This window comes from Nocardia pneumoniae NBRC 100136, assembly GCF_000308755.1.
GTDB classification, from domain to species: domain Bacteria; phylum Actinomycetota; class Actinomycetes; order Mycobacteriales; family Mycobacteriaceae; genus Nocardia; species Nocardia pneumoniae.
On record NZ_BAGF01000030.1, the window covers coordinates 1 to 111,751 of the forward strand.

Genomic DNA, 111,751 nt, shown 5'->3' on the forward strand with positions numbered 1-111,751 from the left:
GCGGCAGGTGCCGGAGCGGGCGCAGGCGCCGGAGCCGGAGCCGGAGCCGGAGCGGGCGCCGGAGCCGGGGCCGGAGCAGCAGCAGCCGGGGCCGGAGCGGGTTCGGGCTTCGGGGCCGGAGCGGGTTCGGGCTTCGGAGCGGGGGCCGGGGCGGCAGCCGCCGGAGCGCCGCTGCCGATCACGCCGAGCTGACCACCGACCGGAACCACGTCGTCTTCCTGCGCGCTGATCTCCAGCAGGGTGCCCGCGACCGGCGACGGGATCTCGGTGTCGACCTTGTCGGTGGAGACCTCGAGCAGCGGCTCGTCGACGGCGACCTCGTCACCGACCGACTTCAGCCAGCGGGTCACGGTGCCCTCGGTGACGGACTCGCCGAGCTCGGGCATCTTCACCGGAGTGCCCTCGGCGGGCGCGGCGGCAGCGGCGGGGGCGGCCTGAGGTTCGGGGGCAGGCGCTTCCTGCGTGGGGGCGGGCGCCTCCTGCGGGGCGGCGGGAGCCGCGGCCTCCGGAGCGGGCGCGGGCGCGGCCGACGCCGCCTCACCGGGCTCGCTGATCACACCGAGTTCGCCGCCGACCTCGACCACGTCGTCTTCCTGCGCGACGATCTTCGACAGCACACCGGCCGCGGGGGACGGGATTTCGGTGTCGACCTTGTCGGTGGAGACTTCGAGCAGCGGCTCGTCGACCTCGACCGTGTCTCCTTCCTGCTTCAGCCACCTGGTCACCGTTCCCTCGGTGACGCTCTCACCAAGAGCGGGCATCTGGACGGAGAAGGCCATGTCCGTTGACTCCTCTGACTGCTCGACGGGGTTCTACAACAGTTGATCTCGCTGCGGACTCCCGGCGCTGGTCGCGCCGGGGGTCCGGAAGCCACCGATCATTGTGCGTGGCACCGGAGATCCGTGTGGTTCTTGTACCGCGGTCCATCCTTGCACTCGCTCGCAAGCCATGTAGCACAGGGCGGCGTACTGCGCGGAGCTGGCAGTATGGGAAGACCGGCGGTGAACATTCTCCGGTGCAGGAAAGGAGGTCGGCGTCGTTGAGTTTGCTGGATCGTTTCCGCAGCGGCGCGACCCGGGGTGGTGGCACTCTACGTGGGGGTTCGGTGCGCGGGGAGGACGCCCGCTACCTGGCCGACTGGGTGCGCACGCACGTGGGCGTCGAAGGCTACGTCGAGCCGAAGACCACGGTGACCGATGTCACAGTCGTCCTTATTGCCGCTGATGGTGAATGGACGCGCCGGATCGTCGGCGAGCGTGGGGCACAGCGGCTTGCCAAGGATTTGCACATTCCCGTGTACGACGTGCGCAAGACGGGATATCCGCAGCGGATGCGCGACTACGACGCCCGCAAGCGGGTGGAGCGGAGGCGGGCGCTCGAGCGGGATCTGTACGACCTCTGAGTGCTCGAGCCGTCCCTTACGCCCGATTTTCGTAAGTAATTTTCCGGGACCGAGCACGAGCTCGACCGGTTCGACCGACGATCACGGCGTTGCCATAGGGAGAGCTCGCCGACGGGCGAAGTGCGTCGTCCGGAGTCGCCCGGACGACGCACCGCGACGTCACTCCGCGGCGATGGACTCCAGCACCGCGATGAGCGTGCGGACCGGGACGCCGGTGCCGCCCTTGCCGATGTAGCCGAACGGGCCGCCGGTGTTGTACGCCGGACCGGCGACATCGAGATGGGCCCACTGCACGTCCTCGGGGACGAACTCCTTCAGGAACAGCGCGGCCGAGAGCATGCCGCCCCAGCGGTGCGGCGTCACATTGGCCAGGTCGGCGATCTTGGAGTTCAGATCCGCGCGAAGCTCGCTGGGAAGCGGCATGGCCCAGCCGTTCTCGCCGACATCGCGGGAGATGCGGGCGACCCGGTCGCGGAAGTCGTCGGTGCCCATCACGCCGGGTGTGCGTGTGCCGAGCGCGACCATCTGCGCGCCGGTCAGCGTGGCCACGTCGATCAGGTAGTCGGGCTCGTCCTCGCTCGCGCGCACGATCGCGTCGGCCAGGATCAGGCGGCCCTCGGCGTCGGTGTTGAGCACCTCGACGGTGGTGCCGCCGTACTGGGTGAGCACGTCGCCGGGGCGTTGTGCGGTGGCCGACGGCATGTTCTCGGCCATCGGCACCGTCGCGATGACGGTGATCGGCAGGCTGAGCCGGGCGGCGAGCAGCGTCGTGGCGATCACGGCCGCCGCACCGGCCATGTCGGAGGTCATGTTCTCCATGTTCTGCGCGGGCTTGATGGAGATGCCGCCGGTGTCGAAGGTGATGCCCTTGCCGACCAGCGCGACCTTCTTCGTCCCGCCCGCGTAGGTGATCCGGATCAGTCGCGGCGGCCGCGAGGAGCCCTTGCCGACCCCGAGCACGCCGCCGTAACCGCCTGCTTCCAGGGCTTTCTCATCCAGCACCTCGACGGTGAGCCCGGCGGCCTCGGCGAGCTCCCTGGCGCGGGAGGCGAACTCGGCGGGGAACAGGTGGCTGGGCGGGGTGTTCACGAAATCCCGTGCGGTGGCGACGGCTTCGGCGGTGACCTGCGCGTGGAACAGCGTCTCCTCACCGAATCCCGGCTCCGGCACCAGGAGCTCGACGCGGGCCACGGGCCGCTCGTCCGGCTTGGGCGCGGACTTGTCCGACCGGAACGGCGTGAACGAGTAGGCGCCCAGGTAGAAGCCCTCCGCCGCGGCGCCGAGATCGAGGCCGGACAGCGTGGTCACGACCAGTTCGGTGCCGGACAGCGCACGCGCGGCGACACCGGCGGAGCGGCGGATCTGCTCGGCGTCGAGTTTGTCGGCGGCGCCGAGGCCGACGGCCAGGACGCTGGACACCCCGTCCAGCCCGGCCGGGGCGGGAATGCGAGTGAGCTCCTCGGCCTTGCCCTTCGCCCCCACCGCGCCGAGCTGGTCGAGCAGTTCCGCGCGGACCTCGGCGGTGAGCACGTCGCCGAACAGGTCCTCGGGCACGATGGCGGGGCCGTTCTCCGAAGAGGTCAACCCGACGACGAGCACATCGGTGTCCGCGCCGATGGTCTCGGTGCGTGCCAGTTCCGGTCCGAGCGAGCGATCTGCAACAGCGGTCATTGGCACAGGCTATTCGGTCGATTCCAGATGGCGCACCGCGACGCCGTCGAGTAGCAAATCCACCGAGGTGGCGAGCAGGTCGTCGAAGTCCATGTCGAAGCCGGAGTTCTCGTCGCCGAAGAAACGATGCAGGACCGGACGGACCGCGGGATCGAGCAGCTCGGCCGAGTCGTGGCGCAACGCGGACCCGGCGGCGTGGCGGGGATCACCGAAACGGTCGACACGCTCCGAGCTCCACAGCAGCGCGAGTCCCTGGACCAGGCCCGACAGTGCGAGATAGATCGCGAAGACGGTCCGCCGGTCCAGGTCGGCGCGGTCGAGTGCGGCGAAGTTTCGTTCCAGGATGTCCAGCAGCGCGGGGCTCAGCGGCGGACGAGTGCGCGCCAGCAGCGGCAACATCCACGGGTGCGCGCGGTAGAGGCGCCATTCCTCGTGCGCTTCGTGCCGCAACCGGCGACGCCAGCCGCGGCACTGCGGCCCCGGCGGCGGGATCTCGTTCAGCACCAGCTCCGCCATGCTAGCCAGCAGCGCTTCCCGGTCGGGGAAGTGACGGTAGAGGCTGGCGGTCGCGACACCGAGCGCACTGGCCAGGCGGCGCATGGTGAGGCCATCGATGCCGTCCCGGTCGGCCAGTTCGACAGCGGCGCGGGCGATGCCGACCTTGGTGAGCCGGGTCGGGCGGGTCGCGCGGCGGACCGGGACGGACGCGCGGCGGGCACGGTAGGCGCGGGCCTGACAGGACCGGGAGCAGTACCTGCGCCGACGGCCGCGGGCAGGCTGGGCGAGTTCGCCGCGGCAGATGGCGCACGTCATGACGGCTCCCGTTTCGACACACGAACAGGTGTGACGAAATACTAGCAAGGCACCTATGGCCTGCATAAATTTGCAGGCACAACACGATGTTCACATCGAAAGGGGCGGCAATGGAGATCACCGTTCGGCAGGCGACCGTCACCGACCGGGACGCGCTCATCGAGGCGTTCGGCGCGGCCAGCGCGGACGAGGTGGTGACGGCCTGGGTGCTGGAGGGGGAACCCGACGCGAGCGTCCGGACCGATTTCGTGCCGGGGTTGATCGACCGCGCGTTGTGGGAGGACGAGATCTGGGTGGCGGGCGCGGGGGAGGAGATCTGGTCGGTCTCGATCTGGCAGCACGTCACGTCGGCCCAGCGGTTCGCCGACGAGGCCGCCGAGATGCGGGCGAGCGCCGAGCAGGCTCCGGGCATGCGGGTGCTGGAGCGCGTCGCGTACCTGACCGACTTGCTCGCCAGGGAACATCCGCGCGAGTTTCCGCACCGGTACCTGCAAGTGATCGTCACGGTGCCGGAACATCGTGGCAAAGGGGCGGGTGCGGCGATCCTCGCCGATCGGTTGAAAACGGCGTCCGAAGCGTCGGTCCCGGCATTCCTGGAAGCGAGCACGCAACGATCCGCTCGCCTGTACAGCCGGTGCGGGTTCGCTCCAACCGGAACGACGCACACGCTCCCCGAGAACGGTCCGACCCTCATCCCGATGTGGTTTCGCCCTTAGCGACTCCGGATAAGCTCGGCTGGTGACCGAGACGAGCCTGCTGCGAGGACCCATTCATACCGTGCACGTCGAATTGGGTGCCACCTTCGCGCCGTTCGGCGGCTGGGAGATGCCGGTGTCCTATGCGGGGACGGTGACCGAGCATCAGGCGGTCCGCACGACGGTCGGGCTGTTCGACGTCAGCCATCTGGGCAAGGCGACCGTGCGCGGGCCCGGCGCCGCGGCGTTCGTGAACTCCGCTTTCACCAACGATCTCGACCGAATCCGGCCGGGCAAGGCGCAGTACACGCTGTGCTGCGCGCCGGACGGGGGAGTGATCGACGACCTGATCGCCTACTACGTGAGCGACGACGAGATCTTCCTGGTGCCGAACGCGGCCAACACCGCCGCGGTGGTCGCGGAACTGCGGAAGGCCGCGCCCGAAGGCATCACCGTGACCGAGGAGCACCGCGACTACGCCGTGTTCGCCGTGCAGGGTCCGCGCTCGACCGAGGTACTGACCGCACTCGGGTTGCCCACCGACCTCGAGTACATGGCCTACGCCGACGCCGAATGGGACGCTCGCCCCGTCCGGGTGTGCCGCACCGGCTACACCGGCGAGCACGGCTACGAGCTGCTGCCGCGCTGGGACGACGCCGAACCGCTGTTCCGCGCCCTGGTCGACCAGGTGCGCGCCGCCGAGGGGCAGGTCGCCGGGCTCGGCGCCCGCGACACGCTGCGCACCGAGATGGGCTACCCGCTGCACGGGCACGAACTCTCCCTGGAGATCTCACCGGTGCAGGCGCGCTGCGGCTGGGCGGTCGGCTGGAAGAAGCCGGAGTTCTGGGGCAAAGCCGCTCTCGAGCAGGAGAAGTCGGCCGGTCCGCGCCGAATCCTGCTGGGACTGAAGGCACTCGACCGCGGCGTGCTGCGGCAGGGGCAGACGGTGTTGCGCGAGGGCGAGCCGGTCGGCGAAACCACCTCGGGCACCTTCTCGCCCACCCTCAAGGTCGGCATCGCCTTGGCCCTGCTCGACACGTCGGCGGCGATCGAGCCCGGCGCCGAGGTCGAGGTCGACGTCCGCGGCCGCCGCCTGCGCTGCGAAGTCGTCCGCCCACCCTTCGTGGACACCAAGACCAAATAGTCAGCGCCCGCGTGGCGGGGTCGCGCCTCGTGGACACGGCGGGCTGTGCGGCTCGTCGGAGGAACCGGTTGGCACCTGCCGCGTCAGCGCCGCCGGAGCGAAACCCTGCCACGCCGGGGGCCGACCGGCGGGCGGCGGTTGGGTCAGGTGAGCGCGGCGTGCGACCGGGACGCTGACCCAGGAAGTATCGCGTGGACCGTGGGTAGCTGGCCGAATCGGTCCGGATAGGATCGTCGGCATGACCGCTGCCGCACAGTTCACCCGTGTTCCGCATCCTGCGCCCGTTCCGGCGCAGCGGCGACAAGAGGTACTGGCGGCGCCCGGGTTCGGACGGTACTTCACCGATCACATGGTCTCCATCGATTACGTCGACGGCGCGTGGACGAACGCGCGCGTCGAGCCGTACGGCCCGCTGTCGTTGGATCCGGCGACGATGGTGTTCCATTACGGCCAGGCCATCTTCGAGGGACTCAAGGCCTACCGCCAGGGCGACGGCAGCGTCTCGTGCTTCCGCATCGACGCCAACGCGGCGCGTTTCCGTAGGTCGGCTCGTCGCATGGCGATGGCCGAGCTGCCCGACGAGCTGTTCATCGAGTCGGTGCGGCAACTGCTCGAGGTCGACCAGGAGTGGGTGCCCGCGGCGGGCGGCGAGGAATCGCTGTACCTGCGGCCGTTCATGTTCGCGACCGAAGCGGGCCTGGGCGTGAAACCCGCCGCCTCATACAAGTACCTGCTGCTGGGTTCCCCGGCGGGCGCGTACTTCCCGCGCGGCGTCAAGCCGGTGCGCGTGTGGCTGTCCACCGAATACGTGCGCGCCGCGCCGGGCGGCACGGGTGAGGCCAAGGTCGCGGGCAACTACGCCGCCTCGCTGCTGGCCCAGGCCGAAGCCTCCGCCAAGGGATGCGATCAGGTGGTGTGGCTGGACGCGTGCGAGCGCCGCTACGTCGAGGAGATGGGCACCAACAACCTGTTCTTCGTCTTCGGATCCGGCTCCGAGGCGCGCTTGGTCACCCCGGAGCTGTCCGGCTCGCTGCTGCCCGGCATCACCCGTGACTCGCTGCTGACCCTCGCCGCCGACTCCGGCTACCCGGTCGAGGAGCGCAAGATCTCCGTGGAGGAGTGGCGCAAGGGCGCCGAATCCGGTGAGATCACCGAGGTTTTCGCCTGCGGCACCGCCGCGGTGATCACTCCGGTCGGCTGGGTCCGTTCCGGTGAGGGCGAGTTCACCATCGGCGGCGGCGAGCCCGGCGAGGTCACCATGGCCCTGCGCGACACTCTCACCGGCATCCAGCGTGGCACTTTCGCCGATATCCACGGGTGGATGCGCCGGATGTGACTCAGCCCGGCATGAGCATGCGCCACTGCTCGAGGGTCTGCGGACGCATGACGTAGTTTTTGTCCCGGACAGTGGACAGCGCCGCGCTGGGTTCCTGCGAATACCAGTGGCCCGGGTAGACCACCGGGTCACCGGCGAGTCCGGCGAGGTAGCGCAGGCTGCGGAACATTTCGTCCGAGTCGCCGCCGGGGAAATCGGTGCGGCCGCAGCCGTCGACGAACAGGGTGTCGCCGGCGATCAGCCGGTTGTCGAACAGAAAGCATTGGCTGCCCGGCGTGTGCCCGGGCGTGTGTAGTAATTCGATGTCGAATGCGCCGACGGTCACCTTGTCACCGTGCTCGTGACCGGTCAGCTCGCTCTCGGCGATCCCGGTGACGCTGGCCACCCACGGCAGCTCTTTGGCGTTGACATGCACTGGGACACTTGTCTTTTCGAGTAGTTCGCGCACGCCGCGCAGGGTGAAGCCGAGCATCGTGCCGCCCACGTGGTCGGGGTGGTGGTGGGTGGCGAGCACTCCGCTCAGCCGCAGTCCGTCTCCTTCGGCGATGTCCACCAGGTCGCCCGCGGCGTAGGCCGGATCGACCACAACGCATTCGCCCGTCTCCCGATCGCCGATCAAGTACGCGAAGTTGCGCATCTGCGTCGCGATCGGATCGCCCACGGCGTAGTCGCGTCCCGACAACAGCTGGCGAAAATACAGGCGCTCAGAAGACATACAGCACACCTTATTGCCCGACCCAGACGCTTCGCGCGCCGCGGCCGGAAAAATTCCAGTGGCGCGAACTCCGGTCGGCGTCGCCGTCGACCAGGTCCTCGCGACCGGCCCGGGCTGCACCCGGATGATTGCCAGGAGTTGTCCAACTGAAACCGCTCCACCTCACATAGCCCTGTATCGGGGGTAAACTCCGGTTTGCCAGTAAGTGTCTGAACTGTGAACGCAACGGAGTGGCTATGAACATTTCCGAAGGCGCGGTACACGCGATCACCTGGACAGCCGACGCGACGACGGCCGCGGCCGGTGCCGTGGGCGGCGCCGCCGTCAACGGCGTGATCGGCGGCATGCGGGGCGCCGCGACCGGCGTGCAGAACGGGCTGCGCAGAGGCAGCCATTCGACACCGGCGGCCGCGCTGACCTTGGCGGCGATCGGCGCCGCGGGTTTGGTGGACTGGCCGGTGCTGCTGGGCGTCGGAGGCGCCGCCCTGGTGGTCCGGCAGCTCGGTCAGCGGTCGGGCAGGCACTCGGCGCCCGACGCTGCCGGTCGTCCCGGACAGCTCGAGCCGGGTCAGGAAGCAGACCAGACGCCCCGCCAAGGCGACGAAGGCGTGACCGCCGCGGATAAGAGCGCGGCCCGGCCTTCCCCGAGCAAGTCTCAGCCGTAGACGTGGACCTGAGCCGACTGGTACGGATTTACGCGGCCATGCACCTACGGGCCGTCGGCACGGGTGTTGCCGTAGTTACTGCCGCGTGTGCAGGCCTGGCGACCATGCCGGTGCGCACGATGCCTGCCGCCCGCGCTAGCGGGGCGATCACCGAGGCCGCGTGGGGGGCCGCTCGGCTCGCTGTTTGTGCTCGGCGCGCTCATCAGCACGCCGGGGACGAGTCAACCGCCGGGTCAGGTCGGTTGGTGGCGGGCGTTACCGGCCACCGCTGCGCGTCTGTTCGCTGCGCGCGGTCGGCAACGCGATGGTCAGTCGACGATCTCGATGATCCCCAGGCGCCACAGCACCGCGTACACCTCGCGCAACGGCACGGTCAGCACCTGTGTCAGCGCGTCCGTCAGCGGATCCGAGCCTTTGCCTGCACCAGTTGTCGTCACGCTCGACACCGTGCTGGCCCCAAGCGTCGAAATCTCGAATACATCATGACCGGGAGGCAACAAATGGCCGAAAAATCGCAAACCAGCCACCGCAATGCCGTCGAGCGGGTGCTGGCTGCGCAGGGTTTCGCGGTAGAGCTGCCGGTGGTCGGCCGGGTCCGCGTCCCTCGGCCCGAGCACTTGGCGTACTACGGTGCGCTCGGCGCGCTGGCCGCGGCGGAGATCATCGAATGGCCCGTGGCGCTGGCTCTCGCGGCCGGTCACTGGCTGGCGGAGGATCACCACAATCGCGTCGCCCAGGAAATCGGCGAAGCCCTCGAAGAGGTCTAGCGCAGCACCCTCCTCGGCCCATCCGGTCGGCCCGGAGCGTTCCACCGGCTCCGGGGACTAGACGGCAAGGGACAGCACTGCGGCGGTGAGCGCCACTGTGGTTTCGATGACGGCGCCGAGGACGTCACCGGAGAGCCCGCCGAGGCGCCGGGCGCAGTGGCGGACGAGGATGGCCGAGGCGGCAAGCGCGACGGCAACGGCGACGGGACCGAGCCACGGGCGGTTCGGCACAGCCAGGACCGCCGATGCCACCGCGGCCACCGACCAGCCTGCCGAGGCGAGTGCGGATTGGGTATTCGCGACCAGGACGCCGAACGCGGTGCCGGGAGCCGCGGCGATACCCCGGCAGGCGAGTACGACGGCGACGCGGCCGGTCGCCACGGCGATGGCCACCGCGAACCAGCGGCCCGCGTCGGCCAGAGCCGCGAACGAAAACGCTTGCACCCCAATGGCGAACACGATTCCCGCGACACCGAACGGTCCGGCCCCGCCGCTCTTCATGATCTGCCTGGCCCGCTCGGGCGGCCCGTAACTGCCGAGCCCGTCCATGGTGTCGCCGAGCCCGTCGAGATGCATGCCCCTCGTAACCAACGCCAGCGCACCGACCACCAGCAAACCAGCCAGCGAAGCGGTCGCACCGGCCCACGTCAGCACCCAGAGCAGCCCCGCTGCCCCCGCCCCGAGCAGCACACCCACCACCGGCGCCAACAGAATCGCACGCCCCGCCGCCCTATCGATATCATCCGGCCCACGCACCGGCAGCACCGTGAGCCACGAAACCGCCAGCCGCACCCCATTCACGCCGACCCTCCTATCGGCCGCCGCCCGTCGAGTGGCACACGGCTGCGGCAAAACGCGAGTAGGCACCTCCGTGGTGTGCCACTCGTGGAACCGCAGACCTTCCCGTCCGCGAGGTCTGGTGGCATTTCGGGGCGAGGGGCGAACCGCAACCCACGGCGAGACGCTGACCGAGCGTGCGCGGGCCGGTGGTCCCGCGCTCGCTGTCGGCGAGTGGAGGCCGCACTCGGGTTCGGCGAGTGGGTTTCGCTGGCGTGGGAGGGGTTCACTTGCGCAGGTTCGGCGCGGGGGCGGCCGGTTCCTGGTCGGAGGTGCTGACACCGGCTTCGGCGAAGGTGGACATGTCGGCGAGGGTTGCCACGGCCGCGCGGAGGATGGGCAGGGCGGTGAGGGCGCCGGAGCCTTCGCCGAGGCGCATGTTCAGATCGAGCAGGGGTTCCAGGCGCAGATGCCGGAGCGCGAGGGCATGCGCGGGCTCGGTGGAGCGGTGTCCCGCCAGCCACCAAGCGCTGGCGCCCGCGGCGAGGTCTTCGGCGACCATCGCCGCTGCCGTGACGACGACGCCGTCCAGAATGACCGGTGTGCGCCGGGTCGCTGCCTGCGCGAGGAAAGCGGCCATCGCCGCGAAGTCGGCTCCCGCCGCGACGCGGAGCAGTTCCACCGGCTCCTTCACCACCGGGCGGGCGCGGCGCATCGCGTCGCGAATGGCGGCGACCTTGCGGATCCATCCGGCGTCGTCGACTCCGGTGCCGCGGCCGACCGCGGCCACCGGTTCGGTGTTGGTGAGGGTGGCGATGAGCACGGTGGCCGGGGTGGTGTTGCCGATGCCCATGTCGCCCGCGATCAGCAGGTCGGCGCCCGCGTCGATCTCCTCGTCGGCGATGGCCCGGCCAGCGGCGATGGCGGACCGGACTTCCTCGTCGGTGAGCGCGTCCTCGCGGTCGATCGCCCCGCTGGAGCGGCGCACCTTGTGCTTCGACACCTGCGGGTCGGTGTCGGCGTCGACGGAGATGTCCGCGACCCGCACCGTCGCACCCGCCACGGCCGCGAGCGCGTTCACCGCGGCGCCGCCACCCAGGAAGTTCGCCACCATCTGCGCGGTGACCTCACTCGGATACGCCGACACTCCGTGCCGCGCGATGCCATGATCCCCGGCGAACACCACGACACGGGCGCGCTCGAACTGCTTCGGCGGACACGCGCCCTGGCACGCCGCGACCCAGTTGCCGAGCTGCTCCAAACGGCCCAGCGCCTCAGCGGGTTTGGTCAGCTGCGCCTGCCGCTGCTCGGCGGCCGCACGAAAGTGTGCGTCCGGAGGCGCTACCGGTCCGAATCCGTGCGTCACTATCGAGCCTTTCCGGTCATGGCGGTCCCCGCCGACTACGCCGCCCAATCTTGCCATTGCCGGTTGCGCCGCCTCGGTCAGTTCCCTTCGCCGAGTGCTCGGGATATGGCGGGTTGACGCCAGCGGCGCGGCGGGGTGCCGTGTGTACGCCGGAACAGTCTGGTGAAGTAGCCGGGGTCGGGTATGCCGACACGGCGTGCCACCTCCCCGACCGGCAGGTCGGTGGCGATCAACAGTTGGCGTGCGTGTGTCATGCGGCGTTCGGTGATCCACTCCTGGACCGTGCGACCGGTGCGGCGGCGCACGACGGTGGTCAGATGACCCGGCGTCATGCCCACCGCCTGAGCCACATCGCGCAACGACAGCGGTTCGGTGTGCCGCTTGTCGATCACGTCGAATACCTCGGCCAGCAACGGCTCGCCGCTGCGCCGCAGATCGCCCACCACGTCGGCAGCCACCCGCGCGAGGTCGATCAGGAGCAGCGTCAGATGCGCCAGCGCCGCCTGCCGGTAGCCCTCCTGCCGCGCGGCCAGCTCGGTTTCGATGGCCGCGATCGCGCTGTCCCACGACCCTCGACGCTCCGGCGGCACCACCAGTCGCAGCAGCCCGCCGGATGATCCGTGCCGGAACGGGAACAACAGCGGATGGGTCTGCCAGGTGGGCCATGGTGCTCGCTGCGCGCCGCCGAGCGCGGCGGGATCGAAGAACACCCCGGCGGTCCCCGCGGGCACATCATGTCCGGCTGGGTCGATCACCTGATCTGCCGCCACCACGTACACGACACCCGTGTGTGGCACATACATCAGCACCGGGAAGTCGTGAATGTGCGGGCGGACATCGCCGAGCGGGCTATCCCGGCCGACCCGCAGCACCGAGACCGGCGGTGTAACCGGGTCGGTCCGATAGTCGAACACCGGTACACCGCGGCGCTGCCGCACCAGGCGGGTGGCCTCGGAGACACGATGGGCCATGGCACCGAAAATAGTCCTATTCTCGCCAATAATCGACTGAATATGCTGCCAGAATGCGGTCCACCATGGAGTTCATGACCAAACATCATCCGCATTCCGCCACAGCGGCCATGGGCGATCGTCACGATTACCTGCCCGCCGCCGGGCACGACGCCCTGTTGCCCGCCTACGACCTGATGACCCGCCTGTTCGGCATGCCCCAGGTCTACGACACGCTCATCGAGCAGGCCGAACTCGAAGACGGCCACCGCGTGCTGGAAATCGGCTGCGGGACCGGCAATCTGACCATCCGAGCCAAACGCGCCCGCCCCGCGGCAGAGGTGATCGGCTCCGACCCCGACCCGCGGGCGCTGGCCCGTGCCCAACGAAAAGCCCGTGGGCTGACCGGAATTCGATTCGACCACGGCTACGCTCAGAAACTGCCCTACCGCGATGGCGAATTCGACCGGGTGCTGTCGTCGATCATGCTGCACCATCTGGACCCCGAGGTGAAGGCTGCCGCCGCCGCGGAGGTTCTGCGTGTGCTGCGACCCGGTGGCAGGCTGCACATCGTCGACGTCGGCGGCAACATGACCGCCGCGGACGGCCTGGTCGCGCGGCGCACCCTGCGCAACGGCCACGTCGCCGACAACCTCGGCGACCGGATTCCCCGACTGCTGCGCGCGGCGGGGTTCGACTGCGCGGAAATAGCGTCCCAGCGACTTCGCCTCATGGGCCGAATCACCTACTACCGCGCCACCCGCCCGGCCTGACCAACTGGGGGGCCAGCGCAACGTGGGTGTGCGGAGAAGCTATTTCAGGCGGAGGGGAAGACCTGCGACGACGAAATAGGCTTCGTCGCACGCCTGGGCCAGGCGTTGGTTGAGGATGCCCATCTCGTCGCGGAACAGGCGGCCGGAGCGGGTTGCGGGGATGACGCCCATGCCGACCTCCGGGGTCACGATGACGAGGCCGCCCTGGTAGGCGGCGACCGCTGCGACGAGGGCGTCGGTGTCGGGAGAGATCGTTCCGCGCGGTGCTTCCCAGGCTTGGCGCGCGTCGATGCGGGCGGTCAGCCAGGTGCCGATGTCATCGACGAGCGTCACGGACGGCACCGTGGATTCGGCGAGAATTCTTGCTGGATCAGCACTTTCGACCGTCGTCCAGCTGGCCGGGCGACGGCTGCGGTGCTGGGCGATTCGCTCGGTGAAATCGTGGTCGTCCGGGTCGGGCACCGCGGTGGCGAGATAGCGCACGGTCTCGCCGCCCTCGCCCGCGAGTTTCTCGGCGAATGCCGACTTCCCCGACCGCGCACCACCGAGAACCAGGATGCGGCGCGGCGCTGCGGGCGAGGAACTATGCGACACGGTGGCACCGTATCAATCGGATAGCGAGGTGAGGTTCAGTCGACCCCGAGGGTGACTTCGGTGGATTTGATGAGGACCGTGACGGGGGAGCCGTCGGCGAGTTGCAGGTCGTCGGCGGCGTCGCGGGTGATCGAGGAGGTGATTTCGTCGCCGCCGTTGAGGCGGACGCGGACGACGGCCATCGCTTCGCCACGGGTGACCGAGACGACTGTTCCATGCAGTTGGTTACGTGTGGATAGTCGCATGCCCGCGATCCTACGTAGCGGGGTGCTGATCCCTTGGAGGTTCGCGCGTTGTGTCGGTGGGCGACATCCTCGAGGTAGTCCTGCTCCGTCAAGGTCGGGGTTGCCGTGGCGAGCGATGTCGCGGGGAGCCGGGTCGACGTCTTCGGCCATGCGGTTTGTTGGCGTCGCCGCAGATGTCGAGTGGGCGCTGTCCGCGCGCGGATGTTCGATTCGCTCGCGAGCGTCGCGGCAGCGTGCCGGGCCGCAGCCGCTTGCCGCTGTGAAGGCTGCCTGCCGTTCTCTGCGGGCGCTCAGGCTGACGTCTCCGCCGCGGTATCCACGTTCCTGCCGAAGCGGCGGCGGTACTCGGTGGGGGCGATGCCGACCAGGCGTTGGAAATGGTGGCGCAGGAGGGCGCCGGAGCCGAAGCCGGAGCGGGTCGCGATGTGCTCCAGGCCCAAGCCGGTTTCCTCGAGCAGTTGTTTGGCGAGCAGGATGCGCTGGTTGGTGAGCCACTTCACCGGGGTGGTTCCGGTCTCGGCGGCGAAGCGGCGGGCGAAGGTGCGGGTGGACATGTTGGCGCGGGCGGCGAGTTCCTCGACGGTGTGCGGCAGGTCGAGGTGTTCGTTCATCCATTCCAGCGTCGGGATGAGGCTGTCGGAGGTGCAGGCCGCGACCGGGCGTTCGATGAACTGGCGCTGCCCGCCGTCGCGCTGCGGCGGCACCACCATGCGCCGCGCGATCGCGTTGGCGACGCCGCTGCCGAGTTCGCGCCGCACCAGATGCAGGCAGGCGTCGATACCGGCGGCGGTGCCCGCGCTGGTGATCAGATCGCCCTCGTCGACGAACAGCACGTCCGGGTCGACGGTGGCCTCCGGGTAGTCGGCGGCGAGCTTCTCCACGTAACGCCAGTGCGTGGTGCATTTGCGGCCGTCGAGCAGCCCGGCGGCCCCCGCGAGGAAGGCTCCCGAGCAGACCGTGAGCACGGTGGCGCCCGCTGCCGCCGCGTCTCGGACGGCCGCGACGACGCGCGGATCGAATCCGCCGTCGACCGCGGCGGCGGAGATGGCGACCAGATCGGCCTCGGCCAGTTCCTCGAGCCCGTACTCCGGTGCGACGGTGATGCCCGGACTGGTGGACCGCAGTGGGACGCCGGGCTCGGCGCCGCACACCCGGAAGTCGAATGCGGGCAGTCCGTCGGCCGTGCGGTCGAGGCCGAAAACCTCGCAGATGACCCCGAATTCGAACATGGCCATCCGTTCGGACAGCACCACCGCGACCTTCGACAGCATGCCCGTCAGTCTACTGGCCGTATTTTTGCGGACATTGTCTGCACGGCCACTTTCGGCGGTAAATCACTGATCGCAAAATTACTGCCATGATTACTTTTCTCGTCTCCCTGGCGGTCATCGTGGCCGCCGCCGCGCTGATCGCCCACAGCACGGGCCGCGCGGGCTCCTCCGATGTCATCGACCGCGACGCCGAGCGGGTCCACTCCGAACTGGCGGCGATGCTCGGCCGCACCGCGCACCACCGCTGACGCCGGGGGCGGCGCCAGAACTACACAGCGTCGCCCGGGCCGACCCGCGGCTTCGGGGCGCGCATCTTGCGGATCTGGGAAGCACGCACGAAGGCGTACCAGCCCAGCCGGTATCCGGTGTCGGTGGTGTCGGGGAAGCGCTCCCTGACTCGGTTGTTCACCACGCGGCCGAGCAGGACGCCCTCGATGGCCATGAACAGCATCATCACCAGCATGGCCAGCGTGACGATGGTCTGCAGCGCGGGGGCGAGGAACATCGACAGGATCAGCACCAGCGCCATCGGCATGAACAAGCCGACCAGGTTGCGCCGGGCGTCGACGATGTCGCGGACGAACGCCCGCACCGGCCCTTGGTCGCGAGGCAACAGGTACTTGTCCTCGCCCGCGAGCATGCGGGCGCGCCGGTCCTGGGCGGCGGCGCGCCGTTCGGCGGCGGCTGCCTTGCGCTCTTCCTTGTTGCCGCGCACGGCCTTGCGCCGGGCGCGGGCCTCCTTCGCGGTGAGCGGAGCGGGTGCTACCGGGCCGCGGCGCTTGCCTTGCGCGTCACGGCGTTTCGGGGTGGGACGGCCTTTGCCCGCGGTAGCCGTCGGCGCCGTGCGGGTGGTACCTGCGGCCGAGCCGCCGTCCGTGACCACCGTCGATTCGGCGGTCGCGTCGGTGGTGCTGGACTCGCCGCGACGGAACAATTTCACATCGACCAGGCTATTCGATGTGCTGCGTGGCGAGAAATGCGGTCCGATTCGCCGGGAGTGTGCAGGGTCACGGAGGTTGCGTGCCGCGGCGGACGGGGTGGTGGCAAGATGGGGGAATAGCAGCCAGCCGAGTGGTGTTGACCCGACACGACCACCCGTGCGCTGTTCACGGGTTGACCACAGGTTCCTCGAGGAGAGTTCATGACTGTGCAGAACGAGACCGCCACCCACGGTGTGACTCTGACCGACGCCGCCGCCGCGAAGGCGAAGGCACTGTTGGACCAGGAGGGTCGCGACGACCTGGCACTGCGGATCGCGGTGCAGCCGGGTGGTTGTGCCGGCCTGCGCTACCAGCTGTTCTTCGACGACCGCTCGCTGGACGGCGACCTGACGGTCGACTTCGGCGGCGTCACGCTGGCCGTCGACCGGATGAGCGCTCCGTACGTGCAGGGCGCCTCGATCGACTTCGTCGACACCATCGAGAAGCAGGGCTTCACCATCGACAACCCGAACGCCACCGGCTCCTGCGCCTGCGGCGACTCCTTCAACTGAGTGCGATCCCGGCGCGCCCGAAACGTGACGACTGGTTTCGTGAGCACATGGGTAACTCGCCGGGAACGCCCAAAACCGAAGCGGTACCAACGCTGGACCTGAACGCGAATCTTGCGCTACGCCACTAGTACGGCCTAAAGATTCGGGGAGGCGGGTGGGCTACGGTGAGAAAGGGACTCGCGTCACGGTAAGGCCGGGACGCGAGTCCGGTTTTGACCGCCTGCCGCCTACCGTTGAAGGGCTCAGCCACGTGTCCATCGCCGTTTCCGCGTCCATCGCGACCGACCATCTCATGCGTTTCCCCGGACGGTTCGCCGACGTACTGCTGGCCGATCAGCTCGACCATGTGTCGCTGAGCTTCCTCGTCGACGATCTGCAGATCCGTCGCGGCGGCGTCGGCGGCAACATCGCCTACGCCATGGGGCTGCTCAACCGCGCGCCCGTGCTGGTCGGCGCCGTCGGCGCGGATTTCCGCGAGTACCGGGAGTGGCTGGAATCGCGCGGGGTGGACTGCTCCGCCGTGCTGGTCTCCGATCGCGCGCACACCGCCCGCTTCGTGTGCACCACCGACGACGACATGGCCCAGATCGCGTCGTTCTACCCGGGCGCGATGAGCGAGGCCCGCGACATCTCCATCGCCGAGCTCGCCGAGACGCGGCAACTCGACCTGGTCCTGGTCGGCGCCAACGACCCCGAGGCGATGCTGCGTCACACCGCGGAGTGCCGGGAGCTCGGCATCCCGTTCGCCGCCGATCCCTCCCAGCAGCTGGCCCGGTTGGACGGCGACCAGTCGGTGCAGCTGATCGACGGCGCCGCGTACCTGTTCACCAATAAATACGAGTGGGCGCTGCTGCTGCAGAAGACCGGCTTGAGCGAGGAAGAGGTCGCGCAGAAGGTCGGTATCCGCGTCACCACGCTGGGTCCGGACGGGGTGCGGATCGTCGACGCCGACGGCACCGAGGTGACCGTCGGCGTGGTGCCGGAACTCGAGAAGGTCGAGCCGACCGGTGTCGGCGACGCGTTCCGCGCGGGCTTCCTCACCGGCCACACCGCCGGGCTGAGCCTGGAGCGTTCCGCGCAGCTCGGCTCGCTGATCGCCGTGCTGGTGCTGGAGACCATGGGCACCCAGGAGTGGTCGCTGAACAAGGAGACGGCCCTCCAGCGCCTGACCGACGCTTACGGCCCCGACGCCGCGGGCGACATCAAGCCCCTGCTCTGAGCTCGTCCGCCTCTTTTGTTCCGACAGCACATCGCCGGTTCACCGTCTGGTGCAGCTGTTCGGCCGCCGGAAGAGGATTCACGGGCGGACGCCGCCGGTAAAGCAGCACTGGTGACGGGTCGAGGTTCCGGCTGGACCTTTCGGTTCTCCGGCCCGTCATCCTGGCGACTTGCCGTCGACCGGGCTCTCTTGGTCAGCGGAGCACGAATCCCGGCGGCCAGCTGTACTCGAATTCCGGAAGATCGAAGCCTTGCTCGAAGTGAGCGGTCCGCGCGTCTGTGCGGCGGCCGCCGTACCGCTCGTAGAAGGCGATAGCCGCGGTGTTTGCTTGGAGGACCTCGAGGTAGACGAACCGGCCGGGATACTGCGCCGCTGCCCACTCCAGAGCGTGGTGCAGCAGGCGGGTACCGATGCCCGCACGCGTACGACCGGGCGCGGCGTGCAGGTTGTCCAACAGCACGCGGCCGTCCGTAGTCGGCGTCAGGTAGACGAATCCGACCAATTCGTCATCCTCCTCGGCGACGAAAAGCCCGGCGGCGGTCGGGTCATCGGCAAGTCGTTCACGCCATACCGTCAAACGATCCTCGAGCAGTGGACCGGTCAAGAACTTTTCCGGCATCATCCCGGCGTAGGCCGAACGCCAACTCGCCGTGTGCAACTGCGCGATCGATTCCGCATCGTCTGGCGCGCCATTCCTGATCCGCATTCCGATATTCTCGCCTCCCACCGTGGATCGGATTGCCTACCGCCGTGGCGGTGGCCGTGTAGTGGCAACAGATGCGCTATTGGGATCGCCCGCGCGCCTGGACCGGCCAGAGGTCGACCAGGGTGTCGCCCTCCACCACGTGCAGGAGGTCGTAGCGGTCGATGGTGGGGTCACAGTGCGGCGGCGTGAACTCCACGCATGTCCCGAGAGCGGGTCTGCCGGGATCGTCGGTCAGCAGAAGGCCCTGCTCGTCGCCGTACCAGAGGTATGCCCCGACATCGCTGACGGGCACGCCCGCGTCGGTGGCGAAGGCCTTCAATCCGGCGTCGACGGTCAGCCAGTGCCGCGTCGCACCGGTGACCGTGGCAGCGACGAACAGCGCTTGCCGCAGACCGCGGACCCAGCAACCGGCTATTCCGTGGTACTGAGCGTCCATGACGGCGTAGGACCCCGGCTGCAGCTCGGTCAACACGCCGAGGGCGATGTCGGCCTCGAGGGTGCCGGTACCTCCGCCCGTGCGGACGGTCGTGTCGTGACCATGGCGGTCGAGCAGCTCGATCGCCGCCGTGAGCCGCTGCATCCCCTCGGCTACCGCGGCGTGGCGCTCCGAAGGCTCGCAGATGTGCTGCCAATGGCCGCCGTATCCCTGGACGCCGCGCAGGGTCAGCTGCGGTGCGGCGGCGACGGCTGCCGCCACTCGTAGCGCTGTGGCCGGATCCGGCGCACCGCTACGGCCCAACCCCACATCGACATCGACCAGGACGTCGATGGGAGTGCGGGCCATCGCCGCCAGGGCTGTTACCCCAGCGGGATGGTCCACAGTCACGGTGACCGACGCACCCGCGGCCGCCAAATCGGCCACCCGCGTCGCCACCGATCTCCCCACGATCGGGGAGGTCACCAGGATGTCGTCGATTCCAGCGCCGAAGAGGGCCTCGGCCTCACCGACTTTGGCCACGCAGACGCCAACCGCGCCAGCAGCGAGTTGCAGGCGGGCGAGGTCTGCGCACTTGTGGGTCTTGGCGTGCGGACGCAGCGCGACACCGGCATCACGGCAGACCTCGGCCGCTCGCTCGAGATTGCCGCGCAGCGCCGTGAGGTCGACGATCGCGGCCGGGGTGGGAATGGCATGACGTGAGCCGGGCTTGTCGAGCAGATCCAGCGCTTGCCGGATCGCGGGCCACTCGGCCAATGCGCCGAGCCGGATACGGGGGTTGGTGGCGATGCTCATCGGGCGGCGATTTCGCTCAGATGCTCGAAGCCCGCCGCGGCTGCCATCTCGGGCAACCGGACAATCCTCCCGCCGCGCCCCCATCGACCTTCGGGCACCTCATCGAAGGTCACCGAGGTGACCAGCCTCCGGCCGTCCAGGCCGGTCGCGGTGTCCCGCGCGGCGCGTTCGAGGTCAGCGGCGAACCTGTCCCGACGCACCGGGTCGAGAACACCTTCGCTGGCCGTGAATTCCACGAGCACCAGCGCGACCACCTGGTCCGCGGCAAATCCGCCGCAGTAGGTACGACCGGGCCGAATCTCGTCGTGTACGGCCAGCGAACGCAGCCGCGTCTCAGGAGTGTCGGGAATGGATTCCGCGCGCCAGCTCGCTTCGGTGAGCCGCGCCACCAGCGCGTCGATGGCGGCGGCGGTGAAAGCGCCCGCCGAGGTGCGGATATGCAGAAGAGGCATGCGACCCACGCTAGAAATCATCCATGCGAGCCGGAAGTGGCAGGATTGACAAGAATCTGGCTATTCTTGCCACATGCTTTCGATAGATGTGCTGGTGGTCCCCGGTTCCGGGCCGGTGGGCGTGGCCGCCACAGTCGACATCGCCGAAGCACTGACTCGCAGCCACGCCCTGGCGCAGGAACCCGCGGTGGACGTCCGGATCGTGGGCGGCACCAACGGTGCGATCGCCTTGCGCGGCGGGCTGTCGGTACCCGCCACGCCCTTGTCCGAGACCGGTCCGGCGCGCCCGTGGGTCGTGATCCCCGGGATAGGCGATTCCGGAGCCACCGAGATCGAACGCCGCCTCGGCGAGCGCGATGCGCGCGCGGCGGCCCAATGGCTTGCCGACGCGGGCGCCTCCCGCATCGCAGCCTCCTGTACCGGCACCTTTCTCGCCGCAGAGGCGGGCGTCCTGGCCGGCCGGAACGTGACCACGACCTGGTGGCTGGCCGGCTTGTTCGCCCGCCGGTACCCGGCTTGCCACGTGGACGCCGACCGGATGCTCGTCCGCGACGGACCGGTGATCACCGCAGGCGCCGCGCTGGGCCACGTGGACCTGCTGCTGGCGCTCATCGAAGAATCCTTCGGATCCGCCACCGCCCAGACGGTCGCGTCGAGAATCGCAGTGGCACCTCGGGTTTCGCAGACGCCCTTCCGGCGCAGCGCCGTCTATCGCGAGGTCGACCCGGATCTGGCCGCCATCGAAAAGTTCGTGCTCGAGCGACTCGACCGCCCGATTCGCCTGACCGAACTCGCCGCAGCCACCCACCTTTCCACACGGACGCTGGCGCGCCGAATACAGGCAACGACCGGACTGTCACCGATCCAGTTCGTCCAGCGCATCAAAGTGGAAGCCGCGCTCGATCTCCTGCGCGACCCGAACCGCAGCGTCGCCGACGTCGCGCAAGCGATCGGACTCGCCGATGCCTCCACGCTCAATCGGCTCCTGCGCCGGACCACGGGGCACCCGCCCGGCAGCTTCCGATCCGCCTGACATCCAGCTCCACGCGTCCATCCACACGGTCGCGGCCGGGGCGGACGGGCTCAGCTCGCCGCCGATGTGGACGTAACCCGCTGAGCGCGCGTCACCGCCGACACCTGCGCGGTCTGCGCCTCGGATGTAGTCCGCCCCCGCTGGATCGGCGCCCAACAGGGGAGTGCTAGCTCGTGGACGGCAACTGTCTGGGCTTTCTGGCTTCCAGCCAGCCGGAATAGCGCGCGAGAGCGCGTCGGCGACACAGTTGGTCCAGCACGAAGGCCAGCTCGGGACGTGCGTCGGGTCGAGGGTCACGGTCCGCGGCAAGGCGTCTCAGTTGGTGTCGAACCTGGGCTAGGCGTGCCGACGAGGCCAGTGCTTTGTCCTTCCAGCCGATCGGCTTCAGAGCGGGCGCGTCCGGGGCTGTCGTTGCTCGCCATTGACGAGGTAGGTCAGGGGCCACCGCGAGCGCGGTGGCCATACCGGCGACGGCGACTCCGGTGTCGATGACGTTCTGGGCCACCTCACGTCGTCGAATACCTCCGGTCAGGATCAGCGGGACGGTCGCGACCTCGAGCAGGTCCTTGGCGAATTCCAGAAAGTACGCCTCCCGGGCCATCGACCGGCCGTCTTGGGGTCGTCCCTGCATGGCGGGGCTTTCGTAGCTGCCGCCCGACAATTCCACCGCGTCGACGCCGAGTGTGTTGAGCAGCGTCACGAGTTGCGCGGCATCCGAGAGGTCGAAGCCGCCGCGTTGGAAGTCGGCGGAGTTGAGTTTGACCGCGACGGCGAAGGACGGGCTGACTGCTGCCCGGATCCCGGTGACGACGCGAATCAGCGCCCGTGCCCGGTTCTCGAGTGAGCCGCCCCATCGATCGGTGCGGGTGTTGGTCAGCGGTGACAGAAACTGCGACAGGAGGTAGCCATGCGCGGCGTGGACCTCGACGCCGTCGAATCCGGCGTGTTCGGCGCGTCGCGCGGTAGTGATGAACCGGTCGATCGTCTGCTCGATGTCCGCCTCGGTCATGGGGATCGGTGGTGCGAATCGTCTGGACTGTCGTCCCACATCGATCGGGACGTCGGATGGTGACAGGCATACACCGGGCATGTCGGCCAAGACCTGCCGCCCAGGGTGGTTGATCTGCATCCACACCTGGCTTCCACCGGACTTTGCCGCGGCCGCCCACTGCGCGAAGGGTTGCAGCGGTGAGGCTTCGTCGAGTACGACGCCGCCGGGGCCGGTCATCGCTCGGGAATCGACCATCACGTTGCCGGTGATGACCAGGCCTGCACCGCCATGACTCCACCGCCGGTACAGGGTGAACAGTCGCCGGTCCGGAACCTGGCCGGTGTGGGCGAGGTTCTCCTCCATCGCTGCCTTGGCCAGCCTGTTCGGCAGGGTCGAGCCGTTCGGCAGTACCAGTGGGGAGAAAATTGTGGTCATCGGTCGCTCTCTCTCCGCAGCCTCGCACCGGGATTCCGAGGCCGGCCAGGACCTTGTCGGTCGTCTTCGCGTTGCGGGGTGCAAGGCCGCGGATGCGGGGTGGTTTGTTCTGATCGGTGGTCCGGCGAGTCTAAAGTTTCAACCATGGTTTAAGGTCAAGGGATTGTGATGAGGATCGGGGATCTCGCGGCTCGGGTCGGCATGTCGACATCGCGGATCCGCTACTACGAAACCGCCGGTCTGATCACACCTGCCCGCCGGACAGAGGCCGGTTATCGCCTCTACGACGAGCAGGCGGTGCAGACGCTCGAAATCGTCGAATACGCGCAGCTGGCGGGATTCACCATTACAGAGATGCGCGCGCTGCTCCCCCTTACCCGGCCGGGCGAGTGGGACCGGGCCGGACTGCTCGACACTCTCCGGACCAAGGCCGCCGCGATCGAGCAGCTGCGGCAGCGACTCGAAGAGACGCTCGAACGGTTGAGGGCCGTGATCGCCGACGTCGAACAGAAGCCCATCGACCTGGCGTGTACCGACAACGTCAATCGGATCATCGAGAACCTGCGGGTCCCGGGCGAGAGGTGACGCACGGCCGGATGGCTGGCCGGGGCGATGTACGGTTGCGTTGCTGACGGTTCATGGACGGCCGTGCGCGAAACTGTCACCGGATCGTGCAGCAGTCCCCTCGCCGTCGATGATGGCGGCGGGTCACTCCGAGTGGTTGTCGCGTTATGGGTTTGCAGCGGCGGCTGGCGCAGTCGCCGGGCGCTTACAGCGACACCGGGTACACCGGCTCCTGGATCTCCGGCTTGATCCGGTCCTCGACGAAGATGCCGTGCCACACCATGAACACCAGCAGCGTCCACAGCCTGCGGCTGTGATCGGCGTTCCCGGCGCGGTGCGCGACCAGCATCTCGCTGATCGCGGGCTTGTTCAGCAGGTGGTCGGTCTGCGATTCGGCGATCTGCTGCTGGGCCCAGTCGTAGAGTTCCGTGCCGCGCAGCCAGTGCCGCAGCGGGACCGGGAAGCCCAGCTTGGCGCGGTGCAGCACATGCGGCGGGACGATGCCCTCCAGCGCTTGGCGCAGCGCGTACTTGGTGGTCTCCTTGGTGATCTTCTGGTCGAACGGCAGCCCTTCGGCCACCTTCAGCACCTCGGCGTCCAGGAACGGAACGCGCAGCTCCAGCGAGTTGGCCATGGTCATCTTGTCGGCCTTGACCAGGATGTCGCCGCGCAGCCAGGTGAACAGGTCCAGATGCTGCATGCGGGCGACCGGGTCCCAGCCGCGCGACTGGGCGTACAGCGGCGCGGTGACGTCCTGGTGGGTCCACTCCGGCCGGAACTCGCGCAGCACGGCGCGCAGCTGGGCGTCGTTGAAGCTGCGCGCGTTGCCGTAGTAGCGCTCCTCCAGGGTGAGCGAGCCGCGGTGCAGCAGGCTCTTGCCCCTGGTGCCGTCCGGGATCCGGTCCGACAGCTTGCCCGCGAGCCTGCGCAGCCCGCGGGGCAGTTTCTCGAACGGCTTCAGCGACAAGGGTTCCCGGTAGATGGTGTAGCCGCCGAACAGCTCGTCGGCGCCCTCGCCGGAGAGCACCACCTTGACGTGCTTGCGGGCCTCCTTGGCGACGAAATACAGCGGGACCAGCGCCGGGTCGGCGACCGGGTCGTCCAGGTACCAGACGATCTCCGGGATCGCCTGGGCGAACTCGGCGGGCGAAACCACCTTGACGACGTGCCGCGCGCCGATCGCCTCGGCGCTCTCGGCGGCCACGTCGACCTCGGAGTAGCCCTCGCGCTCGAACCCGGTGGTGAAGGTGATCAGCTTCGGGTTGTGCCGCATGGCCAGCGCGGCGACCGCGGTGGAGTCGATGCCGCCGGACAGGAACGAGCCGACGGTCACATCGGCGCGCATGTGCTTGGCGACGGAGTCCTCGAGCGCCTCGGCGATCTCCCGGTAGCGGGCTTGCGCCGAGCCGGGGGCGAACGGACGCACCGGGAACTTCGGCGTGAAGTATCGGGTGATCGCGGGCGCGGCACCCGGGCGGACGGTGGCGTAGCTGCCCGATTCGAGCCTGCGCACATCCTTGTGCAGCGTCTCCGGCTCCGGCACGTATTGCAGCACCGTGTAGTGCTCCAAGGCGCGCGGGTCCAGCGCGTCGCTCAGCTTCAGCGCGGGCAGCAGTTCCAGCAGGCTCTTCTTCTCGCTGCCGAACGCGGTGCCGCCCGGCCCGGTGGCCAGGAACAGCGGCTTGATGCCGAATGGGTCGCGGGCGAGGAACAGCTCTCCGGTCTCGGTGTCCCAGATCGCGAACGCGAACATGCCGCGCAGCCGCCGCACCGCCTCCGGTCCCCAGTAGTGGAAGGCCGCGACGATCGCCTCGCTGTCGCCCTCGGTCTGGAAGATCTTGCCGTCCGGGAACTCGGCGGCGTGCGCTTCGGCGAGCTCCGCGCGCAGCTCCAGGTAGTTGTAGATCTCGCCGTTGAAGGTGAGCGCGTAGCGCTCGGGCTGCTCGGGCGGACCCCAGCGCAGCGGCTGGTGGGAGTGCTCGATGTCGATGATCGACAGGCGGTTGAAGCCGAAGATCAGGCGATCGTCGTGCCAGGTGCCGCGCTCGTCCGGGCCGCGGTGGCGCACGCAGTGCAAGGCTTCGTAGACCTGCTCCACCGTGCCAGGTGCCGCCTCGTCAGATGCCAGGAATCCGAGCAGTCCACACACGGCGTCGGCAACCTCATTTCTCGCAGTCGGGATACGCGCTCACCGGACGGAGCGCAAGGGGACGAAATCCAGTGTCCGAGTATGCCCCAGATGGCGCGTTCGCGCGTCGTGCGCACCGCGTCCCGGCTGGAAGCGCTGGTGACGGTGACCCGGCCGCGCTCGGCGAGGTGTCGAAGCGGACCCGACGACGAACGGGGCGTCCGTTTGGTCTACGCTGCGTAGTACTCAGGTCTCTCTCAGGCGACCCGCGCGGGAAAGCGCAGGCCCGGAGGGGTGCCGGAGAAACGAGCTTAGGACGTATCGTCAGGGCCGATCGCAGCCCTGAGGATGCACTGTCGGAATGTGTGGCGACCAGGAAGGCGTGAGCGTGGCGCACAAGGCGAGCGAAGAGATCGGGGCACGACCCGTGAAGGGTCGGCAGGGCCGCATCCTTCGGCGGGCCGGGCTGGCGGTGTCCTTGGGGATCACCGCGCTGTTCGTCTCGGGCTGCTCGATCGACAATGTTTGGCTGCGGTTCGGCTGGCCCTCGGGTGTCACGCCGCAGGCCACCCGGATGCGGGAACTGTGGACCTGGTCGGTCATCGCCGCGCTGGCGATGGGCGTGCTGGTCTGGGGCCTGACCTTCTGGACCGTCGCCTTCCACCGCAAGAAGGCGGACTCGCCGGAGTTCCCGCGCCAGACCGGCTACAACGTGCCGCTGGAGCTGACCTACACGGCGATCCCGTTCGTCATCATCGCCGTGCTGTTCTACTTCACCGTGGTCGTGCAGAACTACGTGCACGAGAAGGTGAGCAACCCCGACGTCACGGTCGACGTGACCGCCTTCCAGTGGAACTGGAAGTTCGGCTACCGCAACGTCGACTTCAAGGACGGCTACAAGTTCGACGGCATCGACACCACGCGTGAGGCGCTGAGCCAGGAACAGCTCGAGGCGTACGCGGAGCGGACCAAGGACGGTCACCCGCAGCCGGGCCCGGTGCACGGCAAGCCGGAAAACGACATCCTGTCCTACCTGCACTACGACAAGGTCGAGACGATCGGCTCCAGCAGCGAGATCCCGGTCCTGGTGCTGCCCACCGGCAAGGTCATCGAGTTCCAGCTCGCCGCCGCGGACGTCATCCACGCCTTCTGGGTGCCGGAGTTCCTGTTCAAGCGCGACGTGATGCCGAACCCGAAGGAGAACAACTCCGACAACGTCTTCCAGATCACCAAGATCGAGAAGGAAGGCGCGTTCGTCGGCCGCTGCGCCGAGATGTGCGGCACGTTCCACTCGATGATGAACTTCGAGGTCCGGGCGGTGACGCCGGAGAAGTTCACCAAGTACCTGGACGCGCGCCAGGCGGGCAAGACCAACGCCGAGGCGCTCGAGTCCATCGGCGAGTCCCCCGTCGCCACCTCCACCGAGCCGTTCAACACCAAGCGCGACGTCAAGAGCGCGGCCCCGGCCGAGAGCAAGTGAGGAACTGATCTGACATGAAGATCGAAGCGCGGATTTTCGAACTGCTCACGGTGTTCTTCATCATCGTGGCGGTGGTGTACGGCTTCTTCACCGGCCAGTCGCGCACCGGCGTCGAGTGGGCGGGCACCACGGCCACGGTGCTGACCGCGGGCCTGTCGCTGATCATCGGTACGTACTTCCGGTTCGTCGCACGCCGTCTCGACCTGCGCCCGGAGGACTACGAGGACGCCGAGATCGTGGACGGCGCGGGCGACCTGGGCTTCTTCTCGCCCGGCAGCTTCTGGCCCATCACGCTGGCCGCCGCCGGTTCGGTGACCGCCATCGGCCTGGCGTTCTTCCAGTTGTGGCTGATCGGCATCGGCGTGGTCTGCGTCCTGGCCGCCGCGGCCGGGCTGGTGTTCGAGTACTACCTCGGACCCGAGAAGCACTGATCCGAGAACTACGGGAACGGCCCCACCGGAAATCCTGGTGGGGCTGTTTCGTGTGTGCGGACCCCAGCCGTCGGGGTGGGCGTCGGGCTTTCGGGAATACGGTGGGACCGTTTCACGTGTGTGGTGAGTGGGCGCTCGAAGGCATCCGTGATTCGGGGCGGGGCGACCAGCTCGGGCTCCGGCTGCCCGAGCGCCTACGTGCAGGAGGTGTTCGTCAGACCAGTAGCCAGGGTGAGCCCGTACCCGAACATCATGAAGAGAACCCCGACACTGCTCAGGATGAGCCGGGAACGGCCGATCCGAGAGCGGTTGGTCAGCAGACAGGTCATCAGGAAAATTCCGCTCGCCAGCATGATCCCGGGGGCGGCGACCCGAAAAGCCTGCACGGCAATAAAGTCCACTCCGCGTGTCACTGTGTCGAGCCGATGGCCCGAGGTGGTGACGTTGCGGCGCTCGATCTCCTCGGATGTCGGTGATAGCGGCGTGGCCTCGGTGGTGTCACCGATGACGCGGTCGGGCACAACAAGGCGGTTGCCGCCCCCACAGTGATCACTGTTCTGGAGCAGGCCGTAACCGGTCAGGTAGATGGCCGGTCCGACAAAGATCGAGGTCACGATGTATATCAGGGCGACCAGGACCGGGCGGCTGCGGAGCTTCATCGTGCTCATCATAGAGATGGGATGTGGATGGCGGTTTCACTGCGCCACAACCAGATTAGGGAGGCGGCGCGTTCCCGCGGCCAGTTCGAAGGACAGATCGCTGTAGCCGAGGGAGAGTTCGGCGAGTTGTTGCCATACGTAGTGGATGTGCGGCTCCTGTGTGTCGTGGTGCAATGCGGTGTGGGCGAGCACGGAGTATTTGGCGAGGCGGTCGACTACCGCGCCGATCGTTTCGGTGTGCATGTACGCCGCGCCCAGTGCCTGCGGCAATGCGGACGCGACCCAGCGGTCGATGTGCCGGGTCAGCCTCGTGCGATGGTGGTCGATTTCCTGCCGTGCCGCGTACGGGGTGTCCAAGCGTGCCTCGTGGAGTGCGGCGAGTTCGTACGCTGCCTCCAGGACCGGGTGCGGCTGGCGGATGCTGCCCGTGCATGCTTCGAGCACAAGAGTTTTGGATGGCAGGAGCGGCCCGCTGTCGGTCACCGCGCGTCCCCTTCGTCCGATGCGATGTCGCGTGCCAAAGCGCTGAGCCCATCGAGAACCTGTTGAAACGTCTGGGCTTTCGGCATGCCCTCAGGACGTGATCCGTGGTCGCTGTTGTCGGCGGGAAAGGCGATGCCGCGCAGGTATGCACGCTCACGCGGGCTCAATTCCGGCGGCTTGACCCGGCCGTAGTGGACGAGCGTGCAGTACGCGACCCACTTCCATGCGCAGCGATCAATCCGGCACGTGCGATGCCGCTGCATTTGCCGGTGCGCCAACTCGGTCTCGGCGAGGCCGCAGATGCTCGGCGGGGTGACGAGAGTGACTTCGCTCATCACGCTGCTCCCATCTCGATACCGGAAGCCGATCGCGCCCATGTGCCGTGCGGTGAAACGGTTTCCAGGTCGTAGCCTTCGTCGCAGATCAGCGCGGGCTGGTTGTTCACGTGCTCCAGATCGAACACGACGATGATCTCGACACCCAGCCCAGCGGCCATGCCGAGCGCGTACCGGATCGGCTCGCGCTCGTCGGCTGGCGGGCGGACCGTGTACACGTACTGGTAGCCCAGCGTGCGGGCGTGCCGCTGCACCTCGTTCGCATGACGCGGCGCGTGCGGTCCGGACACGTCGCCGCGCACGAACCCAATTGCCTTCGGCCGGCCGGTCATTGGCGGCGCAATGATGTCGGTGGGTGGTGGTTTGATGATGTGGGTGTAGGTCATGGTTCCCCCGGAACGTGGTCGGTGGGTTGGTTCGTCAGGCGTCCGGGCAACCGGCACCAACTCGCTACACCCGCTAGCTTGGTTCCTGGGAAGTCAACGGGGGATAGTCGAAGCTGTTGCGGCTCCCGCAAGTTGGGAGTTGGGTCTACGAACTTGTGGTGTCACTCGGACGCCATGACCAAGCACACCACCAGTGACAGATCGGTTTCAGGGAAATCGGATGACCGACAGCAATTCATCCGAAACTGTACGGAGTCATCCGACAGTGCAGTAGAACTGACCCGATTTCGTGTGTGATCCGATCCGATTCCGCGATGAAGGGGAGGCCATGACCAGCGGTATTGACGATGACACCATCGACACCGGACCGAGTTCGACACTGCCGAGACGTCAACTCGGGCGTTTTCTGCGCGAGGCCCGCGAGGCGAGCGGCTTCACCCTCGCCGCCGCGGCGAAGCTGGTCGACCTATCCCCGCCCGCCCTCCAGCGCATCGAGACCGGCCAGACGCAGAAGGTCCGCAAGCAAGACGTCCGCGCTCTGTGCGAGCTCTATGGAGTGAGTCCAGAAGACACCCAGCGCGCGATAGACCTCGCGGATCTCGGCAGGACGCAGAGCTGGTATCACGCATACGGGGGCCTGTACTCCACCGCGTTCAACATGTACGTCGGGCTCGAATCGGCTGCGCGACAGTTGGTCACATACCACGAACACGTTCCGGGACTGTTGCAGACTCCTGACTATGCACGCGCTGTCATCGGCGCATATCCGGGATTCAACGACTGCGCTGATATCGACCGGCGAGTGGAACTCCGACTCAAGCGACAAGCCATCGTCACCCGCAAGGTGAACCCGGTCATGTTGGAAGTACTACTTCACGAGTCGGCGCTGTACCGGGTGGTCGGTGGCCGAAAGGTCATGGTGTCTCAGCTTCGCCACTTGGCCGAGATCTCCAAGTTGCCCAACGTCGTCTTGCGGATAGTCCCGTATGGCGCGGGGCTGATCTGGGGCATGCCGCACGGTTCGTTCACCGTTGTGGAGTTCGATACGAATTCCAAGGGCAAGCCTATCGAGCCGCCGGTTGTGTTCATGGAAGGAGGGCCGACCCCGGACGTGTACCTGGAGAAGCCGGACGAGGTACGGCTCTATAGTGAGCTTGCTTCGGCCATTCGGAGCGTATCGCTGGACGATAGGCAGACCCGGGACCTGCTTCGCCGGGTGACGAAGGAGTATGAACGTGACCAGCATTGACCTATCCGGAGCCGAGTGGTTCAAGAGCAGCTACAGCGGCAGCCAGAGTGATTGTGTCGAGGTAGCGTGGCTGCCGGAGGGCAGTGTCGGCGTTCGTGACTCGAAGAACCCGACCGGTCCGGCGCTGGTCTTCAGCCACGGTGAGTGGGACGCTTTCACCGCAGGCGTGAACGACGGCGAGTTCAACCGGCCCTGACCATCGTGGGGGTAACCGCGTGACTCGCTGCGGTGGATGGCGAAGGTGTGAGCATGAAGGTTGATGTGTCCAAAGCTGTTTGGTTCAAGAGCAGCTACAGCGGCAGCCAGACCGACTGCGTCGAGGTGGCGTGGCTTGACAAAGGCGGCGCCGGTGTTCGCGACTCGAAGAACCCGACAGGTCCGGCGCTGGTCTTCGCCCCTGGTGAGTGGGATGCCTTCACGGCGGGCGTCATCGACGGCGAGTTCCATCGCCCCGCCTGACAAAGGAGCTCGAGCGTGACCAGCGTTGACCTGTCCAGTGTGGAGTGGTTCAAGAGCAGTTACAGCGGCGGCCAGACCGAGTGCGTCGAAGTGGCGTGGTTTGACGGCGGCCGGGTCGGTGTCCGGGATTCGAAGAATCCGACCGGCCCGGCGCTGCTGTTCACCCCGGGTGAGTGGGATGTCTTCACGGCGGGCGTCATTGACGGCGAGTTGGCCGGACGCGCCGCCGAGAATGCGACTGCCTGAGGTGGCGGGGCGTCTGCTTTCGGCCGAGGAAGCCGCTGAGCTCTGGGCGGCGTGGACGCCCGCCGAAGTCGCGGAACGGATGTCGGGTGTCACGGTCCCGTGGTGTATAGCGGCTGGGTGGGCGCTCGACCTGTTCACCGGAGGCGACGCCCGGAAGCACAGTGATCTGGAAATCGCCGTCCCGGCAGCCGGATTCGGCGAGGTTGCCGCTGCTTTCCCCGGCTTCGAGTGGGACGTGGTCGGCGACGGGCGGGTCTGGCCGTTTCCGGCGGAGGCGGCGAAACATCATCAGACCTGGCTGCGCGAACCCGCGACCGGGCGCTATCGCGTCGACGTGTTTCGTGAGCTGCACGTCGGCGATCGATGGGTGTGCCGCCGTGACCCGTCGATCACCCTGCCCTACGAAGAACTGATCCTTCACACCAGCGAGGGCATTCCCTACACGGCTCCTGAGGTCGCACTCCTGTTCAAGGCGAAAGCACGCCGTGACAAAGACGAAGCCGACTTCCGGCGCGTGCTACCCGCGATGGACCGATCACAAAGGTCCCGGCTGTCCGAATGGCTGTCTCGCGTCTGCCCCGGGCACCCGTGGCTCGAAGCCTTGATCGCTTGATGCGTCGGCCGCCCGAGGTGGTTCGCCAGCCGTTTCGTCCGATGTGACCGCACCAGCTCACGGCGTGCCTGATATGAAGGTCCGGGTGGAGCGGAAGAAGTTGCTGGAGCCGACGCTGACGGAGTTGCCGCACGGGCCGCACGGTCTAGCGCGTGATCTGGTAACCGGGTCGCAGCGGCAGCGGCTCTTGTACGGCGTGACGGTCGTCGTCGCGGATCGCGGCTATCTCACCGTGACGGTCGCGGATATCGCGGCGGCGGCGAAGGTTTCGCGTCGGACGTTCTACCAGCATTTTCACGACAAGGAAGCATGCTTCCTCGCCGCGGCCGAGGCGGGCCGGGATCTGATGATCGAGCATCTCGAGCGCGTGATGCGGCAGGTGTTCGCCGAACCGGTCGAGCCGCTGGAGGCTCTGCGGCTCGGCATCCGCGAATATCTCACCTTGTTGCGGGACGAACCGTCGTTCGCCCGCTCGTTCTATCTGGAGACCGCCGTGGCCGGGTCGCGCGCGGTTGAGTCGTTCGAACGATGCCAGCGCTGGTTCGCCGGGTTCATCCGATCGTGGCGTGAAGCGGCGGGCCCCGTCGATCCATCGGTGCCGGATTACGCGTATCTCGCGGTGACCGATGCGACCAACGAGGCCGTCCGCCGAACCCTCCGCGCCGGAGGCGACTTGCTCGAGCTCGAGGACACCGTGCTGTACATCCACCGCGCGCTGCTCGGTTTGGCGACGTCTGCCGCCGATGGGTGACACTTTCTGGCCCAACTCGACCCCGTCGAGCCGGTCCCTAGCGGTGAGCGCCGGGATCGGCGACCTCGTCCGGGATCGACGGGTTCGGGGTGACCTTGCGGCCGTCCGAGTCGAGGGTGTAGGTGACGACCACCGGACCGCCCGAGGGGCAGCAGTTGGCATCGTTGCCGGTCAGCCAGCGATAGCGCACCTGGACACCGCGGTCGGAGGAACCGGCCACGCTCGTGTACGACGTCGCCTTCAGCGTCGCGGTGCCGAGATACCCGTCGTGGTCGAAGAACAGCACATGGTAGGGCGAGCTGGCCGTGCCGCGCGGCGTTGCCGCAAGCACCCAGAGCAGCTGCGGGCAGGAGCCGACCGGCGCGTCGGTGGCGCTGTCGATGATGTACGGGTCACCGCCAACCGAAGGGCCGAGCGATGTGATCGCGCTGTTGACCACGCCCGAGTTCAGATCGACGCACCTGCCCTTACCTGCGGTGGCAGGGCCGTCATCGGCCTGCGTGCGCGTGGTCACCGGCGGCCGCTGCACCGGTGTGTCCTGCGTCGAGTCCGAACCAGTCGGTGCGGCGGTGGCGGACGCGGTTGCTCGGCCCGATGTGCCGGGCGTCGGCTGTCCGGTCGCCGATGGCGTCGCGGTGCTCTGGCATCCCGTGACCACACCGGTCACCAAGATCGCCGCGAAAACCGTGCCGATGATCGTCCTCATCCGAATGCCCTCCCGAATTGGCTCTGCCGGGTAGGTCGGATCCGGGAGGGTTGCTGTTACGCCCCGGATATGTGGGCTTGCTCCGGCATCGCGCGAAAGTCCGCCGCTGCCAGGAAATCGAGCGGCTGTTGTCACGGCGAGCTCAGAAACCGTTGGGGTGATGGGAAAGCCAGCTCGCATGCCGATGCATCAGCGTGTCACGTTCGGCGGCAGTGGGCAGCAGAACATCCGTGCCGCCATCGTAGGGATGGTGAATCCGTTCCAAGGACGAATCGCAAATCATGACCCCTGCGGTGTCGTCGTCGGCGACGGCGCGCAGAAGGTCATCGACAGCGCCGTGCTGCCAGGGGATCTGGCTGACGAACAGGTGGGTGTAGGAGATGAACTCGGCGTCGGTCTCGGCCGGGTCATTGCAGACCGAGGTCCAGTAGCGGGCACCGGGATGCCATTGTGCGTGGTCATCGGGCCGCGTGCCTGGCGCGGGACGGTTGGACCAGTCGCACGTGATGAGGTAGACCTCTTGCCCGGCGAACAACTCGTCCAGGACCGTGTTGTATCGGTCGAGCACAATGCTGTATTCGCCAGCAGTTTCTGGATAGCGCTTCGACCCGGGCAGGCTATGGAACCGTACCCATCGATCCCGATAGGCATGCTTGAGCTCATCAGCCAACGGGGGACACAGCGGCCAACATTGTTGCCAGAGCTCCAGTAGATCGTCACCGCACATCCGATCACGGTATCCGCACTAGGGCACGCTTCTGTCGCCTGGACCGGTGAGGTCGCAGGAAGCATCGTCGCCGGTGTTGCCGCCTTCGGAGACGATCCTCGCGAACACCTTTGCGCAGTTGGCCAGGGCGGTACCGGATGTGTTCCCCGTGATGGTGGAGTTCCGCAATATCACGGTGCCGAACGGAACATCGACCACATCCGTCACCTGGCGGGGGAGGGTGTCGAGGTAGGCGGGCGCTACGTTGATGCCGCCGCCCGCGTCGGAGGCACTGTTTCCGGTGATGGTGGCACGATCGAAAGTCACCACGCCGCGGCCCCGGACGTCCACGCCGCCGCCGCGTCCGGCGAATCCACCTGGGCGGTACCACACTCCGGGATTGATCACGCGGTTGTCGGAGATCGTCGAGTTGGTGAAGGTGCAGGTGTTATCGCATCGCACGCCGCCCGCCTCGCCGGATGTGTTGCCGGTGATGGTCGTATTCCTGGTCTGGAGATCCGATCCCGGCACGTTGAAGATCCCGCCGCCGTATCCAGCGCTGTTGCCCCGGACCACGACATCATCGAGGACGAGGTTCGACGAGTTGGAGATTCCGCCGCCGCCGGTGTCGTAGTACGGGATCTCGTGCTGGGCGGTGACTCCACCGGTCACGGTCAACGCCGTCAACGTCACGGGCGCGGAGATGCTGAGCACCCTGTCGATCCCGTTGGCGTCCAGCACCGTCCGGTCGCGTCCCGCGCCACGAAGCGTCGTCGGCGCGGTGAGGTTCAGGTCGCCCGTAGTCGCATCGGGGTTGCGGCCCTGCACTTTCTGTGGGTCGGGAGGGATGGTCAAGAGGTAGCGCCCCTCGGGCACCACGACTGTGCTCCCTGGCCTGGCATTGGCGGCCTGGACTGCTGCGCGCAGTGTGCAGGTCCCGGCGACGGTACGGCATAGCCCGCTCCGCGGATCGGCCGCGACCCCGTCTGCCGTGGTATTCACAGTGATCACCGCTGGGGAATCCCCTCCGGGCGGGTTGTCGGCGTAGGCCGTTGGGGGCAATCCGCTTGCGGTGCCGACGATCAGGGCGGTGATGGCGACGGCGCGTGCCGCCGCGGGAGATGTGCTCGTCCTCATGAAGTCTCTGATCCGATTCACGAACATGGAGTTGGGTGCGCTCGCGTATAAGTGGGGTACGCAAGCGTTTACAACTATGTCGCACAGTGGCGCCTCGTCGGTGGTGTTTCCGGAAATCCAGTCGCCAGGTCCGAACATCCGCGCATGCCGTCTACGACCACGGCACTGCGCCATGGTCAGGCCAGCTGGCGGATCAGCCTTTCGATGCCGTCTCCGGTCACCTGGTCGAGCGTGGCGGTGCGGCCGGTGATCAGGAGCAGGATGGCTGCGATAGGTCCGCGGATTTCGCTGCCGTTGCCGTATTCCCAGTCGACGTCGGTTGCGCTCAGATGGATTCCGTCCAGGCGGTGACGGCCCCACACCGGCCACCCGAACTGTACGGCCCGGTCGGCCGCCGCGGCGGCCGCGGTGGGCGCGACGGCGATGTCGCGACCGAGCGGGATCGCGATGTCCTGGCCGTGGACCATGGTGTCGAACAGGGTGTTGCGGTAGTCGGTCAGTTTCGGCAACCGTCGCGAGGCCGCGTGCAGGGCGGCCACTTCACGGATGCGCCAGCCCGCGCACAGTGATGGCGTCTCCCATACGTGCCACCACGAACCCGATCGGGTCGACCTTCGCCTCGGTCCAGTTGCGAACCAAGGTCACCAACGGGCCAGGCTCTCGCGCGGCCGGAATCGCCATGGGCCTACAAGCTGTTCGAGGCGGCCCAGACCCGCTGGCGCAGAGTCGACGCCCCCGAGCTGGTCGCCCTCGTGGGGGCCTGGGCCAAATTCCACAAGGGGAAACTGCTCGAACGCCCCATCGACGTCACCTCTGCGTAACCGCGCCAATCAACCGAAACGGAGGTCGCCTGAAGCACCCGATTCGGTCCTTGACAATTTCTCACGACAGTCACCGCAACTCGGCGTCACCGCTGGCTACAGGAATTTCGCGCCGCGCGTTCGACGTTTCTCTTCAGTACGGCCATCATGCGGGCCTGCATGATCCAGACGACCGGAACGTAGATCCAGAAGTTGTAGAAGCGCTCCAACCATCGGGGTCGTGTGGCCTGATACCCCCCGATCACCAGACGTGTTCGACCGCCCTCGAGCTCTTTCAGCTGGAAGCACCACAGCCCTTCCATGTAGGCCCTGGGTCTGGGTTGTTTCGGGTCTAGGACGTGGCCTTGAAGATCGCTCAACCAATACAGTCCCAGAAACCGATTCGGTTCGAGGATCGCGATCTCGTAGGAGTCCATGATCCCGATACCCGGCGCTCGGAACTTCAGGCGATCACCGACGGCGCGGTCTTGCCACTCAGGGTGCACCGCGTGGGCACTCGACACGCCGGCGTTGTCGAGGTGATCCCATGAGTACCAGCCGGCGCGATCGCCGCCCAACTGGACTAGCCAGGGCCAGACTAAATCTGGCGGCGCCCCGATCGTGACGGCCATCGTCACTCCACGTGCGCCGCCGGGAACCCATTCCGCGCCGGGAAACGGCCCGGCGACTTCCTCGTCGCTGGCGCCCCAACGCCAGAGCCGGGGTCGCACCAGCCGGGCGTATACGAGCGCCGCCCCGCCGGCCGTCGCTGCTGACGCCAGTACGAATTCGCCCTTCATATCGACAGCGTCCCAGGCATGGCACGGCGCCGGCAGAGACCAAGGTCACCTCACGCAACCCCATTTAGACACTTGGCGACCACGACAAAACACCCCATCCGCGGGTCTCGACACGCGAGGGGCACCTTGCCACGCGACGCGGTGAGGATCTGCGATTGAGCCTCGCCTCCAGGTGCGTGCGAAGTGGCCCCGGGGGCACTTCGCACCCGAGCCCCTTCACGACTCGTGTCGATCCGGTGCCGTGATGCCGAGAACGGCGAGGAAGGCGGTCGCCGCGGGCGTGCGACCGACGCGGCTCCAGATGACGTATTCCACGCGGGCCGGGGCGTCGGCGACCTCGATGGTGACTACGCCGTCGAGCTGGGGTGCGTAGGCGGAGGGGAGCATGGCCACGGCGAGGCCCGGCCGGACCAGCCGGGCGATGTAGTCGGCGGTGGTCACTTCGAAGGCGACGTCACGGTCCAGACCAGCGGCTGAGAATGCTTGGTCGGATTGGATACGTCCGGCTGTCCCGGCTGGAAGGTCCACGAAGACCTCGGAAGAGAGCGTGCGAAGGTCGACCGTTGGGTGGTCGGCGAGTGGATGGTGCGGTGCGACGACGGCGACGAGTCGGTCCCGGGCGAGTTCGTGGGCGGCGACGCCGTGGGGTCGCGCTGTGGTCGGCAGCCCCAGGAAGGCCACGTCGATGGCTCCTTGCTCGACCTGCGCGGCGAGGTCCTCGCTCGCGCCCACCCGCAGGCTGATGCGCACGTGCGGGTACCGCTGGCGGAAGTCGCGCAGCGCGCCCGGGATGTCGACGGCGGCGACAGTGGGGATCAGGCCCACGGCGAGCCGTCCGCGTACCTCCCCGACCGCCGCGGCGACCTCGGCGGCCGCGCGCTCGGCGGCGTCCAGGCACTGACGGGCGGCCGGGAGGAACGCCGCACCGGCCGGTGTCAACCGCACCCGGCGGCTGGTGCGCTCGAAAAGCCTCGCGCCGAGTTCACGTTCCAGACGGGCGATCTGGTGACTGAGGGCGGACTGGACGACGTGGCATCGTTCGGCGGCTCGGGTGAAGCTGTTGGTCTCGGCGACGGCGACGACGTAGCGCATCTGCTGGAGCTCCATAGATCAATCGTGAATCACGATGGATGGAGTGACAAACATGTGTTGGACTCATTGATTGCTGGTCGGTGAGATTGTCGGTGTGAATAGTCCAGCAGCACAGCGGGTTTCCGAGGGGGCCAGCAGAGGTGCTTCCGAGGGAAATCTGTCTCGCGTCGTCCTGACGGCGATCGCTCCCGTGTCATGGGGCACGACCTATGTCGTCATCACCGAGCTTCTGCCGCCGGGACATCCGCTGTTCGCGGCGGTCATGCGGGCGCTGCCCGCGGGCCTGATCGCGCTGGCGGTCACCCGGATCCTGCCGCGCGGAGGATGGTGGTGGAAAGCCGCGGTGCTCGGCGTGCTGAACATCGGCCTGCTCAACGCGCTGCTGTTCATCGCGGCTGAACGCTTGCCGGGCGGTGTCGCCGCGACCCTGGCCGCGGCCCAGCCGCTCATCGTCGCCATGCTGGCGGTGATCGTCCTGGGTGAGCAGCCGTCCGCTTGGCGCCTCGCCTGGGGCGTGACCGGTGTGGTCGGTGTCGGAGTCGTGGTGCTCGGTCCGACCGCGGCGCTCGACCCCAGCGGGATCGTGGCGGGCCTGGCCAGCGCCGCCTCGATGGCGCTCGGGTTGACGCTCACCAAGCGCTGGGGTCGTCCGGCCGAGGCCACTCCCACTGCTTTCGCCGGGTGGCAGCTCGCCGCCGGAGGTCTGTTCCTGGTGCCGGTCACAGTGCTCGTCGAGGGGCCGCCTCCCGCGATCGACCCGACCGCCGCTCTCGGCTATCTCTGGCTGGGGCTGGTCGGCGGCCTGATCGCCTATGTCCTCTGGTTCCGCGGCATCGGCACCTTGCCCGTCACCTCGGTCGCGGTTCTGGTCCTGCTTTCCCCGCTGGTCGCCGCCGTTCTCGGCGCACTGCTGCTCGGCCAGACGCTCGGCCCGATCCAACTGGTGGGGTTCGCGCTCGCGCTCGCCGCGATCGTCGCGGGCCAGCTTCCCGCACCCACCCGCTCTGTTTCCGAAGGGACACTCGAATGAAGATCGCCGTCGTCGGCGCCAATGGCATGGTCGGCTCACGCGTCGTCAACGAAGCCGCACGCCGAGGCCATGACCTCGTCGCGGTATTCCGGATGCGGCGGCCTAGCGTCCGGCCATCTGGCGTGATCGCCGTCGAGGGCGACGCGAACGACCCCGACCACATGAGCAGACTGTTCTCCAGGACGGACGCGATCGTGGCCGCGACCCGTCCCGGGCCCGGGCAGGAACACACCGTCACCGCGACCACGACGGCCCTGCTGGACGCGGCCACGACTACCGGGACGCGCATTCTCGTGGTCGGCGGCGCCGCCCCGCTGCACGTCCCTGGACGCCCCGGCCAGCTCGTTCTCGACACGCCGGAATACGTGCCGCCAGCAGTCCGAGCCATCGCCGCCGCGAGCGCCGCGCAACTGGAGGCTTGCCGAGCGCACTCGGCGGACTGGGTGTATCTCAGCCCGCCCGCCCTCCTCGAACCCGGACGCCGCACCGGCGAATACCGGCGCGGCACAACCACACTCATCACCGACGCCGACGGCGCGTCTCGGATCTCGGCCGAAGACCTCGCCGTGGCCGTTCTCGACGAGCTCGAGAACCCTGGCGACAACAAACATTTCACCGTCGGTTACTAGGCCCGACCCCTGAGCTGCCCAGTGCGCCGACGGACGCGGCCATCACAGCGGAGGAAACCATGACATGAAGCGAGTCCTCGGTATCTCGGCCGCACTCGCCTGCCTCGGCGTTATGGCGCTGGCACCCGGGGACCCGGCGGCGGAGCACCGTCCGGTATTCCCCACCACGATCGACCTCCCTGCCGGGTTCCAGCCCGAGGGTATCGCGATCGGGTCGTCGCCGGTGGCCTACTTCGGCTCGCGGGCAGACGGATCCATCTACCGCGCCAGCCTGGCGACCGGGCGCGGTGCCATCCTGAGCCCCGGGCCGGGCACGCCGTCGCTCGGACTCGCTGTCGACCACCGCGACCGGCTGTTCGTCGCCGGGGGCACCGGGGGCGACGCCCGCGTCGTGGACACCGGTACGGGAGCGGTGCTGGCGAGCTATCGGCTCGGGACGCCGCCGGACACGGTCGTCAACGACGTGGTGCTCACGCCCACGGGCGCGTGGTTCACCGACTCGCGCACGCCTGTGCTGTACCACCTGCCCCTCGACAGCGACGGTGCGCTGCCTCCGCCAGCCGCGGTGGTGCGACGCCCGCTGACCGGCGACATCGTCTACCAGCCCGGGGCGATCAACGCCAACGGGATCGCGCGCACCCCCGACGGCACGGGCCTGATCATCGTCCAGTCGGTAACCGGCCGGCTCTTCCGCGTCGACCCGGCGACGGGCGCGACACAACAGGTCGATCTCGGCGGCGAGACGCTGCCGGGCGGCGACGGACTGCTATTGCACGGCAGCACACTGTATGTCGTGCAGAACCGGCTCAACGCGATCGCCGTGGTCGCGCTCGACCACGCGGGCACTGCTGGCACGGTCGAGCGGCGCGTCACCGATTCGCACTTCGACGTACCGACGACCGTGGCGGCGTTCGAAAACCAGCTGTACCTGCCGAACGCCCGCTTCACCACCCCGCCCGCGCCGACCACACCGTACAACGCCGTCGCGGTCGAGCAACCCGAGCCGAATTCGGTGCGATAACCAGTGAGTACGTGCCGCGGCCGCCGAGATATTCGAGCATGTTCTGCCTACACGTTCGCCCGGTGGGCGATGCGGTCGACACTGCATGCCGCCTGCTGCGGCTACCGACCGTACGTGCGCAGTTCCCCGATGTCGCCGACCGCGCGGCCCGCGAACAGATGTCCTACCGCGGGTTCTCGCCGAGTTGCTGATGGCCGAATGCGACGACGGGGCACGCCGTCGCAGTGAACGTCGTAGTAGATACGCAGGATTCCCACGGCAGAAGCCGTGGGATGCCCTGTTTTAAGGTTTCGATTCACTGTCCCGCCGATTTCACTGGAAAGTCGAAACCGGCTGTTCAGCGATACTGTTCAACTTCATGAATGTTGCCAACGAGAACCTGACGATCGAACTCAGCGTGGCCGAGCTGCGCGAGATCGCGGGCTACGCTGTGGCCTGCGCGGAGCCCGCTCTGGCGATTTTCGAGCGCGACTGTCCGGATGATCCGCGTGCACGCGCAGTGCTCGACGAGGTGCGCCAGTTCGCCGCCGGAGGCAAGCGGACAAAAGCGATACGCTCGACCGCATTCGACGCGCACCGGGCCGCGCGGGCAGCTGGAGAGATGGGACTCGAGGCCGCGGCCGAAGCGGCGCGCGCCGCCGGTCATGCGGGAGGGGCCGCGTACCTGCACCCGCTGGCAAAGGCGACTCAGGGTGGGCACATCCTCATGTCGGCCGCCCATGCGGCTCGAGCGTTCGAACTCGACGCCGGCGACACCCCTGAGGTGGGAGGCGATTACATCAAGAAGGCGACAGATCTGGCCAGCCCGATCGTGGTGCAGGTCCTGACGCGATACCCGAACGCCCCGAGCGGCCGCGGCCGCGTAGGAGACCTCTGGCGCGAACTGGACGCCTCGCTGCGGCGACGCGCAGGGGCCGAAAGATAGCGAAATGCTGTGAAATCGGCTCGTCGGACGTCGGTCGGTACCGTCCGCTGCGAGCTGCTCGCGCGGCATGTCCGCGGCGAGGTAGACACCGCCGACCAGCGGAACCCGGCGTCCCGCAAGGACGAGCCGCCGGTCGGCGATGAGCTGCCTCAACCAGTCACCGTGGGCTGGCCGCAAGGGGTCCACATCGGCCAGAGGAGCTGTGTAGGTGACGGTCACGACGAACATGGACGAACGCTAGCCGTTGCCGCCCTCGTAGCGCAGCGCGTTTTCCGAGCGGCAGATCTCCTCGATCCCGGACATGATGTCGCGCAGGAGTTCCGACGGCAGCGCGGCGGTCCGGAAGCGGCAGGTGAAGGTGATCAGGCCGTGGTCTTCGGGGGACAGGCCGCGGGCGGCCGATTCGGCGCGGAGGTAGCGGGAGCGCACCCCGTAGGTCATCGCGGAGATGACGGTGAAGCAGCCGGTGCGTTCGCGGTGTCCGGAGAACAGGTCGTGCAGGCGATAGAACACCGACGTGTAGCTCGACAGCGGCGCGAAAACGCCTACCCGGTAGGCCGGGCCGCGCTCGGAGGAGCTGAGAGCTGTGTCGGCCAGATATTCGGCGTCGCGCAGCGTTTGCACCTTCGGCGCGAACAGCACCGCGCCCGCGGCCGCGTTGCGCACCGGCATGCCCGCTTTGCCGGGTGCGGCGGAGGCGATGGCGCCCAGCGATTTCCGCGCCCGCGACCCGACCTCGCGGCGGGCCCGCAGCCCCCTGGTCGGCGCGGTGGGGTACAGGCTCGACCACTGTCCGAAGCGGACGGTGCCCAGCTGCACGTGGCCGGTGCCGACCGGACGCGCCACCTTCAGCGGCGCCGTGTCGACCCAGCGGCCGACCTGGAGTTCGGCGTTGCCCGGCCGGGCGATCTCAGCGTGGGCGTGCTCGACGAACGAGTCGAAATCCAGGAACCGGTCGGCGGAGGTGGTCAGCCAGGTGCGGTCCTTGTCCACCTCGATCGCGTCCAGGGTGAGCGCGGTGATGATGCCCGCGCGCCCGCCTCCGCCGAGGATGCGCTGGAAACGGTCGGTGTGGTGGGTGCGCCCGCAGGTGCCGATGCGCCCGTCGATGTCGACGTACTCCAGATCGACGACCTGATCGATGAACAAGCCGTACTTGTGCGAAGCCGCGCTGACGCCGCCGACCGAGGCGAAGCCGCCCGCGGTGATGTCGCGATGGTCGCCGACGATGGGCAGACCGAGCCCGTGCGCGCCGAGCCTGCGGTCGATGTCGGAGAGCTTGGCGCCCGCCTGCACCCGGACGGTGCGCCTGCCCAGGTTGATGTCCAGCACCTGGTTCATCCGGCGCAGCGACACCACGGTCGGCTGCGCGGGCAGCGTGAGCCCCTCGTCGACCAGCTCGCCGCCGCGCACCATCAACCCTTGCGTTCGCCCCCGTGAATCCCGCACCGTGCGAACGACATCAGCGGTATCGCGGGGGAGAAATTCTTCCGCGTTGGAGACAATGTGCGGCGTGCTCATGGCAGGAAAGCTAACCACAGCGCGGCCCGCTACGCTCGCCCGATGCCGGGTGCTATCGGGACGCGGGTGCAAGCCGCTGGCTGAACAGCACCGATCCGCTCGCATCGCACAGATCGATGGTCAGTTCTCGTGACTTCCCGTCGATGCGCACCTCGCCGAAGTGCTGGTAGGCGTCCAGTGGCGAACTGTTCTGAACCGGGGGCGCGTGCACGAAGACCGCCTCCGGACCGAACGTGCCATCCAGCGGGTTCGGGCCGAACGCGCCCGCGTTGAGCGGACCGGAGACGAATTCCCAGAACTCGTCGAAGTCGGTGAAAGCCGCGCGCTCGGGGGAGTAGCGGTGCGCGGCGGTGTAGTGCACGTCGGCGGTGAGCCACACGACGTTGGTCACCTTGTTCGCCTTGATGGACGACAGCACCCGAGCGATCTCCCTTTCCCGGCCCGAGGGCGCGCCGGGGTCGCCGTTGGCGGGGCCTTCGTAGGCGCTGGTGTTCTTCTGCTCGCCGTCCGGGACGATCACACCCAGCGGCAGGTCGTTGGCGATGATCTTCCACGTCGCCCTGGACTCGCGCAGGCCGTCGATCAGCCAGGTCGTCTGTGCCGGGCCGAGAACGCGGCCATCGGGTCCGTTGTTGGCGTCGTTGGCGTCCTTGTTGGTTCGCATGTCCAGCACGAAGACGTCGAGCAGCGGGCCGTATGCGATCTTGCGATACAGCCGTCCGTCCACCGCCTCCTTGGGCTCCAGCGGCATCCATTCGTGGAACGCCTGCCAGGAACGGACGGCCAAGGTGTCCATGCTGCGTTCGCCGTAGCCCTTGGACTCGGCGACCAGACCGCCCGGGTACCAGTTGTTCACCGTCTCGTGGTCGTCCCACTGCACCACCTGGGCGACCGAACTGTTGAAGCGGCGGTAGTTCTCGTCGGTCAGGTTGTAGGCGTAGTTGCCGCGGAACTGCTCCAGCGTCTGCGCGACAGCGCTTTTCGCCTCGGTCACGACATTGCGCCAGACCCGGCCGTCGGGGAGGGTGACCGATTCCTTCAGCGGCCCATCGGCGTAGATCGAGTCGCCGGAGTGCAGGAACAGGTGCGGGTCGCGGGCGGCCATGGTGGCGAAGATCCTCATCCCGCCCACGTCCGGGTTGATTCCGTAGCCCTGACCCGCGACGTCACCGGACCATTGCAGCTTGATGTCCGCCGCGGTGGTGGGCACGGTGCGGAAGGCGCCGGTGACCGGTTCGGAGGTGGCGCCGTCCTCGCCCTGGAGCGTCACCCGGTAGTGCACCTGCTGTCCCGCGGGCAGGCCGTTGACCCGCACCCGGCCGGTGCCATCGGAGTCCGGTGTGAGCAGCGGCCCGGTGAAACGCTTGGCGTCGGTGAACGATTCGGTCGCGGCGGTCTCCACGATCAACGTGGCAGGGCGGTCGGCGCGCGCCCAGATCAGGGCGCCGTCGGTGCGCGGGTCACCCACCGCGACGCCGTGCGTGAGCACCGGGCGCTGACGGACCAGGCCGGGGCCGCTGTCCGGCGAGCACGCCAGCGCGGGCACGGCGACGAGTCCGAGGGCGGAGGCGCGCAGCACGGTGCGCCGGGAGATTCCGAAGTCCGAACCGGTCATGCGGCAACTCTGGCGCGGCTATCTCAACGCCATGTAAACGGGTGCGGTCCGTACGGCCAACAGCGGCTCCCGGACGGGCGCCTGCTCAGTGCGCCAAGCGTTCCACGCGGTGGTGCAGTTCGGCCGCCCAGTCCACGCCGCCCAGGTGCTGGTAGTCCACCCACAGCGCGTCGAAGACGTCGCGGCCCTCGGAGATCCATCCGCCGCGCTTGTCCGCCTCCAAAACCACGCTCATGCCGGTCTCGGTGGGGACGAAGGTCACCTCGAGCTGGTTCAGGCGCGGGTAGCGCGGCGAGGCCGCGAATTCGATTTCCTGGTAGAACGGCAGCGTCTGGGGCGTGTTGTGCACCCGGCCCGATTCCACGTCCGCGCTGCGCAGGTGGAAGCCCAAGCGTTCCACGGCTTCCAGCAGCACATGCTGGGCAGGGAGCGCGCCGACGCCGATCGGGTCGGTGTCGGCGGCGTCCACCGCGCCCTGGATCTCCACGATCGTGCGCAGCGCGACCACTGTGCCGGGCAGGTGCCTGCCGTTGTAGAAGGTGATCGGCGTTTCCATCGGCGCGCGGGCCGCGAAACGGAAATCCAGCACCGCTCCCGGAGGCAAGTGCAGCGGACCGTGCACCCCGGTACGGCCGAACGCTATATCGCGCACGCCCTCGTGGTCCTCGTATTCCTGTTCGGCTCTCGTCACGAATTCCACGCCCACCGAGGCGATCTCCTGCGCGACCTGCCCACCCCGCAACCGGACCACGCCTTCAACCGTGCCCCCGGGCTGCACACCTGGGGTGAACAACTCCGTCTCCACCTCGGCCCCACCGACCCCGGCCGCCGCCAGCAATTTCTTGAACATGCCCCGCAGTCTCCCCGCCCCACCCGAACAAAACCTTGGCGTTTCCTTACGCTGTGAGCAACCTCATCGCACCAGTTCGGGCGCGTCCAAGAGTTCGGCACCCCGGTGCGCGGGTTCTGGGAGTACACGGCAGCACAGCGCAATTCGATTCCGGCGAGCGGGGTGCCCTTCCGAGTTGCGACCGCGCCGCTCATGAAAGCGGCCCCGCGACCAGATGGTCTCGGGGCCGCAACGTCGGATCGGTTCAGCCTGCGGCGGTGTCGGGGATGCGCACGGGGACGGACTCGGGGCGGCTGCCGCTCGGGACGCCCTTCTTGAGGCTGTGCGCGTAGACGTCGACGTACTCCTGGCCGGTGAGCTGCATCAGCTCGTACATGACCTCGTCGGTGACGGCGCGTTCGACGAAGCGGTTGCCGCCCATGCCCTCGTAGCGGGAGAAGTCGATGGGCGCACCGAACTTGAGCGTCACCTTCTTGCGGCGCCAGCGGAACGGTCCCGGCGGGGAGACCTTGTCGGTGCCGATGACGGCCACCGGGATGACCGGGACGCCGGTCTCCAGCGCCAGGCGCGCCAGGCCGGTCTTGCCCTTGTACAGGCGGCCGTCGGGGGAGCGGGTGCCCTCCGGGTAGAGGCCGACCAGGCGGCCCTGGTCGAGCAGCTTGCGGGCGGCGTTGAGCGCGTCCTCGGCCGCGTCGGCGCTGCTGCGGTCGATCGGATACTGACCGCTGGCGCTGAAGAACCACTTCTGGAACCGGCCCTTGATGCCCGGAGTGTTGAAGTACTCGGCCTTGGCGAGGTAGTTGATCCGCCGCGGGCTCAGCAGCGGCGCGAACAGCCAGTCGGCGAAGGAGAGATGGTTACCCGCCATGATGGCCGGCCCATGCGCCGGAATGTTCTCCACACCCTCGACCGTAGGTCGGTTGTAGAGATGAATGAATGGTCCCAGCAGCACGAACTTCAGCAGCCAGTAGAACATGACGTCCTTCCCCCGGAACCGGGATAGTTGCGGGCACCTACATCAAGTGCCGACTTTACCGCTGGTGCAAGATCACATCCAAGCGCAGCGGCGAATCTCACCACACTTCGGCCCGTGGGTCGACCGATCCCGGCCCTCAGCGTGTCGCCGCAGGCCACGAGGGCCCTGCCAGGGTGCGTCAACGGCTCGTTCGCGCCACGCGCGCCGACTTGCGCGCGCCGGCGGGCAGCGCCGCCCTCGCCAGGTCCGCGGCGCCGATCATGCCCGCCGCTTCGCCCAGCTGGGTGGTCCGGATCCGGGCCAGCGGCCGATGCCCCGCGCCGGTGACCGCGCGCGCGTATTCCTCGCGCGCCTCGTCCAGGAACAGCGGCGCCGAACTGCTCACGCCACCCGCGATGACCACCAGATCCGGGTCGAAGATGTCGCTGACGAACGCCAGCCCGAGCCCCAGCCAGCGGGCGAAGTCGGCCATCACCCGCACCGCGAGCGGGTCGCCGTCCTGCGCGGCGCCCGCGACCCGCCGCCCGGTCAGCGACCCGGGATCGCGTGCCACGTCCCTGGCCAGCACCGACCGCACCGGGTCGGTGGCCAGCATCTCGATCGCGGTGTCGGCCAGCGCCGTTCCGCTGCAATAGCGCTCCCAGCACCCGTTCTTGCCGCACGGGCAGGGCCGCCCCTGCGGAACCACTTGCAGATGACCGAGTTCCGGCGCGACGCCGTGCGTGCCCCGATACAGCTGGCCGTCGATGAGCAGCGCGGCGCCGATGCCGGTGCCGATCGCGATGAGCACCACGTTGTGCCCGCCCGCCGCGGCGCCGAACCGGTACTCGGCCCACATCGCGGCGTTCGCGTCGTGCTCCAGGATCACCGGCAGCTCGAGGCGCTCGCTGAGCCGCTGCGCGACCGGCGCATCCTGCCACGGCAGATGCGGGGCGAACCGGACGGTCGAGCGGTCCCCGCTGATGAATCCGGCGACGGCCAAACCCACCGCGCTGATCGCGTGCCTGCCGCACAGGTCGCGCACGGCACGGTCGAGTGCGTCCTCCAGCGCTCGCGCGGAGTGCGGCGTCGGCGCCTGGACGGTGTCGAGCACCTCTCCGCCGCCGTCGATCACGGAGGCGCGAATGTTGGTGCCGCCGACGTCGATTCCGACGGTCAGCGGTCGCGCGCCGGCCATCTGATGCGTCATACCTTGATCGTCACGGGGATGTCGACATAGCGGGAGCGCTCCTGATCCTGCGCGTCCCCGCCGGGACCGTGCCGATGCGGCGCAGCGGTTTCCGGGTCGGCGTCGGTCGGCATGACCGGCTCGACCGGCACCCCGGCCAGCGCCTCCCGCAGCACGGTGACGATCGCGGTGCCGTGCTCGGCGACGGCGGTCAGCACCTCGTGATGCTCGCCGCGGACCAGCGCCGCGGCCGCGCACACCGGGCACCAGCTGCAACTGGACCACTCGACCTGACCTTCCGCGGCGCGCCGCAGCACCGGCTCCACGCGTTCCAGCACTGCCTCGGCCAGCAGTTTCAGTTCCTCCGTGAATTCGGCGAGGCCGTCGTGCGCGGCGTGGCCGCCGGTCTCGCCGTCCAGGGGCGGACGCGGATCATCCGTCATGGTCGTGGCTTTCGGACATAGGCGACCAGACCCGCGGATCCGGCCGGAACCGCACCACCAGGTATCCGTCGTCGAGTTCAGCGCCCTCGACCGTGCACCGCCGCAATACCGGCGCCAGGCGCACCCGGCGCCGGACTCCGTCCGCTCCCACGATCAAATCGTCCTCCACTCGGCCAAGGCGCAGCGTCGCGGCGTCGACCACCGGCAGGTGCATGCGTAGCGCGTACACCGATCGCAACCCGGTGCCGGATTCCCGGCGGACCATCGGTTCGCCGGAACTCGCGTCGACCTCCGTCTGATTGTCGCTCAGCATAAGCGCAGCGTCGCGGGTGTCGCCTGCCGAGTCCATCGCGTACGACAGCGCGGCCAGCGAATTCAAGCCGATCGGCTCCGCGCCGGTGTGCCGTGCGATCAGCACCGGGACACCTGGCATCTTGCGCCGCAACTCGGCGATCACGTCATCTTGTTCGCCGCGCCGATTCGAATACCACTGCACCGCCGGATGTTCCGCTCCGGCCGCATCGGCAGGCGGCGCGAGATCGGGCAGCACCTTGTTCACCACAACCGCGTCCAGCCGCAGGCCCAGCAGCGCCGCCGCGGAGCGCACCCGCTCGGATTCGGCCACCGCGACCCGCTCGGCGACCGTGACCAGCCGCGCCCCCGTACGCCGATGGTCGGCGAGCAGATCCCGAACCTCGCTGACCGCCTTCACGATCCGTTCCACCGTCGCGGCGAGCACGGCGCGGCGCAGATCGGTGCCGACGGCGCTCATCGCCCGCGCGTGCGGCGGCCAGATCCGCTCCACATAGCCCAGCAGCGTGCCCGGCGCGGTGACGATGCGCAGCATGTCCGCCGACGGCGGGCAGTCGACGACGATCAGGTCCCAGGTGTCCTCCGCGGCGAACTGGGCGATCTCCACCAGCATCAGCAGTTCCTGCACGCCGGGCAGGCCGGTCAGCTCCGCCGGGTCCAGGGCGGCCAGATCGATGCCGTGCTGGTGGCCGCGACCCGTCGAGATCATCCGGACCACGTCGCGGAACCGGTCCTCGAGCAACGCGAGCGAATCCACCTCGATCACGTCCAGACCGGGCAGCACGGTGGCGATGCCGGTCACGGTGCCGGGATCGTGCGGGAAACGGAAGCCGAGCGCGTCGCCAAGGGAGTGCGCCTGATCCAGCGAGGCGACCAGCACGCGGCGGCCCGACCTGGCCTCGGCCATCGCGGTGGCGCAGGCGAGCGTGGTCTTGCCTACCCCGCCCTTGCCGATGAACAGGTCGACCCGGGTCTCGTGCGCGATCAGCCTTCGACCCGTTTCTTCAGTTCCTTCAGCGCCGTATCGGTGATCACCTTCTCGGCCTTGCGCTTGAACATGCCGATCATCGGAATGTTCAAATCGACCGTCAGCGTGTAGACGACCTCGGTTCTGCCGTCGGGGAGATCGATCAGCTCGTAGGTGCCGTGCTGCGCTTTCTGCAGTTCACCGCTGAGCAGCGTCCAGCTGACCGCCTTGTGATCGGCCCGCCAGTCGTAGGACAGGACGTAGGTGTCCTTCACCACCCCGGTGTCCAGCACGAACCGAGCGGTCTCGGCCAGGCCGTCCGGCCGCTTCTGGAGCACCTCGACCGATTTCGCCGCCGCCACCCACTGCGGGTAGGACTCCAGGTCGGCGATGACGGCCATCACCTGCTGCGACGGAGCCTCGATGACGATCGATCTCTGGGTCCGGTCGGCCATGCGGACAGCGCTTCCTTTCAGCGTCGGTGCTGGGGCGTCACGACAGGGATGCGGGCGCCACACCGGCCGGGCGACCCGCTTCCAGCCGGGACTTCAGTTCGAACGACATCTGCTTGCCCGCGACGCGGCGCGCCCGGTTGGCCGCGGCGAGCTTGCCCGCCGGCAGCGCGGGCACCGGCTCGGCGTGCAAGAAGTAGTGCAGGATCACGCCGTCCAGGGAGGGTTGCAGCCACACTTCCATGGTGCCGGTCAGCGCGCCGGTCACCGACCAGCGGATCCCCTTCTCGCCGCGGTCTTCCCGGACCTCCAAGGCCAGGTCCGGCCACCAGCGGCGCCACTTGCCCGGTCCCGCCAGCTGCTCGGCGACGGCAGCCCCCGACGCGGCGACGAAGGTCTGATCTGCGACCTGGATACTGCTCACACCGCTGAGCGTAGTAGATGCGACGCGGATCACCGCAGCAGCTGTCGCAGGCGTGCGCCCAGGCTGTCCCAGCGCCACTGCTGCTCGACGAACGCGCGCCCCGCCGCGCCCATCCGCGCCGCGGCATCCCGATCGGACAGGATCTCCACCAGGGCGTCGGCGATCTGCTGCACGGAACGGCCGTCCACCACCCGACCGGTCTTGCCCTCGATGACGGTTTCCGGCGCCCCACCGGAATTGCCCGCCACCACCGGGACGCCGGACGCCGACGCCTCCAGGTAGACGATGCCGAGGCCCTCCACGTCCAGGCCCGCGCCCCTGGTGCGGCACGGCATCGCGAAGACGTCGGCCAGCGTGTGATGCGCGGCCAGCTCGCCGGACGGGACGCGACCGGTGAACACCACGTCATCGGAGACGCCCGCGGCCGCCGCCAGCGCGCGCAACTTCTGCTCGAACGGGCCGCCGCCCGCGATCACCAGCACGGCACCCTCGACCCGCTCCCGGATATCGCGCATCGCCAGGATCAGCGCGTCCTGACCCTTGCGCGGAACCAGCCGGGACAGGCACAGGATGGTCGGGCGATCGCCCAGACCGTAGCGTTCGCGCAACTCGGCACGCGCCGCCGGATCCGGGCGGAAAACCTCGGAGTCCACGCCGGGCGGCAGATACTCCAGCGCCGCGTTCGGCCCGAACGCGGACGCGAACCGGCGGCGGGTGTAGCGGCTGACGTAGGTGACCACGTCGGTGTGCTCGCCGATGGCGCGCAGCGCCTGCCGTGCGCCGGGCAGCATCGACCAGCCGACCTCATGGCCATGGGTACTGGCCAGAATGCGCTCGGCGCCCGCACGACGCAGCGCAGGAGACAGCAGCGCCAGCGGCGCCGCCGCGCCGAACCACACCGTGTCGCACTGCTCGCTGCGCAGCAGGCGCGCGGCGCGGCGCAGCACCAGCGGAGTCGGCAGCATCAGCGTGGTGGGATGGCGCACCACCTGGAACTTCTGCTTGGCGTCGAACTTCAGGTGGCTGTCGCCGCGCCACCGCGGGGCATAGACCACCAGGTCATCGGGCGGCAGCTGACCGGCCAGCGCCTGCAGATACGACTGGATACCGCCCGGCCGCGGCGGGAAATCATTGGTAACCAGCAAAGTTCGGGCCATGCGGAACAAAATACTGTGTTTGATTTGCAGCGCCTGCGGCGCTGTGTTGGTTTTGCCAGCGCCTGCGGCGCTGTGTTGGTTTTGCCAGCGCCTGCGGCGCTGGGTGTTCGCGGCCCTCTTGTGGCTCGCGTCCGAGCGACCGCCGCTTGCGACTTCGTCGCTTGCGCGTCGGCCGCTCGGACGCGAGCCGGGCCGCGAACGGGGAATGCTCGGTCTCGCTGCGCTCGAAAGTGGGAGCTGGGCCGAGTGGTCGACTGGTCCTGGTAACCGCGGCACCAGGGTTGCGGTGCAATTGTGCCGGGCGACAGCCATTGGGGCCTGTCGGGATGCGATTGGTCGCCTGGACGTAACCCGGCGGGGCTGCTATGACTCAGTCGGTTGCCCGGTTGCCCGGTTGCCCGGTTGCCCGGTTGCCCGGTTGCCCGGTTGCCCGGTTGCCCGGTTGCCCGGTTGCCCGGTTGCCCGGTTGCCCGGTTGCCCGGTTGCCCGGTTGCCCGGTTGCCCGGTTGCCCGGTTGCCCGGTTGCCCGGTTGCCCGGTGCGCGCAGCCACGCCAGCTGGTCGTCTGAGATCTTTGTCGGTTGCCGCCCAGAAACGGCTGGCGCTCGTTCGCGCGAAATCGGCGGCGGATTCCTCTTCCAGCTCCAACAGCACACTCCGCCGCAGCGGCACCGGCGTGTGCTCCAGATGCCGCGCGCGGTCCGGACGTAACTCGGATCGCGGTGAGGGTGGTCAGGTGGTCTGGGCGGTGAGCCAGGAGTGCCAGTCGGCGATGAAGTCGCTGCGCGTGGTGCCGAGGACGTCGCGGAGGATGCCGTCTTCGGTGGTGGGGTTCTGCTCGGCCGCGGCGATGCGGTGGTAGAGCTGGACGAGGCGGGGACGGTCGTACTTCTCGGCGACGAAGGCGCAGATCGACCAGGCCTTTTCGTAGGCGAGCGCGGCGTCGGGGCCGGAGAATTCGGCGTCGGAGGGGAGATCGCCGGGTAGGTCACCCGCGCGGGCGTTGGCGGTGACGGTGGGAGCGACCTCGGCGAAGCGACGGCCCTGCCCGTGGTTGGCGGTGTAGTCGGCGAAGCCCTCCAGCATCCACAGCGGTGCGCCGTCGACGGTGTCGGCGCGGGCGGCGATGTGGGTGAGTTCATGACGCAGCAGCGTGGCCATGCCCGCCGGATCAAGGCGGCGGCCGGTGTCCGGTCCGAAGACCACGCGCTGGCCGGTGGGCTGGCTGCCGCGGGTGAACGGGTCGGCGATCGACGCGGCGGCGACCTCGGCGGGCACCAGGCTGCTCGCGCGAACCAGGCCCGCGAATTCGGACGGGGACGAGGCCACGACCACCAGCGCCGACTGCGCCCAGCCGGTGCCCCACACGTCGGTCACCGCGGCGATGGCGGCGGGGAGCTCGCGCTCCAGGACATCGATGTCGGCCTGCTGCGCGGGATGGCCGACGACCAGGGACTGCCGTCCCGCACCGGTCGGCACCTGGCGGGAGACGATCGGCCCGAACGGTTCCACGATGCGCCGCACCTCGGCCAGCCGGGGATCGGCCGCCGCGGCCTGGCCCACGACGTCGGTCGAGCCCGGTGCCGCCGCCCGCATTGTCGGCAGCCCCGCGTTGGGCAGCATGAGCAGGGCGACACCCACGGCGGTCAACGCCACCACCGCCACAACGGTGAGACAGAACTCGAAGCGCCGCCGCGCCGACCACCACGCGCGCAACCTCCGCACGCCGGTCATCGGCGCGCCTCGTACGGCGGATCCGCCTCTCGGCGAGCAACCGGATCGGGCCGCGCGGGAGCACCGTGCCTCGTTGCTGTCCGAGTGGGTCGCGCCGCTGCCGGGCATCGCCCGCTGTCACTGCGTCGCGGCTCATCGCCGATCGCGTAGCTCTGCTGTCCGCCAGTACGGACCGAGGGTGGCTGAAGCTCGCTCATGCCTGCGCCTCGCTGGCGCTCGGCTTCGGCACGAGCGAGGGCTCGGCTGTGTTTTCGGTTCGCTCGCTGGCGCTCGCTCACGGCGCCTAGTATCGCCGAGCCGAGTGGAACGGTGTCGAGCCAAGGGGTGCGACCGCGACGGGGACGCCGAAGGTGGAGGCGTGCAGCATGAGGCCGTTGCCCGCGTAGATGCCGACGTGTGACGCGTCGGAGTAGAAGAAGACCACGTCGCCGGGCTGCATGTCCTTCTTGGCGACGGGTGTGCCGTAGGCGGCCTGTTGCGAGCTGGTGCGCGGCACGGTCTTGCCGACCTGTTTGAACACCCATTGGACCAGGCCGGAGCAGTCGAACTGGTTCGGGCCGGTGGCGCCCCAGACGTACGGGTCGCCGACGCGGGTGAGCCCGGCGGCCAGCGCGCTCGTGCCGCTGCCGGGGACCAAGCCTTGCAGCAGGGTGTCGCGGTCGTAGCCGGGCGGGAACGGCGAGCCCGCAAGCGACGACTTGTCCGTGGCCGACAACCCGCTCCACGCCTGCACCACTTCGGCGATCGCGCTGCCTAGATCGTTGCGCTTCTTCTCCAGATCGCTGCGCACCGCGTCGGCCTTGTCCGCGGCCGAGCGGGCGGCGTCGGCGGCGGCGCGGGCGGTCGATTCGGCCGCCGTCGCGGCGTCGGTGGCCTTCTTGTATTTGTCCAGCTGCGCGGAGGTCTGCGCGGTGACCACGTCCAGCGTGGACATCTGGTCGAGCAGTTGCTGCGGTGAGTCGCTGACCAGCACGGCGAACAGGCGGTTGGTGCGCGCGCCCTGGTAGGCGGCGATCGCCGTGCGATCGATGACCGGCTGATAGCGCCGCACCTCGTCGCGGGCGCGGTTGACCATGTCGGTGGTGGAGGCCAGTTTGGCTTCGGCGTCGCGTTGGACGACGAGTTTGGCGTCCAACTCCGTCTCCGCGTCCAGCGCTTGCTGATTGAGCTGCTCGGCCTGGCGGGAGAGGTCGATCATGCGTTGCACGGCTTCGGTGGCCGTCGTGGGAAGCGCGACCGGATCGGCTCCGGCGGGACCGCCGACGCACAGGCCCGTGGTCAGCATTCCAGCTGCGAGCATCGCTCCCACCAGGCGTTTCCCGCGCTGTCTCCGGTGAATCTCAGCCACAGCCCGTGGTGCCCCGTTCTCTCGTGAAGCGATCTCTCGTGAAACCGACGCGAAGACCCTCGCCGAACCCGGAGGTTTGCCAGGTGCGAACCCGGGGTATCCAGCGGAAGGTCTCGGTTAGGTTACGGAACGGCGTGTGTCGATGTCCAGTAGAGAACGAAATGATCACGCCGTCCACGCTGTGGTCGGGCCGCGATACGCGGCCCGATCAGCGGCTGCTCAGAACCGGCGGGCGCCGGCGACCGGCATCGAGGAGATCGGCACGACCTGCACGGGCGTGCCGGAGGTGGCCGCGTGCACGATGTTGCCGTCACCGGCGTACAGGCCGGAGTGGCCGCCGCCGTAGAAGGAGACCAGGTCGCCCGGCTGAAGATCGTTCAGCGACACGGGGCTGCCCGCGGCGAGTTGCGCGCCGCTGGTGCGCGGCAGCTCGATGCCCGCCTGCCGGTAGGACCACTGCACCAGGCCGGAGCAGTCGAACGCGTTGGGGCCCGCGGCGCCGTAGACGTAGGGGGAGCCCACCTTGCTCAGAGCGGCGTCCAGCGCGATCTCGCCCGCCGGCTTCGGGGCGGCGAAGGGCAGCGGAGCGGGACCGGGCAGCTCGAGACCCGGGGCGCCCTGCGGCACCGGGATCTCGTTCGGAACCTCGATGGTTCCGATGCCGGGGATGGTCACCGGCTGGGCCGACGCGGGTGCGGCCGGAAGCAGGAACGCGCCAAGGGTGGCAGCGCCGACGGCCCCGGCGGCAACAGCGCGCTGTGCCTGACGCTTGACGGCGTTGGTCGTCATGATGCGGTACTCCCAATCTGCCTCACGACGCCGCACCCGGTGGTGCCGCGGACTTCGTCGGACTCCGTGAGGTCTCGAAAAGGTTACGAACGCATCACGGTCATTTGTAAAGCCCGCGGCATGTGAAAAGCCGTTGTCCGCTGAATTTGCGGTCCATTGGGTGTGAGATACGTCCCACCAAATCACGAAAAGATAACGGCGTCGAAATGGTGGGGTCGCCGGGCCGCGCGGAGTGGGTGCGGCCACCCTCGTCCTCGTTGGGTGTGGGGAGCTGTTCTCGCAGCTAGACCGCAGGAAAGCGGCATAAATCCGTGTATGGTCGGCGGTTCGCGTGCGGTAGCGGCCGGGCAGGCCGACACGCCCGGCGGCGGCTGCGGGCGCACAGCAAGACGCGCCTCAATGTTTGATACAGTTTTCGCCCTCTGCGTGATCTGGCTCACTTTTTCGTATTTCTAGATCATTTCCTGGGTATCGCCACCGAATCCGCACGGTGTTATTCGGACATTTCGTGCCGAGACCGCGCGCCGGTTTCCTGTCGGACCGTGGCCCTACGCTGCACGCCGTGCCCGACCCAGCGCCGCGCGCGACCGCCGCCAAGCAACTGGCCTTCGACGAACTCGACACGCCTCTGTACGAGACCACCTTCGTGGTGGTCGACCTGGAGACCACGGGCACCAGCCCGGGCGCAGACGGCATCACCGAGATCGGCGCGGTCAAGGTGCGCGGCGGAGAGGTGCTCGGGGAGTTCGCCACACTGGTCAATCCGGGACGCGAGGTGCCGCCCGCGGTCGTGCACGTCACGGGAATCACCACCGCCATGGTGTACGCGGCCCCGCGGATCGAGGCGGTGCTGCCCGGCTTCCTGGAATTCGCCGCCGGCGCGGTGCTCGTCGCGCACAACGCCCGGTTCGACATGGCGTTCCTGCGCGCCGCCGCGGCGCAGTGCGACATACCCTGGCCCGCGGCGCAGGTGCTGTGCACGGTGAAGCTCGCGCGGCGGGTGCTCGGGCGCGACGAAGCGCCCTCGGTACGGCTGAGCTCGCTGGCCCGTCTGCTCGGCGCCACCACCCAGCCGACCCACCGCGCCCTGCAGGACGCGCGTGCGACCGTCGACGTGCTGCACGCCCTGATCGGCCGCGTCGGCAACCAAGGCGTGCACAGCCTCACCGAACTGCTCGACTACCTGCCGGATGTGACGCCCCGGCAGCGTTCCAAGCGCTTCCTCGCCGCCGACCTGCCCGCCGCCCCGGGGGTGTATCTGTTCCGTGGTCCCTCCGGCGAAGTCCTCTATATAGGGACGGCCGTCAACTTGCGCCGCCGCGTCCGCAACTACTTCACCGGTTCGGAGACCAGAGGCCGCATGAAAGAGATGGTGTCGCTGGCGACTCGGGTCGACCACGTGGTGTGCGCGCACGCGCTCGAGGCGGGAGTGCGGGAACTGCGGTTGCTGGTGGCGCACACCCCGCCGTACAACCGGCGGTCGAAGTTCCCGAAGCGGGCATGGTGGCTCATCCTGACCGACGAGCCGTTCCCGCGCTTCTCCGTGGTACGGGAACCGACCCGGGATGCGCTGGGGCCGTTCCACTCCCGCAACGACGCCGCGGATCTGGGCGTGATCATCGCGGAGTTCACCGGCCTGCGCACCTGCACCACCCGGCTGCCCCGAGGAGCGGTCCACCAATGCCCGCCCGCGATCGTCGGCGGCTGCCCGGCGGGCTCGGACGGCCGATCGCTCGAAGCGATGGACTACGCCCCAGCGCCCGCACTCGTGCGCGCACTGTTCGCCGGACGCTCCGACGCGCCGCTGCGAGCCATGCTCGACCGTATCGAAAGACACTCGGGTGCCGAGCATTTCGAGGCGGCCGCACGGTTGCGTGACCGTGCCGTCCAAGTGGTGCGCGCGCTGCATCGCACCCAGCGGCTGGCCGCGGTGGCGCGAATCGCCGAGCTGATCGCCGCGCACCCGGACGGCAACGGTGGGTGGGAATTCGCGGTCATCCGATACGGTCGCCTCGCCGGTTCCGGTACCGCGCCACGCGGAGCGCCGCCGATGCCGATCGTGGAACAGATCGTCGCCGCTGCCGAAACCGTGGTTCCCACCGGAGATTTCGCGCCTGCTGAGCATGAGCCCGAAGCCGCGTGCGCGGCGAACGACTCGACCGTCTCCCGTGTGGATCCGGCGGCTCCACTCGCCTCGGCAGTGTCCGCCACGGGGCGGGGTCTGCCGCACGCCGATGTCACCGCACCGGCACGGCCGAACCCGGACGCACCGGCAGCGTCCGCGAACATCTCGTCGCACGCGGACGCTCCACCGTTGCGGGGCGCCTCGCCTGAGGAAGTCGCCTTGGTGGTGCGCTGGTTGGCGCGGCCCGGGGTCCGGATCGTGCGGACCAGCGAGGGGTATCGCGAGCCGATGTACGGCGCGGCGCGGTGGCTGGGCTGGGTCGAGGTGGCCGACGCGGCGGCGCGCGCCCAACCGACCGAGCAGGCCTACCTTGACCGCTTAGGCTGAGCACCATGATTACCGCGATCGTCTTGATTCACGCCGACAACGCCCGCATCCCCGAGACCGCGCAGGCGGTCGCGGACACCGAGGGCGTCGCCGAGGTGTACTCGTGCGCGGGCGACGTGGACCTGATCGCGATCGTGCGGGTGCGCGATCACGAGCAGATCGCCGAAGTGGTGACCGGCCGGATCGACAAGACGCCCGGTGTGGTGCGCACGACGACGCACATCGCGTTCAAGTCGTACTCGCGCGCCGAGGTGGAGGCGGGTTTCTCGCTGGGGGAGTAGCGCGGTCAGTTGTCGCCGAGCGTCTGCGTCAGCTTCGCCCAGCGCTCCAGCAACGCGGCCGCCTTGCCGCTGTCGACGGCTTCGGCGGCGCGCTCGATGCCCGCGGCCAGCGCGTCGTGCAGGTCGGCGTCGGGATCGCCCGCGTCGCGCGACCAGTCGTAGGCCACGATCGCGGCGGCCGAATTGAGCAGCACCGCGTCCCGCACCGCCGCCCCGCCACCGGCGAACACCTCGCGGGCCACGCCCGCATTGACCTCGGCATCGCCGCCGCGCAACGCGTCCAGCTCCACGCGCCGGATGCCGATCCGGGTGGGATCGATGGTCGTCTGGCGGGTGCGGCCGCCGGAGACGATCCACGCGGTGGTGGTGTCGGAGGTCGTGATCTCGTCCAGACCGTCGTTGCCGCGCACCACCAGCGCGCTGGCACCGCGTTCGGCGAATACGCCCGCGATCACCGGGAGCAGATCGGGGAACGCGCACCCGACCAGCCCCGCGCGCGGCTGCGCCGGGTTGGTCAGCGGCCCGAGCACATTGAAGACGGTGGGAATGCCGATCTCCCTGCGCGCCGCTCCCGCGTACCGCAGCGCCGGATGGAAGACGGGCGCGAAACAGAACCCGATGCCGATCTCCCGCACACAACGGGCCACCGCCTCGGGACCGAGCACAAGCTTCACGCCCAGCGCCTCCAGCACGTCGGCGCCGCCGCTCTTGGACGACGCGGCCCGGTTGCCGTGCTTGACGACCGGCACACCCGCGGCGGCCACCACGATCGAGGACATGGTGGAGATGTTCACCGAGCCGGAGCGGTCGCCGCCGGTGCCGACGATGTCGACCGCGTCGCCGTCGATCGCCACCAGCCGCGCGTGGTCGAGCATGCCCACGGCCAGACCGGTCAGTTCGGCGGGAGTGGGGCCCTTGATCTTCATGGCGACACCGAACGCCGCGATCTGCGCGGGGGTGGCGTTGTCGGACATGATCTCGTTCATCGCCCACGCCGTGTCGTCCGCCGCCAGGTCGCCGCCATCGGCGAGGGTCCCGAGCACCTGGGGCCAGCTGCGCACGCTCATTCCACACTTCTCCCGTCACACTGGTCTCGCGCACCAGTTCGTCCGCAAGCAGCCTAGGCCCAGCACCGGTTTCCAGCGCAGCGAGACCGTCACGCGGCGTCGTGCGGTTGCAAGGCGTCCCAGCCGTCGGCGGTGCCGTCGTGACGCTGTGCGAGACCGGCCATGCGCGAGCGCTCCTGGGAGCAGTGCAGCGCGTCCAGCAGTTGGACCCGCTGCAGGATCACCGTTTCGAGAGCGTCGGTGCCCGGTCCGCCCACCTGCGGTGCGGGGGTGTATCCGTCCTGTGCGGCGATCGCGCAGACCGTCTCGACGTGCCGGGGCGGGATGCGCAGGTGATGGCGCAGCACCGCGGGCGCGTCGGGCACCAGTCCGGTCGCGCGCGCCAGCGCGGTCGAGCAGGCCTCCGCGTCGTCGAAGCTGGCGGCGACCACCACCAGATCCGCTCGGTTCGGGTCCAGCTCCGTTCGCCGGTCCCGCCGCACGAGCCGTCGCCACAGCCGTGGTGCCACCCTCGCCTCCATCTCAGGTTTTCCTTACCCGCGCCTGTCATGCTGGCGGCGCGGTCGTCCGCCCCCGCGTTCGCGCCTGGTCGAGAGCCTGTCCCGGCCTGCCGTTTCCGACGCGAAGGAACGAGTTTCGTACCCGGGTACTGCTGTCGTACTACGACGAGTCATACTTACCCCCGTGACGACCGCAGTAGGGACCCCAGGATCGGCCATTACCCAGCGTGTGCATTCGCTGAACCGGCCCAACATGGTCAGCGTCGGTACCATCATCTGGCTGTCGAGCGAGCTGATGTTCTTCGCCGGCCTGTTCGCGATGTACTTCGTCGCGCGCGCGCAGGCGCACGGTCACTGGCCGCCGGAACCGACCGAGCTGAACCTGAAGCTCGCCGTGCCGGTCACGGCCGTGCTGGTCGCGTCGTCGTTCACCTGCCAGATGGGTGTGTTCGCCGCGGAGAAGGGCGACGTGTTCGGCCTGCGCCGCTGGTATGTCATCACCTTCCTGATGGGCGCGTTCTTCGTCGGCGGCCAGGGCTACGAGTACATGAACCTGGTGCGCGAGGGCACGTCGATCGCCAGTAGCTCCTACGGCTCGGTGTTCTACATCACCACCGGCTTCCACGGTCTGCACGTCATCGGCGGTCTGATCGCGTTCCTGTTCCTGCTGGCCCGCACCAAGGTGAGCAAGTTCACCCCCGCGCAGGCCACCGCCGCGATCGTGGTCTCCTACTACTGGCACTTCGTCGACATCGTGTGGATCGGGTTGTTCGCCACGATCTACTTCGTCCGCTGAGCGTGGACGCCGCGCAGCCGAGCAGCGTGCGCGGCAATCCCTCAGATCTTTTGCAGAAGTCGGTTCCGTCTACTCCAAAGGGACACAGATGAGTTCATCTCCCCCGTCAGCGCCAGAGCCCGCGAGCCCCGGGAACGGCCAGGCCAGCAAGACGCGCAGGCAGCGCCGCGTTCGCCGTCGCATCGCGGGCGGGCTTGCGCTGCTGGTGGGCCTCGTCGGAGCAGGCTTCCTGGCATCGGCCCTGACGCCGGACCCCCAGCGCGCGACCGCGAACGAGGACCAGTCCGCGCTGATCCGCGAGGGCCAGCAGCTCTACGACACGTCCTGCATCACCTGCCACGGCGCGAACCTGCAGGGTGTGGCCGACCGCGGTCCCAGCCTGATCGGCGTCGGCGAGGCCGCCGTCTACTTCCAGGTGTCCTCCGGCCGCATGCCGATGGCCCGCAACGAGGCGCAGGCGCAGCGCAAGCCACCGAAGTTCGACGCCCACCAGACCGACGCGCTGAGCGCCTACGTGGCGGCCAACGGCGGCGGGCCCACGGTGGTCCGCGACGCCAACGGCGAGATCGCGCAGGAGTCGCTGCGCGGCGACGACGTCGCCCGCGGTTCGGAGCTGTTCCGGATGAACTGCGCGTCCTGCCACAACTTCACCGGACGCGGCGGCGCGCTGTCCTCCGGTAAGTTCGCGCCGCCGCTGGAACCGGCGAGCGAGCAGCAGATCCTGGCGGCGATGCTCACCGGTCCGCAGAACATGCCGAAGTTCTCCGACCGCCAGCTGAGCCCGGAGGAGAAGCGCGACATCATCGCCTACGTCAAGAACGCGACCGAGGAGCACAGCCCCGGCGGCTGGGATCTCGGTGGGTTCGGTCCCGCGACCGAGGGTCTGGCCATCTGGGTGGTCGGCATCACGCTCGTGGTCGGCGCCGCGATGTGGATCGGATCGAGGTCATGATGGATAAGGAGCGAGACGACATGGGTCGGCCGGATGAGGGCCGCGACACGCGACCGTCGGACGAGCAGTCGGTGAACGCCACCCCGGCGGAGCCGACCGAGGCGGAACTCGACGCGATGTCGCGCGATGAGCTGGTCAAGCTGGGTACCGAGCGCGACGGCGTGAACGTCGCCTACCGCCGCGAGCGTTTCCCGATCCCGGGCACCCGCGCGGAGAAGCGGGCCGAGCGCGCGGTGAGCTTCTGGTTCGCGGTGTCCGGCATCGCGGCCGCGGCGCTGGTCGGGGTGTTCCTGTTCTGGCCGTGGGAGTTCAAGGGCAAGGAAGAGGAGGGCCACGGGCTCTACTCCCTGTTCACCCCGCTGATCGGCCTGACCTTCGGCATCTCGGTGCTGGTCATCGGCGTGGCGGTGGTGTTGATCCGCAAGATGTTCATCCCCGCCGAGCTGTCCATCCAGGAGCGGCACGACGGTCCCTCCCCGGAGGTGGAGCGCCGCACCCTGGTGGCCGAGCTGCAGGACGCGCTGGAGACCTCGACCCTGGGCCGCCGCAAGATGATCACCCGCACCGCGGGCGCCGGTGTCGGCGTGCTCGGCATCGGCGCGCTGCTGGTGTTCGTCGGCGGCATGATCAAGAACCCGTGGGCCAAGGGCGACAAGTCGCCGCTGTGGGTCTCCGGCTGGACCCCGGACTACCCGGGCGAGACCATCTACATCCGTCGCGACACCGGTCGCCCGGAGGATGTGGTGCTGGTCCGTCCGGAGGACCTGGACGCGGGCGCCATGGAGACGGTGTTCCCGTGGAAGGAGAAGTGGCGCGGCGACGAGCACGCCACGCTGCAGTCGCTGCGCGGCATCCGCAACGCCGTCATGCTGATCCGCCTGCGCACCGAGGACGCGCAGAAGGCGATCAAGCGCAAGGGCCAGGAGAGCTTCAACTACGGCGACTACTTCGCCTACTCGAAGATCTGCACCCACCTCGGCTGCCCGACCTCGCTGTTCGAGCAGCAGACCAACCGGATCCTGTGCCCCTGCCACCAGTCGCAGTTCTCCGCGACCGAATGGGGCAAGCCGGTCTTCGGTCCCGCCGCTCGCGCGCTGCCGCAGCTGCCGATCACCGTCAACGCTGAGGGCTTCCTGGTCGCCAACGGCGACTTCATCGAGCCGCTCGGCCCGGCCTACTGGGAGCGCCGTTCATGAGTCCTTCTGTCGCAGCCCAAGCCAGCGAGGCGGACGAGCGGTACCGCGCCGCCGCGTTCGTGAAGCGGTCGATCAATAAGGTCTTCCCGACGCATTGGTCGTTCCTGCTCGGTGAGATCGCGCTCTACAGCTTCATCATCCTGCTGCTGTCGGGTGTGTATCTGACCCTGTTCTTCGATCCGTCGATGAGCGAGGTCGTCTACAACGGCGCCTACCAGCCGCTGCGTGGTGTCACCATGTCGCGGGCCTACGAGACGGCGCTCAACATCTCCTTCGAGGTGCGCGGCGGTCTGTTCGTCCGCCAGGTGCACCACTGGGCGGCGCTGCTGTTCGCGGCGTCGATCATCATCCATCTGTTCCGGATCTTCTTCACCGGCGCGTTCCGCAAGCCGCGTGAGGCGAACTGGGTGATCGGTTCGCTGCTGCTGATCCTGGCGATGTTCGAGGGCTTCTTCGGCTACTCGCTGCCGGATGACCTGCTCTCGGGTACCGGTCTGCGGGCCGCGTTCTCCGGCATCACCATCTCGATTCCGATCATCGGCACGTGGCTGCACTGGCTGATGTTCGGCGGTGACTTCCCCGGCGACATCATCATTCCGCGCCTGTACATCGCGCACGTGCTGCTGTTCCCCGGGATCATCCTGGCGCTGATCGCGGCGCATGTGGCGTTGGTGTGGTACCAGAAGCACACTCAGTTCCCCGGCCCGGGCCGCACCGAGAACAACGTGGTGGGCGCCCGCATCGTGCCGGTGTTCGCCGCGGACCAGGGCGCGTTCTTCGCCTTCACCCTCGGCATCGTCGGCATCATGGGCGGCGTCTTCCAGATCAACCCGATCTGGAACCTGGGCCCGTACAACCCCTCGCAGGTGTCGGCCGGTTCCCAGCCGGACTTCTACATGATGTGGACCGACGGCATGGCGCGGTTGATGCCGCCGTGGGAGCTGTATCTGGGCCGCTACACCGTGCCCGCGGTGTTCTGGGTGGCACTGATCATGGGCTTGGTGTTCACGGTGCTGATCGCCTACCCGTGGATCGAGAAGCGCCTCACCGGCGACAAGGCCGCGCACCACAACCTGCTGCAACGCCCGCGTGACGTGCCGGTCCGCACCGCGATCGGCGCGATGGCGATCGCGTTCTACGTGGTGCTGACCCTGTCCTGCGTCAACGACATCGTCGCGCTGAAGTTCGACATCTCGCTGAACGCGACCACGTGGATCGGCCGCATCGGCCTGCTCGTCGCACCGCCGATCGCGTACTTCCTCACCTACCGGTTCTGCATCGGCTTGCAGCGCAGCGACCGCGCGGTGCTCGAGCACGGCATCGAGACCGGTGTGATCAAGCGTCTGCCGCACGGCGAGTACATCGAGGTGCACCAGCCGCTGGGCCCGGTGGACGAGCACGGTCACCCGATTCCGCTGGCGTATCAGGGCGCTCCGGTCCCGAAGAAGATGAGCAAGCTGGGCGCGGCAGGCAAGCCGGGCACCGGCAGCTTCCTGCGGCCGGACCCGCAGGAGGAAAGCGACCGCCACTTCGAGATCGAGCACGAGGAAGAGCACAAGCAGCTGAAGGTGCTGCAGCAGGCTCAAGAGGCGGCGTCGAACGGCAAGCACGGCCACTGACGTCCGCAACACGACGGCCCCGAGTCGAGTCCGGCTCGGGGCCGTCGTGCGTCATGCCGCGGCTGTCACAGGCGCGGCGCCGCGCGGCGGGCGGCTTCGATGGCTTCGAATTTGGCCAGGTTGTGCCGGGCGTCGGCGAGCGCGTCGTGGGCGTCGGGTGGGATCGGCGGCAGCTCGGGACGGCCGTGCGCTTCCCAGTGCTGGCGCAGCTCGTTGGTGTAGCGGGGCAGCGTGTTGGGGAGGTCCACCATGGACCCCCAGAGCTGGCACAGCGCCACATGGTCATAGGCGGCGACCCAGGCCCACAGCTCCGGCTGCACGGTCGGCCTGGGCACCAGGAAGGCGTACAGCTCGTCGCGGATCCGCGCACGGCTGCGCCACAGCGGTGAGGACGGCGGCGGCAGCTGCGGCAACACGAATTTGCGCACCCACGGCCCCGCACGGTCGGGATCGAATTCGGTGGACACCGCGTAGTACTCCCGGCCGTCCTCGCAGACGACGCCGATGGAGACCAAATCGATGGTCACACCGTCTTCGATGAATTCGCAGTCGTAAAAATATCTCAGCGAGATCGGTCTCTCCTCGGTTTCCAGGTGCCGTCGCGGCAGGTGACGAGTTCCCAGCAAACCCTATGGTGGCGGCTGACGCCCGCTCGCAAGGACCCATACGGTGGAGATTTCCGCCACCTTGGTGCGACCTTCCACCACTACCACCGGGTATCCCCGGAGGGCGAACGGTCCGTATTCTGAACTGGTGAACTGGACCGTCGACGTACCCATCGATCGCCTGCCGGAACTGCCGCCGCTGCCCGCCGAGCTGCGCAGACGGCTGGACGACGCGCTGGCGCGGCCCGCGCTGCAGCAACCGTCCTGGGATCCGGAACAGGCGGCCATGATGCGCACCGTACTGGAGAGCGTGCCGCCGATCTGCGTGCCCGCCGAAGTGGAGGAGCTGCGGTCGCAGCTGGCCGAGGTCGCCCGCGGCGAAGCGTTCCTCATGCAGGGCGGCGACTGCGCGGAGACGTTCGCAGACAACACCGAGCCGCACATTCGTGGCAACATCCGCACCCTGCTGCAGATGGCGGTCGTGCTCACCTACGGCGCGAGCCTGCCCGTGGTCAAGGTGGCGCGGATCGCGGGGCAGTACGCCAAACCGCGCTCCTCGGACATCGATGCGCTCGGCCTCAAGTCCTACCGCGGCGACATGATCAACGCGCTGGCCGCCGACGCGGCGCTGCGCGAGCACGACCCGTCGCGCCTGATCCGCGCCTACGCCAACGCCAGCGCCGCGATGAACCTCGTGCGGGCGCTCACCGGAGCGGGCATGGCCGATCTGCACAAGGTGCACGACTGGAACCGCGACTTCGTGGCCAAGTCGCCCGCGGGCGCCCGGTACGAGGCGCTGGCCGAGGAGATCGACCGCGGCCTCGCGTTCATGACGGCGTGCCGGGTCAACGATCCCAGCCTGAAATCGGCGCGCATCTACGCCAGCCACGAGGCGCTGGTGCTGGACTACGAGCGCGCCATGCTGCGGCTGAGCGAGAACGCGATCGGCGAGCCGGTGCTCTACGACCTGTCCGCGCACTTCCTCTGGATCGGCGAGCGCACCCGCCAGCTCGACGGCGCGCACATCGCGTTCGCGGAGCTGCTCGCCAACCCGATCGGCCTGAAGATCGGTCCATCCACCACGCCCGAGCAGGCCGTGGAATACGTCGAGCGGCTGGACCCGAACAACGAGCCGGGCAGGCTGACCATCGTGTCCAGGATGGGCCACAGCAAGGTCCGCGACGTGCTGCCGCCCATCATCGAAAAGGTGCAGGCCACCGGCCACCAGGTGATCTGGCAGTGCGACCCGATGCACGGCAACACGCACGAGGCGTCCACCGGGTTCAAGACCCGCCACTTCGACCGCATCGTCGACGAGGTGCAGGGCTTCTTCGAGGTGCACCACGCGCTCGGCACGCACCCCGGCGGCATGCACATCGAACTGACCGGCGAGGACGTCACCGAATGCCTCGGCGGCGCCCAGGACATCTCCGATCTGGATCTGTCCGGCCGGTACGAGACCGCCTGCGATCCCCGGCTGAACACCCAGCAGTCGCTGGAGCTGGCCTTCCTGGTCGCGGAGATGCTGCGCTGAGTGTAGGCGCACCGTCGCGATTCGGTACGCCGAGATCAGGCAGCCCGAGGAGTGACACGGCGCACCGTCGTCATCCGGTGCGCCGAGGTCAGGGGAGCGCGACCAGTGACACGGTGCTGCCGGGTTCGACGTTCGCGCCGATAGCGGGCGTCTGCGAAATGATCACCGACGAATCCGACCGGGTGAGCTGGCTGACCTGGACCTGCAAACCCATGCTCGCCAGCCGCGTCCTGGCGTCGCCGACGGTGGCGCCGAGCAGGCTCGGCATCTTCAACGCGTTGGAGACCACCAACACGACGCCGTCGCCGGACTGAACCGTCGCTCCCGCACCGGGTTCGGTGCCGATGGCGTGGTCGGCCTCGACGCCGCGATCGAACTGACTCCGGTTCTCCCGCACCGTGATTCCGGCCGCGGTGAGGATCTTCACCGCCTCCGCGGCGGGACGGCCACGCACGTCCGGCACCCGCACGGGCTGAGATCCCTTGCTGCGGAACACTTTCACCTGCGCGCCGACCGGTAGCACGGTCCCTGGCTTCGGTTCCACCCTGGCGACCGTGCCTTTGGGCGCGGTGCTGGATTCCTCCCCGGCGTCGACCGGCTGCAGCCCGCCGTCCCGGATCAACTGATTGACCTTCGACACCTGGTCACCGGGCTGGACGTCCGGCACCTTGGGTTTGCCGCTGGAGACCAGCACGGCGACCGTCGACCCCTTGGTGACCTTGGACCCGGCCGACGGGTCGCTGCCGACCACGCCGCCGACGGGGACGGTGTCGGACGCCTTCTGCCGGACCTCGGTCTGGAACCCGGCCTCCTGGAGCGTGGCGATCGCCTTGTCGGTGCTCAACCCCGCGGTCGGCGGAACGGGCGAATAGCGGCCGAAACCGAGCCACCAACCGCCGATGCCGACCAGCAGGGTCAGCACCGCGACGATGGCCACCCACATCCACACGGTGCGCCGGGACCGGTTGAGATCGTTGGCGTAGGGCGAATACGGCGGCGCCGGGTGGGCTTGGCGAACCATCGGTTGGTCGTAGCCGTCCGAGGCGCCATAGTCGACACGAGGGCGCTGTGCGGTCACCACTTTGGTGTGCTGCACCGATTGCGGTGGGTGCGGCTCGAACACCGACGCACCGGCGAGACCCTGGCGGCCGTCGCGCTCCGGCGTGACGGCCCGGTAGCTGGCGCTGAGATGTTCGGCGGACTCCTGGGGCGCGGGCACCCGGTAGGCGGGCAGTTGCAGCGCGGCGGCGATCTGCCGCAGCGCGGCCGCCATCTCGTTCGCGTCCGCGAACCGGTGCGCGGGCTCTCGCGCGGTGGCCTTTGCGACGAACTCGTCGAACTCCGGCGGCACCCCGGAGATGAAACCGCTCGGGCTCGGCACGTCGTTCTCGATGCGCTGATAGGCCACCGACAGCGACGTGTCGCCGGTGAAAGGCACACGTCCGGTGAGCATTTCGAAGATCAGCAACCCGAAGGAGTACACGTCGCTGCGGGAGTCGGCGTTGCCGCTGGTGACCTGTTCGGGGGAGAGGTAGGCGGCGGTGCCGAGAATGACGCTCGCCGAGGTGGTGTTCGCCGCCGCGACCGCTCGGACCAGGCCGAAATCGGCGATCTTCACCTCGCCCGCGTCGGAGATCAGCACGTTCTCCGGCTTGATGTCGCGGTGCACCAGCCCCGCCGTGTGCGCGACGCCGATCGCCGCCAGCACCGGCTCGGCGACCGCGCGCACCGCGTGCGGCGGCATCGGGCCGCGCTCGCGCAGCAGTTCGCGCAGCGTGCCGCCCTCGACCAGCTCCATGATCAGGAACGGGTGGTCGCCGTCGACGCCCTGGTCGTACACCGCGACCAGCGACGGATGCTTGAGCTTGGCGACCGCGCGCGCCTCGAACTCGAACCGGGACAGGAACTGCGGGTCACCGGCGAACTTCGGATCCATCACCTTGATGGCGACCGGCCGGTCCAAGCGGGTGTCGATCCCCCGGAAGACCATCGACATGCCGCCGCGGGCGATCGGCGCATCGATCCGATAGCGCCCTTCCAGCATCTGGCCGATCAAGTGACGTCCTCCGGCTTTCGCAAAGCTCACCCCTCGCGCGATACCTGCGCCAAGCGATCAGCCGCTCTTTGCGGCCCTCACGATGGTATCGAGTCCCCGCGCACCGGGTGTCTCACGACGTGCGAGGCCAGACGGTCTACCGTTGTGCGCGTGAGTGCATTTCCCTGCAGTGAGGACGTCCTTCCCGAGTCGGTGACCCTGCTGCCGCTGCCGGAGGTGGCCGACCGACTCGGGCTGGTGGTGACCCGGGTGCATCAGATGCTGCGCGATCACCAACTGATCGCGGTGCGCAGAAACGGCGTGGCGGGCGTTCCCGAGCGCTTCTTCGACGACACCGGCGCGGTGGTGAAGCCCCTGCCCGGCCTGATCACGGTGATGCGCGACGCCAGGTACACCGACGAAGAGATCCTGGAATGGATCTTCACCGAGGACGACAGCCTGCCCGGCAAACCCATCGACGCCCTGCACGGCCCACTCGCCCGTGAGGTACTGCGCCGAGCGGCGGCGGAGCCGTTTTGATCTGCTGGCTCGCGTCCGAGCGACCGCCGCTGGCAACTTCGTCGCTTGCGCGTCGGCCGCTCGGACGCGAGCCACAAGAGGGCCGCGAACGGTCAATGCTCGGTCTCGCTCCGCTCGAAAGTGATGGTTGGCCGATGTGGTCGCGAGGGCATAAGCGTCCGGGGTCTCGCGACGGCTGGCCGGGGTTGATGGGGGACGCGCGGCAAATGGTTCTGTCGTCGCGGTGCGGGGCCGAAGGTGATCGGTACCACGGACCGTGGGGTGCGTTTGGGCGGCCGGTTCCTCGGTCAGCGCTCTAGTCGGGCGCGGAGGGTGGCGGTGGTGAATTCGGTGGCCGCTACGCGCAGGCGGTGGTGGCGGGGGACGACGGCGCGGTGGTCGAAGACGGCGTAATCGCTGCGTTCGATGTGGCGCAGGATGTCGGCGTAGAGGGTGGTCGCGGTGCGGATGGCGGGGCGGACGCGCGGCTCGAGCAGGGCTGTGCCGGGTTCGGCGCGGCGGTAGAGGTCGCGGTTGACCGCGATGAGGTGGGCCAAGGCGCGGCGGACGCGCGGGTCGGTGCGTCCGGTGCGGCGGCAGTCGAACAGCAGGTCGTCGTCCACGCCGAACGCGGTGAGCGCGTCGGCGGGCAGGTAGACGCGGTCGCGATCGAGGTCCTCGGCGACATCGCGCAGAAAGTTGGTGAGCTGGAACGCCTCGCCGAGCGCGGCGGCGGCCGGTTCCGCCTCGGCGACCGGGGCGATCGTGCCGAGTACCGGGAGCAGCTGCAATCCGATCGCCGCCGCGGAGCCGCGCATGTACTCGTGTAGCTCGGCCATGGTGGCGTACCGGTTACGGAAACCCGGGGCGCCGGGCACATCCATCCGCATGGAATCCAGGAACGTCCAGAAGTGCCGCGGGTCGATGGCGTAGCGCCGGATGGTGTCGGTGACGGCGGCCAGGACGAGCGTGCGTGGCCGCGCACCGGCCTCCAGGGTGCGCGGGACAGAGGTCCGCTCATCGATCGGCGGCGTCGCCTCGATGCCCGGTTCCAGCGCGCCTCTGAGCTCCCGCTCGATCAGGTCGAGTGCGTCCGCCGGTTCGTGACCTGATACGCCTGCTCCGCTCGGCTGACCGGCGTGGTCGACGATGTCGTCCACCATTCGCGCGAACGCGTACAGCGCGTGCACCGCGGGCCGACGCTCGGGCGACAGCAGCCGGGTGGCCAGGAAGTAGGTGCGGCCGTGGGTGGCGGCGATCTGGCGGCATTCCCGGTAGGCGAGCGCGAGCAGGGCGTCAGCTGGTAGATGATCGTCGGTCATGGAGCGGGTGCGGCGGTGACGCTGGTCTGTGCGGTGCTGGGCGGGCTGGCGCGCAAGCGCAGCGGGTCCACGGTGCGCAGCGACAGCGCCGCCACGACGGAAGCGAAGGTGGCGGCGGCGACGTGCCAGAAGTTGTACAGGCCGATCGAGCCGTCCGGCTGGAAGACCAGCATCAGCCAGGTACACACGCCCACCAGCGCCATCAGCGTGGTGGTGGACAGCGCGAACCCGGCGGCCAGCGCCAGCGGCCACGAGTAGTACCAGGGCAGTGCGGCGGGGGAGAGGATGACGATGGCGACGAACGCGATCAGGATGCCCAGCACCGCCTCCCGCTCGCTGTGCCGGAACTGCCACCACGTCCAGGCCAGCACGGCGACCAGGGCCAGCGCGCACAGCGCGCGGGTCACCTCGAGCACCGACTCCATCCGCAGCGGGGTCACCCAGGTCACGGCGTGCGCCATGACGGTGGGCAGCGAAAGCCAGTTGATGATCTTCTTCGACCCGGACAGCGCGGTCAGCCAGCCGATGCCGACCCCGGCGATGGCCGAGGCGGCCACGAACACGGCGGCGAACACGCTGAGGCCGAGACCTGCGATCTTGGCGAACATCAGCGCCGGATGCGGCATGTCCTCGGTGCGCTCGGCGGCGTCGCCGGGTTGCTCGCTGGCGGGCAGGTGCGCCGGGTCGCGCCCGACTCGCTGCGCTGCGCGGCGCTCGCGTTCGTGCAGCATCCAGATCCACACCAGGAACGGCAGCGCCACGCCCGCGGTCGCCTTGATGGCCACGCCGATCGCGACCACCACGATGCCCGCCACGTGGTGGCGTTCCAGCACCAGCGCGATGCCCGCGCACATCAGACCGACCATCAGCATCTCGTTGTGCACGCCGCCGATCAGGTGGATCAGCACCAGCGGGTTGAGCACCGCCAGCCACAGCGCGACGGTGGGTTTGCCGCCGAGATGCTTGGTCAGGTACGGCACCGCCCACATCATCAGCGCCAGGCCGGGCAGCATGACCAGTCGCATCGCGATGGTGCCCGCCACCACGTTGTCGCCGGTCACGGCGGTGATCGCGCGTCCGAGCAGCAGGAACACCGGGCCGTAGGGTGCGGTGGTGGTGGTCCAGACCGGGCTCACGTTGTCCAGCAGCACACCGGGATTGGCAACCGGCCCGACCTGGTATGGGTCGAAACCGTCGCGCAGCAGCGCGCCCTGCGCCAGGTAGGAGTAGGCGTCGCGGCTGAACATCGGCACGGCGAACAGCAGCGGGGCGATCCAGATGCCGACGATCGCGCGCAGTTCGTTCAGCGTCACCCCGGCGTCGATCCGGTCGCCGGTGCCGATGGTGGCGCGCCCGAGCCGGACCCAGGCGGTGACCATCAGCAGCACGCCGATCCAGATGCAGATGGTCGACAGCGCGTAGCCGTGCCCGAATCGCAGCCAGGACAGGTGCATGGCCTCCAGCAGCGGGTCGCGCTTGCGGACGCTGCCCGCGCCGAACCCGCCGAAGGTGATCATGATGGCGCCGAAGAATCCGAGCAGGGCGGCGTGGCCCTCGGGGCTTCGGGCGAAGTCGGCGTAGGCGCGCATCCACCACAGGAAACCACGGGGGGCGGCCGATTCGCGACGTGCGGAGGGGGGCGATGGGTGGTCGGTGATGCCGGGTGCGGCGGCCTCTGCGGTGCGCGTTTCGGGGGATGCCATCTGGTGTCGGTCCCCCCGAATGGTCGGCGGTCGCAACCGCGAGCGAATAGGTCGGCGCTTAGTTTACGGCGTCGCCTCGAACACTATCCGGCTGGTGCGCGGGGTTCCACGCGGCGTGGGCCGGATATGTCCGGAAATTCGGGTTGCCGCTAGTTTCCCCGACAGCAGTGCGGTCGGCACGCCGACGCCGGGGGTCGTGCCGCAACCCGCGATAACCACGTTGTCGCTGGAGCGCGGGAAATTGCTCGGCCGAAACGGACCGGTTTGCCGGAAAAGATGCGCCGCGGAGAATGGTGTGCCCGCGAGCATTCCGCGATCGAGCCAGGTCCGCGGCGTGTCGAGCTGATCGACGGCGAAGTGCTCGGCGATGCCGCGATACCCGCGCGCTTCCAGAACCGTGAGCAGATCGCGCAGGTAGGCCGGTCCCAGCCGTTGCCAATCCAGCGGCGCCGACACCAGATTCGGGCACGGCGCGAGCACGGAGAACGGTTCGTGCCGTCCGTCGGGCCGGTCGATGAACAGGCTCGGATCGGTGAGCGCGGGCCGGGTCAGCAGCAGCGACGGGTCGCTCATCAGCGCGCCGCGGCCGCGGCGCGCGGTGATCTCGGCGAACGTGGTGTCCCAGGCGTGCCCGAACTCGATGGTGTGGTGTGCCTGCACCGGCCACTTCGCGGCGATCGCGGCGGGGACGGTGCCGTGCGCGACGACCGCCGACGGGGAGGCGCGCAGTCCGCGTCTGGGCCGCACGCCGAAACGGTGCAGCGACCCGAGGTCGGCGGTGAGCACGAGCGCGTCGCAGTCGAAGGAGCGTCCGTCGGCGGTGCGGGCGCGGCGGGCCCGGCGACCCGCGTAGTCGATTCCGACCACGTCGGCGCCGAGTTCCAGCCTGCCGCCCGCGTCGGTGAACGCCTGCGCCATCGCCGCGGCGATCGCGCGCATGCCGCCCTCGGGAAAGTAGACACCCAACGAGGTGTCCATGTGCGGGATCGCGCCGTACACGGCGAGCGCCTGGGCCGGTGGCATGCCCGCGTAGAGGGCCTGGAAGGTGAACAGGCGGGCCAGGCGCGGATCGCGCAGGAACCGGCGCACCCGGGGCCCGAGCCGCCCGAAGCCGCCGAGGCGCACCAATTCGACCAGCGCGCGGCGCTTTTCGGCGACACGCACCATATCCAGCGGCGAGTCGAAGTTGGTGTCCATGAACTCGGTGAACTCGGCCGCGTAGACGCGGGCCAGCCAGTCACGCAGACGCCGGTATCCGCGCGCCTCGGCGGGGCCGCAGACCCGCTCGACCTCCGCCGCCATCGCGTCCGGGTCGGCGAACACCCTGATCTCGGCGCCGTCGGCGAACCGAGCGTGATAGCCGGGCGCCAGCCGGTGGATGCGCAGCGGGGGCACGCAGGTCTCCGGGGAGCGGCCGACGGCGGCGAGCGCGTCGGTGATCAGCTCGGGCAGCGTCAGCACGGTGGCGCCGGAATCGATGTCGTAGTCCGCGCCACGGTAGCGCCCGACCCGGCCGCCGGGGTGGTCGGCACGCTCGAGCAGCGTGACGGTGTGGCCCGCGCCGGTCAGGTACAGCGCGGCCGACAGCCCGGCCAGGCCCGCGCCGACGATCACCACGCGATCGGTCGGTCCCGCAACGGTTTTCATCTGGCCCACCTCCTCGCCGCGCCGTGCGAAGCCGCCGGGGCGATCACGCGGCGCGCTTGGTCGCGGCCAGCGCCATCGCGCGCAGCCGTTCCTTCGCCACGGGCGTCGCCGAACTGGCTTCGATGGCGGCCAAACCGCTGTCGGTGAGTTCGGTGATCCGGCGCTCCACCTCGTCGACCGCGCCGAGCTCGATGAGCAGCGCGCGCAGCCGCTGCACCGCGTCCGCGCTCAGATCGGTGCCGATACTGGTGCGCAGCAGCGCGGCCGCGGCGGGGTCACCGGCGTCGGCGCGGCGCAGCGCCTCGGCCAGCAGCACGGTGCGCTTGCCTTCGCGCAGGTCGTCGCCGGAGGGCTTGCCGGTCACCGCCGGATCGCCGAACACGCCGAGCAGGTCGTCGCGCAGCTGGAAGGCGATGCCGATGGCGGTGCCGAACGTGCGGTACGCCTCGATGAGCCCCGGTTCGGCATCCGCGATGGCCGCGCCCAGGTGCAGCGGGCGTTCGACGGTGTAGGCGGCGGTCTTGTACCGGTTGATCCGCAGCGCGGCCTCCACCGATTCGTCGGCGCCCGCCTCGCCGTTGATGTCGAGCAGTTGGCCGCCGAGCACCTCGGTGCGCATATCCGCCCACACCGGCGCGAACCTGGCGATGGCCGCGGGCGCGAGACCGGACCGGTGCACCATGTCATCGGCCCAGGACAGCGCCAGGTCCCCGATCAGGATGGCCACGCTGGTGCCGAAGTGGGCCGCGTCGCCGGTCCAGCCGCGGTCGCGGTGGCGCTGCTCGAAGTCGACGTGCACGGTGGGGAAGCGGCGGCGGGTGCGCGAGGAGTCGATGATGTCGTCGTGGATCAGCGCGCAGGCCTGGACCAGTTCCAGCGCCGAGCAGGCGGTGAGCACCGCGGCCGCCTCCGGTCCGTGCGGATCGCCGTCCGCGCCGAGCCAGCCGGTCCACGCGAACGCGGGCCTGGTGCGTTTCCCGCCGCGCAGCACGAACTGCTCCAGCGCGTCCGCGGCCTCGACGAAGACCGGGCCGAGACGCTCCACGGTGTCGCGACGGGTGGCGAAGAAGCTGGTCAGCGCGTCTTCCACGGCGGTGACGAAGGCGGGGGTGCCCGGCCGCGGCACGGCGGTCTGCGGCGTTTGGGTACCGGTTCCGGCGGACAGGGGAGCCTCCAAGGTCGTGCGGATGGTGGACGCACTCCGTTGCGGGGTGCCCGAGCGCTGCGGGTGATTCGCGGCCGAGCGGAATCGGTCGCGCGTGTCGTCCGGCGTGGCGAACATGCCACCTCGGTCCGAAGAATACGCGGGCGGTCCGAGCGACCCGACGGCGCTGCCACCGGTCACCCTTACACTGAACCGGTGACTTTCGACAACGTGCGGGGAAGCTCGACCCCTGGCCAGCCCTCCCGGACGCAACCGAACGTCTCCGCCACACCCTCGGTCGTCCAGAGTCTGCGGGCCCACGCGGGCCGCGTGGTGCCGTTCTCGGTGGAGTTCAATCCGCCCCGCGACGCCGCGGCCGAGGCGCGGCTGTGGCGCGCCGTGCGGCAGTTCGAGTGCATGCACCCGGCGTTCGTGTCGATGACCTACGGCGCGGGCGGCTCCACCCGCGACCGCACCGTGCGCGTCACCGGCCAGCTCGCGCAGGAGACCACACTGCTGCCGGTCGCGCATCTCACCGCGGTGGAGCACAGCGTCGCCGAGCTGCGCTCGCTGGTCGGCGCGTACGCCGACTCCGGCATCCGCAACATCCTGGTGCTGCGCGGCGACCCGCCGGGCGATCCGCTCGGCGAGTGGCACAAGCATCCCGAGGGCGTCTCCTACGCCGAGGAGCTGGTGCGCATCGTGCGCGATCTCGGCGATTTCCATGTCGGCGTCGCCTCGTTCCCGCAGGGCCACCACCGCTCGCCCGACCTGGAGACCGACACCGCGTTTCTGGCCGCGAAACTGCGCGCGGGCGCGGAGTATTCGATCACCCAAATGTTCTTCGACGTCGAGCACTACCTGCGCCTGCGGGATCGGCTCGCGGTGTTCGACCCGATCGAGGGCGCCAAGCCGATCATCCCGGAGCTGATGCCGATCACCTCGCTGCGCACCGTCAAGCGCGCCGAGGAACTGTGCGGCAGGCCGCTGCCCGCCGCCGTCATGGACCGGCTGCGCACGGCGGCGGGCGACGGCCCCGAGGAGAACGCGGCCGCGGTGCGCGCGGCGGGCATCGAGATCGCCACCGAGATGGCCCAGCGCCTGATCGACGAGGGCGCCCCGTGCCTGCACTTCATCACGCTCAACTTCGCCAAGGCGACCAGCGAGGTGCTCACCAACCTCGGCTACGGCGTCACCGCCGCACCGATCAGCGCCTGAGCGGCGGAGTCCGCCGCCCTGCGTCGAGCAGAGCGCGGCATGCCGCCGTTGGATGGGCATGCCGACGCCGATTACTGGCCCGCAAGCGCCTCCGTCGGTGTAGTCGGCGGTGACAATATGTTTTTGTGCGCACCACGGTCGGCGTGCCCGCTGAGTTGATGCGGGCGGCCAAGATCGCCGCCACCGAGCGCGGCGTCAGCCTGAAAGAGCGGCCGACCTGGCCACACTCGATCGCAAGCTCGCGGCGCGCTATCCATCCGTTCGCGTCCGGACTCCAGGTGTATCGAACTGACGCGTCCGGCGGTGGTGTTTCAGGCGGCGCGGGCCGCGCGCAAGCCCCACGCCTCGGCGAGCAGCCGGTGCGATTCCAGCCGGTCGGCGTGCCGATGGGTGATGCTGGTGACCAGCAGTTCGTCGGCGGCGGTCACCTTTTGCAGCGCGGCGAGCCGCTCCACGACGGTGTCCGGTGCGCCGACGAACTGGGTGGCCAGGCGATCGTCGACCAGGCGGCGCTGCTCCGCGGTGAGCGGTTCGATGGTCGCCGGGTCCGGGTAGGGGGCCGCGCCCGCGCCGCTGCGGATGCTGTGCACCCAGTGGCCGTAGCTGGCGGCCAGGTGCCGCGCGGTCGCGTCGTCGTGCGCCACGACCACGTCCGCGGAGATCACCGCGTACGGCTCGGCCAGGATCGCGGAAGGGCGGAACGCCGCCCGGTAGGACTCGATCGCGTCCAGGGCGGTGCCGGGCGAGACGTGATACGCCGCGGCGAACGGAAGACCCAGTCGCCCGGCCAGTTCCGCACTCTCGCCCGCGGTGCTGCCGAACAGCCACAGTTGCACCTGCGCGCCCTCGCCCGGAACCGCATGGAGCGCAACACCTTCCGGGCTGACGAAGGTGCCGTCCAGCAAGGCCCGCACCTCGTCGACCTGCTCGGCGAAGTCCAGCGGCTGCGCCCCGCGCTGCTGTAGCGCGCTGAGCGAGGCGATGAACTTCGACCGGTCCACGATGCGTCCTGGATCGAACGGCGGCGGAACCACGACACCATCGCGGATCTCGGTGCGGCCGGTCACGGAATCGCCCACGGGTTTGCCGCCTTTGGGCCGTGCCGCTTCCGCGCCGAACTGGCCGCGGCGATGACCCGAACGGCCGAGACCGAGGTCGAGCCGCCCCGGGTACAGCGCGTCGATCGTGCCGAACGCCTCCACGATCGAGGCCGACGTGTGGTGGCCGACCTGCACGGCCGCCGAACCCACCCGGATGCGCGTCGTCGCCGCCGCGACCAACCCGATGAGCGTGATCGACGACGAGCTCGCCACCGAGACGAAGTGGTGTTCGGCCAGCCAGTACCGGTGGTAGCCCCACTGTTCGGCGTGCTGGGCCAGATCGATGGTGTTGCGCACCGCCTGCTGCGGGGTCGAGCCCGCGCTGACCGGGGAGAGGTCGAGGATCGATAGGGGAACGCTCATGCCACCCGCCCCTGCCGGGGGGCCTGTTCGCCCGCCTCGATGGCCACGCGCAGCCGGTTCTGCGCGGGCGCCACCGGGCAGGTCGCGAAATCGGTGAACGCGCAGGGCAGATTGGCCGCCCGGTTGAAGTCCAGCACCACCGTGCCGTCCGCGCCGGGTGCGCCGACCGCGAGCGAGCGCGCCGCGGGGTAGGTGGTGACACCGCTGGTCGCGTCGGTGAACAGCACCCGCAGGTGGTCCGGATCGCCGAACGCGACGACGCGTTCGGTCGCCTCGCCGATGCGGAATTCGATGGTGCCGGAGGCGTTGTGGTGGTGTTCGAGGCCGTCGACCACGGCGCCGGTGGTCACGGTGTGCGGTTCGTCGAACGGCGTGTACCGGCCGTGCACGACCCAGCGCGGGTCCGGCGCGTAGGCCGGGATTCCGGCGAAGCTCCGCAGGCCGGGCGCGGCCGGGTCGTGCACGCGCACGGCGTAGCGGCCGGTGCGGCGGATCACTTCGAGCACCCGGTTCTCCTGCCGCACCCGCAGTCCCGGCGCGCCTTCGGCGGGCGTGATGATCTGCACGCCCGCGATGCCGAGGCCGTCGTACTCCAACCGGTCGGCGGGCTGGGCGGTGATGAACACCTTGTCGTCGGTGACCCACCAGGTGCCAGGCACGTCCGGCAGCCGCTCGGGGCGGTCGGTGAGCCAGTGCAGTGCGGTCAGGCTGAGGAAGCCGAGCGGGTCGCGCAACTGGTCCTCGCGCGCGTGGTGCCAGCGCGCCCACTCGGTCTCGAAAACGCTGGTGATGCTGGTGGTCATGAGGCTGTGGCTCCTTCGGGGTGGTGGTGATCGCGCAGGCCGAGACGGTCACGCGGGGTGGTTCGGCGGCGCGCCATCAGGCCGTGCCGTCGGCGTCGATCTGCTGACGCAGTGCCGGGTGGACGCCCGCGCCGGCCACGTCGGGCGCCGAGAACAGCGCCTGCTGCCACAGCTCGGTGCGCCGCCGCGTCAACCGGCCGACGCGGCGATTCCGTTCGGCGCGCCGCGGCGCGGCGGGGTGCACGCGCCCACCGTCGGGCGTCTCGGCGGTGCGCGGCGCGCGCAGGTGGGTGCGCCACCACCGTGCCGCGCCGGTGTCGGGCTCGGCCGGGATGTCCGGCCCGGGGAACGGTTCGGCGTCGGAGTCGGCCGGTTTCCGGTGGGAGAAGGCGGAATACACCATCTGGGCGATCCTTTTCGGTGGGTGCCACCACGTGCTCGGCTCGTGGCCGGTGGTGGGCTCCGGTGTGCGGATACGGGTGGTCGTGGCGGGCGGGGCCGGTTCGGGTCGGCTGCGGCATGGCGCCCGGTGTTCGCGCCGGTTCAGCACCCGGCTGTGGCGGTAGGTCGGGTTCGGCATCAGGAAGCTTCTTTCCCGGCCGGGACGGGGATGGCTGACAGCAGCTCACGCGTGTACTCGTGCCGCGGGTTGTCGAAAATGTCTGCGGTGCGGCCGCTTTCGACGATCCGGCCGTGGCGCAGCACCGCGACGTGATCGCTGATCCGGCGGACCACCGCCAGATCGTGCGAGATGAACAGGTAGCTCAGCGACAGCTCGGCTTGCAGGCGGTCGAGCAGCTCGAGGATCTGCGCCTGCACCGACGCGTCCAGCGCGGAGACCGGTTCGTCGAGCACCAGCAGCTCGGGATGCAGGGCGAGGGCCCTGGCGATGGCGACGCGCTGGCGTTGTCCGCCGGACAGTTCGGCGGGTCGGCGCTGCGCGAACTCCGCGGGCAACGCGACCTGCTCGAGCAATTCGGTCACCCGTTCCCGGCGCGCCGCGCGCGCACCGATCCCGAACGCGCGCAGAGGTTCCTCGATGATCGCGCCCACCCGCCAGCGCGGGTCCAAGGAGGCGTACGGGTTCTGATACACCACCTGGAAGCGCTTGCGCAGCGCACGCAGTCGCGCGCCGCGCACCTGCGACAACTCCTGGCCGTCGAAGGTGACTTCGCCGCGGTCGGGTTCGGTGAGCCGCAAGGCGATCCGGGCCGTGGTGGACTTGCCGGAGCCGGACTCCCCGACGAGCGACAGCGTCTCACCTCGGCCGAGCTCGAATCCGACTCCGGCCACCGCGGTCACCGTGTCGCCGCCCTGCGCACGGAAGGTCTTGTGCACCTCCCGCAGGACCAGCAGCGGCTTGCCGTCCCTGGGTTCGGCGGCGCGGTAGGCGCCCGGCGGAGCCAGGCTCGGCGAGGCGGCGAGCAGTCGCTTGGTGTACGGATGGCGCGGCGCGGCGAGCAGCTCGGCGGTCGGACCGCTCTCCACCACCTCGCCGCCGCTGAGCACGACGAGCCGGTCCGCGCGTTCGGCGGCCACGGCCAGATCGTGGGTGATCAGCAGCACCGCCGCGCCGCGCGCCGCGATCTGCTCCGCGAGCCGGTCCAGTACCCGTCGCGCGACGGTGGCGTCCAGTGCGCTGGTCGGCTCGTCGGCGATGACCAGGTCGGGTGCGCAGGCCAGGGCGGCCGCGATCAGCACCCGTTGCCGCTGACCGACGGACAGCTCGTGCGGGTACTGCGCCGCGCGCAGCCGCGGGCGGTCCAGCCCGGCGTCGGCCAGCAGTTCGATCGCTCGCGCTCGCGCCGCCGTGCGGGCCGCCAGCCCGTGCACGATCAGCGCTTCGGCCACTTGGTCGCCGACGCGCCGCACCGGGTTCAGCGACAACCCCGGGTCCTGCGGGACGAAACCGATCCTGGCTCCGCGCAGCCGCCGCAGCGCGCGTTCGGACCCGGTGTCGACCACCGAGCCGTCGAAAATGACGGTTCCGCCGGTGATCTCGGCGTTGGCCCCGAGCAGCCCGATCACGGCTTGGGCGAGTGTGGACTTGCCGGAGCCGGACTCGCCGACCAGCGCCACCACCTCGCCGCGGGCCACGGTGAGCGAGACACCCGCCAGCGCGGTGACCGGCCCGGAATCGGACCGATAGCGCACCCGCAGGTCCTCGACACGTAACAGCGGAGCCGGGCTCATGCGTTCTCCCCCTTCGCGATGGCGCGCCCGAGGCGCTGAGCGGCGAGGACGACGGCGATGATGACGAAGCCGGGGAGGGTGGTCATCCACCAGGCGGTCGCGAGATAGTTGCGGCCTTCGGAGATCAGCGTGCCCCACTCGGGGGTCGGTGGTTTCGCGCCGTAGCCCAGGAAGCTCAGCGCCGACACCGCCAGCACCGCCATGCCGAACTCGACCGCGGCCAGCGCCAGCACCGGCTGGTAGGCGTTGGGCAGCACGTGCCTGGCCAGCACGGTGTACCAGCGGACGCCCGCGGCGTGGGCGGCCTCCACATAGTCCGCCTGGCGCACCCGCAGCACCTCCGAACGCATCACGCGCGCGAAATTGGCCACCAGCGAAATACCCACCGCCACGGCCACATTGCGGGTGCCGAAGCCGAGCGCGGTCACCAGCGCCAGCGACAGCAGCAGCGAAGGGACCGACAGCAGCACGTCGACCAACCGCATGACGATCGCGTCGACCACGCCGCCGATCGCACCGGACAGCAGACCCAGAACCGACCCGGCGACGAGCGCGATGCCGACCGCGGCCAGGGTGGCGGTCAGCGAGAGCCCCGCGCCGTGCACCATCCGGGTGTAGAGGTCGCGTCCGAGATTGTCGGTGCCGAACCAGTGTTCGGCGCTGGGCGCCTGGAACTTCCGCGCGGGGACTCCGGTCAGCGGGTCGCCGCTCGCGAACACCGACGGCGCCAGCGCCCAGCCCACGGCGAGCAGCGCGACGGCGCCCGCCACCAGCAGTCCGGCATTGCCGCGCAACCATTTCCAGCGCACGGCCGGTCGCCGCAGGCCGGTCAGGACCGCGCCGCGGCGTTCCTCGGTCACGTCAACCACGGGTCGTCACCTCCTCGGCACGCGACGACGGGCGAGGGCAAGTGTCAGGCACGGATGATCGCCTCCTCGGCGGCGTCGACGGCGATGTGCTCGGACTCGCGGTCCGCGCCGCCGCGCGACCGCGCCGCGATGCGCGGGTCGAGCAGCGGGTAGATCAGGTCGACCGCGAGGTTCACGCTGACGAACACCACCGAGGTGAGCAGCACGATGCCCTGCACCACCGGGATGTCCTGGGCCAGCACGGCGGTCTGGGTCAGCCGCCCGACGCCCTGGCGGGCGAAGACCGTCTCGACCACGACCGATCCGGCCAGCATGTTGCCGACCAGGACGCCCGCGATGGTGAACGCGGGCACGCTGGCCGGGCGCAGCACGTGGGTGCGCTGCACCCACCAGCGTGACCCGCCCTTGGCCAGCGCCACGTCGACGAACGGCTGACGCCACGTGGTTTCCAGCCCGGCGGTGAGCACCTGCGCGATCACCGCGCCGATCGGCAGGGCCAGGGTGAGCGCGGGCAGCACCGTCCCGGCGAAACCGTGGCCGCCGAACGCGGGGACCAGCCGCCAGTGGAACGAGAACAGTTGCAGCAACAGCAGTCCGGTCCAGAAGGTCGGTACCGACACCCCGAGCGACGGCAGCGCGGCCAGGGCGTTGCGCAGCCACGGGCGCCGGGTGTAGGTGGCCGCGAACGCGACCGAGACCCCGCCGAGAACGGCGAAGAGCAAGGCCGTGCCGGTCAGTGCGAGAGTCCCGGGCAGTGCGTCGCCGATCGCGTCGGTGACCGGCTGGCCCGTGACGATGGAGTGTCCGAGATCGCCGCGGAGGGCGTGCCCGAGCGCGGTCCAATACTGATCCCACAGCGGCCGATCCAGCCCGTAGCGGGCTCGCAGCTCGGCGATGGCGGCCTGGTCCACCGGCGTGCCCGCGCCGCCGCCGTCGGCCGCGATCGACACCGGGTCGGCGGGCAGCAGGTACAGCACCACGAACGACAGCGTGAACGCCGCCCACAGCACCCAGACCGCCTGCACCGCCCGCAGGGCCGGATAGCGCGCCATGGCTACCGCCCGCTCAGCCAGGTGTCGAAGAACTGCAGCCGCGCCGAGGCTTCGAACTTCAGGTCCTGGGTGTTCGCGCCCACTCCGATCGCCTGCGACAGCTCGACCGTGGGAATCCACAGCCCGGCATCGAGGACCTGCTGCTGCGCGGTGCGGATCAGCGCGTTGCGTGCCGCGGTGTCCACGGTGCTCAGCTGACCGGTCAGCGCATCGTCCAGCGCGGGAATCGGCTCGCGGGCATTGAGATTGCGGCCGTCGACACCGAACGAGGTGCGCAGGATGTCGCCGTCGGCGCGGGTGCTGTTGTAGTAGGCGGTGTCGAAGTTCTTGGCGTTCTGCCTGGCCGTGGTCTCCGCGGCCGACACCAGGTCCAGCTTCAGCTCGACCCCGACCTGCCGCAGCTGCTGCTGCACCAGCTCGATGATCGCCTGGTTGCCCGCGAAGACCTGACTGAACAGCACCGAGAAGGACAGGCGCTCACCGTTCTTGGCGCGGATGCCGTCCGCGCCGGGCACCCAGCCAGCCTGGTCGAGGATGCCGCGCGCCTTGGCGGGATCGTAGGCCAGGCGCGCCGAGAGATCGGTGTAGCCGGGCGTCTTGCTGGCCAGCGCGCTGGTCGCGGGCTTGAACTGCGGGCCGAGCACGGTGTCGACCAGCTGCTTGCGGTCGATGGCGGGCAGCAGCGCCTGGCGCACCGCGGGATCGCGCAGCGGTCCGCGCGTGACGTTCGGCTGGAACCCGAACGGCACACCGGGATTGGCGGTGCTGAGCACCCGCCCGCCCCCGGCTTCGATCTGCGGCGCGTCCTGCGGCAGCGCGTCGCTGATCGCGTCCAGCTGCCCGGAGGCGAGGCTGCCGGTGCGCACGCCGGATTCCGGCACCACGGTGAACTCGATCTTGTCGAGGTAGGCCTCGCCGCGGTGCGCGAACACGGCCGAACCCCAGTGGTAGCCGGTGCGCTTGGCCAGCGTCACCGCCGCGTCCTGGCGGTAGGCCGCGTAGGTGAACGGCCCGCTGCCGACGTTGTCGCCGAGGCAGCGCTGCTCGGCGGGCTTGGCCGTGGTGACGTCGGCCAGGATGCCGAGCTGCGTGGTCGAGGACGCCTGCAGGAACTGCGCGTTGGGCTTGCCGAACTCCACCCGCGCGGTGAGCCGGTCGACGGCGGTGGTGCCGACGTAGTTGGTGAGATAGCTGCTGCCCAGCGGCGCTTTGCCCCACCCTAGCTTGACGACCGAGTCGAACGTGTTGCGCACCGAGTCCGCGGTGAGCGGCGTGCCGTCGCTGAAGGTGACGCCGTCGGTGAGATGGAAGGTGAACACCTTCGCGTCCGGGCTGACCTCCCAGCGCTGCGCCAGCCACGGCTTCAGCTCGCCGGTGGCCGGATCCTGGTCGGTCAGCGAATCGACGATCTGCCTGGCCACGTAGATGGTCTGGTTGGTGCCCGCCTGCGCCGGATCCGAGCAGGTCGGCGCCTGCGACAGGCCGTAGCGCAGCGTGCCGCCGGGCTGGGGCGGGCCCGCGTCGCCGCCGGGCGCGGCCGAATCACTGCCGCAGGCGGCCACCGTGGTGGCCGCGGCAAGCGCGCCTGCCAGCGCGAGGATTCGGTGACGGGATCGGATCACGGGGCAACTCCAGATACTTCGGTGTGGGCGAGCTCCTCGCCCGATACGGGATCGGCGACGCCGGTCGCCAACGGTCGGCTGGGAATGCGGCGGCGCAGTTCGGGCGCCACTTCGGCCTGGAACAGCTCGAGGCCGTCCAGGTACTGCCGTTCGGGGCGTCCGTCGCGTTCGGCGGACAGGTGGATGACTTCGTGACCGAGCCGCTCGTGCTGGCGGCCGACCTTGTCGATCACCTGCTCCGGGCTGCCGATCAACGCCGAGCTGCGCGCCACGAAGTCGTCGAGGGTCTCGAACACGACGGGCAGCCCGAGCTTGCGCGCCAAGGCCAGTCGCGCCTCGAAGATCGGCGCGAAGGCCGCCCGCGCCTCCTGCGAGGTGCGCGCCACCTGGAATCCGGCGGTGCCCGCTCCGACGAGCGCGTCGGCCGGATCGTTGCCGTGGAACGCCCAGCGTTCCCGGTAGTGGCGCACCAGCTCGGCGTAGGGCTCGATCGGATTGGTGACGTTCGCCGAGAACAGCGGATCGCCGTGGCGCGCGGCCAGTTCCACCGAATCGCGGCTGGTCGCGCTGCCGTGCCAGATCCGAACCTTCGGTTGCAGCGGCCGCGGCAGCGCCTTGGCCTCGCGCAGCGGCGGACGGAACCGCCCGGACCAGGTGACGCTGTCGCTGGCCCACAGCGCGCGGAACAGCTCGTAGCCGTCGCGATTGCGATCCCACTGGTCGTCGGTGGTGACGTGGAACAGCTGCGCCTGCGCGGCGCCGTTGCCCTTGCCGATGATCAGCTCCAGGCGGCCGCCGGAGAGGTTGTCCAGCGTCGAGTAGTCCTCGAAGGCGCGCACCGGATCCAGCAGGCTCAGCGTGGTCACCGCGGTGAACAGCGTGATCCGTGAGGTCACGGCGGCCAGGTGCGAGAGGATCACCGGCGGCGCGGCGGACAGGAACGGGTCCTCGTGCCGCTCGCCGACGGCGAACCCGTCGTAGCCCAGCTCTTCGGCCAGTCGCGCCTGGGCGACGACATCACGCAGGCGCTCGCGGGTGCCGGGCAGGCGGCCGGTCCGCGGGTCCGGCACCCGGGTGACGAGGGTGAACAGCAGGAACTTCATGCGGTCGCTCCCAAACTGGCGGCGGGCAGGTGCTTTTCGAACGGGTGCGGGCCGATCTGCTCCGCGGGCAGGTCCGGGTCGTACAGCGGGAGGTAGCCCGCGGCGAGGTAGAGGCCGACCGCTTCGGGCTGGCGCGGTCCGGTGGTCAGGTAGACGCGCCGGTAGCCGCGGCGGGTGATCTCGGCCTCCAGTCGATCGAGCACGAACCGGCCGAGCCCCTGCCTGCGGTGCTCGCGGGACGTCCAGATCCGTTTCAGCTCAGCGGTCCGCGCGTCGTAGCGCTGAAACGCGCCGCCCGCCACCGCCTCCCCGTCCCGGGTGACGACCAGCAGGGCGCCGTGCGGCGGCGCGAACGCCGTGGCCGGGTGCTCGCGCAGCGAGGCGTGCACTTCGCCGGGCGTGCGGCCGTACCGGCTGCTGTATTCCAGCGCGAGTTCGGCCAGCAGGGGCGCTGCCAGCGGGTCGTCCTGGGTCACCCGGTGCACGCGCAGTGTCGCGGTCGAAAGCTGCGGTGTCACCGGCTCACCGCTTCTTCGGCAGGCCGGGCGGGTTGATCCGCGACTCGGTGACCGTCTCGCTCCGCAAACCCCAGCGGTCGATCACCTGCTGATAGCTGCCGTTCTCGATGGCGTGGGCCAGCGCGTGCTGCACCGCCCGGATCAGCCCGGTGTCCTTCTTGGTGAGCACCGCGATCTCGCCTTGCAGCGCCTCGCCCGCGCCGGAGAAGGTGGCCACGATCTTGGTCTGCTTCGCGGTTGCCGCGTGGTAGATCGCGGTCGGGTTGGGGCCCAGATAGCCGTCCAGCCGCTGCGAGGCCAGCGCCAGGTAGTAGTCGGTGGTCTGCTGGAAATAGGCGATGTCGATCGGCGCGAGGCCCTCGGCCCGGTTCTGCTCGTTCCACTTGACCAGCAACTGCTCCTGGTTGGTGCCGCTGCCGACGCCGATCCGCTTGCCCGCCAAGCTGGTGCGATCCTTGTAGTCCAGCGTGCTCTGGATCGGGATCTCCAGCGCGACGTTGTCCTTGCGGTAGGTCGCGAAGTCGTACTTCTCCTTGCGCTCCTCGGTGACGGTCACGTTGGAGATGAACGCGTCCACCTCGCCCGAGTCCACCCGCACGAAGTTCTGCGACCAATCCGCCACCTGCGCGTCGAGTCGCAGGCCGAGGATGTCGGCGATCAGCGAGGCGAAGTCGACTTCGGAGCCGACCACGGTCTTGTCGTCGGTGGCGTAGAACCGCAGCGGCGGCGCGGCACCGGCCGCGCCGGTCACGATCAGGGTGCCGCGGTCGCGGATCGCCTGCGGCACCTCCGCGGCGATGGCGTCGACCTTCGCGGCTCGGACCCGGCCGGACTGGGCGGGGGACAGGTCGAAGGTGATCGACCCGGCGGGCTGCGCGGCGGAGTCCGCCTCGGGTTCGGCGCAGCCGGTGGCCAGCAGCGCGACCGCGGTCGCGGCGGCGGTGACCAGGGCGGAAAGCTTCATCGGATACCTGTTCATCAGCGGACTCGGGAAAGGAAGGCGCGGGTGCGCGGGTGTTCGGGGTGCTCGAGGACGACCGAGGGCGGGCCCTGCTCGACGATGACGCCCTCGTCGAGGAACACCACGGTGTCGGCGACCTCGCGAGCGAAACCGATTTCGTGGGTGACGATCACCAGGGCGGTGCCGCCGTGCGCGAGGTCGCGGATCACGTCGAGCACCTCGCCGACCAGCTCCGGGTCCAGCGCGGAGGTCGGCTCGTCGAACAGGATCACCCGCGGCCGCAGCGCCAGCGCCCTGGCGATCGCCACCCGCTGCTGCTGCCCGCCGGACAGCCTGCGCGGATAGGCATCGGCGAGGTGTCCGATGCCGACGCGCTCGAGCAGGTCCTTCGCCTCGCGCTCGACGTCGGCGCGGTCGCGTCGCTGCGCGGAAAGCGGTGCCAGCGTGACGTTGTCGAGCACTGTGAGGTGCGGGAACAGATTGAACTGCTGGAAGACGAACCCGATCCGGGAACGCTGCTTGCGCACCTCCCGGTCCGGCAGCGCGTGCAGCCGGTTGCGGCGCAGGCGGTATCCGATCAGCTCGCCGTCGATGCGCACGGTGCCCGCGTCCAGCGATTCCAGATGGTTCACCACGCGCAGCAGGGTCGACTTGCCGGAGCCGGACGGGCCGATCACCGCGACCACCTCGCCGGAGCGGACGGTCAGATCGATACCGCGCAGCACCTCGTGCGGGCCATAGGATTTCCGGACGCCGCGAACCTCGACGGCGGGCGTGGCGGTCATCGGGTCGCTCCGCGCGGCGCGCCGGAGCCGATCTCGGCGACTTCCCGCAGCTTCTGCCACGCGCGCCGCAACGGCGACGGCGGCGGAGTGCGGTGCGCGCCTTTGGCGTAGTGGCGCTCGATGTAGTACTGCGCCACCGAGAGCACGGTGGTGAGCACGATGTACCAGACCGTCGCGACCATCAGCAGCGGCACCACCCGCCCGTTGCGGCCGTAGATCACCTGCACCTGATAGAACAGCTCCGCGATCGCCATCACCGACACGATCGAGGTGCCCTTGAACAGGCTGATCACCTCGTTGGTCGCGTTCGGCAGGATCGAGCGCATCGCCTGCGGGGCCACCACGGTGCGGAACTGCCGCAGCCGCGGAATCCCCAGCGCGGCGGCCGCTTCCAGCTGGCCCGCGTCGACCGAGATGAACCCGGCGCGGATGATTTCGGCCGAATACGCCGCCTGGTGCAGGGCCAGCCCGATCACCGCGGCGGTGAAGCCGCTGATCACGCCGTTCACCTCGAAGGTGAACAGCGCCGGGCCGAACGGGATGCCCACCGAGAGCGTCTGGTACAGGTAGGCGATGTTGAACCAGAACAGCAGCTGCACGATCAACGGGATGGAACGGAACGCCCAGATGTAGACCCACGAGATCACCCGCAGCACCGGATTGTTCGACAGCCGGGCGACCGCGAGCGCGGTACCGAGCAGGAACCCCAGCGCGGTGCCCCAGACGGTGAGCTCCATGGTCACCCGCAATGCCGCCAGCACCGATTTCGCCGTGACGTACCGCGCGAACGTCGGCCAGTCCCAGCCGGGATTGGTGGCGAGGCCGTGCGCGAACTGGGCGAGCAGGACCAGAGCGACGGCGCTCACCACCCATCGCCAGGGGTGGCAGGTCTTGGCCACGGTGGGCGTTGCAACCCCTGCGGTCGCGGCAGCGGGCGTGCCGATCGGGGCCGGATCGCCGAGCGGGGCGGCATCGGGTGCCGCGGCGGACGCGGTCATGCCCGTACCTCTCCGGTGCCCGGTTCCGGCATGACCGCGAACACGGCTGTGTCCATTGCCCGCTCGCCGCGCTCACTCCGTGACGGGTCCTCGATGATCACTTCGGTTCCTCCATCGGTCCCGGCGGAAGCACCCGCACCCGGTGACCGGGGGGTTGCTGCGACGTCGACGAGCCAGGTCTCTCGGTCGCTCTGGATGGTTGGTGCCGACCCCGCGTCAGCCGATGTCAGGGTCGAGCCGAATCATGATGCCCAGCAAGCGAACCCCTGGACAAGAGAAGTAATCACCGTGAGCGTAGACCTTGTCGCGCCCGGATTCATCGGATCTTTGTAGTAGCCAGGAATGCGCTGCCGGATCGAGCCCGGCGCGTCATCGCGCACCGGCGCGTGGCGCGGGACAGCGGTGGTCCGGTGAGCATACGGCCTTGCCCGTCAAGGGTCGATCAACGCCGTCGATCCGATCCGGGCAAACTGGACTGCTCTGAAATTGCTGGGCTCAATCTCAGCTGTTGAGTGCGTTTGCCGGAGTACTGTGCCCCTCGATCGTTCCGCCGATGAGGAGGTTTCGTGATCATGTTGCGCCGTCTGACCATGTTGTCCGCTGTCGCGACCGGCTCGGTCGCTATCGCGCTCGCCGGACCCGGCGCCGCGCTCGCGGCCCCGGACGACCCGGCTCCCGCAGTCTCCGACCACACCACGCAGACCGCCGCGCCCGGTGATCTTTGGGGCGTCTACAACTCCGCGGTCAACGCACTCCGCACGCTCGGCATCGAACCGTTCCTGTACCCGGCCGCCGCGGCGCTGTGCCTCGACAACACGACCCTCGGCCTGGCGCCCGCGGTGGCCGGCTCCATTCCGGGCCCGTGGCCGAAGAACACCGTGCAGATCCCCGGCCTCGACCTCAACGCCGTCAAGGCGGGGCAGGCCATGTTCACCTTCGTGCCTTACGGGCTCGGGCCGGACGGTCCGAACACCGCTGGCATGCAGGTCGCCTGGGTCAACCTGAACAATGGGCGCAGCGGCACGGCCACCATGGGGCCGCTGTCGGAGGTCGCCCGCGCGATGATCCCCGCCGCCGTTCCGCCGGAACTGCGACCCGCCGCGGAGGAGGCGATCCGGGACTTCCTCTTCACGTCGCTGCCGATGGGCGGCGTGCGCGCGGTCCCGGTCGACACCGGCCGTGGCACCGTGCTCGCCGCGGTGTTCGGCACGGTCCAGAACGGCGCCAAGTCCTGCCACTTCTTGCCGACGGTCGGACTCACCACCGTGCCATGAGGTTCGGCCGGTAGCCCTGCCCCGACCATGGCGACGGCTGCCGGGGGCGCGGTCGTGCGGGGAGCGTCGGCAAGTGAACCGCGAGCGCTATTCCAGAGGGCGCCCTTTCCAGCGCACCGTGCCCCGGCGGCGGGCACGGTGCGAACGCGCCCACAGCAGCAGGTACGCGCCCACCGACACCGGATGCGCCAGGGCGGCAAGGACATCCGTGTAGCGGAGCGGTCCCCCGGTTTCCGTCGAACGGGCCAGCAGCCGACCCGCGACGGCGGCGAGATAGCCGAGCTGGCCGGTTCGCCGGACCGGGCCGCTGCCGAGCACGGCGGCGGCGGGCGGCAGCCAATAGGCAAGGGCGGCAAGCGCTCCCACCGCGGCTCCGCCCGTTATCGTGCCGTCGTAGGCCGACCAGAGCCAGCGGGTGTAGCCCGCGTCCAGTTCGCCTGCGCCCCGGTACATCCTGGTCCGCGCGAGCGGTCCCGCCGCCACCAAGGCCGTGCGGTGACCGACCCGGCGCAGCGTGCGCGCGATATCGAGATCCTCGGTGACGCTCCCGGCCACCGCGGCGTGGCCGCCCACCGCGCGGTAGGCGGCGTTGTCGAACACGAGGAATTGGCCGCAGGCCACCGCCGTGGACGGGCGCAGGCTCCGATCGGCGGCGTCGATCGGCAGCGTCGAGGCCCACGACCAGCACAGCAGCGGCTGCACCACCGCCTCGGCCGCCGACCCGGCCAGCTGGTGCGGCCACGGCGAGACCAGCGCGACGCCGCTTCTGCGCAGCGCGCCCACCGCCGCCGCCAGAGCGGTCGGGGCCAGGCGCACATCGGCGTCCAGGAAGATCAGCACCGGCGTCGCCACACCCTCGGCCAGCCGGACGCAGGCCGCCGCTTTGCCGGTCCAGCCGGGGTCCGGGTCGGACTCGGTGCGCAGCACGGTGAATCGGGGATCGCCATCGATCGCCGCGCGTGCGGCGGCGGAGGTGTCGTCGGTGGAGCCGTCGTCGAGGATGCGCACCGCCAGGCGTGGAATCCCCAGCTGGGCGCGCAGATCGGCGATCAGATCCGGTAGCCGGTCGGCCTCGTCGCGCGCCGGGACGCAGACGGTGACCGGTTCGATCACCGTCGTCGGCGTATTCGCCAACCGCGGCACGGTGAACCGGTTGTATAGCGCGACACCCGCGCCGAGCGCCGCCAGCGCCGTGGCGCAGGTGGGCAGGACGGAGTTCGCGCGCAACGTTTTCGGCCGATCGGCACTCACCATGGGCGCCACGCTATCCCGGGGCACCGACGGTCCGCTCAGTGATTCTGCGTTACCGAGCGCCACCAGCGGCTCAGGGAGAACCCTTCCGGCGCACCGGGCGGGGCGGGGTTGCGGTCCAGATAGGCCAGGGCGGCGATGATGGCGGCCACCGCGAGGGTGATGCCGCCGACGATGCCGGCCCAGCCCGCGAACGAGCGGGTGTTCGGGTCGGCGTAGCTGACCTCGGCCCGGAGCGTGGAGACGTCGCCGGGCGGCAGCTTCCAGGACACCACGTTGTCGCCCTCGCGGCTGCCGTTGGTCTTCGCGACCCGGGCCGGGAACGCGATGGTGAACTGCACGTCGGAGCCGTGCGGCGGAACGGATTTCAGGTCGACCCGGCCGGCCAGGGTGACCAGGTCGCCGGTGCGCTGGAATTGCAGCTGGAACATGCCCTGGGTCTGCTCGGACAGCTGCCCCAGCTGCTGCACCTCGCCGAAGGACAAGTCCTCGAAGAACACCTCGCTGCCCGCGTATCCGTCCTGGGCGTACGGCTCCACCCGCACCTTCGCGGCGAGCGATTCGGGCGCCTTCAGCTGCGGACCCTTGTCGTCGGGGCCGGTGGGCACCACGGCGGCGACGATCCGTCCGGACACCCGGTCGTTGGACGACAGGCCCATCGAAACCTGCACCCGCAGGCAGCTCGCGAGCACCGGGACCAGCAACGCCGCCAGCAGGACGGCCGCCGCGACCCGCACGCCGCGGCGTGGGCCGTTGCGCTGCGGGCGATCCGGGGCATCGGACATCGTGGTGACGGAACTCGGCTGCACGGGTGACATCGTGCCAGGCCATCGGTCCGGAATGAAACGCGCCAGTCGTGACGCGCGTCGGCCGGACAGCGGCCCGATGGCGGCCGTGTGCCGTCGCGGCCGTGCTCAGGTTCGACCAGGCGTTCCGCGTGGGTCCGAGCTGTGGGGGCACAAAGGTGAAACATGGCATGCCCGCACGGCGGCGCTGAAGGCCAGGCCGGGGACCCACCTGCCGCGGCGAGCGGGTCGCGCCTGGTCAGGGCCGCGCGCGAGCCAGGACAACCAGCAAGGGCGCTCCGAGCACACCCATCCCGACCAGGCCGTAACCCGCGGACGACGGCAGGCCGAGGAACGCGGCATGGGCCAGCGCCGACCCCAGCCAGGTCCACAGGAACAGCGCGACCGGCACGGCGAGCGCGCTCGCGCGGTCGCTTCGCGGCGTACGGACGGGATCGGGCGCCGCGCGTTCCCAGGCCGCCAGCAATCCCGCCATCACGAGTGCGACACCGAACCAACCCAGATAGTTGGTGTACGGAATCTGCGCCAGCCCGGGCAGGCCGGAGCTGGTGTCGCACCAGGTCCACTGCCCGTCGGCGACCATTTGCGGATCCAGGAACAGATCCCAGCCCACCGCGCCGAGCGCGGTCAGCGCGATCCGCGACGCCGTGCGTCGCGACACCATCCCGGCCACCACCCACACCGGATACATCCCGCCGGTCCAGGCCAGCGGAACGATCAACGGCACGTCCAGCAAAGCCGGACCGAGCCGGTCGCTCGCATAGGCATAGCAGCCGAACGGCAGGCCCGTCGCCGTACCGATCACCTCGGCCAGCAGCCCGACGCCGGAGACGAGCACCAGAAAGCCGACCGCATACCGAATTCCCCTGGTCGCGGTCGCATGCGCCAGCGCGGCACCGGCGGAGAGCAGCACGACCGCGGCCGTGATCCGGTCGCGCGCGCCGCCCGCGGTGAGCGGATAACCGATCTGCGCGACAACCGTCAGCGCGACGAGGACCACCGGAAAGAGAAATCGCGGCGAACGGAACCACTGATGCTCGGCGGTTCTTGCGGGATGTTCGCGTGTCGGTTCCGTCCGGCCCGCCGCCGCGCGTGGTGAGTGGTCCGGGTGTGTCATCGTCGGAGCCAGCGTGGATGTCGGTGCTGGTTCTGCGGGGGATGTCGATTCGGTTCGGTGTGCCGCCGCGCGCGGTGAGTCGTCCAGGTGTGTCATCGTCCGAACCGCCGTGGATGTCGGTGCTGGTTCTGCGGGGCGTGTCGATTCGGTTCGGTGTGCCGCCGCGCGCGGTGAGTAGTCCGGTTGGGTCATTGTCCGAACCACCGCGGACGCCAGTACCGACGCAGGTCGCGCAGGGCGAGCCGGGCGGCCGTGCGGCCGCTGGCCCCGGAGACGCCGCCACCGGGATGCGTGGACGCGCCGGTCAGATACAGGCCCGGCGCGCCGGGTACCCGCTGCCGGGACAGTTCCGGCAGCGGACGCCACAGCATCATCTGGTCCAGCGACATCTCCACGTGCATGACGTTGCCGCCGACGAGCCCGAGTTCGCGCTCCAGGTCCACCGGCGTCTGCACGTGCCTGCGCAGCACCGCGTCGGCGAAACCGGGTGCGTAGGAGTCGACTTCGGCGATGATCCGGTCGCCCTCCCGCTGCGCGAGCGCGGCCCAGTCGCGGCCGTCCGCCAGCCGGTACGGATGCCACTGCGCCCACAGCGACAGCTGGTGCTCACCCGGCGGCGCGATGGTCGGGTCCAGCGCGGAGAAGCTCATCGCCAGCACCACCGGCCGTGGCGGCAGCTCCCCGGCCAGCGCCGCGCCGTGCGCGCGGCGCAGTTGCGCTCGATCGGACACCAGGAATTGCAGGCCCCGAGCGGAGTCATCGGCCGGGCTGCCCGGGTAGCGGGGCAGGGCCGCGGCGGCGACCCGCACCACCATCCCGATACCGGGACCGACCCGGATGCGCCGCCGCCAGTCGTCCAGCCGCGCGGCGTCGAATCCGCCGTCGCGCAGCAGATCCAGCGTGGTCAGCACGTGCGCGCCCGCGATAACGATGTCGGCGCGCAGTTCTCGGCCCGACGTAGTGTGCACCCGCCAGCCGTCGCCGACGCGCCGCAGGGCGGTCACCGCGTCGCCCGCGTGCACCACTCCGCCGTCGGATCGCAGCCGCGCCACCAGGGCCTCGGTCAGTGCGCCGCTGCCGCCCACCGCGCGGCCCGGCGGCAACGTGTGCAGGAGCGCGGCGAAGCCGACCATCGGCGCCGTGCCGGGCTCCGACATCGGCGGCCCGGACTGCGCGCCGAACCAGGCCAGCGACGCTTTCAGCCGTTCGTCCTCGAAGCAGGTGTCCAGCAATGCGTCTCCGGATTGCAGGAACTCCCGCGACAGCGCGCTTCCGCCGTCGTCCGCGTCAAGCCCCCAGAACGACCGCACCAACCTGCCCGGCGTCGGCCCGCCACCGAAGGCCCGCATCACGCGAGCGCTGCGCGGCCCCCACACCTGGACGAACCGCCGATACGCCGCCGCGTCCCGCGGACCGCAGGCCGCCGCGATCGACGCGCACGTCGCGTCCAGGTCGCGGTGGAACACGATGGCCGGGCGGCCGGCATGGGCGGGCGTGAATCCCCATGGGTCGCAGTCGATGTAGCGCAGCCCGAAGCGGTCGAGCTCCAGCTCCTCGATGATGCCGGTATGGCGGATCATGATGTGCGCCGACGAGCCGCGATCGACCCGATGGCCGGGGAAGCGCTCCACCGTCGACACCGCGCCGCCGAGCACGTCGTCGCGTTCGAGCACCTCGACCGCGTGCCCGGCGCGGGCCAGGTAGCACGCGGCGACCAGGGCGTTGTGCCCCGAGCCGACGACGACTACCGACACGTCGCCCTCATAGCGGCAGTCGCCTGCCCAGGATCGCGAACGGCCGGTTGTCCCCGGCGAACACGAAGTTGCGGACCACGTCGGTGAATCCCTCCCTGCGATACAGCCGCCAGGCGCGGTTGTCCTCGCGGTCGACTTCGGGGGTCGACAGCAGCACGGCGCGCTCGGTGCGGTCGCGCAGCAATCGTTCCAGCAGCGTGGCGCCGATGCCGCGGCCCTGCGCGGTGGGATGCACATGCAGTTCGGTCAGCTCGAAATAGTCCGAGAGCAGTTCGCGCGCGGAGTGTTCCGGCCAGCCCGAGCGCCGCATTCCGCTGTGCACCTGCTGGTGCCACCACTGGTGGGCGGCGCCGCGGTAGCCGTAGGCGATCGCGACGATGGGCGCGCTGCGCAGATCGATCCGGCCCGAGTCGTCGGGCACCACGGCGGCGACGGCCTGCCAGCCGGGGCGGGTGGTGTGCTCGGTCCACATCGGCGCGCGATGGTGCTCGGTGCCGCGCGGATAGTCCATCGCCGCGACGTAGACCGCCAGCGCGTCGTGCAGCCGGGAGCGCAGCGCCGCCACCGAGAGGTCGACGACGGCGGGTGCGGGTGTGTGATTGGGCTTGACGGCGGTCATGGCTCTCGTCGGTCGCGCGGACGCGGAAGTTTGTCGGTGGGCGTCTCTATATTCAAGCTCAATTCAAACGTTCGAATACCTGTTCGGTCCGAGTGGTGCTGGAATGCGGTGGGGCACGCCCTCTCCAGTGCGGGCCCGGACCACGGTGCGCGAGGTGGAGGGACGGCGATGTCTGGTCGAGTGGAACACCCGGGGCAGCCCGGCCGGGCCGGCAAGCTGCTGGAGCGGGCGGACGGTTTGCTCATGCAAGCGGCGGGGGAACGCGATCCGCGGGAGCGGTTCCGCACCGCCTACCTGGCGGCGCTGCGTGGTGCGGGCGCGGTGCTCGCCCTCACGGGCGCCGACGCCGCGCCCCGGGCGCGCTCGCGCAACGCGTGGGTGCTCCTGCAGCGCGCCGCGCCCGAGTTCGTGATGTGGGCCGACTACTTCAGCGCGCGCTCGGAGATCCGGGCCGCGCTGGAGGCGGGCCTGGACCGGAATGTCGACGACCTCGAGGCCGACGAGTTCGCTTCCCGGGTGGGCGCATTCCTCCATGACGTGGAAGATCTCCTCTCGGCGTCGGCTCGGCTGCGACCCGCGCCGGGCTGGACCGGCGGCATGACCGCTTAGTTATCGTCGACTAGGTGGTCTGGCCCTGATCGAACTCGTATCATTGGTGTCAGATAGCCGCCAAGGTCGGCTATCTGTCGCCTACCCGGAGGCGACAGCCACGTCCTAGTGCCGGGGGAGGTACCGTGCCACTCTCCGAGCACGAGCAGCGCATGCTCGAACAGATCGAGAGCGCTCTCTATGCTGAGGATCCCAAGTTCGCCTCGACCGTCCGCGGCGGACGGCTTCGTTCGTCCTCGAGTCGTCGCAGACTCCAGGCCGCGGCGTTGTTCGTCCTCGGCCTGTTTCTCCTCGTCGCGGGAATCGCGGCGCCCGTGAAGCCCGGCGGCTTCCCGATCATCAGCCTGATCGGGTTCATCGTCATGTTCGGTGCGGGTGTGCTTCTGCTGCTCGGCACCTCCAAGAGCGTCGCCAAGAACGACCGGTCCGGCGGCGACGCCTCCGCGAGCGGCGGTTCGGGCGGACGTGGACGCCAGCGCAAGTCCGGTGGCTTCTCCGAGCGCATGGAGGACCGCTTCCGTAGACGGTTCGAGCAGGAATAGCTCGCCCGTAGCCGGATAACTTCAGTACGGACGGCGACGCCGCACCGCAATGGTGCGGCGTCGCCGTCTCGTGCGTGCGGAACACAGTTGTGTGGATGATCTTCGGGCGGGACTTCCCGCTTCCCCCACACCTCCCCACAAACTTCCCCCACCACGCCCCCCGCGGCGGTCCTCGTCCGGTCCATCAGGGCGTTTGCTGGGTGTTTTCGGATGTTTGTCCCAGGGGGCCGCGCGTGTCGGCAGAACTCGCGAAAAGTTCTCCACGCCGGTGATAGCTGGGATGACCTGCGGAATCGTCTGGGTCGGGAGCCAGATCACCGCCTGTTTCGATTGAAAGTGGGGGAAAGTGGGGTAATGTGGAGCGCGCAGTACGGAAGGGCCGACCATCGAGGTGATCGACTAGGGAGGTATCGAGATGTTTCTCGGTACCTACACACCTCGCTTGGACGACAAAGGGCGACTCACGTTGCCTGCGAAGTTTCGAGACGATCTGGCGGGAGGGTTGATGGTCACGAAGGGTCAGGACCACAGCCTTGCCGTGTACCCGAAGGAAGAGTTCACCGCGCTCGCCCGGCGGGCCGCGGCCGCGTCTCGAAGCAACCCGCAGGCTCGGGCGTTCGTCCGGGCCCTCGCGGCCGGAACGGACGAGCAGCGTCCGGACGCGCAGGGCCGGATCGTGTTGTCGGCCGACCACCGTCGCTACGCCAACCTGAAACGGGATTGCGTGGTGATCGGCTCGGTCGACTTCCTGGAGATATGGGACAAGCAGGCGTGGGAGTCCTACCTCGCCGAGCACGAGGAGGACTTCTCGCAAGCCAGAGACGAGTCGCTGGGCGGAATCTTCTAGCCGCGGGCGAACGAGTGCCGCGCGGTCTCTGCCCGGACGCGGACCCTGACGTACTTCCCCGACGCCAGGTGCCGAGGTTCGGTCAGAGACCACGGGGCATTCGTATCCGTATCGAGAGCACTCGGTATCAGAATTCACTGTGTAGCAAGGCGACCCGTGTGCGGTGCGCGACGACGCGAGGCAGACTCCGGGAGGTCGAGGTGAACCGTGAACAGCGCGGCCCCCGCCATGTTCCGGTTCTGCTCGAACGGGCCGACGCGTTGCTCGGCCCGGCTCTGTCCGAGCCCGGCGCGGTCTACGTCGACGCCACGCTCGGCCTCGGTGGTCACGCCGAACACTTCCTGCGCACCTACCCGCACATCCGTCTGGTCGGGCTGGACCGCGACACCACCGCCTTGAAACTGGCCCGCGAACGGCTCGAGCCGTTCGCGGACCGAATCACGTTGGTGCACACCCGCTATGACGGCATCGCCGACGCGCTGACCGAAGCGGGACTGCCCCGCACCGGATCGGTCTCGGCGATTCTGATGGACTTGGGCGTCTCGTCGATGCAGTTGGACGAGGCCGAGCGCGGCTTCGCCTATTCCGTCGACGCCCCGCTGGACATGCGGATGGATCCGACCAGCGGGCCCACCGCCGCCGACGTGCTCAACACCTACAGCCACGGCGAGCTGGCCCGGGTGCTGAAAACCTACGGCGAGGAACGCTTCGCGAGCCGGATCGCCGCGGAGGTGGTCCGGCGTCGCAAGATCAAGCCGTTCACCACCAGCGCCGAACTGGTGGAACTGCTGTACGCCACGATTCCCGCGGCCACCCGCCGCACCGGCGGGCATCCGGCCAAGCGCACCTTCCAGGCGCTGCGGGTGGAGGTCAACCGAGAGCTCGATTCGCTGCGGGCCGCGCTGCCCGCGGCGCTCGCCGCGCTGCGTGTCGGCGGCCGCATCGTCGTGATGTCCTACCAATCGCTGGAGGACAAAGTGGTCAAGCAGGAGCTAGCCGCGCACACCACGTCCAGGACTCCGGTGGGCCTTCCGGTCGAACTGCCGGGCATGGGACCTGAGTTCCGGCTGCTGACTCGTGGCGCGGAGAAAGCGACCGAACAGGAGATAGCGGAGAACCCGCGTGCGGCGCCGGTGCGGATGCGCGCCGCGGAGCGGATCCAGGAGGCGCGATGAGGAACCATCGCGCGGAGGAGGGGAACCGATGAGCGTGCGGACACGGACCGTCGAAGCGCCGGGCCGGGTCGCCCGGCGGGTCCACGATGCCGAGCGGGTGAAATCCGGTGCCGCGCAGCGTGCCTATGCGCGGCGGCGGATGCGTGCCGAGAACGGTTCGGAGAGCGCCTTTCTGCCCGCCGTGCGGCGCTCGGCGATGGCCGCGCGCATCCCCTTCGTCACGGCGCTCATCGCGCTGCTCGGCTGCGGTCTTGCGCTCACCTTGCTGCTGACCACCCGCGCCGCCGAAGACAGCTACCAGCTCGGCGACGCACGGGCCACCAACCGGCGGCTGGCCGACGAGCGCGCCGCGCTGCAGCGCGAAGTGGAAGCCGCCGATTCGGCCCCCGAACTGGCCGCGCGAGCGCGGGAACTCGGCATGATCCCGGCCAAGGACCCGGCCCGCCTGCTCGTCGGCCCGGACGGCTCGGTCACGGTCATCGGCAAGCCGAGCCCGGCCCAGGGCACCCCGGCGCCGCCGCTGAACGCGCCTTCCCCGTCGCGCGCGGCCATGGGCGAACGGGTGGTCCCGGTCACCACCACGCCTGGCGCCCCGGCGCAGGGGCGTCCGAACACCGGGGCGCAGAACAGCGTTCCGGTGAACGCCGCGCCCACACCGGGGAACCCCGCACCGGCGTCGCCTTCGCCGGTCGACCCGCCGCAGGCAGGTCCGTCCGCCGAACCTGCCGCGCCACCGGCGGGCACACCGCAGGCAGACGCTGCTCTGCCGCAGGCACCGCAGCAGCAGGGCGTACCCGGCGGAGTGCCGCGGTGACGCATCCGAGGCAAGCGCAGCGCCGCCGCCGCGGCCCCTCCGCCCCCAGGGCCGCGGGTAGGCCCCGCCAGGCCCCGGTGTCCGTCTCGGACGGTCCGCTCCGGCTGCGCCTCGGCGTCGGACGGGTGGTCATGCTGGTCGCGCTCGCCGTGGTCGCGCTGCAACTGCTGTGGGTGCAGAGCGTCGCGGCGCCGGGACTGTCGGCGCAGGCGGCCAGCCAGCGCACCACGCATCAGCCGGACCCGGCGATCCGCGGGCCGATCACCGACCGCAACGGCAAGTCGCTGGCGTTTACCATCGCCGCGAAAGCCTTGACCTTCCAACCGGTCCGGGTTCGCCAGGAACTGGCGGACGCCAAGGCCAAGAACGACAAGGCGCCCGACCCGGACGAACGGCTGCGCGCCATCGCGCGCACCATCCACGAAAAGGTCGGCAAGGACGCGCCTGCGGAAGCGGACCTGCTGGCGAAGTTGCGCAGCGACGAGCCGTTCGTGTACTTGGCGCGCAATGTCGATCCGCGTATCGCGGGTGAGATCACCGAACGGTTCTCCCAGGTCGGCTCGGAGCAGCAGAGCATCCGGGTTTATCCCGGCGGCTCGCTGGCGGCGAACGTCGTCGGCGCCACCGGCTGGGACGGCCACGGCCAGGTCGGGCTGGAATCGTCGCTGGACTCGGTGCTGGCCGGCACCGACGGGTCGCACACCTACGATCGCGGCTCCGACGGCGCGGTCATCCCCGGCAGCTGGCGGGACGAACAGCCCGCGGTCAACGGGTCGGCCGTCGAGCTGACGCTGGATTCGGACCTGCAGTACTACGTGCAGCAACAGGTCCAGCAGGCGAAGGACGTCTCCGGAGCGGGCTCCGCCTCGGCGGTCGTCCTGGACGCCAAGACCGGACAGGTCCTGGCGATGGCCAACGACAACACCTTCAACCCGGCGCTGGGACCGCAGAAGTGGGCCGGGGCCGATCTGAGCAATCCGTCGGTCACGGACGTGTTCGAACCCGGTTCGGTGAACAAGATCGTCACGGCGGCCGCGGCCATCGAGTACGGCTTGACCGATCCCGACGAGGTCGTGCAGGTTCCCAGCGCGATCCAGATGGCGGGGGTCACCGTGCACGACGCGTGGTCACACGATGTCGAGCCGTACACCACCACGGGGATCTTCGGCCGATCCTCGAACGTGGGCACGCTCCTGCTGGCACAGCGGGTGGGAGAGAACCGCTTCGCCGACATGGCGCACCGGTTCGGGCTCGGCCAGCGCACGGGGATCGGCCTGCCGGGGGAGAGCGCTGGACTGATGCCGGACCGCGACCAATGGTCCGGCGGCACGTTCGCGAATCTCCCCATCGGGCAAGGTCTTTCGATGACGACCTTGCAGATGGCCAGTATGTACCAGGCGATCGCCAATGACGGTGTCCGCATCCCGCCCCGCATCGTCCGCGCCCAGATCGCGCCGGACGGCACCCGCACCGAGGAGACCCAGCCGGACGGAGTGCGGGTGGTGAGCCCGCAGACCGCGGTCACATTGCGGACGATGTTCCAGGCGGTCGTGCAGCGCGACCCGCTGAACGCCAACCAGAACGGCACCGGATGGCCCGCGGCCGTCACGGGCTACCAGGTGGCGGGCAAGACCGGTACCGCGCAGAAGGTGGACCCGAACTGCCGGTGCTATTCCACGTCGTCGTTCTGGATCACGTTCGCGGGCATGGTTCCCGCGGACAATCCGCGCTACGTGATCGGGCTCATGCTCGATGCCCCGGTCCGCAGTTCGGACGGCAGCGGCGGCGGATCGGTGGCTCCGCTGTTCCACAACATCGCCTCCTGGGCGTTGCAGCGGGACCGCGTTCCGCCGTCGCCGCAACCGTCCCGGCGGTTCGTGCTCCAGGCGGGGTGATCCGACCGCTCCCTCGGCGTGCGGCCTGCGTGATCGGTAAGAAGGCATCGGCACTGTGCACAGGAAACGGCAGGTGGGCGACGTGTGCGCGACGTCGCGGGGGTCGGCGATCGGCCGTGCCCGGCGCGGTCCGGCTCCGCGGCGTTCGACCGGCGCGTGGCGTGCTCCGGACCGGGCGAGCGAACCCGTAGGGTGCGGTGGGCGAGGTGCCCGGCTTTGCGGTGGGGCGCATGGTCCCGCTGTGACCGGTCGCCGGTAACCTGACACGTCGATCGATGCCCTCGAAAGGAGCCTGGTTTCTGTGCAGTCCGGTCAACCGCGCGCATTGCGGCCAGAGCATTCGCCGTCGACGCCGCTGGCGTCGCTGGCCGCCGCCATCGGTGCGGCGACGAGCCCCGCGACGGCCGCGCGCGGCGTCTCGGTCACCGGCATCGAGCAGCGTTCGGATGCCGTGCTGCCCGGCGATCTGTTCGCCGCGCTGCCCGGCGCCCGCTCGCACGGCGCGCGTTTCGCGCGGGACGCCGTAGCGCGCGGCGCGGTCGCGGTGCTGACCGACGCGGCGGGTGCGGACCTGGCCGGGTCCCTCGAGGTGCCGGTCTTGATCCGGGAGGACCCGAGGGCGGTACTCGGCGAATTGTCCGCGGCGATCTACGGCAATCCGTCCGAGCGGCTGCGCATCGTCGGGATCACCGGAACCTCCGGCAAGACGACGACCTCCTATCTGGTCGAGGCGGGACTGGCCGCCGCGGGACTGTCCACCGCGCTGATCGGCACCATCGAGACCAGGATCGGCGGCAGGCGGGTGCCGAGCGCGCTCACCACGCCCGAGGCGCCGCAGTTGCACGCGATGTTCGCGCTCATGGTCGAGCAAGGCGTGGACGCGGTGGTGATGGAGGTCTCCAGCCACGCGCTGGCGCTGGGCCGGGTGGACGGGGTGCGGTTCGCGGTCGGCGCGTTCACCAATTTGTCCCAGGACCATCTGGATTTCCACGCCGACTTCGAGGACTACTTCGCCGCGAAACGCAAACTGTTCGAGCCGGATTCGCCTGTCGCGGCGCGCACCGCCGTGATCTGCGTGGACGACGAGTGGGGACGGCGGCTGGCCGCCGGGCTCGTGCGCCCGGTCACCGTGTCGACCGCCCGCTCGGCCGCGTGGAGCGTCTCCGGCGCGGTCTCGGCGCACGGCGGCGAGCAGGACTTCATCGCTTCCGGTCCGCACGGGGATGTCGCTGTGCGCCTGCGACTTCCCGGCCACTACAACATCGCCAACGGCTTGCTCGCCGTCGCCGTGTGCGCGGCCGCGGGGGTCGAGCCGTCGGTCGCCGCGCCCGCGCTGGCCACCGTGGACGTGCCCGGCCGAATGCAGCGGGTGGAACGCGGACAGGACTTCCTGGCGATCGTCGACTACGCGCACAAGCCGGCCGCGCTGGAATCCGTGATCGCCACGCTGCGTGGGCATCTCGCGGCGGACACCGGGGGACGGCTCGCGGTGGTCGTCGGCGCGGGCGGCGACCGCGACGCGGCCAAGCGGCCGCTGATGGGCGCGGCGGGCGCACGGGGGGCCGACCTGCTGATCATCACCGACGACAATCCGCGTACCGAGGACCCGGCGGCGATCCGCGCCGCCATGCGCTCGGGCGCGCTCGAGGTGCCCGAGGCCGAGCGCGGCGAAGTGCGCGAGATCGGTGATCGGGCGGCGGCGATCGAGGCCGCGGTGGACTGGGCGCGCCCCGGTGACGCCGTGCTGATCGCGGGCAAGGGACATGAGGCAGGGCAGGAGATCCAGGGCGTGAAGCATCCGTTCGACGACCGCGACGTTCTCGCGGCCGCATTGGAAAGACGCAGTCCGCAAGGAAACCACGCGGAGGACTTGACGGTTTCATGATCGAGATGACACTGCGGGAGATCGCGGACGTCGTGGGCGGTACGCTGCACGACGTCGCAGACCCGGAGGTGCGAGTGACCGGCGCGGTCGAATTCGATTCGCGCCGAATCGGTTCCGGCGACCTGTTCCTGGCGCTGCCGGGCGAGCGCGCGGACGGGCACGACTACGCCGGTGCGGCCGTCGCCGCGGGCGCGGTGGCGGTGCTGGCGGCGCGGCCGGTAGGCGTGCCCGCCATCGTGGTCACGCCCGACCGCGCTGCCCTGCCGTCGAATTCGGTTGCCTTGAGCCATGATTCGGACGGCTCCGGCGCCGCCGTGCTCACCGCGCTCGCGGCGCTGGCGCGGGCGAGCGTGTCGCGCCTGGTCGACGGCGGGCTGACCGTCGTCGGCGTCACCGGCTCGTCCGGCAAGACCTCGACCAAGGATCTGCTGGCCGCCGTGCTCGCTCCGCTGGGCCCGGTGGTGGCGCCGCCGGGTTCGTTCAACAACGAACTCGGTCACCCGTGGACCGCGCTGCGCGCCGACGCGACCACCCGTTTCCTCGTGCTCGAGCTGTCCGCGCGCGGTCCGGGGCATATCGCCGCACTGGCCGAGGTCGCGCCACCGAGCATCGGCGTGGTGCTCAACGTCGGCACCGCGCATCTCGGCGAGTTCGGCAGCCGCGAGGCCATCGCGAAGACCAAAGGCGAGCTGGTCGAGGCGCTGCCGCCGACCGGGCTGGCCGTGCTCAATGCCGACGACCTCCAGGTCGCCGCCATGGCGGCGCGCACGTCCGCGCGGGTGGTGACGGTCGGGCAGGCCGGCGCCGCCGACATCCGCGCCACCGACATCCGCCTCGACGATCAGGCCCGCGCCGCGTTCACCGTGCACACGCCCGCGGGCAGCGCCCCGGTGCGACTGGCCGTCCACGGCGAGCACCAGGTCGGCAACGCGCTGTCGGCGATCGCGGTCGCGCTGGAATGCGGCGCGGATCTGGATACCGCGGTGGCGGCGCTGTCCGGCGCGCGCGCGGCTTCGGCCCGCCGGATGGACGTGCGAACCACCGCCGACGGGATCACCGTCGTCAACGACTCCTACAACGCCAACCCGGATTCGGTCCGTGCCGCGCTCAAAGCGTTGGTGAGCATGGCCCGGGCGGGCGAGGCGCCGCGGCGCAGCTGGGCGGTGCTCGGCGAGATGGCCGAGCTCGGCGAGGAATCGGTCATCGAACACGACGCCATCGGCCGCCTCGCGGTGCGGTTGGACGTCAGCCGCGTAGTCGTCGTCGGAACCGGGCGGCCCGCCCGCGCGCTGCATCAGGGAGCCGTGATGGAAGGGTCGTGGGGCGAGGAATCGGTGCTGGTACCGGACATCGAGGCGGCGATCGCCCTGCTCGACGAGGAACTCGCGGCGGGTGACGTGGTGCTGGTCAAGGCATCGAAGTCGGTGGGCCTGTGGGAGGTCGCCGAGCATCTGACCGACCCGGGCGCCGTGGCCGCACGCCGCGGCCTCCCGGCGAACGGCGGGGTGGGACAGGACACGGAGGCAGCAGGATGAGACAGATTCTCTTCGCCGCGGCGATCGCGCTGACGGTCTCGATCCTGCTCACCCCGCTGTTGATCCGTTTGTTCGCCAAGCAGGGTTTCGGACAGGAGATCCGGGTCGACGGCCCCGCCAGTCACCAAGCCAAGCGCGGCACCCCCACCATGGGCGGCGTCGCGATCCTGGTCGGCATGTGGGCCGGGTACCTGGGCTCGCATCTGATCGGCATCGGCTACAACGCCGATGGACCCTCGGCGTCGGCGATGCTGGTGCTCGGGCTGGCCACGGCGCTCGGCGCGGTGGGCTTCATCGACGACTTCATCAAGATCCGCAAGCAACGCAACCTGGGCCTGACCGCGGCGGGCAAGTACCTCGGCCAGCTGTCGGCGGCCGTGCTCTTCGGCGTGCTCGCGTTGCAGTTCAAGGGCGGCAGCGGGCTCACACCGGCCAGCAGGCACCTGTCCTACGTGCGCGACATCAGCACGGTGACCATGGGCGTGGTCGTCTTCCTGGTGTTCGTGTGCTTCGTGGTGGTCGCCTGGTCCAACGCGGTGAACCTCACCGACGGTTTGGACGGGCTGGCCGCTGGATCGATGAGCCTCGTGCTCGGCGGGTACGTGATCATCACCTTCTGGCAGTACTACCACGCCTGCGAGACCAAGCCGGAGACCGGTTGCTACAACGTGCGCGATCCGCTGGATCTGGCTCTGGTCTGCGCCGCGGGCGCCGCGGCCTGCGTCGGGTTCCTCTGGTGGAACGCGGCCCCGGCCAAGATCTTCATGGGTGACACCGGTTCGCTCGCGCTCGGCGGCCTGCTCGCCGGACTGTCCATCACCACCAGGACCGAGCTGCTGATGATCGTCATCGGCGCGCTGTTCGTCGCCGAGACGGCGTCGGTGGTGCTGCAGGTCGCGGTCTTCCGCACGACCCGCAACCGGCTGTTCAAGATGGCGCCGTTCCACCATCACTTCGAGCTCAGCAAATGGGCCGAGACCACGGTGATCATCAGATTCTGGCTGCTGGCCGCGATGGCCTCCGCCGTCGGGCTCGGGCTGTTCTACAGCGAATACCTCTCCGCGGTCGGGTGAACGAGATGGTCGAACATTCTCCGCGGGCCCTGCGTTCACCAGGGCCCATGCTCGAATTCCTGCGCGGCCGGGACGTCCTGGTCGCGGGCTGGGGCGTGTCCGGGCGCTCGCTGGTCGAGCCGCTGCGCGACATCGGCGCGCGTCCGGTGGTCACCGACGGCGGCGCGGCCGCGCTGGCCGAGGCCGCCGGGCTCGGCCTGGACGTGGCCACCTGCACGGAGCTGGAGTCCGCGGACTGGAGCCGGTTCGCGCTGGTGATCACCAGCCCCGGCTGGCGGCCGGACTCGCCGGTGCTGGCCTCCGCGGTGGCCGAGGGCACCCCGGTGTGGGGTGACGTCGAGTTCGCCTGGTGGGTCGATCAGGCCAGGATCTACGGCCCGGTCCGCAAATGGCTGGTCATCACCGGCACCAACGGCAAGACCACGACCACGCAGATGACCCACTCGATCCTGCGCGCCGCGGGTGTCGCCAGCGTCGCCTGCGGCAACATCGGCCTCCCGATCCTGGACGCGTTGCGGCGCAATCCCGGGCCGCAGGTGCTCGCGGTCGAGCTCTCGTCGTTCCAGCTGCACTGGGCGCCGTCCGTGCGGCCGGAGGCGGGCGTGGTGCTCAACGTGGCCGAGGATCACCTGGATTGGCACGGCGGCTTGGACGCCTACGCCGCGGCGAAGGCGCGCGCGCTGGTCGGCCGGGTCGGCGTGGTCGGCTTGGACGATCCTGTCGCGGCTTCGCTCGCCCGCAAGTCCAAGGCCCGCCGGACCGTGGGCTTCCGGGTGGGGGTGCCCGCCGACGGCGAACTCGGCGTGGTCGACGGCAAACTGCTCGACCGGGCGTTCACCAAGGCGGCGATCCTGGCCGAGGTCGCCGACATCAGCCCGCCCGGCCCCGCAGGCGTGGCCGACGCGCTCGCCGCCTCGGCGCTGACCAGGGCGATCGACGTCGCGCCGCAGTTCGTCCGGGAGGGGTTGATCGAGCACAAGGTCGGCCCGCACCGCGCCGCGTTCGTGCGCGAGCTGGCCGGGGTGGAGTTCATCGATGACTCCAAGGCCACCAACCCGCACGCCGCGCGCTCGTCGATCCTCGCGCATCCGCAGGTGATCTGGGTCGCCGGTGGCCAGCTCAAGGGCGCGCACGTCGAGGACCTGATCGAGGAGGTCGCCGACCGCTTGGTCGCGGCCGTGCTGATCGGCGCCGACGCGCCGGTGATCGCGACCGCGCTGGCGCGACACGCGCCCGAGGTCCCGGTCGTCGAGCTGGTCTCGGGAGACGATGCAGGGATGGGTGACGAAGCGTCGCGGCACGCCGCGGCCGACGCGGTGATGGCGCGCGCCGTGCGCGCGGCGGCCGGATTCGCCCGTCCCGGCGACACCGTGCTGCTGGCTCCCGCCGCCGCGTCGCTGGACATGTTCGCCGATTACACGCACCGGGGCCGCAGCTTCGCCGCGGCGGTGCACGCCCTGGAAGACGGTGACATCGGACGGCGGCTATGACGGAAGCGGCGCGGCGCAAGCGCGAGTCGGTCCCTAAATTCTGGGCCTGGCTGGCGCGGCCGCTCGCGTCGTTCCATCTGGTGGTCACCATCGCCACCCTGCTCACCGTGCTCGGGCTGGTGATGGTGCTGTCGGCCTCCAGCGTCGAGGCGTACGCCGACGGCGGATCGGCCTACTCGCTGTTCATCCAGCAGGCCATGTTCGCCGTGATCGGTACGGTGCTGTTCTATCTGGCGCTGCGCATTCCCCTGCGCAGGCTGCGGCAGTGGTCGTTCCCGCTGTTCGCGCTCTCGGTGCTCGCGCTGCTGCTGGTGCTCATTCCCGGCATCGGCTCACAGGTGCAGGGCGCGCGCCGCTGGCTGGTGCTCGGACCGGTCTCGGTGCAGCCGTCGGAGATCGTGAAGGTGACGCTGGTGGTGTGGGGCGCGCACCTGCTGGCCTCACGCAGAGCCGAGCGTGCGAGCTTGAAGGACGTCCTGGTTCCGCTGGTGCCCGCGGGTCTGCTGGTGTGCCTGCTCGTCGTGCTGCAACCGAACCTGTCCACCACGATCGCGCTGGGTGTGGTGCTCGCGGCGCTGCTGTGGTTCGGCGGCCTGCCGGTGCGCCTGTTCGTGACGATCGCGCTGTCCGGTGTGATCGCCGCCGGGGTGCTCGCGCTGTCGGCGGGCTATCGCTCCGATCGCATGCGCGCGTTCTTCAACCCCGGCGACGACCCGCAGGGCATCAACTACCAGGCGCGTCAGGCGCTGTACTCGCTGGCCGACGGCGGCATCTGGGGGCGCGGGCTCGGGCAGAGCCGGGCCAAATGGAGCTACCTGCCCAACTCGCACAACGACTTCATCTTCGCGATCATCGGCGAGGAACTCGGCTATCTGGGCTGCGCGCTGGTACTCGGCCTGTTCGCGCTGTTCGTCTACACCGGCCTGCGCATCGCGGCCCGCTCGGTGGACCCTTTCCTGCGGCTGCTCACCGCCACCGCGACGACCTGGATCACCTCGCAGGCGCTGATCAACATCGGGTACGTCGTCGGCCTGCTCCCGGTGACCGGCCTGCAGCTGCCGCTGGTCTCCGCGGGTGGATCGTCGCTGGCCATCACGCTGTTCATGTTCGGCATCATCGCGAACGCGGCCAGGCACGAGCCGGAGGCGGTGGCGGCGCTGCACGCCGGACAGGACGGTCGCTTCAGTAGGCTGTTGCGGTTGCCCAAACCCGAGGTGTACGCACCGGCACGGGCCGCGGCGCGGCGCGGCCGTGCGCCGAGACCGGCCGACCGCGGACCGTCGGCGCTGCCGACGGGCAGGCGCGGGCGGTACGGTAGCGAACCGCCGCGGCGCCGGTCGCCGGAGAGCCGCGGCACCAGTTCGGCGCGCGCCACCAGGGCATGGGAACCCAGCTATCCGGTCAATCACGCAAGGGAACGAGGAAGATCCAGGTGATCTCGGTAATCGTCGCGGGCGGCGGCACAGCGGGCCACATCGAACCGGCACTGGCGGTGGCCGACGCGTTGCGGCGGCTCGACGATTCGATCCGGGTGACGGCGCTGGGCACCGAGCGCGGATTGGAGACCCGCCTGATTCCCGATCGCGGCTATCCGCTCGAGCTGATCCCGCCGGTTCCGCTGCCGCGCAAGCCCACGACCGATCTGCTGCGGTTACCCGGACGGGTCCGCGCGTCGGTGGCCGCCACCAGGGCGGTTATCGACGCCGTCGAGGCCGACGTGATCATCGGTTTCGGCGGATACGTGGCGCTGCCCGCGTACTTGGCCGCGGGTCCTGGCGTGCTGCGTCGTCGGCGCGCGGTTCCGGTGGTGGTGCACGAGGCCAACGCCAAGGCGGGTATCGCGAACGAGGTCGGCGCGCGCCGCGCCGCCCGCGTGCTGGCCGCCGTTCCGAATTCGGGCTTGCCGAACGCCCAGGTCGTCGGCATTCCGGTGCGCGAGTCGATCACGGGACTGGACCGCGCGGCGCTGCGCGCCGAGGCACGCGCCCACTTCGGCCTGCCCGCCGAGGGGCCGGTGCTGCTGGTCTTCGGCGGTTCGCAGGGCGCGCGAACCCTGAACGAGGCGATGTCCGCGGCCGCGCCGCAGCTTGCCGCCGCGGGGATCTCGGTGTTGCACGCGCACGGTCCGAAGAACACGCTCGAGCTGGGTGACGCCGCCGCGTCCGGTGCCGACGGCGCCCGCTACGTGGCGGTGCCCTACCTCTCCCGGATGGATCTCGCCTACGCCGCCGCCGACGCCGTGGTCTGCCGGTCGGGCGCTATGACCGTCGCGGAGGTCTCCGCGGTGGGACTGCCCGCGTTCTACGTGCCGCTGCCGCACGGCAACGGGGAGCAGGAGCTCAACGCCCGCCCGGTGGTCGGCCAGGGCGGTGGCAGAATTGTCCCCGATTCCGAGTTGACGCCGAAGTATGTGATCGATGAGGTGATTCCGCTGCTGATGGACCCCGCACGGCTGATCGAGATGGGCCGGGCCGCCGCGGGCGCCGGGCACCGCGACGCCGCCGACGAGGTGGCGCGGATCGCGCGGGAGGTGGCGCGCCGGTGAACGAACGGACGGCTCTGCCGCCGGAGCTGGCGCGCGTGCACATGGTCGGCATCGGCGGGGCCGGAATGTCGGGTATCGCCCGGATTCTGCTCGCCCGCGGTGGTGCTGTGTCGGGGTCGGACGCCAAGGAGAGCCGCGGTGTGCTCGCGCTGCGGGCGCGGGGCGCGCAGGTGCGGATCGGGCACGACGCGACCGCGCTCGACCTGCTGCCCGGCGGCCCGACCGCGGTGGTCACCACGTACGCGGCCATTCCGAAGACCAATCCGGAACTGGTCGAGGCCAATCGGCGCGACATCCCGGTGCTGCTGCGCCCCACGGTGCTCGCCTCGCTGATGCAGGGGCATCGCACCCTGCTCGTTTCCGGCACGCACGGCAAGACCTCGACCACCTCGATGCTCATCGTGTCGTTGCAGCACTGCGGTGTCGACCCGTCCTTCGCGGTGGGCGGCGAGTTGAACGAGGCGGGCACCAATGCCCACCACGGCACCGGCGACATCTTCGTGGCCGAGGCGGACGAGAGCGACGGGTCGCTGCTGCAGTACGAGCCGGACATCGCCGTGGTCACCAACATCGAGTCCGACCACTTGGACTTCTTCGGCTCCGACGAGGCCTACGTGCAGGTCTTCGACGATTTCGCCGACCGGCTCGCCGCGGGCGGCCTGCTCGTGGTGTGCCTGGACGACCCGGGCTCGCGGGCATTGGCCGAACGGGTCGGCACGCGTTTGGCGGAGAAGAACGTCCAGGTCCTCGGGTACGGATCCGGCGATCTCGCCGACGCCCCGGTCCCGGTGGGCGCCCGGCTGCACAGCTGGGAGCCGCGTGACGTCGGCGGAATCGCGCAGTTCCAGCTCGCCGACGAGGCCGCGCCGCGCGCCGTGCGACTCGCCGTGCCTGGCAGGCACATGGCGCTCAACGCGCTCGGCGCCCTGCTCGCCGCCCGCGCGACCGGCGCCGACGTCGGCGAGATCATCCAGGGTTTGGAGGGTTTCGGCGGCGTGCACCGCCGCTTCCAGTTCGCCGGACGGGAGAACGGCGTGCGCGTCTTCGACGACTACGCCCACCACCCGACCGAGGTACGGGCCGTGCTCGGCGCCGCAGCCGAACTGGTCCAGCAGGAGGCCCGCGACGGCGCCCGGTCCAGGCAGGGGCGGGTCATCGTGGTCTTCCAGCCACACCTCTACAGCCGCACCGCGACCTTCGCGGAGGACTTCGGTGCCGCGCTGAGCCTGGCCGACGAGGTCGTGGTGCTCGACGTCTACGGCGCGCGGGAGAAGCCGCTGCCCGGCGTGAACGGCGGGCTGGTCGCGCAGGCGGTCACGAAACCGGTGCACTACCAGCCGGACATGTCCCGGGTGGGCCGTCAGGTCGCGGGTTTGGCGCTGCCGGGCGACGTGGTGATCACCATGGGCGCCGGTGACGTGACGATGCTCGGCGGCCAGATTCTCGACGGACTTCGGGCGCGTCCCCAGCACGGACGGTGACCCGGCGTGCGCGGGGTCGGGTCGGCGCGCGAGGCCGGGCGCCGCGCGAGTGATCGGTTCGCCGCGGTGGATTGGCGCCGAATTCGGTTGTGGGGCTTGCTGACCGCGTGCGTCCTCGTGGCGGTCGGGGTAGGCGCGTGGTACTCGCCGGTGCTGTCGGTGCGTACCGTGCGGATCGAGGGAACGGTAGCGGTGCCCGAGCAGCAGGTGCGCGATCTACTCGAAATCCCGTCCGGCCGCTCCATACTGCGCATCGACACCACCGCCATCGCGCGGCGGGTGGTGACCATTCCGAAGGTGCGCATGGCGCGGGTGCAGCGGGTTTTCCCGTCCACGGTTCGGGTTACGGTCGTCGAGCGCGTCCCGGTGTTGTTCTATGACAGTCCCGAGGGCGCGCATCTGCTCGACGCGGAGGGCGTGGAATTCGCCGTCGAACCCACGCCGATCGGTGTGCCGAAGTTGATCACCGATCATCCGGGCGGCGCGGATCCGGTGACCGCCGCGGCGGTGTCGGTTCTGGCCGTTGTCCCGCCCGCGCTTGCCATTCAGGTGGACGAGGTTGTGGCACGGTCGATTTCGGATATCTCGCTGAATCTCCAGGACGGCCGGACGGTTCTGTGGGGCGGGACGGCCGACGGCGAACGGAAGTCGGCGGTGGTGTTGCCGCTGCTGACGCGCCCGGGAACGGTGTTCGATGTTTCGAGTCCCAATCTGGTCACGGTAAAGTGATCCACACCCTTTGCGCCCAGGGAATTTTCGACGGCCCGGCAGCGGTCGGCGTCGAGGACGGGGCCGGGGGGCAACCGTTCACCATACGACGTGTGGAGCGGCGAGACGAGCGGGATCACGCAAGATTCTGGCTCTCGTTTCGGCGCGCCTGCGCGCGTATCGCGG

113 protein-coding genes, 3 pseudogenes and 1 riboswitch are annotated in these 111,751 nt (G+C 69.6%); of the genes and pseudogenes, 50 read left to right on the plus strand and 66 right to left on the minus strand.

Annotated features, from left to right (window positions below; genetic code table 11):
- Positions 1–779: biotin/lipoyl-containing protein (locus tag ON34_RS08730; protein WP_040776692.1), on the minus strand; the 779-nt coding region annotated here is incomplete at its 3' end.
- A 260-nt stretch (positions 780–1,039) separates the two neighbouring features.
- Between ON34_RS08730 and ON34_RS08735 the strand changes: the two genes are divergently transcribed.
- The gene (locus tag ON34_RS08735) at positions 1,040–1,402 is read left to right on the plus strand and encodes a hypothetical protein (RefSeq protein ID WP_040776934.1); all 363 of its coding nucleotides are present in this window, start codon (positions 1,040–1,042) and stop codon (positions 1,400–1,402) included.
- A gap of 159 nt (positions 1,403–1,561) precedes the next feature.
- On the opposite strand, the gene ON34_RS08740 is transcribed toward ON34_RS08735, so the two are convergent.
- A complete protein-coding gene (locus ON34_RS08740) occupies positions 1,562–3,073 on the minus strand; it encodes a leucyl aminopeptidase (RefSeq protein WP_040776695.1) in 1,512 nt (503 codons plus the stop codon).
- Between the two features lie 9 nt (positions 3,074–3,082).
- The gene (locus tag ON34_RS08745; protein WP_040776698.1) at positions 3,083–3,886 is read right to left on the minus strand and encodes a TetR/AcrR family transcriptional regulator; all 804 of its coding nucleotides are present in this window, start codon (positions 3,884–3,886) and stop codon (positions 3,083–3,085) included.
- Between the two features lie 110 nt (positions 3,887–3,996).
- Between ON34_RS08745 and ON34_RS08750 the strand changes: the two genes are divergently transcribed.
- From ON34_RS08750 to ON34_RS08760, 3 genes are all read left to right on the plus strand, one after another.
- Positions 3,997–4,602 (plus strand): GNAT family N-acetyltransferase, encoded by a 606-nt coding sequence (locus ON34_RS08750; RefSeq protein WP_040776700.1) that lies wholly within the window; start codon positions 3,997–3,999, stop codon positions 4,600–4,602.
- 22 nt (positions 4,603–4,624) lie between these two features.
- Positions 4,625–5,725 carry a glycine cleavage system aminomethyltransferase GcvT gene (gene gcvT / locus ON34_RS08755; RefSeq protein WP_040776704.1) on the plus strand — a complete coding sequence of 367 codons (1,101 nt, stop codon included), beginning with the start codon at positions 4,625–4,627 and terminating at the stop codon, positions 5,723–5,725.
- Between the two features lie 238 nt (positions 5,726–5,963).
- The gene (locus tag ON34_RS08760; RefSeq protein WP_040776707.1) at positions 5,964–7,061 is read left to right on the plus strand and encodes a branched-chain amino acid aminotransferase; all 1,098 of its coding nucleotides are present in this window, start codon (positions 5,964–5,966) and stop codon (positions 7,059–7,061) included.
- 1 nt (position 7,062) lies between these two features.
- Here ON34_RS08760 and ON34_RS08765 read toward each other — a convergent pair whose 3' ends face one another.
- Positions 7,063–7,776 (minus strand): MBL fold metallo-hydrolase, encoded by a 714-nt coding sequence (locus tag ON34_RS08765; RefSeq protein WP_040776710.1) that lies wholly within the window; start codon positions 7,774–7,776, stop codon positions 7,063–7,065.
- Positions 7,777–8,012: 236 nt separating this feature from the next.
- Between ON34_RS08765 and ON34_RS08770 the strand changes: the two genes are divergently transcribed.
- Complete coding sequence (locus ON34_RS08770; protein ID WP_040776712.1) at positions 8,013–8,441, plus strand: hypothetical protein; 429 nt, start codon at positions 8,013–8,015, stop codon at positions 8,439–8,441.
- Positions 8,442–8,749: 308 nt separating this feature from the next.
- On the opposite strand, the gene ON34_RS37460 is transcribed toward ON34_RS08770, so the two are convergent.
- Positions 8,750–8,878: an Rv1535 domain-containing protein gene (locus ON34_RS37460; RefSeq protein WP_245547948.1), complete on the minus strand. Its 129-nt coding sequence runs from the start codon at positions 8,876–8,878 to the stop codon at positions 8,750–8,752.
- A 63-nt stretch (positions 8,879–8,941) separates the two neighbouring features.
- On the opposite strand from ON34_RS37460, the gene ON34_RS08775 reads away from it, so the two are divergent.
- Positions 8,942–9,208, plus strand: coding sequence for a hypothetical protein (locus ON34_RS08775; protein ID WP_040776715.1), 267 nt, complete (start codon positions 8,942–8,944; stop codon positions 9,206–9,208).
- 57 nt (positions 9,209–9,265) lie between these two features.
- Here the strand turns inward: ON34_RS08775 and ON34_RS08780 are convergent, their stop codons facing one another.
- The 3 genes from ON34_RS08780 to ON34_RS08790 form a co-directional block, all read right to left on the minus strand.
- Positions 9,266–10,009 (minus strand): adenosylcobinamide-GDP ribazoletransferase, encoded by a 744-nt coding sequence (locus ON34_RS08780; RefSeq protein ID WP_040776718.1) that lies wholly within the window; start codon positions 10,007–10,009, stop codon positions 9,266–9,268.
- Positions 10,010–10,271: 262 nt separating this feature from the next.
- Positions 10,272–11,351: a nicotinate-nucleotide--dimethylbenzimidazole phosphoribosyltransferase gene (gene cobT, locus ON34_RS08785; protein WP_040776720.1), complete on the minus strand. Its 1,080-nt coding sequence runs from the start codon at positions 11,349–11,351 to the stop codon at positions 10,272–10,274.
- Positions 11,352–11,428: 77 nt separating this feature from the next.
- The gene (locus ON34_RS08790; protein ID WP_040776722.1) at positions 11,429–12,322 is read right to left on the minus strand and encodes a helix-turn-helix transcriptional regulator; all 894 of its coding nucleotides are present in this window, start codon (positions 12,320–12,322) and stop codon (positions 11,429–11,431) included.
- Positions 12,323–12,396: 74 nt separating this feature from the next.
- On the opposite strand from ON34_RS08790, the gene ON34_RS08795 reads away from it, so the two are divergent.
- Positions 12,397–13,074, plus strand: a complete 678-nt coding sequence (locus ON34_RS08795) for a class I SAM-dependent methyltransferase (protein ID WP_040776937.1) — start codon at positions 12,397–12,399, stop codon at positions 13,072–13,074.
- Between the two features lie 39 nt (positions 13,075–13,113).
- Here ON34_RS08795 and cobU read toward each other — a convergent pair whose 3' ends face one another.
- From cobU to ON34_RS08810, 3 genes are all read right to left on the minus strand, one after another.
- Positions 13,114–13,668 (minus strand): bifunctional adenosylcobinamide kinase/adenosylcobinamide-phosphate guanylyltransferase, encoded by a 555-nt coding sequence (gene cobU, locus ON34_RS08800; RefSeq protein WP_040776726.1) that lies wholly within the window; start codon positions 13,666–13,668, stop codon positions 13,114–13,116.
- Between the two features lie 35 nt (positions 13,669–13,703).
- On the minus strand, positions 13,704–13,913 hold the full coding sequence (locus ON34_RS08805; RefSeq protein ID WP_040776730.1) for a TOBE domain-containing protein: 210 nt from the start codon (positions 13,911–13,913) through the stop codon (positions 13,704–13,706).
- Positions 13,914–14,203: 290 nt separating this feature from the next.
- Entirely contained in the window at positions 14,204–15,184 is a 981-nt protein-coding gene (locus ON34_RS08810; RefSeq protein WP_040776733.1) for a helix-turn-helix domain-containing protein, read from the minus strand.
- A gap of 86 nt (positions 15,185–15,270) precedes the next feature.
- Between ON34_RS08810 and ON34_RS35905 the strand changes: the two genes are divergently transcribed.
- Complete coding sequence (locus ON34_RS35905; protein WP_157172233.1) at positions 15,271–15,432, plus strand: hypothetical protein; 162 nt, start codon at positions 15,271–15,273, stop codon at positions 15,430–15,432.
- Between the two features lie 20 nt (positions 15,433–15,452).
- Here the strand turns inward: ON34_RS35905 and ON34_RS08815 are convergent, their stop codons facing one another.
- Positions 15,453–16,124, minus strand: a complete 672-nt coding sequence (locus tag ON34_RS08815; RefSeq protein WP_040776735.1) for a DUF3043 domain-containing protein — start codon at positions 16,122–16,124, stop codon at positions 15,453–15,455.
- A gap of 201 nt (positions 16,125–16,325) precedes the next feature.
- Between ON34_RS08815 and ON34_RS08820 the strand changes: the two genes are divergently transcribed.
- Both ON34_RS08820 and ON34_RS08825 read left to right on the plus strand, forming a co-directional pair.
- Positions 16,326–16,676 carry a HesB/IscA family protein gene (locus ON34_RS08820; RefSeq protein ID WP_039797033.1) on the plus strand — a complete coding sequence of 117 codons (351 nt, stop codon included), beginning with the start codon at positions 16,326–16,328 and terminating at the stop codon, positions 16,674–16,676.
- Positions 16,677–16,926: 250 nt separating this feature from the next.
- Entirely contained in the window at positions 16,927–17,895 is a 969-nt protein-coding gene (locus ON34_RS08825) for a carbohydrate kinase family protein (protein ID WP_040776743.1), read from the plus strand.
- A 193-nt stretch (positions 17,896–18,088) separates the two neighbouring features.
- Here ON34_RS08825 and ON34_RS08830 read toward each other — a convergent pair whose 3' ends face one another.
- The 3 genes from ON34_RS08830 to ON34_RS33445 all read right to left on the minus strand — a co-directional run bounded on the left by ON34_RS08830 (position 18,089) and on the right by ON34_RS33445 (position 20,284).
- Positions 18,089–18,601: a GNAT family N-acetyltransferase gene (locus tag ON34_RS08830; RefSeq protein ID WP_040776746.1), complete on the minus strand. Its 513-nt coding sequence runs from the start codon at positions 18,599–18,601 to the stop codon at positions 18,089–18,091.
- Positions 18,602–18,677: 76 nt separating this feature from the next.
- On the minus strand, positions 18,678–19,832 hold the full coding sequence (locus ON34_RS08835) for an alanine racemase (RefSeq protein WP_051022286.1): 1,155 nt from the start codon (positions 19,830–19,832) through the stop codon (positions 18,678–18,680).
- On the minus strand, positions 19,829–20,284 hold the full coding sequence (locus tag ON34_RS33445) for a hypothetical protein (protein ID WP_051022287.1): 456 nt from the start codon (positions 20,282–20,284) through the stop codon (positions 19,829–19,831). The genes ON34_RS08835 and ON34_RS33445 overlap by 4 nt, the downstream gene beginning before the upstream one ends.
- A gap of 73 nt (positions 20,285–20,357) precedes the next feature.
- On the opposite strand from ON34_RS33445, the gene ON34_RS08845 reads away from it, so the two are divergent.
- Positions 20,358–21,317, plus strand: coding sequence for a GlxA family transcriptional regulator (locus ON34_RS08845; protein ID WP_083889247.1), 960 nt, complete (start codon positions 20,358–20,360; stop codon positions 21,315–21,317).
- A 166-nt stretch (positions 21,318–21,483) separates the two neighbouring features.
- Here the strand turns inward: ON34_RS08845 and ON34_RS08850 are convergent, their stop codons facing one another.
- On the minus strand, positions 21,484–22,743 hold the full coding sequence (locus tag ON34_RS08850) for an NADH:flavin oxidoreductase/NADH oxidase family protein (protein ID WP_040776749.1): 1,260 nt from the start codon (positions 22,741–22,743) through the stop codon (positions 21,484–21,486).
- Positions 22,744–22,911: 168 nt separating this feature from the next.
- On the opposite strand from ON34_RS08850, the gene ON34_RS08855 reads away from it, so the two are divergent.
- Positions 22,912–23,328 (plus strand): MerR family transcriptional regulator, encoded by a 417-nt coding sequence (locus tag ON34_RS08855; RefSeq protein ID WP_040776752.1) that lies wholly within the window; start codon positions 22,912–22,914, stop codon positions 23,326–23,328.
- A 184-nt stretch (positions 23,329–23,512) separates the two neighbouring features.
- Here ON34_RS08855 and asnB read toward each other — a convergent pair whose 3' ends face one another.
- Complete coding sequence (asnB, locus tag ON34_RS08860; protein WP_040776755.1) at positions 23,513–25,456, minus strand: asparagine synthase (glutamine-hydrolyzing); 1,944 nt, start codon at positions 25,454–25,456, stop codon at positions 23,513–23,515.
- Positions 25,457–25,862: 406 nt separating this feature from the next.
- On the opposite strand from asnB, the gene ctaC reads away from it, so the two are divergent.
- A complete protein-coding gene (ctaC, locus tag ON34_RS08865) occupies positions 25,863–26,915 on the plus strand; it encodes an aa3-type cytochrome oxidase subunit II (protein WP_040776948.1) in 1,053 nt (350 codons plus the stop codon).
- Positions 26,916–26,929: 14 nt separating this feature from the next.
- Positions 26,930–27,346 carry a cytochrome c oxidase subunit 4 gene (locus tag ON34_RS08870; protein ID WP_040776758.1) on the plus strand — a complete coding sequence of 139 codons (417 nt, stop codon included), beginning with the start codon at positions 26,930–26,932 and terminating at the stop codon, positions 27,344–27,346.
- A gap of 194 nt (positions 27,347–27,540) precedes the next feature.
- Here the strand turns inward: ON34_RS08870 and ON34_RS08875 are convergent, their stop codons facing one another.
- From ON34_RS08875 to ON34_RS08890, 4 genes are read right to left on the minus strand one after another with little or no spacing between them, the layout of a single operon-like run.
- On the minus strand, positions 27,541–28,005 hold the full coding sequence (locus ON34_RS08875) for a hypothetical protein (protein ID WP_157172234.1): 465 nt from the start codon (positions 28,003–28,005) through the stop codon (positions 27,541–27,543).
- 36 nt (positions 28,006–28,041) lie between these two features.
- Positions 28,042–28,488: a DUF4254 domain-containing protein gene (locus ON34_RS08880; RefSeq protein WP_040776764.1), complete on the minus strand. Its 447-nt coding sequence runs from the start codon at positions 28,486–28,488 to the stop codon at positions 28,042–28,044.
- Complete coding sequence (locus ON34_RS08885) at positions 28,485–28,823, minus strand: hypothetical protein (RefSeq protein ID WP_040776767.1); 339 nt, start codon at positions 28,821–28,823, stop codon at positions 28,485–28,487. Before ON34_RS08885 ends, ON34_RS08880 begins: the two co-directional genes overlap by 4 nt.
- Entirely contained in the window at positions 28,823–29,209 is a 387-nt protein-coding gene (locus ON34_RS08890) for a hypothetical protein (RefSeq protein ID WP_040776770.1), read from the minus strand. Before ON34_RS08890 ends, ON34_RS08885 begins: the two co-directional genes overlap by 1 nt.
- A gap of 289 nt (positions 29,210–29,498) precedes the next feature.
- Between ON34_RS08890 and ON34_RS08895 the strand changes: the two genes are divergently transcribed.
- The 6 genes from ON34_RS08895 to ON34_RS33450 all read left to right on the plus strand — a co-directional run bounded on the left by ON34_RS08895 (position 29,499) and on the right by ON34_RS33450 (position 32,527).
- Positions 29,499–30,458 carry a helix-turn-helix domain-containing protein gene (locus tag ON34_RS08895; RefSeq protein WP_245547950.1) on the plus strand — a complete coding sequence of 320 codons (960 nt, stop codon included), beginning with the start codon at positions 29,499–29,501 and terminating at the stop codon, positions 30,456–30,458.
- Complete coding sequence (locus ON34_RS08900) at positions 30,445–30,654, plus strand: DUF397 domain-containing protein (protein WP_373291888.1); 210 nt, start codon at positions 30,445–30,447, stop codon at positions 30,652–30,654. Before ON34_RS08895 ends, ON34_RS08900 begins: the two co-directional genes overlap by 14 nt.
- Positions 30,655–30,707: 53 nt before the next feature.
- A complete protein-coding gene (locus ON34_RS08905; RefSeq protein WP_040776954.1) occupies positions 30,708–30,917 on the plus strand; it encodes a DUF397 domain-containing protein in 210 nt (69 codons plus the stop codon).
- A gap of 15 nt (positions 30,918–30,932) precedes the next feature.
- Complete coding sequence (locus ON34_RS08910) at positions 30,933–31,163, plus strand: DUF397 domain-containing protein (protein WP_051022289.1); 231 nt, start codon at positions 30,933–30,935, stop codon at positions 31,161–31,163.
- Entirely contained in the window at positions 31,150–31,776 is a 627-nt protein-coding gene (locus ON34_RS08915; protein WP_040776776.1) for a nucleotidyltransferase domain-containing protein, read from the plus strand. The genes ON34_RS08910 and ON34_RS08915 overlap by 14 nt, the downstream gene beginning before the upstream one ends.
- Positions 31,777–31,849: 73 nt before the next feature.
- Positions 31,850–32,527: a TetR/AcrR family transcriptional regulator gene (locus tag ON34_RS33450; RefSeq protein WP_051022290.1), complete on the plus strand. Its 678-nt coding sequence runs from the start codon at positions 31,850–31,852 to the stop codon at positions 32,525–32,527.
- Positions 32,528–32,564: 37 nt separating this feature from the next.
- Here the strand turns inward: ON34_RS33450 and ON34_RS08925 are convergent, their stop codons facing one another.
- The 4 genes from ON34_RS08925 to ON34_RS08945 form a co-directional block, all read right to left on the minus strand.
- Complete coding sequence (locus ON34_RS08925; protein ID WP_083889248.1) at positions 32,565–33,233, minus strand: LppP/LprE family lipoprotein; 669 nt, start codon at positions 33,231–33,233, stop codon at positions 32,565–32,567.
- A gap of 142 nt (positions 33,234–33,375) precedes the next feature.
- The gene (locus ON34_RS08935; protein WP_174372016.1) at positions 33,376–33,960 is read right to left on the minus strand and encodes a DUF3885 domain-containing protein; all 585 of its coding nucleotides are present in this window, start codon (positions 33,958–33,960) and stop codon (positions 33,376–33,378) included.
- A gap of 18 nt (positions 33,961–33,978) precedes the next feature.
- On the minus strand, positions 33,979–35,076 hold the full coding sequence (locus ON34_RS34485) for a CSLREA domain-containing protein (protein ID WP_157172236.1): 1,098 nt from the start codon (positions 35,074–35,076) through the stop codon (positions 33,979–33,981).
- Between the two features lie 176 nt (positions 35,077–35,252).
- Positions 35,253–35,615, minus strand: coding sequence for a maleylpyruvate isomerase mycothiol-dependent enzyme family protein (locus tag ON34_RS08945; protein WP_051022293.1), 363 nt, complete (start codon positions 35,613–35,615; stop codon positions 35,253–35,255).
- A 50-nt stretch (positions 35,616–35,665) separates the two neighbouring features.
- Between ON34_RS08945 and ON34_RS34490 the strand changes: the two are divergent.
- Positions 35,666–35,897: pseudogene (locus tag ON34_RS34490) on the plus strand (IS256 family transposase); the annotation flags it as partial.
- An 86-nt stretch (positions 35,898–35,983) separates the two neighbouring features.
- Here the strand turns inward: ON34_RS34490 and ON34_RS08950 are convergent.
- Positions 35,984–36,676, minus strand: a complete 693-nt coding sequence (locus ON34_RS08950; protein WP_051022294.1) for a hypothetical protein — start codon at positions 36,674–36,676, stop codon at positions 35,984–35,986.
- Between the two features lie 216 nt (positions 36,677–36,892).
- Positions 36,893–37,783: a LysR family transcriptional regulator gene (locus ON34_RS08955; protein ID WP_040776783.1), complete on the minus strand. Its 891-nt coding sequence runs from the start codon at positions 37,781–37,783 to the stop codon at positions 36,893–36,895.
- A 79-nt stretch (positions 37,784–37,862) separates the two neighbouring features.
- Here ON34_RS08955 and ON34_RS08960 point away from each other — a divergent pair, with 79 nt between their 5' ends.
- From ON34_RS08960 to ON34_RS38510, 5 genes and pseudogenes are all read left to right on the plus strand, one after another.
- Positions 37,863–38,798: an EamA family transporter gene (locus ON34_RS08960; RefSeq protein WP_169333851.1), complete on the plus strand. Its 936-nt coding sequence runs from the start codon at positions 37,863–37,865 to the stop codon at positions 38,796–38,798.
- Entirely contained in the window at positions 38,795–39,427 is a 633-nt protein-coding gene (locus ON34_RS08965; protein ID WP_040776791.1) for an NAD(P)-dependent oxidoreductase, read from the plus strand. Before ON34_RS08960 ends, ON34_RS08965 begins: the two co-directional genes overlap by 4 nt.
- A 64-nt stretch (positions 39,428–39,491) precedes the next feature.
- The gene (locus ON34_RS08970) at positions 39,492–40,448 is read left to right on the plus strand and encodes an SMP-30/gluconolactonase/LRE family protein (protein ID WP_040776793.1); all 957 of its coding nucleotides are present in this window, start codon (positions 39,492–39,494) and stop codon (positions 40,446–40,448) included.
- A gap of 38 nt (positions 40,449–40,486) precedes the next feature.
- Positions 40,487–40,713 (plus strand): annotated as a pseudogene (locus ON34_RS37465) (hypothetical protein); the annotation flags it as partial.
- Between the two features lie 93 nt (positions 40,714–40,806).
- The gene (locus ON34_RS38510) at positions 40,807–41,373 is read left to right on the plus strand and encodes a putative immunity protein (protein WP_040776796.1); all 567 of its coding nucleotides are present in this window, start codon (positions 40,807–40,809) and stop codon (positions 41,371–41,373) included.
- A 237-nt stretch (positions 41,374–41,610) separates the two neighbouring features.
- Here ON34_RS38510 and ON34_RS08980 read toward each other — a convergent pair whose 3' ends face one another.
- The 14 genes and pseudogenes from ON34_RS08980 to ON34_RS09040 all read right to left on the minus strand — a co-directional run bounded on the left by ON34_RS08980 (position 41,611) and on the right by ON34_RS09040 (position 55,128).
- Positions 41,611–42,894 carry an FAD-binding protein gene (locus ON34_RS08980; RefSeq protein ID WP_040776799.1) on the minus strand — a complete coding sequence of 428 codons (1,284 nt, stop codon included), beginning with the start codon at positions 42,892–42,894 and terminating at the stop codon, positions 41,611–41,613.
- 52 nt (positions 42,895–42,946) lie between these two features.
- Positions 42,947–44,509 (minus strand): alkaline phosphatase D family protein, encoded by a 1,563-nt coding sequence (locus tag ON34_RS08985; RefSeq protein ID WP_040776801.1) that lies wholly within the window; start codon positions 44,507–44,509, stop codon positions 42,947–42,949.
- A gap of 85 nt (positions 44,510–44,594) precedes the next feature.
- Complete coding sequence (locus ON34_RS08990; RefSeq protein ID WP_040776803.1) at positions 44,595–45,359, minus strand: sporulation protein; 765 nt, start codon at positions 45,357–45,359, stop codon at positions 44,595–44,597.
- A gap of 244 nt (positions 45,360–45,603) precedes the next feature.
- Positions 45,604–46,335 (minus strand): lysophospholipid acyltransferase family protein, encoded by a 732-nt coding sequence (locus ON34_RS08995; RefSeq protein ID WP_040776806.1) that lies wholly within the window; start codon positions 46,333–46,335, stop codon positions 45,604–45,606.
- A gap of 178 nt (positions 46,336–46,513) precedes the next feature.
- Complete coding sequence (locus ON34_RS09000) at positions 46,514–47,524, minus strand: ROK family protein (protein ID WP_040776809.1); 1,011 nt, start codon at positions 47,522–47,524, stop codon at positions 46,514–46,516.
- A complete protein-coding gene (locus ON34_RS33455; protein ID WP_063821653.1) occupies positions 47,521–47,946 on the minus strand; it encodes a hypothetical protein in 426 nt (141 codons plus the stop codon). Before ON34_RS33455 ends, ON34_RS09000 begins: the two co-directional genes overlap by 4 nt.
- Positions 47,936–49,246 carry an ArsA family ATPase gene (locus ON34_RS09010; RefSeq protein ID WP_306303637.1) on the minus strand — a complete coding sequence of 437 codons (1,311 nt, stop codon included), beginning with the start codon at positions 49,244–49,246 and terminating at the stop codon, positions 47,936–47,938. The genes ON34_RS33455 and ON34_RS09010 overlap by 11 nt, the downstream gene beginning before the upstream one ends.
- Entirely contained in the window at positions 49,243–49,680 is a 438-nt protein-coding gene (locus ON34_RS09015; RefSeq protein WP_040776814.1) for an SRPBCC family protein, read from the minus strand. The genes ON34_RS09010 and ON34_RS09015 overlap by 4 nt, the downstream gene beginning before the upstream one ends.
- Positions 49,681–49,717: 37 nt before the next feature.
- Entirely contained in the window at positions 49,718–50,101 is a 384-nt protein-coding gene (locus ON34_RS09020) for a hypothetical protein (protein ID WP_040776818.1), read from the minus strand.
- A 29-nt stretch (positions 50,102–50,130) separates the two neighbouring features.
- A complete protein-coding gene (locus ON34_RS09025) occupies positions 50,131–51,258 on the minus strand; it encodes a glycosyltransferase family 4 protein (RefSeq protein ID WP_040776819.1) in 1,128 nt (375 codons plus the stop codon).
- 575 nt (positions 51,259–51,833) lie between these two features.
- Positions 51,834–51,950: pseudogene (locus ON34_RS35915) on the minus strand (stealth conserved region 3 domain-containing protein); the annotation flags it as partial.
- 39 nt (positions 51,951–51,989) lie between these two features.
- The gene (locus ON34_RS09030; protein ID WP_040776821.1) at positions 51,990–52,991 is read right to left on the minus strand and encodes a hypothetical protein; all 1,002 of its coding nucleotides are present in this window, start codon (positions 52,989–52,991) and stop codon (positions 51,990–51,992) included.
- A gap of 283 nt (positions 52,992–53,274) precedes the next feature.
- Complete coding sequence (locus ON34_RS09035; RefSeq protein WP_051022296.1) at positions 53,275–54,291, minus strand: C40 family peptidase; 1,017 nt, start codon at positions 54,289–54,291, stop codon at positions 53,275–53,277.
- 267 nt (positions 54,292–54,558) lie between these two features.
- Positions 54,559–55,128: a C40 family peptidase gene (locus ON34_RS09040; RefSeq protein WP_040776825.1), complete on the minus strand. Its 570-nt coding sequence runs from the start codon at positions 55,126–55,128 to the stop codon at positions 54,559–54,561.
- 562 nt (positions 55,129–55,690) lie between these two features.
- Here ON34_RS09040 and ON34_RS09045 point away from each other — a divergent pair.
- Entirely contained in the window at positions 55,691–57,640 is a 1,950-nt protein-coding gene (locus tag ON34_RS09045) for a DEDD exonuclease domain-containing protein (RefSeq protein WP_051022312.1), read from the plus strand.
- 5 nt (positions 57,641–57,645) lie between these two features.
- A complete protein-coding gene (locus ON34_RS09050) occupies positions 57,646–57,921 on the plus strand; it encodes an Lrp/AsnC family transcriptional regulator (protein WP_040776827.1) in 276 nt (91 codons plus the stop codon).
- A gap of 5 nt (positions 57,922–57,926) precedes the next feature.
- Here the strand turns inward: ON34_RS09050 and trpD are convergent, their stop codons facing one another.
- Positions 57,927–58,988: an anthranilate phosphoribosyltransferase gene (trpD, locus tag ON34_RS09055; RefSeq protein ID WP_040776830.1), complete on the minus strand. Its 1,062-nt coding sequence runs from the start codon at positions 58,986–58,988 to the stop codon at positions 57,927–57,929.
- Positions 58,989–59,077: 89 nt separating this feature from the next.
- Entirely contained in the window at positions 59,078–59,509 is a 432-nt protein-coding gene (locus ON34_RS09060; protein WP_040776831.1) for a hypothetical protein, read from the minus strand.
- Positions 59,510–59,672: 163 nt separating this feature from the next.
- Here ON34_RS09060 and ctaE point away from each other — a divergent pair, with 163 nt between their 5' ends.
- The 4 genes from ctaE to qcrB all read left to right on the plus strand — a co-directional run bounded on the left by ctaE (position 59,673) and on the right by qcrB (position 64,051).
- Positions 59,673–60,284: an aa3-type cytochrome oxidase subunit III gene (gene ctaE, locus ON34_RS09065; protein ID WP_040776833.1), complete on the plus strand. Its 612-nt coding sequence runs from the start codon at positions 59,673–59,675 to the stop codon at positions 60,282–60,284.
- An 88-nt stretch (positions 60,285–60,372) separates the two neighbouring features.
- Positions 60,373–61,236 carry a cytochrome bc1 complex diheme cytochrome c subunit gene (qcrC, locus tag ON34_RS09070; protein WP_169333852.1) on the plus strand — a complete coding sequence of 288 codons (864 nt, stop codon included), beginning with the start codon at positions 60,373–60,375 and terminating at the stop codon, positions 61,234–61,236.
- Between the two features lie 20 nt (positions 61,237–61,256).
- Positions 61,257–62,432 carry a cytochrome bc1 complex Rieske iron-sulfur subunit gene (qcrA, locus tag ON34_RS09075; protein ID WP_051022313.1) on the plus strand — a complete coding sequence of 392 codons (1,176 nt, stop codon included), beginning with the start codon at positions 61,257–61,259 and terminating at the stop codon, positions 62,430–62,432.
- The gene (gene qcrB / locus ON34_RS09080; RefSeq protein ID WP_040776835.1) at positions 62,429–64,051 is read left to right on the plus strand and encodes a cytochrome bc1 complex cytochrome b subunit; all 1,623 of its coding nucleotides are present in this window, start codon (positions 62,429–62,431) and stop codon (positions 64,049–64,051) included. The genes qcrA and qcrB overlap by 4 nt, the downstream gene beginning before the upstream one ends.
- A 65-nt stretch (positions 64,052–64,116) precedes the next feature.
- Here qcrB and ON34_RS09085 read toward each other — a convergent pair whose 3' ends face one another.
- Positions 64,117–64,617 carry a polyadenylate-specific 3'-exoribonuclease AS gene (locus tag ON34_RS09085; protein ID WP_040776986.1) on the minus strand — a complete coding sequence of 167 codons (501 nt, stop codon included), beginning with the start codon at positions 64,615–64,617 and terminating at the stop codon, positions 64,117–64,119.
- A 187-nt stretch (positions 64,618–64,804) separates the two neighbouring features.
- Here ON34_RS09085 and ON34_RS09090 point away from each other — a divergent pair, with 187 nt between their 5' ends.
- On the plus strand, positions 64,805–66,190 hold the full coding sequence (locus ON34_RS09090; protein ID WP_040776837.1) for a class II 3-deoxy-7-phosphoheptulonate synthase: 1,386 nt from the start codon (positions 64,805–64,807) through the stop codon (positions 66,188–66,190).
- Positions 66,191–66,278: 88 nt separating this feature from the next.
- Here ON34_RS09090 and pknB read toward each other — a convergent pair whose 3' ends face one another.
- Positions 66,279–68,234 (minus strand): Stk1 family PASTA domain-containing Ser/Thr kinase, encoded by a 1,956-nt coding sequence (gene pknB, locus ON34_RS09095; protein ID WP_040776988.1) that lies wholly within the window; start codon positions 68,232–68,234, stop codon positions 66,279–66,281.
- Between the two features lie 162 nt (positions 68,235–68,396).
- Between pknB and ON34_RS09100 the strand changes: the two genes are divergently transcribed.
- Positions 68,397–68,765: an Rv2175c family DNA-binding protein gene (locus ON34_RS09100; protein ID WP_040776990.1), complete on the plus strand. Its 369-nt coding sequence runs from the start codon at positions 68,397–68,399 to the stop codon at positions 68,763–68,765.
- A gap of 287 nt (positions 68,766–69,052) precedes the next feature.
- On the opposite strand, the gene ON34_RS09105 is transcribed toward ON34_RS09100, so the two are convergent.
- The 4 genes from ON34_RS09105 to ON34_RS09120 all read right to left on the minus strand — a co-directional run bounded on the left by ON34_RS09105 (position 69,053) and on the right by ON34_RS09120 (position 74,593).
- Positions 69,053–70,066: a phytoene/squalene synthase family protein gene (locus ON34_RS09105; protein ID WP_051022298.1), complete on the minus strand. Its 1,014-nt coding sequence runs from the start codon at positions 70,064–70,066 to the stop codon at positions 69,053–69,055.
- Positions 70,063–71,655, minus strand: coding sequence for an alpha-(1->6)-mannopyranosyltransferase A (locus ON34_RS09110; protein WP_051022299.1), 1,593 nt, complete (start codon positions 71,653–71,655; stop codon positions 70,063–70,065). Before ON34_RS09110 ends, ON34_RS09105 begins: the two co-directional genes overlap by 4 nt.
- 177 nt (positions 71,656–71,832) lie before the next feature.
- The gene (gene crtI / locus ON34_RS09115; RefSeq protein WP_040776839.1) at positions 71,833–73,416 is read right to left on the minus strand and encodes a phytoene desaturase family protein; all 1,584 of its coding nucleotides are present in this window, start codon (positions 73,414–73,416) and stop codon (positions 71,833–71,835) included.
- Positions 73,417–73,459: 43 nt separating this feature from the next.
- The gene (locus tag ON34_RS09120; protein ID WP_040777000.1) at positions 73,460–74,593 is read right to left on the minus strand and encodes a polyprenyl synthetase family protein; all 1,134 of its coding nucleotides are present in this window, start codon (positions 74,591–74,593) and stop codon (positions 73,460–73,462) included.
- Positions 74,594–74,776: 183 nt separating this feature from the next.
- Here ON34_RS09120 and ON34_RS09125 point away from each other — a divergent pair, with 183 nt between their 5' ends.
- Positions 74,777–75,778 (plus strand): methylenetetrahydrofolate reductase, encoded by a 1,002-nt coding sequence (locus ON34_RS09125; RefSeq protein WP_040776841.1) that lies wholly within the window; start codon positions 74,777–74,779, stop codon positions 75,776–75,778.
- A gap of 311 nt (positions 75,779–76,089) precedes the next feature.
- Here ON34_RS09125 and ON34_RS09130 read toward each other — a convergent pair whose 3' ends face one another.
- The 12 genes from ON34_RS09130 to ON34_RS09185 form a co-directional block, all read right to left on the minus strand.
- Positions 76,090–77,241, minus strand: coding sequence for an LLM class flavin-dependent oxidoreductase (locus ON34_RS09130; protein ID WP_040776843.1), 1,152 nt, complete (start codon positions 77,239–77,241; stop codon positions 76,090–76,092).
- Complete coding sequence (locus ON34_RS09135; RefSeq protein WP_040776845.1) at positions 77,238–78,044, minus strand: DUF1684 domain-containing protein; 807 nt, start codon at positions 78,042–78,044, stop codon at positions 77,238–77,240. The genes ON34_RS09130 and ON34_RS09135 overlap by 4 nt, the downstream gene beginning before the upstream one ends.
- Positions 78,045–78,120: 76 nt before the next feature.
- Positions 78,121–78,624, minus strand: a complete 504-nt coding sequence (locus ON34_RS09140; protein WP_040776846.1) for a hypothetical protein — start codon at positions 78,622–78,624, stop codon at positions 78,121–78,123.
- Positions 78,624–80,237 carry a dipeptide ABC transporter ATP-binding protein gene (locus ON34_RS09145; RefSeq protein WP_040776848.1) on the minus strand — a complete coding sequence of 538 codons (1,614 nt, stop codon included), beginning with the start codon at positions 80,235–80,237 and terminating at the stop codon, positions 78,624–78,626. Before ON34_RS09145 ends, ON34_RS09140 begins: the two co-directional genes overlap by 1 nt.
- Positions 80,234–81,046 (minus strand): ABC transporter permease, encoded by an 813-nt coding sequence (locus tag ON34_RS09150; RefSeq protein ID WP_373291893.1) that lies wholly within the window; start codon positions 81,044–81,046, stop codon positions 80,234–80,236. The genes ON34_RS09145 and ON34_RS09150 overlap by 4 nt, the downstream gene beginning before the upstream one ends.
- Positions 81,047–81,150: 104 nt before the next feature.
- Positions 81,151–82,158, minus strand: a complete 1,008-nt coding sequence (locus ON34_RS09155; RefSeq protein ID WP_051022300.1) for an ABC transporter permease — start codon at positions 82,156–82,158, stop codon at positions 81,151–81,153.
- A 2-nt stretch (positions 82,159–82,160) separates the two neighbouring features.
- Positions 82,161–83,780, minus strand: coding sequence for an ABC transporter substrate-binding protein (locus ON34_RS09160; protein WP_040776851.1), 1,620 nt, complete (start codon positions 83,778–83,780; stop codon positions 82,161–82,163).
- Positions 83,777–84,883 (minus strand): LLM class flavin-dependent oxidoreductase, encoded by a 1,107-nt coding sequence (locus ON34_RS09165; protein WP_040776853.1) that lies wholly within the window; start codon positions 84,881–84,883, stop codon positions 83,777–83,779. The genes ON34_RS09160 and ON34_RS09165 overlap by 4 nt, the downstream gene beginning before the upstream one ends.
- A complete protein-coding gene (locus tag ON34_RS09170) occupies positions 84,880–85,401 on the minus strand; it encodes a GNAT family N-acetyltransferase (protein ID WP_040776855.1) in 522 nt (173 codons plus the stop codon). The genes ON34_RS09165 and ON34_RS09170 overlap by 4 nt, the downstream gene beginning before the upstream one ends.
- A gap of 4 nt (positions 85,402–85,405) precedes the next feature.
- Entirely contained in the window at positions 85,406–86,365 is a 960-nt protein-coding gene (locus ON34_RS09175) for an ABC transporter substrate-binding protein (RefSeq protein ID WP_373291890.1), read from the minus strand.
- A 14-nt stretch (positions 86,366–86,379) separates the two neighbouring features.
- The gene (locus ON34_RS09180; protein ID WP_040776859.1) at positions 86,380–87,147 is read right to left on the minus strand and encodes an amino acid ABC transporter ATP-binding protein; all 768 of its coding nucleotides are present in this window, start codon (positions 87,145–87,147) and stop codon (positions 86,380–86,382) included.
- Positions 87,144–88,145 carry an amino acid ABC transporter permease gene (locus ON34_RS09185; protein WP_040776861.1) on the minus strand — a complete coding sequence of 334 codons (1,002 nt, stop codon included), beginning with the start codon at positions 88,143–88,145 and terminating at the stop codon, positions 87,144–87,146. The genes ON34_RS09180 and ON34_RS09185 overlap by 4 nt, the downstream gene beginning before the upstream one ends.
- A 108-nt stretch (positions 88,146–88,253) precedes the next feature.
- A riboswitch (SAM riboswitch) is annotated at positions 88,254–88,347 on the minus strand.
- A gap of 370 nt (positions 88,348–88,717) precedes the next feature.
- Between ON34_RS09185 and ON34_RS09190 the strand changes: the two genes are divergently transcribed.
- Positions 88,718–89,419, plus strand: a complete 702-nt coding sequence (locus tag ON34_RS09190) for a hypothetical protein (RefSeq protein ID WP_040777008.1) — start codon at positions 88,718–88,720, stop codon at positions 89,417–89,419.
- Positions 89,420–89,506: 87 nt separating this feature from the next.
- Here the strand turns inward: ON34_RS09190 and ON34_RS09195 are convergent, their stop codons facing one another.
- The 5 genes from ON34_RS09195 to ON34_RS09215 form a co-directional block, all read right to left on the minus strand.
- Positions 89,507–90,673: a glycosyltransferase family 2 protein gene (locus ON34_RS09195; RefSeq protein ID WP_083889252.1), complete on the minus strand. Its 1,167-nt coding sequence runs from the start codon at positions 90,671–90,673 to the stop codon at positions 89,507–89,509.
- 35 nt (positions 90,674–90,708) lie between these two features.
- Positions 90,709–91,455, minus strand: coding sequence for an LppM family (lipo)protein (locus ON34_RS09200; protein ID WP_051022316.1), 747 nt, complete (start codon positions 91,453–91,455; stop codon positions 90,709–90,711).
- Positions 91,456–91,714: 259 nt separating this feature from the next.
- Complete coding sequence (locus ON34_RS09205; protein WP_040777018.1) at positions 91,715–92,476, minus strand: carotenoid biosynthesis protein; 762 nt, start codon at positions 92,474–92,476, stop codon at positions 91,715–91,717.
- A gap of 305 nt (positions 92,477–92,781) precedes the next feature.
- Positions 92,782–94,347 (minus strand): phytoene desaturase family protein, encoded by a 1,566-nt coding sequence (locus ON34_RS09210; RefSeq protein WP_040776863.1) that lies wholly within the window; start codon positions 94,345–94,347, stop codon positions 92,782–92,784.
- Between the two features lie 7 nt (positions 94,348–94,354).
- Positions 94,355–94,966, minus strand: coding sequence for a GNAT family N-acetyltransferase (locus tag ON34_RS09215; protein WP_040776865.1), 612 nt, complete (start codon positions 94,964–94,966; stop codon positions 94,355–94,357).
- Positions 94,967–95,134: 168 nt separating this feature from the next.
- Between ON34_RS09215 and ON34_RS09220 the strand changes: the two genes are divergently transcribed.
- From ON34_RS09220 to ON34_RS09290, 14 genes are all read left to right on the plus strand, one after another.
- Complete coding sequence (locus ON34_RS09220; RefSeq protein WP_051022301.1) at positions 95,135–95,575, plus strand: SAV_6107 family HEPN domain-containing protein; 441 nt, start codon at positions 95,135–95,137, stop codon at positions 95,573–95,575.
- A 125-nt stretch (positions 95,576–95,700) separates the two neighbouring features.
- Complete coding sequence (locus ON34_RS09225) at positions 95,701–96,117, plus strand: SCO2097 family morphological protein (RefSeq protein WP_040776867.1); 417 nt, start codon at positions 95,701–95,703, stop codon at positions 96,115–96,117.
- A gap of 415 nt (positions 96,118–96,532) precedes the next feature.
- A complete protein-coding gene (mraZ, locus tag ON34_RS09235; protein ID WP_040776870.1) occupies positions 96,533–96,964 on the plus strand; it encodes a division/cell wall cluster transcriptional repressor MraZ in 432 nt (143 codons plus the stop codon).
- A gap of 200 nt (positions 96,965–97,164) precedes the next feature.
- Positions 97,165–98,139 carry a 16S rRNA (cytosine(1402)-N(4))-methyltransferase RsmH gene (rsmH, locus tag ON34_RS09240; RefSeq protein WP_040776874.1) on the plus strand — a complete coding sequence of 325 codons (975 nt, stop codon included), beginning with the start codon at positions 97,165–97,167 and terminating at the stop codon, positions 98,137–98,139.
- Between the two features lie 28 nt (positions 98,140–98,167).
- On the plus strand, positions 98,168–98,953 hold the full coding sequence (gene ftsL, locus ON34_RS09245; protein ID WP_040776877.1) for a cell division protein FtsL: 786 nt from the start codon (positions 98,168–98,170) through the stop codon (positions 98,951–98,953).
- A gap of 131 nt (positions 98,954–99,084) precedes the next feature.
- Positions 99,085–100,848: a peptidoglycan D,D-transpeptidase FtsI family protein gene (locus tag ON34_RS09250; protein ID WP_040777025.1), complete on the plus strand. Its 1,764-nt coding sequence runs from the start codon at positions 99,085–99,087 to the stop codon at positions 100,846–100,848.
- A gap of 301 nt (positions 100,849–101,149) precedes the next feature.
- Entirely contained in the window at positions 101,150–102,733 is a 1,584-nt protein-coding gene (locus tag ON34_RS09255; protein WP_083889254.1) for a UDP-N-acetylmuramoyl-L-alanyl-D-glutamate--2,6-diaminopimelate ligase, read from the plus strand.
- Positions 102,730–104,268 (plus strand): UDP-N-acetylmuramoyl-tripeptide--D-alanyl-D-alanine ligase, encoded by a 1,539-nt coding sequence (locus tag ON34_RS09260; protein ID WP_051022302.1) that lies wholly within the window; start codon positions 102,730–102,732, stop codon positions 104,266–104,268. Before ON34_RS09255 ends, ON34_RS09260 begins: the two co-directional genes overlap by 4 nt.
- On the plus strand, positions 104,265–105,341 hold the full coding sequence (gene mraY, locus ON34_RS09265) for a phospho-N-acetylmuramoyl-pentapeptide-transferase (protein ID WP_040776879.1): 1,077 nt from the start codon (positions 104,265–104,267) through the stop codon (positions 105,339–105,341). Before ON34_RS09260 ends, mraY begins: the two co-directional genes overlap by 4 nt.
- A gap of 47 nt (positions 105,342–105,388) precedes the next feature.
- Positions 105,389–106,831, plus strand: coding sequence for a UDP-N-acetylmuramoyl-L-alanine--D-glutamate ligase (gene murD / locus ON34_RS09270; RefSeq protein ID WP_040776882.1), 1,443 nt, complete (start codon positions 105,389–105,391; stop codon positions 106,829–106,831).
- Complete coding sequence (ftsW, locus tag ON34_RS09275) at positions 106,828–108,267, plus strand: putative lipid II flippase FtsW (protein ID WP_040776885.1); 1,440 nt, start codon at positions 106,828–106,830, stop codon at positions 108,265–108,267. The genes murD and ftsW overlap by 4 nt, the downstream gene beginning before the upstream one ends.
- Positions 108,213–109,376, plus strand: a complete 1,164-nt coding sequence (murG, locus tag ON34_RS09280) for an undecaprenyldiphospho-muramoylpentapeptide beta-N-acetylglucosaminyltransferase (protein WP_051022303.1) — start codon at positions 108,213–108,215, stop codon at positions 109,374–109,376. The genes ftsW and murG overlap by 55 nt, the downstream gene beginning before the upstream one ends.
- A 41-nt stretch (positions 109,377–109,417) precedes the next feature.
- The gene (gene murC, locus ON34_RS09285) at positions 109,418–110,857 is read left to right on the plus strand and encodes a UDP-N-acetylmuramate--L-alanine ligase (protein ID WP_245547955.1); all 1,440 of its coding nucleotides are present in this window, start codon (positions 109,418–109,420) and stop codon (positions 110,855–110,857) included.
- A 6-nt stretch (positions 110,858–110,863) separates the two neighbouring features.
- Positions 110,864–111,586, plus strand: coding sequence for a cell division protein FtsQ/DivIB (locus ON34_RS09290; RefSeq protein WP_373291891.1), 723 nt, complete (start codon positions 110,864–110,866; stop codon positions 111,584–111,586).
- Positions 111,587–111,751 lie beyond the last annotated feature (165 nt).

Excerpts from the sequence above, each read along its gene's own strand:
- ON34_RS08740 (WP_040776695.1), bottom strand. The coding sequence starts at position 3,073 with ATGACCGCTGTTGCAGATCGCTCGCTCGGACCGGAACTGGCACGCACC.
- ON34_RS08745 (WP_040776698.1), bottom strand. The coding sequence starts at position 3,886 with ATGACGTGCGCCATCTGCCGCGGCGAACTCGCCCAGCCTGCCCGCGGC.
- ON34_RS08750 (WP_040776700.1), top strand. The coding sequence starts at position 3,997 with ATGGAGATCACCGTTCGGCAGGCGACCGTCACCGACCGGGACGCGCTC.
- ON34_RS08760 (WP_040776707.1), top strand. The coding sequence starts at position 5,964 with ATGACCGCTGCCGCACAGTTCACCCGTGTTCCGCATCCTGCGCCCGTT.
- ON34_RS08765 (WP_040776710.1), bottom strand. The coding sequence starts at position 7,776 with ATGTCTTCTGAGCGCCTGTATTTTCGCCAGCTGTTGTCGGGACGCGAC.
- ON34_RS08770 (WP_040776712.1), top strand. The coding sequence starts at position 8,013 with ATGAACATTTCCGAAGGCGCGGTACACGCGATCACCTGGACAGCCGAC.
- ON34_RS08775 (WP_040776715.1), top strand. The coding sequence starts at position 8,942 with ATGGCCGAAAAATCGCAAACCAGCCACCGCAATGCCGTCGAGCGGGTG.
- ON34_RS08790 (WP_040776722.1), bottom strand. The coding sequence starts at position 12,322 with ATGGCCCATCGTGTCTCCGAGGCCACCCGCCTGGTGCGGCAGCGCCGC.
- ON34_RS08795 (WP_040776937.1), top strand. The coding sequence starts at position 12,397 with ATGACCAAACATCATCCGCATTCCGCCACAGCGGCCATGGGCGATCGT.
- ON34_RS08805 (WP_040776730.1), bottom strand. The coding sequence starts at position 13,913 with ATGCGACTATCCACACGTAACCAACTGCATGGAACAGTCGTCTCGGTC.
- ON34_RS08810 (WP_040776733.1), bottom strand. The coding sequence starts at position 15,184 with ATGCTGTCGAAGGTCGCGGTGGTGCTGTCCGAACGGATGGCCATGTTC.
- ON34_RS35905 (WP_157172233.1), top strand. The coding sequence starts at position 15,271 with ATGATTACTTTTCTCGTCTCCCTGGCGGTCATCGTGGCCGCCGCCGCG.
- ON34_RS08820 (WP_039797033.1), top strand. The coding sequence starts at position 16,326 with ATGACTGTGCAGAACGAGACCGCCACCCACGGTGTGACTCTGACCGAC.
- ON34_RS08830 (WP_040776746.1), bottom strand. The coding sequence starts at position 18,601 with ATGCGGATCAGGAATGGCGCGCCAGACGATGCGGAATCGATCGCGCAG.
- ON34_RS08835 (WP_051022286.1), bottom strand. The coding sequence starts at position 19,832 with ATGAGCATCGCCACCAACCCCCGTATCCGGCTCGGCGCATTGGCCGAG.
- ON34_RS33445 (WP_051022287.1), bottom strand. The coding sequence starts at position 20,284 with ATGCCTCTTCTGCATATCCGCACCTCGGCGGGCGCTTTCACCGCCGCC.
- ON34_RS08845 (WP_083889247.1), top strand. The coding sequence starts at position 20,358 with ATGCTTTCGATAGATGTGCTGGTGGTCCCCGGTTCCGGGCCGGTGGGC.
- ON34_RS08850 (WP_040776749.1), bottom strand. The coding sequence starts at position 22,743 with ATGACCACAATTTTCTCCCCACTGGTACTGCCGAACGGCTCGACCCTG.
- ON34_RS08855 (WP_040776752.1), top strand. The coding sequence starts at position 22,912 with ATGAGGATCGGGGATCTCGCGGCTCGGGTCGGCATGTCGACATCGCGG.
- ON34_RS08870 (WP_040776758.1), top strand. The coding sequence starts at position 26,930 with ATGAAGATCGAAGCGCGGATTTTCGAACTGCTCACGGTGTTCTTCATC.
- ON34_RS08875 (WP_157172234.1), bottom strand. The coding sequence starts at position 28,005 with ATGAAGCTCCGCAGCCGCCCGGTCCTGGTCGCCCTGATATACATCGTG.
- ON34_RS08885 (WP_040776767.1), bottom strand. The coding sequence starts at position 28,823 with ATGAGCGAAGTCACTCTCGTCACCCCGCCGAGCATCTGCGGCCTCGCC.
- ON34_RS08890 (WP_040776770.1), bottom strand. The coding sequence starts at position 29,209 with ATGACCTACACCCACATCATCAAACCACCACCCACCGACATCATTGCG.
- ON34_RS08905 (WP_040776954.1), top strand. The coding sequence starts at position 30,708 with ATGAAGGTTGATGTGTCCAAAGCTGTTTGGTTCAAGAGCAGCTACAGC.
- ON34_RS08915 (WP_040776776.1), top strand. The coding sequence starts at position 31,150 with ATGCGACTGCCTGAGGTGGCGGGGCGTCTGCTTTCGGCCGAGGAAGCC.
- ON34_RS33450 (WP_051022290.1), top strand. The coding sequence starts at position 31,850 with ATGAAGGTCCGGGTGGAGCGGAAGAAGTTGCTGGAGCCGACGCTGACG.
- ON34_RS08925 (WP_083889248.1), bottom strand. The coding sequence starts at position 33,233 with ATGAGGACGATCATCGGCACGGTTTTCGCGGCGATCTTGGTGACCGGT.
- ON34_RS08935 (WP_174372016.1), bottom strand. The coding sequence starts at position 33,960 with ATGTGCGGTGACGATCTACTGGAGCTCTGGCAACAATGTTGGCCGCTG.
- ON34_RS34485 (WP_157172236.1), bottom strand. The coding sequence starts at position 35,076 with ATGAGGACGAGCACATCTCCCGCGGCGGCACGCGCCGTCGCCATCACC.
- ON34_RS08950 (WP_051022294.1), bottom strand. The coding sequence starts at position 36,676 with ATGAAGGGCGAATTCGTACTGGCGTCAGCAGCGACGGCCGGCGGGGCG.
- ON34_RS08955 (WP_040776783.1), bottom strand. The coding sequence starts at position 37,783 with ATGGAGCTCCAGCAGATGCGCTACGTCGTCGCCGTCGCCGAGACCAAC.
- ON34_RS08965 (WP_040776791.1), top strand. The coding sequence starts at position 38,795 with ATGAAGATCGCCGTCGTCGGCGCCAATGGCATGGTCGGCTCACGCGTC.
- ON34_RS08970 (WP_040776793.1), top strand. The coding sequence starts at position 39,492 with ATGAAGCGAGTCCTCGGTATCTCGGCCGCACTCGCCTGCCTCGGCGTT.
- ON34_RS38510 (WP_040776796.1), top strand. The coding sequence starts at position 40,807 with ATGAATGTTGCCAACGAGAACCTGACGATCGAACTCAGCGTGGCCGAG.
- ON34_RS08980 (WP_040776799.1), bottom strand. The coding sequence starts at position 42,894 with ATGAGCACGCCGCACATTGTCTCCAACGCGGAAGAATTTCTCCCCCGC.
- ON34_RS08985 (WP_040776801.1), bottom strand. The coding sequence starts at position 44,509 with ATGACCGGTTCGGACTTCGGAATCTCCCGGCGCACCGTGCTGCGCGCC.
- ON34_RS08990 (WP_040776803.1), bottom strand. The coding sequence starts at position 45,359 with ATGTTCAAGAAATTGCTGGCGGCGGCCGGGGTCGGTGGGGCCGAGGTG.
- ON34_RS08995 (WP_040776806.1), bottom strand. The coding sequence starts at position 46,335 with ATGTTCTACTGGCTGCTGAAGTTCGTGCTGCTGGGACCATTCATTCAT.
- ON34_RS09000 (WP_040776809.1), bottom strand. The coding sequence starts at position 47,524 with ATGACGCATCAGATGGCCGGCGCGCGACCGCTGACCGTCGGAATCGAC.
- ON34_RS33455 (WP_063821653.1), bottom strand. The coding sequence starts at position 47,946 with ATGACGGATGATCCGCGTCCGCCCCTGGACGGCGAGACCGGCGGCCAC.
- ON34_RS09015 (WP_040776814.1), bottom strand. The coding sequence starts at position 49,680 with ATGGCCGACCGGACCCAGAGATCGATCGTCATCGAGGCTCCGTCGCAG.
- ON34_RS09025 (WP_040776819.1), bottom strand. The coding sequence starts at position 51,258 with ATGGCCCGAACTTTGCTGGTTACCAATGATTTCCCGCCGCGGCCGGGC.
- ON34_RS09030 (WP_040776821.1), bottom strand. The coding sequence starts at position 52,991 with ATGACCGGCGTGCGGAGGTTGCGCGCGTGGTGGTCGGCGCGGCGGCGC.
- ON34_RS09035 (WP_051022296.1), bottom strand. The coding sequence starts at position 54,291 with ATGCTCGCAGCTGGAATGCTGACCACGGGCCTGTGCGTCGGCGGTCCC.
- ON34_RS09040 (WP_040776825.1), bottom strand. The coding sequence starts at position 55,128 with ATGACGACCAACGCCGTCAAGCGTCAGGCACAGCGCGCTGTTGCCGCC.
- ON34_RS09050 (WP_040776827.1), top strand. The coding sequence starts at position 57,646 with ATGATTACCGCGATCGTCTTGATTCACGCCGACAACGCCCGCATCCCC.
- trpD (WP_040776830.1), bottom strand. The coding sequence starts at position 58,988 with ATGAGCGTGCGCAGCTGGCCCCAGGTGCTCGGGACCCTCGCCGATGGC.
- ON34_RS09060 (WP_040776831.1), bottom strand. The coding sequence starts at position 59,509 with ATGGAGGCGAGGGTGGCACCACGGCTGTGGCGACGGCTCGTGCGGCGG.
- qcrC (WP_169333852.1), top strand. The coding sequence starts at position 60,373 with ATGAGTTCATCTCCCCCGTCAGCGCCAGAGCCCGCGAGCCCCGGGAAC.
- qcrA (WP_051022313.1), top strand. The coding sequence starts at position 61,257 with ATGGGTCGGCCGGATGAGGGCCGCGACACGCGACCGTCGGACGAGCAG.
- qcrB (WP_040776835.1), top strand. The coding sequence starts at position 62,429 with ATGAGTCCTTCTGTCGCAGCCCAAGCCAGCGAGGCGGACGAGCGGTAC.
- pknB (WP_040776988.1), bottom strand. The coding sequence starts at position 68,234 with ATGCTGGAAGGGCGCTATCGGATCGATGCGCCGATCGCCCGCGGCGGC.
- ON34_RS09105 (WP_051022298.1), bottom strand. The coding sequence starts at position 70,066 with ATGACCGACGATCATCTACCAGCTGACGCCCTGCTCGCGCTCGCCTAC.
- ON34_RS09110 (WP_051022299.1), bottom strand. The coding sequence starts at position 71,655 with ATGCGCGCCTACGCCGACTTCGCCCGAAGCCCCGAGGGCCACGCCGCC.
- crtI (WP_040776839.1), bottom strand. The coding sequence starts at position 73,416 with ATGAAAACCGTTGCGGGACCGACCGATCGCGTGGTGATCGTCGGCGCG.
- ON34_RS09130 (WP_040776843.1), bottom strand. The coding sequence starts at position 77,241 with ATGAGCGTTCCCCTATCGATCCTCGACCTCTCCCCGGTCAGCGCGGGC.
- ON34_RS09135 (WP_040776845.1), bottom strand. The coding sequence starts at position 78,044 with ATGACCACCAGCATCACCAGCGTTTTCGAGACCGAGTGGGCGCGCTGG.
- ON34_RS09140 (WP_040776846.1), bottom strand. The coding sequence starts at position 78,624 with ATGCCGAACCCGACCTACCGCCACAGCCGGGTGCTGAACCGGCGCGAA.
- ON34_RS09145 (WP_040776848.1), bottom strand. The coding sequence starts at position 80,237 with ATGAGCCCGGCTCCGCTGTTACGTGTCGAGGACCTGCGGGTGCGCTAT.
- ON34_RS09155 (WP_051022300.1), bottom strand. The coding sequence starts at position 82,158 with ATGGCGCGCTATCCGGCCCTGCGGGCGGTGCAGGCGGTCTGGGTGCTG.
- ON34_RS09165 (WP_040776853.1), bottom strand. The coding sequence starts at position 84,883 with ATGAAGTTCCTGCTGTTCACCCTCGTCACCCGGGTGCCGGACCCGCGG.
- ON34_RS09175 (WP_373291890.1), bottom strand. The coding sequence starts at position 86,365 with ATGAAGCTTTCCGCCCTGGTCACCGCCGCCGCGACCGCGGTCGCGCTG.
- ON34_RS09180 (WP_040776859.1), bottom strand. The coding sequence starts at position 87,147 with ATGACCGCCACGCCCGCCGTCGAGGTTCGCGGCGTCCGGAAATCCTAT.
- ON34_RS09185 (WP_040776861.1), bottom strand. The coding sequence starts at position 88,145 with ATGACCGCGTCCGCCGCGGCACCCGATGCCGCCCCGCTCGGCGATCCG.
- ON34_RS09190 (WP_040777008.1), top strand. The coding sequence starts at position 88,718 with ATGTTGCGCCGTCTGACCATGTTGTCCGCTGTCGCGACCGGCTCGGTC.
- ON34_RS09195 (WP_083889252.1), bottom strand. The coding sequence starts at position 90,673 with ATGGTGAGTGCCGATCGGCCGAAAACGTTGCGCGCGAACTCCGTCCTG.
- ON34_RS09200 (WP_051022316.1), bottom strand. The coding sequence starts at position 91,455 with ATGTCCGATGCCCCGGATCGCCCGCAGCGCAACGGCCCACGCCGCGGC.
- ON34_RS09215 (WP_040776865.1), bottom strand. The coding sequence starts at position 94,966 with ATGACCGCCGTCAAGCCCAATCACACACCCGCACCCGCCGTCGTCGAC.
- ON34_RS09220 (WP_051022301.1), top strand. The coding sequence starts at position 95,135 with ATGTCTGGTCGAGTGGAACACCCGGGGCAGCCCGGCCGGGCCGGCAAG.
- mraZ (WP_040776870.1), top strand. The coding sequence starts at position 96,533 with ATGTTTCTCGGTACCTACACACCTCGCTTGGACGACAAAGGGCGACTC.
- ftsL (WP_040776877.1), top strand. The coding sequence starts at position 98,168 with ATGAGCGTGCGGACACGGACCGTCGAAGCGCCGGGCCGGGTCGCCCGG.
- ON34_RS09250 (WP_040777025.1), top strand. The coding sequence starts at position 99,085 with ATGCTGGTCGCGCTCGCCGTGGTCGCGCTGCAACTGCTGTGGGTGCAG.
- ON34_RS09260 (WP_051022302.1), top strand. The coding sequence starts at position 102,730 with ATGATCGAGATGACACTGCGGGAGATCGCGGACGTCGTGGGCGGTACG.
- mraY (WP_040776879.1), top strand. The coding sequence starts at position 104,265 with ATGAGACAGATTCTCTTCGCCGCGGCGATCGCGCTGACGGTCTCGATC.
- murD (WP_040776882.1), top strand. The coding sequence starts at position 105,389 with ATGCTCGAATTCCTGCGCGGCCGGGACGTCCTGGTCGCGGGCTGGGGC.
- ftsW (WP_040776885.1), top strand. The coding sequence starts at position 106,828 with ATGACGGAAGCGGCGCGGCGCAAGCGCGAGTCGGTCCCTAAATTCTGG.
- murG (WP_051022303.1), top strand. The coding sequence starts at position 108,213 with ATGGGAACCCAGCTATCCGGTCAATCACGCAAGGGAACGAGGAAGATC.
- murC (WP_245547955.1), top strand. The coding sequence starts at position 109,418 with ATGGTCGGCATCGGCGGGGCCGGAATGTCGGGTATCGCCCGGATTCTG.